The 90,479-nt window shown below is 38.1% G+C and carries 92 protein-coding genes; 67 read left to right on the top strand and 25 right to left on the bottom strand.

All coding sequences use genetic code 11. The annotated features are described in order from the left end of the window. Positions 1–297 precede the first annotated feature (297 nt). A complete protein-coding gene (locus UMU13_RS08190; protein WP_328218349.1) occupies positions 298–819 on the top strand; it encodes a hypothetical protein in 522 nt (173 codons plus the stop codon). Here UMU13_RS08190 and rsmI read toward each other — a convergent pair. From rsmI to UMU13_RS08105, 17 genes are all read right to left on the bottom strand, one after another. Next, the gene (gene rsmI / locus UMU13_RS08185; protein ID WP_328218348.1) at positions 808–1,608 is read right to left on the bottom strand and encodes a 16S rRNA (cytidine(1402)-2'-O)-methyltransferase; all 801 of its coding nucleotides are present in this window, start codon (positions 1,606–1,608) and stop codon (positions 808–810) included. The genes UMU13_RS08190 and rsmI overlap by 12 nt on opposite strands. A 2-nt stretch (positions 1,609–1,610) precedes the next feature. Next, a complete protein-coding gene (locus UMU13_RS08180) occupies positions 1,611–2,024 on the bottom strand; it encodes a DUF2914 domain-containing protein (protein ID WP_328218347.1) in 414 nt (137 codons plus the stop codon). Beyond that, complete coding sequence (gene trxB / locus UMU13_RS08175; RefSeq protein WP_328218346.1) at positions 2,021–2,995, bottom strand: thioredoxin-disulfide reductase; 975 nt, start codon at positions 2,993–2,995, stop codon at positions 2,021–2,023. Before trxB ends, UMU13_RS08180 begins: the two co-directional genes overlap by 4 nt. Positions 2,996–3,144: 149 nt before the next feature. Continuing rightward, positions 3,145–3,405 carry a hypothetical protein gene (locus UMU13_RS08170; RefSeq protein ID WP_328218345.1) on the bottom strand — a complete coding sequence of 87 codons (261 nt, stop codon included), beginning with the start codon at positions 3,403–3,405 and terminating at the stop codon, positions 3,145–3,147. Further along, the gene (nadC, locus tag UMU13_RS08165; RefSeq protein ID WP_328218344.1) at positions 3,398–4,243 is read right to left on the bottom strand and encodes a carboxylating nicotinate-nucleotide diphosphorylase; all 846 of its coding nucleotides are present in this window, start codon (positions 4,241–4,243) and stop codon (positions 3,398–3,400) included. Before nadC ends, UMU13_RS08170 begins: the two co-directional genes overlap by 8 nt. Then, positions 4,237–6,867: a valine--tRNA ligase gene (locus UMU13_RS08160; RefSeq protein ID WP_328218343.1), complete on the bottom strand. Its 2,631-nt coding sequence runs from the start codon at positions 6,865–6,867 to the stop codon at positions 4,237–4,239. The genes nadC and UMU13_RS08160 overlap by 7 nt, the downstream gene beginning before the upstream one ends. Before the next feature lie 9 nt (positions 6,868–6,876). Further along, positions 6,877–7,155, bottom strand: coding sequence for a hypothetical protein (locus UMU13_RS08155; RefSeq protein ID WP_328218342.1), 279 nt, complete (start codon positions 7,153–7,155; stop codon positions 6,877–6,879). Continuing rightward, on the bottom strand, positions 7,127–7,339 hold the full coding sequence (locus tag UMU13_RS08150) for a hypothetical protein (protein ID WP_328218340.1): 213 nt from the start codon (positions 7,337–7,339) through the stop codon (positions 7,127–7,129). The genes UMU13_RS08155 and UMU13_RS08150 overlap by 29 nt, the downstream gene beginning before the upstream one ends. Before the next feature lie 115 nt (positions 7,340–7,454). Beyond that, the gene (gene tsaE, locus UMU13_RS08145) at positions 7,455–7,877 is read right to left on the bottom strand and encodes a tRNA (adenosine(37)-N6)-threonylcarbamoyltransferase complex ATPase subunit type 1 TsaE (protein ID WP_328218339.1); all 423 of its coding nucleotides are present in this window, start codon (positions 7,875–7,877) and stop codon (positions 7,455–7,457) included. Then, positions 7,855–9,372 (bottom strand): NAD(P)H-hydrate dehydratase, encoded by a 1,518-nt coding sequence (locus UMU13_RS08140; RefSeq protein WP_328218338.1) that lies wholly within the window; start codon positions 9,370–9,372, stop codon positions 7,855–7,857. The genes tsaE and UMU13_RS08140 overlap by 23 nt, the downstream gene beginning before the upstream one ends. Continuing rightward, positions 9,369–10,358: a D-glycero-beta-D-manno-heptose-7-phosphate kinase gene (gene rfaE1, locus UMU13_RS08135; protein ID WP_328218337.1), complete on the bottom strand. Its 990-nt coding sequence runs from the start codon at positions 10,356–10,358 to the stop codon at positions 9,369–9,371. The genes UMU13_RS08140 and rfaE1 overlap by 4 nt, the downstream gene beginning before the upstream one ends. Positions 10,359–10,364: 6 nt before the next feature. Continuing rightward, positions 10,365–10,550, bottom strand: coding sequence for a Trm112 family protein (locus tag UMU13_RS08130; RefSeq protein WP_013886161.1), 186 nt, complete (start codon positions 10,548–10,550; stop codon positions 10,365–10,367). A gap of 170 nt (positions 10,551–10,720) precedes the next feature. After that, a complete protein-coding gene (locus UMU13_RS08125; RefSeq protein WP_328218335.1) occupies positions 10,721–12,736 on the bottom strand; it encodes a CocE/NonD family hydrolase in 2,016 nt (671 codons plus the stop codon). 14 nt (positions 12,737–12,750) lie between these two features. Then, positions 12,751–14,031 carry an ATP-grasp domain-containing protein gene (locus tag UMU13_RS08120; protein WP_328218333.1) on the bottom strand — a complete coding sequence of 427 codons (1,281 nt, stop codon included), beginning with the start codon at positions 14,029–14,031 and terminating at the stop codon, positions 12,751–12,753. A 170-nt stretch (positions 14,032–14,201) separates the two neighbouring features. After that, entirely contained in the window at positions 14,202–15,485 is a 1,284-nt protein-coding gene (locus UMU13_RS08115; protein ID WP_328218332.1) for a TRAP transporter large permease, read from the bottom strand. Positions 15,486–15,487: 2 nt separating this feature from the next. After that, a complete protein-coding gene (locus UMU13_RS08110) occupies positions 15,488–16,000 on the bottom strand; it encodes a TRAP transporter small permease (RefSeq protein ID WP_328218331.1) in 513 nt (170 codons plus the stop codon). A gap of 57 nt (positions 16,001–16,057) precedes the next feature. After that, positions 16,058–17,047 (bottom strand): TRAP transporter substrate-binding protein, encoded by a 990-nt coding sequence (locus tag UMU13_RS08105; RefSeq protein WP_328218329.1) that lies wholly within the window; start codon positions 17,045–17,047, stop codon positions 16,058–16,060. A gap of 482 nt (positions 17,048–17,529) precedes the next feature. On the opposite strand from UMU13_RS08105, the gene UMU13_RS08100 reads away from it, so the two are divergent. From UMU13_RS08100 to upp, 37 genes are all read left to right on the top strand, one after another. Then, positions 17,530–18,357, top strand: coding sequence for a metal ABC transporter solute-binding protein, Zn/Mn family (locus UMU13_RS08100; protein WP_328218328.1), 828 nt, complete (start codon positions 17,530–17,532; stop codon positions 18,355–18,357). A gap of 7 nt (positions 18,358–18,364) precedes the next feature. Then, positions 18,365–19,123 (top strand): metal ABC transporter ATP-binding protein, encoded by a 759-nt coding sequence (locus UMU13_RS08095; protein WP_328218326.1) that lies wholly within the window; start codon positions 18,365–18,367, stop codon positions 19,121–19,123. Between the two features lie 10 nt (positions 19,124–19,133). Then, positions 19,134–19,949 (top strand): metal ABC transporter permease, encoded by an 816-nt coding sequence (locus UMU13_RS08090; protein ID WP_328218325.1) that lies wholly within the window; start codon positions 19,134–19,136, stop codon positions 19,947–19,949. Positions 19,950–19,951: 2 nt separating this feature from the next. Continuing rightward, complete coding sequence (locus UMU13_RS08085; protein ID WP_328218323.1) at positions 19,952–20,419, top strand: tRNA (cytidine(34)-2'-O)-methyltransferase; 468 nt, start codon at positions 19,952–19,954, stop codon at positions 20,417–20,419. After that, positions 20,416–22,605 (top strand): PAS domain-containing sensor histidine kinase, encoded by a 2,190-nt coding sequence (locus UMU13_RS08080; RefSeq protein ID WP_328218322.1) that lies wholly within the window; start codon positions 20,416–20,418, stop codon positions 22,603–22,605. The genes UMU13_RS08085 and UMU13_RS08080 overlap by 4 nt, the downstream gene beginning before the upstream one ends. After that, on the top strand, positions 22,595–23,956 hold the full coding sequence (locus tag UMU13_RS08075) for a sigma-54-dependent transcriptional regulator (protein WP_328218321.1): 1,362 nt from the start codon (positions 22,595–22,597) through the stop codon (positions 23,954–23,956). Before UMU13_RS08080 ends, UMU13_RS08075 begins: the two co-directional genes overlap by 11 nt. A 2-nt stretch (positions 23,957–23,958) precedes the next feature. Beyond that, positions 23,959–24,951: a TRAP transporter substrate-binding protein gene (locus UMU13_RS08070; RefSeq protein WP_328218320.1), complete on the top strand. Its 993-nt coding sequence runs from the start codon at positions 23,959–23,961 to the stop codon at positions 24,949–24,951. Between the two features lie 23 nt (positions 24,952–24,974). Next, positions 24,975–25,283: a hypothetical protein gene (locus UMU13_RS08065; protein ID WP_328218319.1), complete on the top strand. Its 309-nt coding sequence runs from the start codon at positions 24,975–24,977 to the stop codon at positions 25,281–25,283. Next, positions 25,268–26,494 carry a hypothetical protein gene (locus tag UMU13_RS08060; RefSeq protein WP_328218318.1) on the top strand — a complete coding sequence of 409 codons (1,227 nt, stop codon included), beginning with the start codon at positions 25,268–25,270 and terminating at the stop codon, positions 26,492–26,494. The genes UMU13_RS08065 and UMU13_RS08060 overlap by 16 nt, the downstream gene beginning before the upstream one ends. Positions 26,495–26,503: 9 nt before the next feature. Then, a complete protein-coding gene (locus tag UMU13_RS08055; protein ID WP_328218317.1) occupies positions 26,504–27,283 on the top strand; it encodes a 50S ribosomal protein L11 methyltransferase in 780 nt (259 codons plus the stop codon). Then, positions 27,280–28,056, top strand: coding sequence for a metallophosphoesterase family protein (locus tag UMU13_RS08050; protein WP_328218316.1), 777 nt, complete (start codon positions 27,280–27,282; stop codon positions 28,054–28,056). The genes UMU13_RS08055 and UMU13_RS08050 overlap by 4 nt, the downstream gene beginning before the upstream one ends. Next, complete coding sequence (locus UMU13_RS08045) at positions 28,044–28,748, top strand: RsmE family RNA methyltransferase (RefSeq protein WP_328218315.1); 705 nt, start codon at positions 28,044–28,046, stop codon at positions 28,746–28,748. The genes UMU13_RS08050 and UMU13_RS08045 overlap by 13 nt, the downstream gene beginning before the upstream one ends. Next, the gene (locus UMU13_RS08040; protein WP_328218314.1) at positions 28,741–29,211 is read left to right on the top strand and encodes a nucleoside deaminase; all 471 of its coding nucleotides are present in this window, start codon (positions 28,741–28,743) and stop codon (positions 29,209–29,211) included. Before UMU13_RS08045 ends, UMU13_RS08040 begins: the two co-directional genes overlap by 8 nt. Positions 29,212–29,573: 362 nt before the next feature. Then, positions 29,574–30,515 (top strand): DsbA family protein, encoded by a 942-nt coding sequence (locus UMU13_RS08035; RefSeq protein ID WP_328218313.1) that lies wholly within the window; start codon positions 29,574–29,576, stop codon positions 30,513–30,515. Positions 30,516–30,552: 37 nt separating this feature from the next. Then, positions 30,553–31,512 (top strand): acetyl-CoA carboxylase carboxyltransferase subunit alpha, encoded by a 960-nt coding sequence (locus tag UMU13_RS08030; RefSeq protein ID WP_328218312.1) that lies wholly within the window; start codon positions 30,553–30,555, stop codon positions 31,510–31,512. Next, on the top strand, positions 31,499–33,223 hold the full coding sequence (gene mutL / locus UMU13_RS08025; RefSeq protein WP_328218311.1) for a DNA mismatch repair endonuclease MutL: 1,725 nt from the start codon (positions 31,499–31,501) through the stop codon (positions 33,221–33,223). The genes UMU13_RS08030 and mutL overlap by 14 nt, the downstream gene beginning before the upstream one ends. Beyond that, complete coding sequence (miaA, locus tag UMU13_RS08020) at positions 33,220–34,143, top strand: tRNA (adenosine(37)-N6)-dimethylallyltransferase MiaA (protein ID WP_328218310.1); 924 nt, start codon at positions 33,220–33,222, stop codon at positions 34,141–34,143. The genes mutL and miaA overlap by 4 nt, the downstream gene beginning before the upstream one ends. 206 nt (positions 34,144–34,349) lie before the next feature. Beyond that, complete coding sequence (gene hfq / locus UMU13_RS08015) at positions 34,350–34,574, top strand: RNA chaperone Hfq (RefSeq protein WP_328218308.1); 225 nt, start codon at positions 34,350–34,352, stop codon at positions 34,572–34,574. Positions 34,575–34,607: 33 nt separating this feature from the next. Continuing rightward, positions 34,608–35,105, top strand: coding sequence for a DUF4416 family protein (locus UMU13_RS08010; RefSeq protein ID WP_328218307.1), 498 nt, complete (start codon positions 34,608–34,610; stop codon positions 35,103–35,105). 200 nt (positions 35,106–35,305) lie between these two features. Then, positions 35,306–36,475: a hypothetical protein gene (locus UMU13_RS08005; RefSeq protein WP_328218306.1), complete on the top strand. Its 1,170-nt coding sequence runs from the start codon at positions 35,306–35,308 to the stop codon at positions 36,473–36,475. Beyond that, complete coding sequence (locus UMU13_RS08000; protein ID WP_013886188.1) at positions 36,472–36,780, top strand: FtsB family cell division protein; 309 nt, start codon at positions 36,472–36,474, stop codon at positions 36,778–36,780. Before UMU13_RS08005 ends, UMU13_RS08000 begins: the two co-directional genes overlap by 4 nt. Further along, positions 36,740–38,089 carry an exodeoxyribonuclease VII large subunit gene (gene xseA, locus UMU13_RS07995; RefSeq protein WP_328218305.1) on the top strand — a complete coding sequence of 450 codons (1,350 nt, stop codon included), beginning with the start codon at positions 36,740–36,742 and terminating at the stop codon, positions 38,087–38,089. The genes UMU13_RS08000 and xseA overlap by 41 nt, the downstream gene beginning before the upstream one ends. Continuing rightward, positions 38,082–38,555 carry a transcription elongation factor GreA gene (greA, locus tag UMU13_RS07990; protein ID WP_013886190.1) on the top strand — a complete coding sequence of 158 codons (474 nt, stop codon included), beginning with the start codon at positions 38,082–38,084 and terminating at the stop codon, positions 38,553–38,555. The genes xseA and greA overlap by 8 nt, the downstream gene beginning before the upstream one ends. Positions 38,556–38,560: 5 nt before the next feature. After that, a complete protein-coding gene (locus UMU13_RS07985; protein WP_328218304.1) occupies positions 38,561–39,913 on the top strand; it encodes a sigma-54-dependent transcriptional regulator in 1,353 nt (450 codons plus the stop codon). A gap of 4 nt (positions 39,914–39,917) precedes the next feature. Beyond that, the gene (pgsA, locus tag UMU13_RS07980; RefSeq protein ID WP_013886192.1) at positions 39,918–40,463 is read left to right on the top strand and encodes a CDP-diacylglycerol--glycerol-3-phosphate 3-phosphatidyltransferase; all 546 of its coding nucleotides are present in this window, start codon (positions 39,918–39,920) and stop codon (positions 40,461–40,463) included. Beyond that, on the top strand, positions 40,456–41,538 hold the full coding sequence (locus tag UMU13_RS07975) for a DUF362 domain-containing protein (RefSeq protein WP_328218303.1): 1,083 nt from the start codon (positions 40,456–40,458) through the stop codon (positions 41,536–41,538). Before pgsA ends, UMU13_RS07975 begins: the two co-directional genes overlap by 8 nt. Further along, positions 41,535–42,134: a glycerol-3-phosphate 1-O-acyltransferase PlsY gene (gene plsY, locus UMU13_RS07970; protein WP_328218302.1), complete on the top strand. Its 600-nt coding sequence runs from the start codon at positions 41,535–41,537 to the stop codon at positions 42,132–42,134. The genes UMU13_RS07975 and plsY overlap by 4 nt, the downstream gene beginning before the upstream one ends. Then, positions 42,127–43,284 carry a bifunctional diaminohydroxyphosphoribosylaminopyrimidine deaminase/5-amino-6-(5-phosphoribosylamino)uracil reductase RibD gene (gene ribD / locus UMU13_RS07965; RefSeq protein WP_328218301.1) on the top strand — a complete coding sequence of 386 codons (1,158 nt, stop codon included), beginning with the start codon at positions 42,127–42,129 and terminating at the stop codon, positions 43,282–43,284. Before plsY ends, ribD begins: the two co-directional genes overlap by 8 nt. Continuing rightward, positions 43,269–43,922, top strand: coding sequence for a riboflavin synthase (locus UMU13_RS07960; protein ID WP_328218300.1), 654 nt, complete (start codon positions 43,269–43,271; stop codon positions 43,920–43,922). Before ribD ends, UMU13_RS07960 begins: the two co-directional genes overlap by 16 nt. Continuing rightward, entirely contained in the window at positions 43,922–45,142 is a 1,221-nt protein-coding gene (locus tag UMU13_RS07955) for a bifunctional 3,4-dihydroxy-2-butanone-4-phosphate synthase/GTP cyclohydrolase II (protein ID WP_013886197.1), read from the top strand. The genes UMU13_RS07960 and UMU13_RS07955 overlap by 1 nt, the downstream gene beginning before the upstream one ends. Positions 45,143–45,163: 21 nt before the next feature. After that, positions 45,164–45,634 (top strand): 6,7-dimethyl-8-ribityllumazine synthase, encoded by a 471-nt coding sequence (gene ribH, locus UMU13_RS07950; RefSeq protein ID WP_328218299.1) that lies wholly within the window; start codon positions 45,164–45,166, stop codon positions 45,632–45,634. A gap of 3 nt (positions 45,635–45,637) precedes the next feature. Beyond that, positions 45,638–46,075, top strand: a complete 438-nt coding sequence (nusB, locus tag UMU13_RS07945; RefSeq protein WP_328218298.1) for a transcription antitermination factor NusB — start codon at positions 45,638–45,640, stop codon at positions 46,073–46,075. After that, the gene (locus tag UMU13_RS07940; protein ID WP_328218297.1) at positions 46,047–46,481 is read left to right on the top strand and encodes a hypothetical protein; all 435 of its coding nucleotides are present in this window, start codon (positions 46,047–46,049) and stop codon (positions 46,479–46,481) included. The genes nusB and UMU13_RS07940 overlap by 29 nt, the downstream gene beginning before the upstream one ends. A 4-nt stretch (positions 46,482–46,485) precedes the next feature. Beyond that, positions 46,486–46,746, top strand: a complete 261-nt coding sequence (locus UMU13_RS07935; RefSeq protein ID WP_328218350.1) for a DUF4911 domain-containing protein — start codon at positions 46,486–46,488, stop codon at positions 46,744–46,746. Between the two features lie 41 nt (positions 46,747–46,787). Then, on the top strand, positions 46,788–47,705 hold the full coding sequence (locus UMU13_RS07930) for a 3'-5' exoribonuclease YhaM family protein (protein ID WP_328218296.1): 918 nt from the start codon (positions 46,788–46,790) through the stop codon (positions 47,703–47,705). Positions 47,706–47,759: 54 nt separating this feature from the next. Further along, positions 47,760–48,992: a uracil-xanthine permease family protein gene (locus tag UMU13_RS07925; RefSeq protein ID WP_328218295.1), complete on the top strand. Its 1,233-nt coding sequence runs from the start codon at positions 47,760–47,762 to the stop codon at positions 48,990–48,992. Beyond that, on the top strand, positions 48,992–49,627 hold the full coding sequence (gene upp / locus UMU13_RS07920; protein ID WP_328218294.1) for a uracil phosphoribosyltransferase: 636 nt from the start codon (positions 48,992–48,994) through the stop codon (positions 49,625–49,627). Before UMU13_RS07925 ends, upp begins: the two co-directional genes overlap by 1 nt. A 28-nt stretch (positions 49,628–49,655) precedes the next feature. Here upp and UMU13_RS07915 read toward each other — a convergent pair whose 3' ends face one another. From UMU13_RS07915 to UMU13_RS07905, 3 genes are all read right to left on the bottom strand, one after another. Then, positions 49,656–50,798, bottom strand: a complete 1,143-nt coding sequence (locus UMU13_RS07915; RefSeq protein WP_328218293.1) for an MFS transporter — start codon at positions 50,796–50,798, stop codon at positions 49,656–49,658. Positions 50,799–50,872: 74 nt separating this feature from the next. Then, positions 50,873–50,974 (bottom strand): MetS family NSS transporter small subunit, encoded by a 102-nt coding sequence (locus UMU13_RS07910; protein ID WP_013886206.1) that lies wholly within the window; start codon positions 50,972–50,974, stop codon positions 50,873–50,875. Then, positions 50,975–52,486 (bottom strand): sodium-dependent transporter, encoded by a 1,512-nt coding sequence (locus UMU13_RS07905; protein WP_328218292.1) that lies wholly within the window; start codon positions 52,484–52,486, stop codon positions 50,975–50,977. A 274-nt stretch (positions 52,487–52,760) separates the two neighbouring features. On the opposite strand from UMU13_RS07905, the gene serA reads away from it, so the two are divergent. Both serA and UMU13_RS07895 read left to right on the top strand, forming a co-directional pair. Beyond that, positions 52,761–54,383, top strand: a complete 1,623-nt coding sequence (gene serA, locus UMU13_RS07900) for a phosphoglycerate dehydrogenase (RefSeq protein WP_328218290.1) — start codon at positions 52,761–52,763, stop codon at positions 54,381–54,383. Beyond that, positions 54,383–54,781, top strand: a complete 399-nt coding sequence (locus UMU13_RS07895; protein WP_328218289.1) for a secondary thiamine-phosphate synthase enzyme YjbQ — start codon at positions 54,383–54,385, stop codon at positions 54,779–54,781. Before serA ends, UMU13_RS07895 begins: the two co-directional genes overlap by 1 nt. A 107-nt stretch (positions 54,782–54,888) precedes the next feature. Here the strand turns inward: UMU13_RS07895 and UMU13_RS07890 are convergent, their stop codons facing one another. Then, complete coding sequence (locus tag UMU13_RS07890) at positions 54,889–55,788, bottom strand: ROK family protein (protein WP_328218288.1); 900 nt, start codon at positions 55,786–55,788, stop codon at positions 54,889–54,891. A gap of 145 nt (positions 55,789–55,933) precedes the next feature. Between UMU13_RS07890 and UMU13_RS07885 the strand changes: the two genes are divergently transcribed. From UMU13_RS07885 to UMU13_RS07835, 11 genes are all read left to right on the top strand, one after another. Next, on the top strand, positions 55,934–57,907 hold the full coding sequence (locus UMU13_RS07885; protein ID WP_328218287.1) for a cation:proton antiporter domain-containing protein: 1,974 nt from the start codon (positions 55,934–55,936) through the stop codon (positions 57,905–57,907). An 11-nt stretch (positions 57,908–57,918) separates the two neighbouring features. Beyond that, entirely contained in the window at positions 57,919–59,127 is a 1,209-nt protein-coding gene (gene ilvA, locus UMU13_RS07880) for a threonine ammonia-lyase (RefSeq protein ID WP_328218285.1), read from the top strand. Between the two features lie 679 nt (positions 59,128–59,806). Next, positions 59,807–60,394, top strand: coding sequence for a transcriptional repressor LexA (gene lexA / locus UMU13_RS07875; protein ID WP_328218283.1), 588 nt, complete (start codon positions 59,807–59,809; stop codon positions 60,392–60,394). Positions 60,395–60,584: 190 nt separating this feature from the next. Beyond that, positions 60,585–60,833: a hypothetical protein gene (locus UMU13_RS07870; protein WP_328218282.1), complete on the top strand. Its 249-nt coding sequence runs from the start codon at positions 60,585–60,587 to the stop codon at positions 60,831–60,833. Further along, a complete protein-coding gene (dinB, locus tag UMU13_RS07865) occupies positions 60,830–62,035 on the top strand; it encodes a DNA polymerase IV (RefSeq protein ID WP_328218281.1) in 1,206 nt (401 codons plus the stop codon). Before UMU13_RS07870 ends, dinB begins: the two co-directional genes overlap by 4 nt. A 235-nt stretch (positions 62,036–62,270) precedes the next feature. After that, the gene (locus tag UMU13_RS07860) at positions 62,271–63,959 is read left to right on the top strand and encodes a 4Fe-4S binding protein (RefSeq protein WP_328218280.1); all 1,689 of its coding nucleotides are present in this window, start codon (positions 62,271–62,273) and stop codon (positions 63,957–63,959) included. Further along, positions 63,959–64,561 (top strand): TorD/DmsD family molecular chaperone, encoded by a 603-nt coding sequence (locus UMU13_RS07855; protein WP_328218279.1) that lies wholly within the window; start codon positions 63,959–63,961, stop codon positions 64,559–64,561. The genes UMU13_RS07860 and UMU13_RS07855 overlap by 1 nt, the downstream gene beginning before the upstream one ends. A gap of 24 nt (positions 64,562–64,585) precedes the next feature. After that, positions 64,586–64,765: a twin-arginine translocation signal domain-containing protein gene (locus UMU13_RS07850; protein ID WP_273265069.1), complete on the top strand. Its 180-nt coding sequence runs from the start codon at positions 64,586–64,588 to the stop codon at positions 64,763–64,765. Positions 64,766–64,775: 10 nt separating this feature from the next. Beyond that, positions 64,776–67,616 (top strand): molybdopterin-dependent oxidoreductase, encoded by a 2,841-nt coding sequence (locus UMU13_RS07845; RefSeq protein WP_328218278.1) that lies wholly within the window; start codon positions 64,776–64,778, stop codon positions 67,614–67,616. Positions 67,617–67,631: 15 nt separating this feature from the next. Beyond that, complete coding sequence (fdh3B, locus tag UMU13_RS07840) at positions 67,632–68,219, top strand: formate dehydrogenase FDH3 subunit beta (protein WP_328218277.1); 588 nt, start codon at positions 67,632–67,634, stop codon at positions 68,217–68,219. A 71-nt stretch (positions 68,220–68,290) separates the two neighbouring features. Next, positions 68,291–69,193 carry a formate dehydrogenase subunit gamma gene (locus UMU13_RS07835; RefSeq protein ID WP_328218276.1) on the top strand — a complete coding sequence of 301 codons (903 nt, stop codon included), beginning with the start codon at positions 68,291–68,293 and terminating at the stop codon, positions 69,191–69,193. 186 nt (positions 69,194–69,379) lie between these two features. Here the strand turns inward: UMU13_RS07835 and UMU13_RS07830 are convergent, their stop codons facing one another. After that, positions 69,380–71,320, bottom strand: coding sequence for a M3 family metallopeptidase (locus UMU13_RS07830; RefSeq protein WP_328218274.1), 1,941 nt, complete (start codon positions 71,318–71,320; stop codon positions 69,380–69,382). A 440-nt stretch (positions 71,321–71,760) separates the two neighbouring features. On the opposite strand from UMU13_RS07830, the gene UMU13_RS07825 reads away from it, so the two are divergent. From UMU13_RS07825 to UMU13_RS07810, 4 genes are all read left to right on the top strand, one after another. After that, the gene (locus UMU13_RS07825) at positions 71,761–74,283 is read left to right on the top strand and encodes a HAMP domain-containing protein (RefSeq protein WP_328218273.1); all 2,523 of its coding nucleotides are present in this window, start codon (positions 71,761–71,763) and stop codon (positions 74,281–74,283) included. Between the two features lie 20 nt (positions 74,284–74,303). Continuing rightward, positions 74,304–74,810, top strand: a complete 507-nt coding sequence (locus UMU13_RS07820; RefSeq protein WP_328218271.1) for a chemotaxis protein CheX — start codon at positions 74,304–74,306, stop codon at positions 74,808–74,810. Then, positions 74,782–75,159 carry a response regulator gene (locus UMU13_RS07815; RefSeq protein ID WP_328218270.1) on the top strand — a complete coding sequence of 126 codons (378 nt, stop codon included), beginning with the start codon at positions 74,782–74,784 and terminating at the stop codon, positions 75,157–75,159. The genes UMU13_RS07820 and UMU13_RS07815 overlap by 29 nt, the downstream gene beginning before the upstream one ends. Positions 75,160–75,425: 266 nt before the next feature. Next, positions 75,426–76,391, top strand: a complete 966-nt coding sequence (locus UMU13_RS07810) for a GGDEF domain-containing protein (RefSeq protein WP_328218269.1) — start codon at positions 75,426–75,428, stop codon at positions 76,389–76,391. Positions 76,392–76,401: 10 nt separating this feature from the next. On the opposite strand, the gene UMU13_RS07805 is transcribed toward UMU13_RS07810, so the two are convergent. Next, positions 76,402–77,433, bottom strand: a complete 1,032-nt coding sequence (locus tag UMU13_RS07805) for a 4Fe-4S binding protein (protein ID WP_328218268.1) — start codon at positions 77,431–77,433, stop codon at positions 76,402–76,404. A 22-nt stretch (positions 77,434–77,455) separates the two neighbouring features. On the opposite strand from UMU13_RS07805, the gene queC reads away from it, so the two are divergent. The 12 genes from queC (at position 77,456) to UMU13_RS07745 (ending at position 88,290) form a co-directional block, all read left to right on the top strand. Further along, positions 77,456–78,142, top strand: a complete 687-nt coding sequence (queC, locus tag UMU13_RS07800; protein WP_328218267.1) for a 7-cyano-7-deazaguanine synthase QueC — start codon at positions 77,456–77,458, stop codon at positions 78,140–78,142. 1 nt (position 78,143) lies between these two features. Continuing rightward, a complete protein-coding gene (gene pfkA, locus UMU13_RS07795; RefSeq protein ID WP_328218266.1) occupies positions 78,144–79,106 on the top strand; it encodes a 6-phosphofructokinase in 963 nt (320 codons plus the stop codon). A gap of 234 nt (positions 79,107–79,340) precedes the next feature. After that, entirely contained in the window at positions 79,341–79,889 is a 549-nt protein-coding gene (locus tag UMU13_RS07790) for a cob(I)yrinic acid a,c-diamide adenosyltransferase (protein WP_328218265.1), read from the top strand. After that, complete coding sequence (locus tag UMU13_RS07785) at positions 79,864–80,316, top strand: GatB/YqeY domain-containing protein (RefSeq protein ID WP_328218263.1); 453 nt, start codon at positions 79,864–79,866, stop codon at positions 80,314–80,316. Before UMU13_RS07790 ends, UMU13_RS07785 begins: the two co-directional genes overlap by 26 nt. Then, positions 80,303–80,815 (top strand): CvpA family protein, encoded by a 513-nt coding sequence (locus tag UMU13_RS07780; protein ID WP_328218262.1) that lies wholly within the window; start codon positions 80,303–80,305, stop codon positions 80,813–80,815. Before UMU13_RS07785 ends, UMU13_RS07780 begins: the two co-directional genes overlap by 14 nt. 10 nt (positions 80,816–80,825) lie before the next feature. Beyond that, positions 80,826–83,123, top strand: a complete 2,298-nt coding sequence (locus UMU13_RS07775; RefSeq protein ID WP_328218260.1) for an endonuclease MutS2 — start codon at positions 80,826–80,828, stop codon at positions 83,121–83,123. Between the two features lie 248 nt (positions 83,124–83,371). Next, positions 83,372–83,809, top strand: a complete 438-nt coding sequence (locus UMU13_RS07770; RefSeq protein ID WP_013886235.1) for a metal-dependent transcriptional regulator — start codon at positions 83,372–83,374, stop codon at positions 83,807–83,809. Then, positions 83,806–84,759 (top strand): alpha/beta hydrolase, encoded by a 954-nt coding sequence (locus tag UMU13_RS07765; RefSeq protein ID WP_328218259.1) that lies wholly within the window; start codon positions 83,806–83,808, stop codon positions 84,757–84,759. Before UMU13_RS07770 ends, UMU13_RS07765 begins: the two co-directional genes overlap by 4 nt. Continuing rightward, positions 84,746–85,573: a pyrroline-5-carboxylate reductase gene (gene proC / locus UMU13_RS07760; RefSeq protein ID WP_013886237.1), complete on the top strand. Its 828-nt coding sequence runs from the start codon at positions 84,746–84,748 to the stop codon at positions 85,571–85,573. Before UMU13_RS07765 ends, proC begins: the two co-directional genes overlap by 14 nt. Beyond that, positions 85,563–86,141, top strand: a complete 579-nt coding sequence (locus UMU13_RS07755) for a TetR/AcrR family transcriptional regulator (RefSeq protein ID WP_328218256.1) — start codon at positions 85,563–85,565, stop codon at positions 86,139–86,141. Before proC ends, UMU13_RS07755 begins: the two co-directional genes overlap by 11 nt. Positions 86,142–86,149: 8 nt before the next feature. Then, the gene (locus UMU13_RS07750) at positions 86,150–87,724 is read left to right on the top strand and encodes an aspartate:alanine exchanger family transporter (RefSeq protein ID WP_328218254.1); all 1,575 of its coding nucleotides are present in this window, start codon (positions 86,150–86,152) and stop codon (positions 87,722–87,724) included. Then, on the top strand, positions 87,721–88,290 hold the full coding sequence (locus tag UMU13_RS07745; RefSeq protein ID WP_328218252.1) for a YqaA family protein: 570 nt from the start codon (positions 87,721–87,723) through the stop codon (positions 88,288–88,290). The genes UMU13_RS07750 and UMU13_RS07745 overlap by 4 nt, the downstream gene beginning before the upstream one ends. 117 nt (positions 88,291–88,407) lie before the next feature. Here the strand turns inward: UMU13_RS07745 and UMU13_RS07740 are convergent, their stop codons facing one another. Then, a complete protein-coding gene (locus UMU13_RS07740) occupies positions 88,408–88,629 on the bottom strand; it encodes a hypothetical protein (RefSeq protein ID WP_328218251.1) in 222 nt (73 codons plus the stop codon). A gap of 398 nt (positions 88,630–89,027) precedes the next feature. Beyond that, entirely contained in the window at positions 89,028–90,065 is a 1,038-nt protein-coding gene (locus UMU13_RS07735) for a cytochrome-c peroxidase (protein WP_328218250.1), read from the bottom strand. Positions 90,066–90,479: the final 414 nt, after the last annotated feature.

Genomic DNA, 90,479 nt, shown 5'->3' with positions numbered 1-90,479 from the left:
GTTTTATAACAGCAAAAGATTACATTCGTATTTAGGGTACGTTAGCCCAAGACAATTTGAGGAAAACAATAGAATGAAAAAAGTTGCTTAAAAAATTGTACATTTTTACTTGACCATGTCAAGGAAAAAATTATTAAATACCCATAATACCTGTAATACCCTTAAAACCCTTACTACCTTCCCTCCACGCATCACGGTTTTTAAATGTGTAAATTTCATGAGGCAATTGGAATATGTGTTGTTTACAAAAGTTATCTTTCAGGTTAAAAAAAATAAAATAATGTAATGAGGCGATCTTTGAAAATTTATAAATCAAAAAAAAATCTTATTTACATGCTGGGTTTTCTGTTTTTAAGCAGTATATTTTTCGGCGTTTCCGTCTATCTTGATTCAGGTGGAAAGTTAGGTGGAGGCAAGATATTTGTACTGGTTTTTTTATCTTTTTTTATTTTATTTAATCTCATTACCACTTTTTTAAGAAAAGTCACAATTGAATCCGGTAAATTAACAATCAAAACACTTTTTACCAATAAAACGGTTTTGCTGGAAGATATACAGGATATAGGAGTTATAAGATTGAAAGGCAGATACTCCGTACTTATTTATTTTGATGACGGGTTTGCTATGCTTCCTTCCACCATCAGCGGATTTAAAGAAATTGTGGATACTATAAAAAGTAGCTGCAAGAGTGAAGTGGCTGACAAACTGGATGAACTGAATGAAAAAACCTTAAGAAATCAGTCCGCTCTTGGAATCTCCTTCCTTCTGTTTGCGAACATTTTTTTGATATCTTTAGGTATTTATAATTTATTTGTTTAATAATTTGTATACTTTGTTGCGTTTAAAACCGAAAATCTGCATTATTTTAACAATATCCCTTTTACTGAACCCTTCTTTTTTTAGTTTTTCAATTTCAGAATAGTCCAGTTCCTCTTCAATTTCTCCTGAGCACACTCTGTTGTCCATTACTATTACAAACTCGCCTTTTAAAGTGAGATTTTCAATATCCTTTTCAGAGTTTATATAAATCATCTGCTCAAATTTTTTGGTAATTTCTCTGCATACTGCTATAGGAGGCTTAAAATACTGCAACAGAATTGATAAAGTACTTTTTAATCTGTGTGGTGATTCAAAAAGTATTATGGTTGTCTTCTCCCGTGTAAGTTCTGAAATCTCTTTTTTTCGTTTGCCGACATTGTGGTGCATAAAACCTGCGAAATAGAAAGAGGATGTATCAAAGCCGCTCATAACAAGGGCAGGGAGTATGGCATTGGCTCCGGGTAATACTTCAAAAGAAATATTATTTTCAATCAGTTTTTTTACAAGAAATTGCCCCGGATCGGAAATACAGGGAGTACCGGCATCACTTACAATTCCTATCTTATTGCCATCGTTTACATGTTCCAGGACTTGTTTAGTAAGCAGCTTCTCATTATCTTTATGATAAGATTTTAAGGTTTTTTTAATTTTTAGATGGTTGAGAAGTTTCAAAGTGTTTCTTGTATCCTCGGCATAAATAAAATCGACATTTTTAATTATTTCTATAGCACGAAGGGTAATATCGCCAAGATTGCCTATAGGTGTTGGAATGAAAAAAACGTTTTTCACGTTTACTTTATATTAAATTCCACAGAATCTATAAGCTCTCCGTCATTGGAGTAAACTTCCACCTTCCAGTTTCCCGCCCATTTGGGGAGTATCTTTTTAGAGCTGTAGGTTCTCCACGTAGTCGAGTTTACTTCCAGAGGAACTTCGGCAATAATATTTTCGTTGTACAGCCATACGTGAACAACTTTGGTGGGGTATTCATCCGTTTTTATTTCAGTGAAACAGTAAAGTTTGCCCACATTATTGTCAAAGGTTTTACCGGTATTTACCGGCTCAAGATTTTCTATATCCTTTGCTATGCTGATACGAAGTACTTCTGTTTTTGCAAATACAGTTGTGGAAAAAACCAACAGAATCAATGTTATCAAAGATACTGTTGATGCTAAACGGAAAAAAGGTGCTGATTTGTTTCTCATGGTTTCCCTCCAATTAAAAAATTAGCGGTTATAAATTTTTCTGCAGATTTTGCCGCAATGGCGCCGTCGGATACAGATGTGACGATCTGCCTCAATTCTTTTTGACGCACATCACCGGCGACATATACCCCGGGCACGTTTGTTTCCATTTTCTCGTTTGCTTTTATAAAACCTGCTTCATCCATTTCAATCATACCTTTGAAAATCTCTGTGTCAGCAGTCCAGCCTATAAAAACAAAAACCCCGTCTACCTTTAAATCCTTTTTTTCATTTTTAACTCTATCGTATAGAGTGAGTGATTCCAATTTATTTTCACCATTTACTTTGTCCACAACACAGTTATAGATAAATTCAACCTTATCATTTTGAAAAGCCCTCTCCTGAAGAATTTTAGCAGCTCTCAGCTTGTCTCTTCTGTGTACGATATATACCTTTTTGGCAAATTTGGTTAAATATACGCCTTCTTCCACAGCGGAGTCCCCTCCGCCTATTACAGCTACATCTTTATCTTTGAAAAAAGCACCGTCGCATGTGGCACAAAATGATATACCTCTGCCCAGAAATCTGTTTTCGCCTTCCACTTCAAGATGTTTCGGTTTTGCACCGGTGGCGATAATGATGGTTTTTGTTTTTATTGTGATATCTTCGTTTTCCAGATGAATATATTTATATTTACCATCGAAGTTGAATTCTTTGGGTATTGCATTTTTTACCTGGACATTGAAAGCTTTTGCGTGCTCATACATTTTCATTGACAAATCGCCGCCCATTATCCCTTCCGGGAAACCGGGGTAATTATCCACCTGCTCAGTTAAAGCGACCTGACCGCCCGGGAAGTTTTTCTCAAGGACGAGAGTTTTCATCATGTCTCTTGATGCGTAAATTGCTGCAGTCAGGCCGGCAGGCCCTCCGCCTAATATGACAGTATCATATTCATCGTAAAGATCGTCCATGCTGAAAAAATCTTCCATTTAGAACTCCTTAAGTAATTCAATCGAAATCTGATAATACTTATCGGGAAAATAGATTGTTCCCGAATATCGCATTCATTTTGATAACATCCTATATTAATAAATTTCTTATTATTTTCAACAATTTTTATATATTAATATATGCCTGTTTACCATATATCCGAATCGATTTTTCCGCCGTATTTGGCAATCAAAATATCGATAAGTGTCTTGTCAAATATTTTTTTATCGATAACGTCTGTATTGACCCTTTCTTCAAAAAGCTTTCTTCCCATTTGTATATCTTCATCCAATATTTCAAAAATATTATCGCTTTTTATCCCTTCTTCCACTTTCGATTTGTTGTATAAAACGATATCGGTTATTATCGTTCTGGCAAATCTTTTGGCTTTGGAAATATCTTCAATCATTGGTTTCTCCGATTTTAAGGCTTATATCGATATTGCCAGAGCTGTGTGTAAGTGCACCCACTGAAATATAATCAATATCATACTTTTTAAGACCGTCTATCTCCTCCAGGGTTATCCCGCCGGATATTTCTATTTTAGCTCTTTTATTAACTATTTTGCAAGCTTCAATAATATCTTCCCTTTTAAAATTATCCAGCATCACAATATCAGCACCTGCTTTGACAGCTTGCTGTAATTCAGTCAAATTTCTGATTTCCACCTCTATTTTAACAGTGGAAGGGATACTTTCTTTTGCTTTCTTTACCGCTTCAGAGATACTGCCGGCTGCATCAATATGATTATCCTTTATCAGTACTCCGTCAAACAGACCAAAACGGTGATTAGCTCCTCCGCCAATCTTTACCGCATATTTCTCTAATACTCTGTGCCCGGGGGTTGTTTTTCTTGTATCAAGTATCTTTATATCAGAATGTTTCAGACAGGCGGTATATCTGCGGGTATTAGTAGCTATTCCGGACAAACGCTGAAGGAAGTTGAGGGCTGTTCTTTCACCGGTGAGAATTGATGAAACAGTTCCTGTGACTTCACCAAAGTATGTATTTTGCTGAATTTTGTCTCCGTCTTTGAAGTGAAAAGTGGTTTCTATATTGCTGTTCATGTTTGAAAAAACCTTTTTTACAACTTCAGTGCCGCATAAAACCATCTCTTCTTTAGCGAGAAAATGGAATCTGCCTGTATTATTCTCCTTAAATATCGATTCTGTTGTAATGTCTCCGTGTCCAATATCTTCCAGGAGTGCAAGTTCAATAAGTTTATCAACAAGATAATTTTTCAGCATAGCTCTTCCAGCCTTTTGATGGATTCATCTATTTTTGACAATATTTCCCTGGATTTTTCAAATTTTTCTGTATCTTTTCTGATAACCTCACTGGGGGCTTTCTCCAGGTAATTTTCATTTTTTAATTTTTTGCCGTACAATTCATAATCTTTAAGGGCTGATTTTCTGTCTTTCTGCAACCTTGCAATTTCCTCGGCTATATCTACAATTCCTTCTATGGGTACATAAATAATAAACCCTGAGGATACATTTGTTGCTGATTTTTCTATCTCTTTATCAGTGAACTCTAACAGTTCAAGTCTGGAAAGTTTTTTAATGTTTTTTTCATTATTTTTTACTACATTTATTATTTTTTTATCATCGGTTTTTATATATGCCTTTATCATCGATTTTGGCGGTATGTTGTATTCACCCCTTATATTTCTGATGGAACTGATGATAGAGATAACGGTTTCTATTTCACTGTTTTCAGTATCGTATGAAAAATTCAGAGCCGGAAAATCCATGTTAAGGAGATTGGCATTATCATCAATCATTTTGTAGATATATTCTGTAACAAAAGGCATAAAGGGGTGGAGTATAATGAGTGAGTTTTTGAGTATAAAAAATGCTGCTTTCAGAGCGGATTCTTTTTGCTCTTCGTCGAATATTCTGTCTTTTATTAATTCGAGGTACCAGTCACAAAATGTGTGCCAGAAAAACTTATATATTTCACCGGCGGCTTCATTGAAATCATATGTTTTGATATTGGATGAGACGTTGTCTGCGGTTATTTTTAACTGATGGAGAATCCATTTGTCTTCTGCTTCGAGTTTTGAAAAATCAGGCTCTCCAATATTATAATCTGAAGGTATATTCATAAGAATAAATCTTGAGGCATTCCATATTTTGTTCACAAAATTTCTATAGCCTTCCACCCGCTCTTTTGATAATTTTATATCTCTGCCCTGGGCAGCAAGAGCTGCAAGTGTAAATCTGAATGCATCAGCCCCGTATTCGTCTATAACTGTGAGAGGGTCGATTACATTACCTTTTGATTTACTCATCTTTTGACCGTCTTCATCTCTTACCAGTGCATGAATGTATACTTCTCTGAAAGGCACATCATTCATAAATTTGGTTCCCATCATAATCATGCGAGCAACCCAGAAAAAAAGTATATCAAAGCCGGTTACAAGGCAGCTTGTGGGATAAAACTTTTCAAGTGTTTTTGTTTTTTCCGGCCAGCCCATTGTTGAAAACGGCCAGAGAGCAGAAGAAAACCATGTGTCAAGGACATCGGTCTCCTGAGAAAGCTCTCTCGAAGAACACTTTTCACATTGTGAAGGATCTTCCATAGCAACATTGATATGCCCGCAGTTCTCACAGTAAAATGCAGGAATCCTGTGCCCCCACCATATTTGTCTGGATATGCACCAATCTCTTATATTATACATCCACTCGTAGTAGGTTTTCTCCCAGTTTTCAGGGGTTATCTTTATTTCGTTATTTTTGACCACCTCTATTGCTTTTTCAGCCAGAGGATGTACTTTAACGAACCACTGCATTGAGATTCTCGGCTCAACGACGGTTTTACACCGGTAACAGTGACCTATACTGTGAATATGTTTTTCTTTTTTCACCAGACGGTTCTGCTTTTCCAGTTCTGACACAATCTCTTTCCTTGCTTCAAATCGCTCTTTTCCTTTATATAAAGAACCGTTTTCATTAATATATCCGGAGTCATCCATCATGTTTATTTCTTTTAAACCGTGTTTTCTTCCTATATCAAAATCGTTGGGATCATGGGCTGGCGTTATTTTTAAAGCTCCGGTTCCGAACTCCATGTCCACATATTCATCTCCCACAATGGGCATTTCCCTTCCTACAATAGGCAATATTGCTGTTTTACCGATAAGGTGGCTGTATCTTTCATCATTAGGATTTACTGCCACACCTGAATCACCGAGCATGGTTTCAGGTCTGGTGGTTGCTATAAGAAGTTTCTCCCCCGTTTCTTTAACATCATAATTGATGTAATAAAGAGCACCTTCTTTTTCTTCGTGTTCAACTTCTAAATCGCTTAGCGCAGTATGGCAGCGTGGACACCAGTTGATAATATAGTTGGATCTGTAGATAAGCCCTTCATTATAAAGGGTTACGAAAACCTTTCTCACTGCCCGGGAAAGACCTTTGTCCATTGTAAAACGTTCCCTTTCCCAGTCACAGGATGCACCCAGCCTCTTTAACTGATTTATTATCTGACCTCCGGATTCCTCTCTCCACTGCCAGACTTTTGCTATAAATTTTTCCCTGCCGATTTCGTGCCTTGATATATTTTTTTCGGCTAACTGTTTTTCAACAACATTTTGAGTTGCAATACCAGCATGATCTGTTCCCGGCATCCAAAGAGTTTCGTAGCCGTTAAGTTTGTAAAATCTGATCAGAATATCCTGCAGGGTATTGTTGAGAGCGTGCCCCATATGTAAAGAGCCTGTCACGTTTGGAGGGGGGATAACTATAGAGTAGGGTGGTTTTGAAGAATTTTCGTCAGCATGAAAAATATTTTTTTCAAGCCATTCATCATAAATCTTCTTCTCATATTCGTTTGGTTTTATTCTTGTGGGTAACTCATGATTACTCATTCCCTCTCCTTATGAAAGTTTACTTTTGTCTCTGATACAGTTGCTTATTCTCTCTGATAAAACAGTATTCAGCTTGGATAATTTGTTTTCTATGATACTGAGTTTATATGTGAGTATCAAATCATTTTTTTCAGCCTTATCTGAATTAAGCCTGTTGGATATTTTTTCTATTTCGGCCAGGTAAAGATTAAGATCTTCGAGACCTTCACGGATAATATTAAAAGTGCTCAGATCTTCATCCAGGAAATCCTCCAGCAAATCAACTCCAGAACCCGTCTTCGTTTTCATCCGAATCCTCCAGAATGTCACCCATCAAATCTTGATCCCTTAATAAAATTTTGTCAAAGACTTCAGCACAATCCTGACATTCATAGTGATAAATTATCCAAAGGTCGTCATCCACCATTATTTCAGTGGGATCCAGTTCTTCCAGATTTTTTTCCCCGCAATAAGGGCAAAAAAGAGGCTCCATAAATAACTCCTTGTTTTGGTTCAATGTTCAACGTTCAGCACTCGAGGTTCTTGCAACTATCTCTGCTAACAGTGCCCTCCTTAGTAGACGGACAGGTTAACTACCTCAACTACCTTTAAAAAATTTCTATAAAATACTCCCTTTTTCCATCTTCCAGCTGCTTTATGTTAATCGTGATAAAATTATCCAAAAAACTTCCGATGTCAAATTTTTCTGCCCATTCGATAAAAATGGTACCGGGATACTCTATATATTCGAAAAATCCGGTCATTTCAAGCTCATCGATAGACTCTATTCTGTATAAATCAAAATGATAGATTGGATTTGCTGTTGTTTGATATTTCTGCATGATTGTGAATGTAGGACTTGAGACAGTATAGTTTGAACAAACGGCTTCGGCAAATTTTTTGACAAATGTTGTTTTGCCTGCTCCTAATTCTCCGTTGAGTAAAATAATATTATCAAGGAGTTTATCTTTATATTTCTCTACAATTTCTGATAACTCGTTTATATCATTAGTTGTTTCTGTATAATTCATTTATTTCTATCCAGAGATTATCTATTAAGTCTGATACAAGTACTGTTCTTTCATTGTAAGTTTTTGTTAAATGCTCGGCAGTTTTGCCCAGAATCCATACACCGTAAACAGCTGAGTTTTTAAAAGTGCAGTTCTGGCTTACAAAAGAAGTTATCAATCCTGTCAGACAGTCTCCGCTTCCACCTTTTGCCAGAGCCGGAGTACCGGTGTTCAACACAAAAGTTGTTTCATCCGGCATACCGATAATTGTGTCAGCACTCTTTAGAACGGTAACGATGCCGTAATTAGTGGAAAATTCGCGTACCAACTCTAATTTGTTATTTATCACTTCTTCGTTGGTTTTGTTAACGATTCGTGCGAATTCACCGATATGTGGTGTGATTATGCTTCTGAACCTTAGTTTTTCAAAATCATCTTGGTCGAGTCCGTATAAGCCGTCTGCATCAATCACCAGCGGCAGGTTTGTAGCTGCGATTATCTGCTTTATAAATTCTATAGTTTTATCGTTTCTGCCCATCCCCGGACCTATTGCGGCAACAGTTTTGTCATTTATAAACTCTGTTACATCTTTTGCATCATTCTCCCTGAAATAATCTCCACTGCCGGCAGGAAAGCTCATGACTTCAGGATTCCCAAGTTCTGCTGCAAGATTCAGAGCAGAAGGAATAACGGTTGTTGTGAGCCCGGCACCGGCTTTTGCACATGATTTTGAGGCCATAAGAGCGGCTCCCGTTTTTCCTGCTGAGCCTCCTATTATAACTGCATGCCCGAATTTCCCTTTATGGCTGTCGGACTCTCTTTTGTTGAGTTTTTCAATATTATTTTTTGTAATTTCATATATATAAGGTTTTACACTTGCCACAGCAAAGTCCGGTATCGATATGTCCACAATTTCAACTTTACCGCAGAATTTTTTAGCCGGATAAATTTTGTGAGGGATTTTGGCTCTGCACATTGTAACAGTAACATCTGCGCGGAAACATTCACCGATGATTGCATTTGTATTACCCGCCAGGCCGGAAGGCATGTCAATGGCGATTTTAAATCCGGGAAGTTCGTTTAATTTTTTTATCAGCGACTTATATTTCCCCTCAACCGGTCTGGTCAAACCTGTGCCGAAGATGGAGTCCACAATAATATCATAATCTTCAAGCAGTTTGTCTTCAAAGGCATTAAAGATGCGAACTGGATAATATTGCAGTATATTGTAGTTTAAAAGGGGGTCTCCTTTAAGTTTTTCCGGGGGTGATGTTAAATATAAATCAATCTTGTAACCGGCGTCATAACACTTTCTGGTCAAAGTAATACCGTCTCCCCCGTTGTTGCCGGAGCCTGCGAAGACAGCTATTTTATCTTTTTTTACATCAAGGTTCTTAATGACTTCCGCAATTCCTGATGCAGCGTTTTCCATTAAAACTGTGGAGGGGATACCTATCTTTTCAATAGTATATTTGTCGGCGTTTGCCATTTGAACGGAATCTAAAATTTCCATCATACCACCCCCATCATTTTAACTGAGTAAGGAAGGTTGTTTTTTAGTTCGTCAGTAGTAACTGTGGCAGTACCGATTTTCGCCACAACCACACCAGCAGCCGTATTTGCCAGCACCGCAGCTATTCTGAGGTCGGTACCTATTGCCAGTGCAGCCGATAAGACAGATATGACTGTGTCTCCTGCACCTGTTACATCGAAAACCTCTTTGGCAACGGCCGGAATATTTTTTACGGTGTTATCTCTGAAAAACAAAGACATCCCTTCCTGCCCTCTGGTAATAATAACGTTTTCACAATTGAGCAGTTTTAAAATTTTTTGCCCGCAGTTTATAAGGGATTCTTCATCATTGATTTCCATACCCATTGCCTGTGAGGCTTCTCTGTTATTGGGTGTGATGCATGTAACATTCTTATAAAGTCTGAAATTTTCCAATTTAGGATCTACAGTAATTATTTTACCCTTCTTTTTGCATAACGCAGTGAGATTTTCTATGAGATATTTTGTTATGACACCTTTCCCGTAATCAGAAAGGACTATGCCGTCGTATTCGTCTATAATTTTTGCAACTTCGTCTATAATCAGCTGTGTAATACTTTTTTTGAGTTTGTCTTTATTTTCCCTGTCAAATCTGACAACCTGCTGATTACTGGCAATGATTCTTGTTTTAACTATTGTGTTTCTGCCGTCTTCAAAATATTTGCCGTTTATGTCGAGATCTTTTAGAATTTTTTTCAACTGCCTCCCGCTGTCATCATCTGAAGCAACGCCGAGAAGAGTTGGTTTTATTCCCAGAGAAGAAAGATTTGCTGCAACATTCGCCGCCCCGCCCGGCATTATCTGCTCCTTGTCCACTGTGACAACGGGGACAGGGGCTTCAGGCGAAATTCTCTCAACATTTCCATACATAAAAATGTCAAGCATAAGATCACCGATAACAATCAGCTTTGCATTCTTCAGCCTGTCTATCGTATCGATTAAATCGTTCATGAAATTTTAATATTCCTCTGTGCTGTCAACCTTTTTCGCTTCATCAATGAGCATTATAGGTATATCTTCACGAATTTCATAAAGCAGTTTACATTCGTCACAAACTATATAAGAAGAGTCTTTGGATAATCTGATATCGCCTTTGCACTTGGGGCAGGCTAAAACATCAAGAAGCTCTTGTTTGACAGACATTATAATGCCTCCTTAAAATTTAATTGAACAAACAATTTAAAACATATCACGTTCATTTACAAGTGATAATTTTTTGATATATTGTCGTTTTATGTCTATTCCAAAGATGGGTGAATTTATATACATTTTTTTAAAACACTAAATCCTTTAGCACCTCGAAGAATTAGCTCCTAAATGTAGTCGCGTTTTATTGAAGTGTCCCAGTTTTTGGAAAAGACCCTTTTATCCCCCTCATAAGCATCGAGCTGGGCATATATGCAAAATTTTTCCTCATCTGATGTAAGAACTGTTCTTGTAACTGTTTTTACATCCCATTTGCCCCGTTTAAACTTCCACTCCCAGACAGCCTCTCCGCGCGGGCTTGCAAAGTCGTCTCCTGTGTAGCTGTAATATTCTCTTCCGCATCTGCCGTACTCAAGATTAATTTCCGGGATAATCAGTATCCCATTGTCATTAATTACCTGGAGTATCGAATGGTCATCACCAAGGTTTCTTATAACTTTCCAGCTGTGTTCTCCGTATTTGGAAGGGATTATTTGAGGCGGTGCCGCAGCTTCCGGAGGCTTAAACGATATATTTTCTGTGCCCTTGCCATGTCTCACCGGCAAGAGGAGTGAACTGTTTCCGGTTTCTACCGTAAGTCTTGTGGAGGCGGGGGGCGGCCATGCCAGCGGCCAATAGGAAGAAGAAATGGACAGCCTTATCTTATTGCCTTTGACAAAGTTGTAACCCACATCATTTAAGCATACAGTCACTTTATAAGTTTTCCCGGCCTCTAATAGTTCGGGATTTTTTGAACTGTTTCTGTGACAGAGATTTAAAAGACCATAGGTTACTCTTGTGGCTTTACCGTCGGGAGATACATCGGAAATCCTGACAGCCACCATTGCAAGAGGGTTTGATGCGCTGACATTCAGCACAACCTCAGGTTTACCTAATATTTCCACAGATTCGTCTAAGGGAGGGGTATCAAATACAAGTGCGCCGCCGTCTTCTTCTCTCTGATCGTGAGGCAGGTCCGGAGCAGCTGCGTATGAGCACCATTTGCCGGCAAAAAAACCGACGCTTAAGGGTGATTGTACGGTCAATGTATGGGATTTTCCGTTGGAGTCTTTTTTTATCAGCTGTCCGGGTATCAGTGAAAATTTCTCCAAAGAAATATTATCAGAAGGCCAGCTTTTTTCACCAACCCATCTGCCTTTTCTTTCGTTCGGTGTTGCAATGGCAGGTACTTTTTCCATAATCCATGCCCGTAGTAAAGGTTCTTCCATAATTCCCGTTTCTTCATTTTTCAGCCATTTGTCCCACCAGCGCAGGGCTTCCTGTAAAAATCCTATTGCCGGGCCCGGGATACCCTGATGTGGATACTTATGACTCCAGGGACCCACCAATCCAAGCTTTGGTGTCTTCAGATTCTCAAGTATTCTGAAAACAGAGTCAGTATATCCGTCCGCCCAGCCGGATACAGCCATTACAGGTATTTTTATTGAATCCCAGTTTTCACAAACAGAACCGTGCTCCCAGTAATCATCCCTTTTCTGATGTCTTAGCCACTTTTCCAGCCAAAGTCCGCTGCCTCTGAGGCGTTCAAACCACATATCCCGCCAGGAATCCCCGACTAATTCAGGATCCGGCGGTAAAGAGTTTAGCCCAAACATGGTGCTGGCCCATGAGAGGTTATCTCCTAAAAGGCATCCTCCCATATGATGAACATCGTCTGAATATCTGTCATCGCTTGAACATACAGTTATGATGGCTTTAAGCGGCTGAGGTCTAAGCGCAGCAATCTGCAAGCCGTTGAAGCCTCCCCATGATATTCCTATCATTCCCACATTGCCGTCACACCATGGTTGTTTTGAAATCCAGTTTATAACCTCTATACCGTCTTCCAACTCACTTTGAAGATATTCATCCAGTAAAACACCTTCAGAATTACCGCTTCCTCTGATATCAACCCTTACTGAAGCGTAACCGTAACCGGCAAAGTATTTGTGCATCTGTGTGTCTCTGACACGTGTATTATCTCTGTGCCTGTAAGGAATATATTCAAGAATTGCCGGTACAGGTTTTTCACGGGCACTTTTTGGGAGAAAAATACGGGCCGAAAGCCTTACACTGTCCGGCATTGGTATCCAAGTGTGTTCAATAATTTCCACCTGTTCCGGAAATCTGCTTCTGTATTTCATTTTCCCTCCTTGTATTACTCAATACGAAATTTTAATTCTTTTTTCAACCGTTCGTAGTTGTTCAGTAATTCCTCGGTGTTGCTTCCTCCCATGAAAATTACTGCCAGCTCGTAGCTGTATGAATCCTGACCCAATAGTTCTGAAAGTACATCCCCTTCCTGAACTTCTATTAAGATTCTTGTCCCGGGAAATTTGTTTTCCAGCTCGCTTATCTCTTTATCAGTGGGAATCCGCTTCACAATACCGTCTTCGTATCGGCGGAGCATAAATTTTGCCGCTACATTATATTTACCGTTCCTGGTGGAAAATTCCGGCTCATAACCCAGCTCGATATCTATGGCGACTTTGTGCTGTGTCACACCGGCAACATCTTCAAATATCGGGGAATGGGATTTTGAAAGTCTACTGTTTATCTCAAGGAAACACAATTTATCCTTTTCTTCGTCCCAGAATATTTCAATATTAAAAGTTGTATTATTGAGTCCGATTTCGTTGATAATACTGATACATTTCGTTCTGATTCTTTTCTTAATTTCTTGGGGGAGATTTGAAGGCAATTGATACCGGGAGAAAGACGAATGAAATTTCCCTTCCCTGTATGAATCAACTATGGCGTAAACGTTGGGCTTGAAATCCTTTACGTAACCTTCTGCGGTACACTGTCTGCCCACAATGGGCTCCTCAGCTATACAATAATAGCCGTTAACCTCAACGGGTATATCTGCCGGCATATCCGCAAGTTCCAGAAACTTTTCAAACGGTTCCCCGAAACGTCCAATTCCCCGTTGTATTTGTGCGATTGCCTCTTCCAGCTGTTCATTATTTTTTATATAAAATGCCATCTGTGAAGAAAATGAAACAACCGGTTTAAGCCAAAAAGGGGATGGCAGGCTGATATTTTTTGTGCAGTTTGTATCAAAAGGATTTACTGCCTCAAAAACAGGTGTGCAGCCCGGAATACACTTCTTGGAGCGTATTCTTGTCCAGTATTTGTTTTCTGTGATCAGCACACTCTCAAGACTAGGTCCGTCAAGGCCGCAGTATTTCCTGAACACCGGAATAAGGGAGGTCGTGGGAAAATCCCAATGGCCTATTATTCCGTGTATATCTTCTTTGAAATCGTTCAGTTCTTTCTTCCCCATTGATATTATTTTATCCATATCGTACTTCGGAGGGTTTATTATCATATCATAGGGGAGCAAGTTATGAAATGCATAGCTCCTTCCGTCATTAATATTTTTTAATAAAGAATGATGAAAGTCATCCAGCCCTATGACAAAAATATTATAATTCATAATTACCTCCTATTTTAATTATAACAGAAATCAGAGGATTATTTAAAAGAGATTTTAGAAAAATGATTAAAAGAAGTATTGTAAATTGCTATAGAACTTATCCCAAAAGGACTGATTAATAATGTTTTACTTAAAAAGAAAAGGCCCGGTAAAAACCAGGCCTTATATTGTTAACCGCCGTAAAGGATATTGGGCAAAAAGAGTGAAATCTGAGGAATGTATGTTATTATCAGAAGTCCAATGATAAGGACAAAAAACCATGGCAATGAAGCTTTTATTACTTCCTGTATGTTCAGTCCCGAAATTCCGCTTGCCACAAACAGGTTCAGCCCCACCGGGGGTGTGAGCATCCCCACTTCCATATTTACAGTAATTATAACACCGAGGTGGATAGGATCGATTCCCAGCTGCATAGCTACCGGGAAAATCAGCGGTGCTATTATCATAATCAGACTGGAAGGCTCCATAAAGTTGCCTGCAATTAACAACATTATATTGACAAAAACAAGAAACATAACAGGTCCGAAATTCATATCAATAATCCACTGCGCCAAATCCTGGGGTATCTGCTGAATGGTGAGCAGATATGCAAATCCCATTGCATTTGCGATGATGAACATCACCATGGCTGCCGTGGATGCTGATGCTTTAATTACTTCAGGAATCTGCTTCCATTTTAAATCTCTGTATATGAATTTGACTACAAAAAAACCATAAACAGCTGATACGGCTGCTGCTTCAGTAGGTGTAAAAATACCACCGTAAATACCACCAATCACAATAACAATCACAAAAAGACCCCATGACGCTTCTTTAAAAGATTTCCATACTTCATTTAAAGGAGCCATCTTGGTGCGTTTGTGTCCGTTTTTAACGGCAGCGAAATAGGTGACAAGCATAAGCATAGTACCCAGAAATATACCGGGTACGAGTCCCGCCATAAAAAGTTTACCTATCGACTGATCAACCGTAACCCCGTAGACGATAAGTACGATGGAGGGTGGTATAATTATTCCCAGGGAACCGGAGCAAACAATAGAGCCCACAGAAAACCTTGTGCTGTAACCGTCTTCTTTTATAGCGCCCATCATGATGGATCCGATTGCAGCAACTGTTGCAGGTGAAGAACCGCTGACAGCTGCAAAAATAATACAGGCAAATATTGCCGACATCGGCAGACCGCCGGGCAGGTGTCCCACAATTGAACGCGCAAAATTTATAATTCGTTTGGCAGCGCCGCCCTGAGACAGAAAATTTCCGGCTAGTATAAAGAGAGGAATAGCCATCAATGCGAATTTATCTAATGATGTAAACATTTTTTGAGCAATTATAAGTGACGGCTGATTGGTGAATAACATCATAGTGATGGTGGTGGACAGACCAAGGGATACGGCTATCGGTATACCCATCAGCAGAAAGAGAACCAAAAGTCCGAATAAAGAGATAATATCCATAATTAATGCCCCTTCATAATCGTTTCATAATGAAAATCATCACCGGGAGTCCTTAAAATCTGAATAATTTTCACCAGAATTTCATATACTGCGATAGCCATGGCTATAGGGACGCATAAATATATGAGCCAGAAAGGAATCCCAAGATCTACAGAAACCTGACCGATCATTTTGTTAAACATAACAAGATCATAACCCCATTTAACCATCACAATCATAAATAAAAGCGTTATAATCAAACTCACCGTAAGGATGTATTTGGCAACTTTGGGTCTTATTGCTTGAATCAAAGCAGTTACACCAATATGCATTCCGATTTTAAAGCCGTAGGCAGCGCCGAAAAGTGCTGACCAGATGAAAAGATATGATGTGAGTTCACCGGCCCATACTAAAGACATGTTGAAAACGTAACGAAGTACAACATTTGTAAAAGCCACAAGTGTGGCTATTGACATAGTTATCATCATTACGGAAGTTACAAAAATATCCTTTGTTTTTTCAATTTTATCAAACATTTCACCAACCTCTCAGGTTTACAAAAAAAGAAGAGGCCTTGGCCTCTTCTTTAAAGTTTATTTGCCTGCATCCAGAGTTTTTTGAATAAGATCTTTTCCTATTACATCATAGAATTCAGGATAGATTTCCATCATCTTTTCTTTCCACACCTGACGCTGTTCCGGAGTTAACTTAATAATTTCAACCTTTCCTGATTCTCTGATTTTTTTCAGGTATTCCTGGTTAACTTCTTTGGCAATCTTTCTTGCATACTCTGTGGCATCCTTCACTGCACCGAGAAAGATTTTCTTCAGATCCTCGGGGAGCTGGTTCATAAATATTTTATTGGAAACAAGAAGGTATCCAAGATATCCATGATTACTGAGAGTCATATAATTCTGAACTTCGTGGAATTTCTTTGTGTAAATATTTGAGAGTGTATTTTCCTGTCCGTCGACCACACCCTGCTGCAACGCACTGTACACTTCAGAAAAAGGTAAAACCTGTGGATTGGCACCAATAACCTTGAACTGCTCTTCAAGAACTTTTGAAGACATAATTCTGAATTTCAGGCCTGCTGCGTCGCTTGGTTTTATTAACGGTCTTTGTTTAGCGGATATCTGTTTAAAACCGTTATCCCAATAAGCCAGTCCCACGAGACCTTTTTGACCTACAAGTTTTAAGATTTTCTGTCCCACCTCACCGTCAAGTACCTTATGAAGGTGGTCGTTGTCATTAAAAAGGAACGGGAGATCAAAGATCTGCAGTTCAGGAACGAAACCTGTGAATTTGGAAAAACTTGGAGCTGCAAGCTGAATGGCGTTCATCTGCAGTGCTTCAATAGCTTCCCTGTCTCCGTAAAGTGAAGCATTAGGATAAATTTCAACTTTCATCCTGCCGTCAGTTCTTTCTTCCACAATTTTTTTCAGATACTGAGCAGCTTTTCCTTTGGGTGTGTCATTTGCCACCACATGGCTGAACTTTACCACGATGGGCTCTGCAAATGCTGAAAAAGAAAACAGCAATGTTAATACAAAGGTTAATACTAAAAGTTTTGTGTGTTTCATCTAAACATCCTCCTTTTATAGTTTGTGCCTATGTACATGCAAAAGATGTGCCAAAAGCAGGCTTTGCTTATTATTCCTTTAAATATAACGCTTTATTAAAATTCCCCATAAAAATATGTATTGCAATATTGCAATTAAATGTGTTGCAAGTATTTACTTATCTGAAAATATATTATGCATATTGTTTGTATATAAGAAAAATCAAGTGTATGCGCAATAATGCAATTTAATATCGTGTTATTGCACAATTGCAACACTAAACATAGTGCTGTAAACTCAAGAGGCTTTTTGAAAATAATACAAAACAAGATTTTGTTTTATATTGTTATGCAAGTTTAAAAAATTACTATTTCCTTTCTTATAGTATTTTGATATAGCAGTATCTCTTAAAAAATGAAGGTTGCCAAATATGCTTTTACTTGACATTAATATAAGATATGCAATAGCTTAATACTCTCAGTTGGTTGCTTGGGAGATAGTTTATGAGAAACAAAAAAACTTTTTTGCTTATTGTTGTATTTTTATTTCAGTCAACATTAACTTTTGCTTCAAAATCCGACAATATAGCAGTAAGTATTTCTCCTGTAGCATTTATTGTTCAGGAGATAGGCGGTGATAAGATAGATGTGTTGGCCATGGTGCCTTCGGATTCAAATCCTCATCTTTACGAACCGTCTGTGCGGCGGATGATTTCTTTTTCCGAAAGCAGCCGTTTTTTTTCCATTGGCAGTGATTTTGAAGAAGTGTGGCTGGACAGGCTTTTATCTTTAAATAATAATATGAAAGTCCAAAGTATAACACAACATCTGCCTGTTACTTCCGGCATTAATGATCCGCATGTTTGGATGTCACCGTCCAATGTGAAAAAAATGGCGGAAGAGGTTTTGTCAGAGTTAATCAAAATGAAGCCCGCAGATAAAAATTTTTTTAAAAGCAATTATAACTCATTTGCCGCAAAACTCGATAATATTATAAATAAAATCGACAAAACCACGAAAAAATGTGAAACGGATAAATTTCTTACTGTACACCCGGTGCTGGGATATTTTGCTTCGGAATTCCACCTTAAACAGATTGCGGTGGAAAAGCATGGTCAGGAGCCTTCGGCACGTTATTTGAGCTCTTTAATGGAAACTATAAAAGAAGAAAATATAAAATTTATTTTTTCCCAGCCTCAGGTTTCCCAACAGTATGTAAAAGTTATTGTTGACGAGACAGGTATTGTGGCGGAGGTAATAGACCCTTTGTCAAATAATCTGTTTATTATGTTTGAGAATATATTGTCTGTTTTTAATAAATACTGCAGGTAAAATATTTATGGCTATAATTGAAATTAATGACGTGAGTTTTGCTTACGAAAAAGACCCTGTTTTGGAAAATGTCAGTTTGAAAGTTTCCAAAGGTGACTTTCTGGCTGTATTGGGACCCAACGGAGGCGGAAAGACAACCCTGTTAAAATTGATTCTCGGATTGATAAAACCTGATAAAGGCAGTATAAAAGTATTTGGAGAGAAGCCGGGTAGACATAGTAAAAATATAGGTTATGTTCCCCAATATTCATACATAAATAAAAACTTTCCTCTTTCTGTTATGGAAAGTGTTTTAATGGGGCTTACAAAGAAAAAACTGCTTAATTTTAAATATACTGAAACGGATAAGAGCCGGGCTTTGGAAACCCTTGATAAAGTTGATATGAGCGAATATTCTGACAAACAAATTCATGATCTTTCAGGTGGTCAGCGCCAACGGGTTCTGGTTGCCAGAGCACTTTTGTCTGACCCGGACTTGATTATACTGGACGAGCCGACCTCAAATATTGACCCTTACGGTAAATTTTGTTTTTTCACATTTCTTGAAGAGCTGAGCAGAGAAAAAACAATCATTCTGGTGAGCCATAATATCAATGTTATTGCAACAAAAATTAACAGAGTGGCCTGTGTAAACAGATTTTTATATTATAACTCTGAGCCGGTTCTTACTAAAGAAATGGTGGAAATTTTATACGGTACGCACGATGAACATGTATGTTCCTTCGGCAAGTATTTCAGCGATGATTTTACGCATATGGAAAAATAGGGGGCGGTGGTTGATTGATCTTATTCAGCTGGATTTTATAAGAAATGCTTTGTTTGCAGTTTTTCTTTGCGGGATAATGGGTGGTATTATCGGCAGTTATGTTGTAGTAAACCGTATTGTTTTTCTGGCCGGTGGAGTTGCCCACGCAAGTTTCGGCGGAATCGGTCTGGCATATCTTTTAGGAACTGCTGTTCTCCCCACCACATTTGTTTTTGCTGTTATGGTTTCTGTTCTGATAGGACTGATGACAATGAATGACAGCGAAAAAATGGATACGGTTATTGGCATCACATGGTCGGCAGGAATGGCTTTAGGGGTAGTTTTTCTCGAGTTAACACCCGGCTACAAAGGTAACCTTATGGGATATCTTTTCGGGAGTATTCTCAGCGTAAGCGAAAGTGATCTCCTTCTAATGCTTTCCTGCACTTTGGTTGTGATAATAATTGTAACAGTTTTTTACAGGAATCTTGCTATAATGTCTTTTGACAGAGAGTTTGCGGCTGCAAAGGGTATACCGGTGAAGTTTTTTCATGTTCTGATTTTGCTGCTTTTGGGTCTCGCACTTGTTGTTATGATAAGAGTATCAGGGCTTATACTGGTAATTGCATTGTTGAGCATCCCTCCGGCTATATCAGCTAAGTTTTCAAGATCATTTCTCTCCATGATCAGTTATTCCGTTATTATCAGTTTGGCTGCCGGTTACGCCGGTCTGTTTTTTTCCTATTGGTTCAGCATCTCATCGGGTGCTTCAATAATTTTATGTATGACCTTTTTTTATATTGTTGCTGATATTTTGGACAGAACTGTTTTAAAGGCGGGGATCTGAGGATGAAAATAGTATTGGTAAATCCGGAAATACCACAAAATACGGGAAATATCGCACGATTAAGCGCAGGGCTTGGAGTGGAGCTGATATTGGCAGGCAAAAGGGGGTTTTCTCTGGAAGACAGATATCTGAAGAGGGCAGGTCTTGACTATTGGGAGCATGTAAAGCTTAAATGTATCGATGATATCAATGAGCTGGAAACATTGATAAACAAAACGGAAAACACAGCTTTTATATCTAAATTCGGTCAGAAGCTTTACACTGATATTCCGATATCTGATTCCGGAGAAGCATTATTGATTTTTGGTAATGAAACAGGCGGACTTCCTTCCCGTTTTCACGAAAAGTATAACCATCTTATGTACCGAATACCCATGAGTGGTAAAATCAGAAGTCTTAATATTGCCAACAGCGTTGCTATAGTAACTTATGATTACTTCAGGAGAAACGGTTTTCATTCATTATCATGATGCATAATAATCTTTTTAAAAATATCAAACCTTTTGAAGCGATTCTTTTCCTTTTTATATTTGTCTCATTTCTTCTGACAGTGGGAATTTTTGTTGATAATAAAAGCAATGAAAAACTTTTGGATTTTATTCACAATCTTCAGAAAAAACAGCTGGAGCAAATCGCAGAAAATATAGACAGTTATACCAATAATATTTATGCATTTTTTGATAATCTGATTCTGACGAAGGCAGACAGTGATACAAAATACCCCCTCATCGTTTACAATGATGAAGGCGTGATTTACGACAATACCGGTAAACAAAATTATCCCAAACCGGAAATCGGTCTTTCGAATGAACTGGTGCTGAAATTCAGCAAAAACTTATCTTCCGGCAATATTTATTATTACCTTAGAAAAGATGGACGTATTTATTCATCATATGTTTCCATTCAATCGCTGATTTCAGATTCGAGTCCCGCTTATGCTGATGTGGTTATTTTCGATGGCGGAGAAACCCTTTATTCAGAAAATTACAAGGAATTTTTCGGAAAACTTTTCCGGCTGGATGAAGATAAATATCATTTTTTAGAGGAGGGCGGTCAGAAATTTCTTTTCAGTTCAACCGAGTTCAGGGGAGTAAATATCGGGATATACGGGGCAATGAAAAATTACTTCAGCGGCTTATCTTCCCAAAATAACGCCTTTTCCATGCCCGGAATGGTTTATGGGATAATACTCCTTCTTTTATTATTTCTGTTAAAGATTTTTATCAGCAGATTTGCTTTTGAAAAAGAAAAATTTGAGAAGCTCTTTCAACTGGAACATGAAAAATTTAAAAAGATTGTTGAAGCAATAGGTGAGGGTGTGGCTCTGATAGACAGTGATTATAATTTACTTTTTGTTAACGATTATGTGAAAAACAGGGTAGAGGGGGAGACGGAGGGGAAATGTTATTCGGTGCTGGCCGGAAGAAGCAGCCCGTGCGAGCAATGCGGGATGATGGATGTTGCTTTAAACGGAGAGTTAAAGAATGTCCGTTTTGAGAATTTCTTCAGTTGTTCAGAAGGCTATTTTGACATTATATGGACTCCTCTGTTTGATGAAAAGGGGGAAGCTGTTGCTGTTGTTGAGCTGATAAGAGACGTGACGGATGCTGTTAATATGCAGAATGCGCTGTTAAAAAGTGAGCATTATCTTAAAGAGATTATTGAGAATGCTCCTGAGCCCATTGTTTCTTTTGATGAGAACTTTAATATCAAAACATTCAGCAATGAATCATTAAAGGTTTTGAAAATAGAACCGGATAAAGTTATGAAGATTACCGATATTGTAAATGACAGTACTTTTTACGATAAGCTGGTTACTGATAAATTTGTTGATAACATGGATTTAACAATAGATTCTCATGGAAATAAAAGTCTGCAGGTGAAAACATCTGTTTCAAAAATAGAAAAAGAGTCCGGATATGAATACATAGCAATTTTTAAAGATGTTACGAAGATAAGACAGCTTGAGGTGAAACTTATTCAGTCTGAGAAACTTTCAGCACTGGGACTTTTGGCAGGAGGAGTGGCGCATGAAATCAACAATCCTCTTGTGGGTATACTCAACTTTGCCCAGCTTCTCTCCAAACGTTTCGAGTCCGGAACTTATGAAAAGAAACTTATAGATACAATAACAGAGGCCGGTGAACAGACGAAAGAGATTGTGCAGAATTTGCTTATTTTTGCCCGGCAGAAATCAGAGCAGAAAGATTACTTTGATATTAATGATTCGGCAGAGTTCGCATTGAAAATTCTGGGAAGCAGAATAAAATACAAAAATATAACTGCCGCTAACAAAATAACCAACTCTATGAGAGTTTACGGGAATAAGGGGAAAATTCATCAGGTTTTTCTAAATCTGCTTGTTAACAGTATTGATGCTGTTGACACAGGCGGCTATATAGAAATCAGCTCTGATGAAGACGAGAAGGGTAGTTTTATAAAAATTTATGACAACGGCAAAGGTATCAGCAGTAAAGTTATGGCAAAAATATTTGATCCTTTTTTTACCACAAAAAAGGTTGGACAGGGGACCGGCCTTGGATTGTTTCTGAGTCAGGCAATTCTTCATGAGCATGGCTGGGAATTTGAACTGGATTCGGTTGAAAATAAATATACATCTGTAAAAATATATCCGGGAATTGATTATGCAAACTAAGATATTTGTAGTGGATGATGAGCGTTATACACTTGATTTTTTTGAAGCTCTTTTAATTAACGAGAATGTGCAGGTGTTTAAGTTCCGCTCACCGATTGAGGCGTTTAAAGCAGTAGAGAAAAATGAGCCGGATTTGATTATCAGTGACATTGTGATGCCGGAAATGAGCGGTCTTGAGTTTCTGGAGGAACTGAACAAAAAATATCCATATATTACGGTAATTCTGGTAACCGCTTATGCCTCTATAGAAAAAGCTGTTCAGGCGATAAAAAAGGGTGCCTTTGATTTTCTTACCAAACCTTTCGATGATATTGAAGAAGTTACCATTAAAATCAAGAAAGGACTGGAAAACAGCCGACTTAAAAATCGTGTAAAGGTTTTGCAGGAAAATGTAAACGAACTGTACGGCATTGACAATATTGTTTCCAAAAGTAAAAAGATGAATGATATTCTTTCTATGGTAAAAAAGGTTTCAGGCATCAGCAGCAACATTCTTATAAGCGGTGAGTCCGGTACAGGTAAAGAGCTGATTGCAAGGTCAATTCATCAGCTGAGCAGCAGAAAAAATGAACGGTTTCTTCCAATAAACTGTGCGGCTATCCCGGAAAATCTACAGGAAAGCTTATTCTTTGGTTATGAAAAAGGCGCTTTTACCGGTGCCGATTCCCTGCACAGAGGCTATTTTGAAGAGGCTGACGGGGGAACACTTTTTTTAGATGAAATTGGTGAAACTGATCCCAATTTTCAGGTGAAGTTGTTAAGAGTGATACAAGAAAAGTCTGTTAAAAGACTGGGGGCAAACAAATCTTTGGATGTTGATGTGAGGTTGATTTGTGCCACAAACAAAAATCTGGAGAGTGAAGTAGAAAAGGGAAATTTCAGACAGGATTTGTATTACAGAATTAATGTGATTAAAATTGAGATTCCTCCATTAAGGGAGCGCGCAGAAGATGTGCCTTATCTTGTGGATTTTTTTATCAAAAGATATAACCGGGAGTTCAGCAAGAACTTGAAAGGTGCCGATTCGGGATTTATGAAGCACCTGTATGAATATGACTGGCCGGGAAATGTCCGCGAACTGGAAAATATAATCGAAAGATCCACCGCTTTGGCTGAAAAAGATTATCTCAGTGTGGATAATTTACCGGAAACTTTTTTCTCAAACAGCAATTCAGGGGGACGGTTTTCCGGGGACAGCCTGAAATATAAAGATGCAAGGGATGAGTTTGAAAAAAGTTATTTGAAAAGATTACTTGAATTGTCAGATAATAATATAACAAGGGCAAGTAAGCTTGCCGGTGTGGATCCAGCCACTATGCATCGCAAAGTTAACAAATATCTGAAGGAATAGAAGTGATAAAAAAAGGCGCATTGATATTTTTTGTTGTTTTTCTGCTTGTATTGCCTTTCACAGCACATACTGAAAATTTCACCATAAGGTTTTCCCATGTGGTAAGTGAAAACAGTCCAAAAGGAAGAGCTATAAATTATTTCAAAAATACATTGGAAAAACGCACAAAGGGTCGAATTAAAGTTAAGGTATATCCTGCAGGAATCCTTTTGGATGATATTGCTGCTGTTGGTGCCGTGAAAAACAACATAATCCAGATGGCATCACCGGCTTTTTCAAAACTCGGCTTGTATGTCAGAGATTTTCAGGTGTTTGATATCCCGTATCTTTTTGAAAATAAAGATGAAATACACAATGCTTATACCGGCGAAATCGGTGATATTTTGAAAAAAAAATCACTTTCGGCGGGTTTTCGTCTTTTATCTTTTTGGGATAACGGGTTTAAGGTGATTACTAATAACAGCCGTCCGATATCAGTACCTGAGGATATGAAAAATCTTATTTTCAGAACTATGGGAAGTGAAGTACTTGCGCTGCAGTTCCAACTTTGTGATGCTATAGCTTATTCTTATCCTTTCAGCAGCGTTTACGATCTGTTGAAGGAGGGCGTTGTGGACGGACAGGAAAACACTTTCAACAATATCTATTCCCAAAAAATTCATGAAGTACAGCGTTATATGACGATTTCCGATCACGGTTATCTGGGATACGGTGTGATAATATCGCCACAATTCTGGAAAAAGCTCCCCGTCAGTGATAGAAAACTCATAAAAGATGTTTTAAGAAAGACCACGTCTCTGGAACACAAACTTGCTGCAAAACAGAATTTTAATGATTTTTACCGGATAAAAAATGATACATCATCAAAAATTAAAATAAAGGCACTTAAAAAGAAAGAAAAAGAAAAATGGGAGAATTTTTTCAAAAAACATTACAATGAATTTTCTCAAATAGTTTCCGATGACATATTTAGTGAGGCTTTGAAATTAAACTGATAACTTATTGCATTTTTTTTGCCATGTGTGTGTATGCCGCTCTTGAAATTTTTCATGCCATACTGCCGGTGTTATCCTACGGTTTTTTCCGAATCTCCAATCTTTTGGGATCAGTACTGATTTTGCTGATTATGGCAATTCCAATAGTTTTACTAAGGTATTATGAACTGAAAATATCCCCGTTTAATTTTAAATACGTTTCTCACATTAATTTAGGAATTGTTGGGCTGTTTGTCCTGTTTATGTTTTACAGCTTCCCCATTTATATGGCTGCAGCTTTAATATGTTTTATAATTCTCGTTTTAAATGGTAAAAGATGGAATATTACTTAATTTTTATTATAAGTGTTATAATTTTTAGCTTTGTAGGATTGAACCTTTTCAGCGTACTTATACTTACCATTGGCGCTTATGCATTCATGGCTGGGTTTGATTTAAATCAGCTTTCTTTTTTATTGTTTAACAATGCAATGAATTTAAAAGACAAGTCGGAGATTGTAGCAATACCCTTTCTTCTTGCTGCATCAGAAATGCTGGTTAATTTCGGTTATTTTGGCAGATTGAAAAGGTTTCTTTTTTGTAAAAAAAACATGAAATTCTGGTCATTTTTCCTTTTTTTCATATTTTCATCTATTCCTGCAGGCTCCAGCCTTATTTACAACAGAATACTCAAAGAAAATTTTAGTCTTGCTGAATTCGGAGGAGACAGGGATGGACATCTAAAGGCAAATTTTTTTCTCTCTGCACTGAGTTTTATAATGCCTGTATCGATTCCAGTTATTATTATAGCGTCACTGCTTAATGTTTCTTTAAAAGCCGTAATATTTTTTACCCTTATTTTAACGATAGCGGTGTTTGTTCTGTATTATTTTATTTTTATACGCAGATATCTGACAGTTATGACATCTGATGAAAAGGAGACATTGACGGGAATATTGCCGGTGGTTATATTTGTAATACTCTTTTTTTACCTGATTTATGCTGTATCATTTCCTGTAAATGTAACTGCAGAGATACTTTTTTTTACAACCTTGATTTTTGTTTTTCTTCAAAACAAAAGAGATTTTCCGGGTAAACTTTTGGTTTCGATAAAGAATACCATTTTAAGGAGCGGAGTCCTTATCTCCTTGGTTTATTTGATTGGTATAATAAATTTTTTTCATATTTACACCGGTGCCTCAGGAGAGCTTTTTGACTATCTTCTTTTTTCTTTTGCTAACAGCTCATATCTTATCATTTCTGTTTTTATTATTGCATTTTTACTTCTTGAATTGATTGATCCCCTGGGAATACTTCTTATTTTATACCCGATCTATTATTCTTTGCTTGGCACATATGATATAAGTTATATTGTGTTTATTGTCTCTTTTACATTTTTTGTTTCACTGGGGCTTATGAGCAACATCTCAGGGCTGCCCGGGAATTTTTACAGAAATGCTTATAACTTAAATTCGGCTGATATTTATCAGATATTTTTGTTTGAATATTTTATTATTGTAGTAGTAAGTTTTTTTACTCTGAGCTTTTTCGGAAGCTTTCTATAGGAGCGGTGCGTGTACAAATATATTTTAAAGATTATAAGTGATGATTTGTATGAGGAGCTTGAAAATAAAAATTTAACAGTAGTTGAGGACAATTTCGACGGTGAACCTTCCTTTTATATTTATACTGATGAAAGAATAGACGATTTTTTAAAAGGGATGAATGTAGATTTTAATGTTGAAATATTAGAAGATGCTGACTGGCAGAATTACTGGAAAAAGTTTCTTAAACCGTCCCTGTTGACGGAAGGGGTCAGCTGTTATTATGATGAAAATGAAAAAATTCCGGCTTCTCAATCAATAAAGCTGGTACCGGCTATGGCTTTCGGAACCGGCACCCATCCTACTACAAGACTTTCAGCAGCCCTTATCAGAGATTTAGCTGATGGACGGAGCTTTCTGGATGTTGGCTGCGGAAGCGGTATACTTTCAATTCTTGCTTTCGTATCGGGAGCGAGAACAATATATTCTTTTGACAACGATCCTGCAGCTGTCTTAAATGTAAAAATTAATATGCAGCTGAATGGAATGTGTTGTGATAGTTTATGGTGCGGTGATTTTCGTTCTTTGCAAAAGAACGTATGTTTTGACGTTGTGTGTGCAAACATTATTTCCTCTGTACTTTATGAAATCAACCAAAGTCTGCTTGAACATGCAAAATCTGATATTATATTGTCAGGTATTATGAAAGATGAAATCGATGAATTTATTAATACTTTTAATTTCGGTGATTATAATGTGGAAAATATAATTTTTGAAGGCAACTGGGCGGCATTGAGGATTAAAAAATGATAGCTGTAATCGGGGATGTACACGGTTGTATAAAGACTCTCAGTGAACTGACTGAGAGGTTACTAAAAAAATATGATATAAATAAATTTATCTTTATAGGTGATCTGATCGACAGAGGGCCTGCTTCATCTGAAGTGTTGATGTTTGTGCAGAATTTAAAAAGAGAATATCCTCTTGAGCTGCTCAGAGGCAATCATGAGGATATGATGCTGGATTTTGCTGCCGGAGTTAAGCATTACGGAAACACAGACTGGTTAAATAACGGGGGGATTGAGGCAATCAAATCAATCTCCGGAGAAATTCTTTTTGAAAAATTTTCAAATGGTGAGTATATATTTGAGGAATTTTCCCTCCACTTGCAAAAATTCGAATACCTGCTGTCTTCAATAAAAAATTACTTGGTGGTAGAGCTGAAAGAAAATAAGCTTCTTCTCAGCCATGCCGGAGTGAGTGATTTTTCTCTGCCTCCTGAAAGGCAGATGGATTATCTCCCTGAAGATCTGCGGCTAGTAAAATATCCCTTTATATGGGACAGAAGTGTTGACTCCAAAAGGGAAAAATATTTTGATTATATAGTGGTTCACGGTCATACGCCCGTCCTTAAATTGACGGGATACGCAGAATCAGGTAAACCTTTTTTCAATAAAGACATGGATGATGAAATTGTGAGTATTAATATAGATACCGGGTGTGTATATGGAGGCAGTCTTTCGGCACTTGTGACAGATGATGGGAAAACTTTTGATTTTGAGGCTGTTGCATGCAGGGATTAAAAAGGTTTTATTATAATGTCCCTTTTTCTGATGAGCTTGCTCTCGAGGGTGAAATTTTCAATCATTTAAAAAATGTTTTAAGATGTTCTGCCGGTGAAGAGATTTTAGTGTATAATGATAAAAATATCGCAAGATACAGGGTAGATTCGCTTAATAAGAGAAGAATTAGTGCCCATCTTCTTGAAAAAAAAACGCAAATTAATCCTGATTTCATTCTGCATGTTTATCTGGCAGTCATGAAAAACAGGTATATGGACAACATAATCCAGAAGCTCGGTGAGATTGGCATTACAAAACTTATTCCGGTGTATACGGAGAACTCAACTGCCAGAGTTAATGATAAAACTTATTCAAGATATAAGGACCTTTTAATTAAAGGGGCTCTGCAGGCTGAATTAGATTTTCTTCCCGCTCTGGAAAATGCCGTTGAAATTCATCAGATAAATCCTGAGTGCGAGACGAATTTACTGTTTGCTGCCAGAAGAGCAGAAACGGAAATTCCCGTGATTACATCAAAAAGCGTATCTCTTTTTTTGGGACCCGAAGGCGGTTTTACTGAAAGGGAAATGAAGTTTTTGTCTGAGAAAGGTTTCTCAATAGTATCTCCTGCATCTTCTGTATTAAAAGCTGAAACGGCAGCTGTTGTCTTTACCGGTATGGTTAAGATTTTGATGGAGAATACATGTGTCTGAAAATTTCGATTTAAATGATAAAAAATTTATGGATGAAGCAGTGAAACTTGCCTTTAAAGCTTTTCGCTCAGGAGATGTACCTGTAGGTGCGGTTGTGGTAAAAGAGGGTGAAATTATCGGCAGAGGCTTTAATAAGAAAGAACTGACAAGTGATGCTTCGGCTCACGCTGAAATGCTTGCACTTCAGGAGTCTGCAAGATATCTCGGTGACTGGAGGTTGAATTCGTGTGTATTATACTCAACCACAGAGCCTTGTATCATGTGTGCCGGTGCTATTCTGCATTTCAGAATAAGTGAGGTTGTCTTCGGAATCAGTGAGCCTAAATTCGGGGGCGTGTTGAGTAATGTCAATTTGTTTGATCTGGATACACTGAATCATAGTGTAAAATACCGCTATGGTCTTGAATCGGAGACAATCACAAAGTTAATGAAGGATTTTTTCAGGAAAATACGAGACAGCTGAAATAGTTTTTGATTTTGAACATTGAAACCACTTCACACCCATCATTAATTACGCATTATTTGTTACTTACAAGCACGCAAATGAATTTCTTTGCAAATCCGGTAAGTTATGATAATATTAAAGATTCAAGCTTCGCACTTACACTGTTTTCACGTCTTTGCGAGGAGTGAAAACGACGAAGCAATCTCTCTACTTTTCTTGTTTTGAGATTGCCACAACCCTGTTTCCACAGGGTTTCGCAATGACAAAACGAAGTGCGAAACTTGAGTTAAAGGTTGTAATTTTTTTTAAATAATCATAAATAGTTGCTGAACTAATGATTATAATTGCTATCTTAATAAAAAACAAAAAGAGGAGTTTTTATGTCACAAAAAACTGTTAGGTCAAATAATAATGATTATGTCAAATCAGAGGGACGTTTTACCAAAATCTTTGGAATATTTAAAATAAGGAGACTGATTACCATTGTACTTGCTGCGGCATTCTTTGCCAGCATTGCCATTGCAAATGCCAATGCCTCTGAATTGGATAAGCTAAAAAACACTATTGAGAATAATTTCAGTGAAAATTTGCAGAAAAGAGGAATGAGTGGTATCAAACTGGATGTTGAAATACTGAAACAGCTGGAAATGCTGGATGGTTTTTATTTTGTAAAAGTAAACATTAACGACGAAGCGAGAGGCAAAAAAGCCACGGATTATATAATAACCAACGGCACATATCTTCTCCCTGATGTAATTAACATAAGTGAAGGAAAAAGTTTAAAATCCAATATGGCTTTTCTCTATGATACATATGATGTTCCGACGAAAGGCCTTTCCCTGATATACGGAAGCAGGGATGCCAAAAATGTCATTGTCGATATAAGCGATTTTCAGTGTCCCTATTGCAGAAAGGCACATGACTATATTAAGGAAAAGGTAAAGGGAATGGATGATGTGGCAATTTATGTAGCACATATGCCGCTTAAAATTCACGATAAGGCAGTAATTTATGCGAAAATATTTGAAGCCGGTAAAATAATGGGTAAAAATTTCTCCGATGAGCTTTACAGCGGGAAATATGATAGTATGACAAAGGATAAAATCATTGAAACTTTTGCCGAAAAAAGCGGCGACAAAAAGAGATTTAAGAAATTATTGGATTCTGAGCAGGTACAGCAAAAGCTTAACCGTGGTAAGGAGATTGCCCGTAAAATGGGGGTAAACTCAACGCCGGTACTGTTTTTTAACGGAAGAAAAGTTGAGGGTTATAACACTGACCTGATGGATAAAGGGCTTGAGCTTTTTAAAAACAACAATTAATCTCGTAACATTTATTTTGAACAAGTCGGGGTGATTTATGGCAGTACAACCGTTGGAATTTGAAACACCTATTTTTGAGCTTGAAAAGAAGATTGATGAACTGAAAAATATGTCATCGCTGTCAGATCAGGATATGAAGCATGAGCTTAACAGCCTGGAAAAGAAGCTGGAAAAGGTTAAAAGCAATATATATAAATCTCTGACGGCTCCGCAAAAGGTTTTGGTGGCAAGACACCCCCAAAGACCTTATCTGCTGGATTATATTAAAATGCTTTTTACAGATTTTGTAGAACTTCACGGAGACAGAAATTTTCGTGATGATCCTGCAATCATTAGCGGTATGGCTAAGTTTGAAGGAGAACCGGTTGTTGTTGTGGGGCATCAGAAAGGTAGAAACACCAAGGAAAATATACACAGAAATTTTGGGATGGCACATCCGGAAGGTTACCGCAAAGCATTGAGAATTTTTGAAATGGCTGAAAAATATAACCGGCCTATCATATCTTTTATCGATACACCCGGAGCTTTCCCCGGTATAGGTGCTGAAGAGAGAGGACAGGCAGAGGCAATCGCCAGGAACTTAAAAGAGATGGCCGGGCTAACTGTTCCTTTTATTTCTGTTATTTCCGGTGAAGGGGGCAGTGGAGGTGCTCTTGGTATAGCCATGGGAAATCGGGTGCTTATGTTTGAGCATTCAATTTACGCCGTGATAAGTCCTGAAGGGTGCGCATCTATACTTTGGAAGGACGCGAGTTATTCCGGAAAAGCAGCAGAGGCTTTGAAACTGACTGCTCAGGATTTAAAAAAACTAAATGTTATCGATGAAATTATACAGGAACCTCTTGGTGGTGCACACAGAGATTATATAACTACGGCAGAAAATGTGAGACAGGCTTTAATCAAACATTTGGGAGAACTCAAACAGCTTTCGCCTGAAAGACTGTTTGAATACCGATGTGAAAAATATATGGCAATGGGGGTATTTGCTGAACAATAGCAGCGAGATTTTTCAGCTCTCCGGGGATGTATCCAACAAAATAGCTGCCGGCGAGGTTGTAGAAAGACCGGTAAATGTTGTTAAAGAGCTTGTTGAGAATGCTGTTGATGCCTCAGCTGAAAAGATTACAGTTGAGATTGCTGAAGGCGGATTAAATCTAATAAAGGTTATGGACGACGGGAAAGGCATTTTCCCGGAAGATATCGAAAAAACTATAGACAGATTTGCCACCAGTAAAATAAGAGATATTAACGATGTCTATGAACTTTCTTCATTTGGTTTCAGAGGAGAGGCTCTTGCTGCAATAAGTTCCGTTTGCGATTTTTCCCTTATTTCTAAAAGAAAAGGACATGACTGTCTGGAGCTTAAAAGCAGCTTTGGAGGACAGCCGGTGGTGAAACCGGCAGCCGGAATTGAAGGAACTATTGTTACCGTCAAAAATCTTTTCGGTAATCTTCCCGCAAGACGTAAATTTCTTAAATCATCCAGTGCTGAACAAAGGGAAATTGTTAAGTTTATCCGCCATTTTATGCTTACCAATTATCATCTGTCTCTGCGTTTAATTGTGGATGAAAAGGAATTCTTTCTTTTCCCGAAGAATGAGTCAATGTTAGATAGAGCTAGAAAAATTTTCAAAGAAAAAAAAATCGTCCATTTGACAAACAAATATGAAAACTTAAAGATAGAGGCCGTAATATCTACACCGGAAGTGCAGAAGTTTCGCAGAGATAACATCGTATTAAGTGTGAACGGACGGGTTATTAAAGATAACATGCTGACTCAGGCTGTAATTCAGGCTTATAAAAGACTTATTCCGGAGGGTAAATTTCCTTTAGCTGCAATTCGGTTGGACATTTCTCCGAGTTACATGGATGTTAATGTCCATCCGGCGAAGCTGTTTGTAAAGTTTTTGAATTCCGGAGAGATTTTTTCATTCGTATATGACAGTATACTTGAGAAACTGGAATCTTTAACTCCGCATAGTTACGATTCTGATAATTACACAAATTTATCAGACACAGATGAGAACAGGATAAAATCTTTCCAATACAGCTATAACCCTGAGGAGCAGGTAAGTGTGTCAGATTTTCTTACTGCTGCGGATACTTCTGTCAGCTCAGATGAATCTGACAATATGGAAGAAGTTTACGGTTATGATTTCAGAATAATCGGACAGCTTTTTAATACTGTGATAATATGTGAATTTGACGATTTCTTTTATATGATAGACCAGCATATTGCCCATGAGCGGATATTATATGAGAAATATAAATCGGAGTCTTCCGTTGACACAGCATCCGTAGTTTTGTCAGAACCACTGGTTATGAATCTGGGTGAAGAGGAGTTGGAAATACTGAATAATAATAAGCACGTATTGTGTGATTTTGGTTTTGATTTTGAGAGCTTTGGCGGAGAAACAGTAAAATTCAACAAACTTCCGTCGGAAATTTTAAACAAAGATGTGGTTTCAGAAATAAAGACTATACTGGAAGAAACAAGCCGGTTGAGCAGAAAGGGGCTTAAAGATTCCAGTCTTGTGGTAATGTCTTGTAAATCCGCAATAAAGGCCGGGGAGAAATTGAGCAGGTATGAAATGAGTCATCTTGTTAATGAGCTGCTAAAGACAAAAAATCCATTCACATGTCCTCATGGCAGGCCCATTATCGTAAAACAGAATAAAGAGGAATTGTTCAAAAACTTTCACCGATGAAAAGAATCCCTATAATCACAGGTGTAACAGCCACCGGAAAAACAGCCTTTGTAAGCAAGCTGGGAGAGAGGATTCCTGTTGAGGTAATTAATGCGGATGCCTTCCAGGTGTATAAATATATGGATATAGGTACGGCAAAACCTGCCAAAAAAGAGCTGTCCGAAGTGAAGCACCATCTCATTGACATTTTGTATCCCGATGAGCATTATTCCGCCGGAATTTTCTTTCAGAAAGCCCAACAGCTTATTGCTGAGATTATTAACAGAGGGAAGATCCCTGTTATAATCGGAGGAACCGGTTTGTATGTGGAAACGCTGATTAACGGTATTTTTAACGGTCCCGGAAAAAATACCAAGCTTAGAGAAGATTATCAAACAGAGATTAAAAAAAGCGGAATAAGTAGTTTGTACAAAAGACTTGAAATGATTGATCCGGATTATGCAGCCAGAATTTCCGCCAATGATAAGAACAAAATTATCCGGGCTCTGGAAGTTTACGATCTCAGCGGTTTGAATTTTACACGCTCCCACGAACTTTTTCATCAGCCGCCGAAGTTCGAATACGACGTTTTAGTTTTTACAACTGAAAGAAGCGTACTTTATGAGCGTATTAATAACCGCGTTGATAAAATGTTTGAAAGAGGCTGGGTTGAAGAGGTGCAAAAACTGCTTGACTTGGGCTATTCGACCGATATGCAGTCGTTCTGTGCAATAGGATACAGAGAAACAGTCAGATATCTCGATGGAGAAATATCTTTTGATGAGTTGTTAAAAACAATAAAGAAACGGACGAGAAATTTTGCGAAAAGACAGCTGACATGGTTCAGGCATATGAGGGATCTGAAATATATCGACGTATTGGACAGATTGGCGATGAAAGAGCTGGAAGATTATATTGCGGAAAATTATCAACAGTTTTAAACAGTTATAAAATTTTTATAAATGTGAAAATTTTACAGGGTTGTGAAGAAAAAAGTATTGAAGGTTATTTATTAATAGTTTATGATTATTAATAGCCAGGCGATGTTTTTTTATTGAAAAAATATCCGGAAATGTTTAAATATTAAAGCAATGAGAGATAAACAATCCTTTATTTTTAAGGATATAAAATGTTGTGAGGGGATCTGATGGGTAAAAAAGTGAATATTCAGGACGTATTTCTTAATTATGTTAGGAAAAAAAGAATTACCGTGACCGTTTATTTGATTAATGGTGTTAAGCTTGAGGGCGTGGTAAAAGGCTTTGATAATTTTGTGATAATAATAAAAGATGATTCACAAAAGATGATTTATAAGCACGCAATATCAACGATAACCCCTTCAGTTGAGATTGAAGATATTGAAATTGAGTAACTTTGCAGGCGGATAATGGTATATGGAGGGGGGGTGCGCAAACCTCTGAAAGTTGTCGTTTTTAATGCAGTACTTTATAATGAAGATTATATCAAAGAGCCTGATAAACACTTAGATACCCTTTTTGGAAATCCGGTTTGTAAAAGTGATACATTTTCCTTTGACCACACATCCTATTACACCCCTGAAATGGGTGAAAATCTTAAAAAATATTTTGCAGGATATGATTTCTTTATTTATCCCGATGAAATAAAGAATCTGAAAATTTCATCAGTGGATTTGGAAAGATCTTTTATGGTTGACGGCAAAAGGTTACTGAATGTAGATCCCGGTTATGTTGCCCTGGAAAAAATTGTGGCTGCCAGCACAAAAAATTTTTCACACCGTATATACATAGGCTCTAATATTTATGCTGACTTGCAGCTTTTCAGAAAAAAAGGGAAATACCGAAGTTTACCGTGGACTTTTTTTGACTATAAACTTGATTTTGTGTTAAAATTTTTTGATAATATGCGTCTTAATCTGTTATAATCTCTTTCATTGATATTGCTTATCAAAAGGAATAAATTATTCATAATCTAACCTAATGAAAGATAAGTGTGTTTTACGTTGAGCGGAAAAGATAAGAATATGAATCAGGTTTTGATGCGTGTTAAAATCAGTTATGAGATCTTTGAGTCATGGAATTATTCAAAGGTGTGAGTTTATGAATATATCAGGTGGTATGATTTGTGGCTGTTGAATATACGGAGCTGTTAAATCAGCTGAAAAACAAGAAAAATCTGAATGACGATGAAATGCATCTTTTAAAAAGTATGCTCACCCTTAAAACTGACCTTTCCGCCCATATTCATATTTTTAAGAAGTTTCATATTTTGGATAATATTACCGCAGAAATGTACTCAGGCAAGTCCACTGAAAATCAGGTGAGATCAATTTTGACCGGCGATATTCCCATTCACTATGATTATTATCCTGTTGTGGTTTTCCTTGTTTTAAGGAATTACCGAAACCAGCTGAAAGAGCTTTACGATTTTTTAAACAGGCTTAAGGGTGATATTTTAAAAGATATTATAACGAGCCCTTATTTTGAAGGTAAATATATACAATATTTAACCAGATTGATGAAAAATAATGATGCATTTGTTTCCGTGCTGATTTCCCAGGGTAAAATTAATGAAGTTCTTGTGAAACAACTGGCTAAATCCACAAATTCAGATGTGCTTTTTCGTATTGCCAATCTGAAAATTATACTTGAAAATAACCGGGATATTATTAATGAACTTTTGATGAATCCTTATACACCGGATGATTCACTTGTTTATCTTAAGCAGATTAAATATGAGTTGAGCCTCAATGAAGCTTTGAAAAGTGCTGTTGAAACAGAGGAAATGGATGAGACGGAAGAGGAAAAGAAGAAAGTTCCTGAAACACTGAAAAAAGAAGTGGAAAAAAGAGTTGAAGGTGAAAATAAAGAAATAGAAGAAAATCTATATCAGAAAATATTAAATATGAAGCCTGTTGAAAAAATAAAGCTTGCACTAAAAGGTAATAAATCAGCACGGGGACTATTGCTTAAGGATTCCAATAAGCAAATTTCTTTAACTGTGCTAAAAAACCCAAGAATTACTGAAGATGAAATTGAATCACTTGTAAAGAGTAAGTCTACGCCGGAGCATCTGATTAGGGAAATTTCAAGAAATAGAAATTTTATGCAGGAATATGATATAAAAAAGGGGATGGTAATGCATCCCAAAACGCCCCTTGAGATTAGTATGAGACTGATAAATCATCTTTATGTAAAAGACATTGAGCAAATATCCAAATCGCGCGAAGTTCCTTCTGCACTTAAAAATCAGGCTCTCAGGCTGTTCATGACAAAATCCGGAGCTAAAAAATGAAACATAATATATTATATTTCGGCCTTGTGGCTGCCCTGCTGTTATATCTTTTCTTTGGTAACAGAGGGATAATCGAATATCACAATTTGCTCGAAATTAGAAACAGGTACCAGCAGAAGGTTGATAATCTGACTGAAAGTATAAAGTCACTGGAACGTGAGCTTATGCTTATCAGGCAGGACGAAGAGTATTTGGAAGCATTGATCAGACGGGAACTTAATATGAAAAAACCCGGAGAAGATTTGTATATTCTGAAGGATAAGAATGAAGACTTACACAGTAACAGAGATAACAAAAGCAATTAAAAATCTCATCCAACAGACATTTAGCTCCCCTGTAATCGTTACAGGTGAAGTATCCAATTTCAGCATTTCACCTGCAGGGCATCAGTATTTTATTCTTAAGGACGAAAGCTCACAGATCAAATGTGTATTCTTCAAACGTTACAATTTGCTGAACAGGGATTATTCGATAAAAAACGGCGATAAGGTTTCTGTTTATGGTGATTTAAGTGTTTTTGAAGCAGGCGGGAATTATCAGATTGTTGCCAAAAAGATTGAATACAGCTCCGAAGGGGAGTTTTATAAAAAATTTGAGGAAACCAAGAAAAAACTTGAGCAGGAAGGTCTTTTCCATGAAGATTTGAAAAAACCTGTTCCTACTTTTGTAAAGAAAATAGCTGTTGTTACATCTCCCTCCGGAGCAGCTATCAGAGATTTCATCATAACGACAAAACGTAATAACGCTGCTTTTGAAATAGATGTTTGGCCGACTACTGTGCAGGGCGCTTCAGCTGCAGGTGAGATTGAAAAAAATATCCTCAAAGCCGGCAGCCGGGGCGATGAGTATGATGCTCTGGTTTTGATGAGAGGAGGCGGGTCATTGGAAGATTTGGCTGTTTTTAATGAAGAGAATGTCGCCAGAGCGTTGAGAAAAATTGAGGTTCCAACGATCTCAGCTATAGGTCATCAACGTGATTTTACCATTTGTGATTTTACCGCTGATTTAAGGGTTGCAACACCGACTGCAGCAGCTTCCTATTTATCCGAGGGGTATATCTATTATAATAAGAATTTAACGGAATTTTATAAACGTCTTTCAAGATATATGGAGCAGGTCATTATCTCCCGCAGTCAGAAATTAGACAACTATATGGCTGTTTTGAATAAAAACTCTCCGTATAACAGGATTAGTCTATATCGAAGTGAACTGGAAAGAAGCAGACAATTAATGATAAACAATCTCAGAAATAAGGTGCAGGATGGATACAGCCGTTTAAAACTCTGCGATGTTTTTCTTGCATCAAAAAAACCTGCAAATGTTGTGAGGGAAAAGAGAAGTGAAGTTGAAAGATTTAAAAATTATCTGTTGAGAAGTGTAACAAATAGGTTAAACTATGATAATGAACGCTTAAAAGGTGTTTTCGGAAGACTGAAAACAATGAATCCGGAAAACGTTATTTCCAGGGGTTATGCTCTGGTGTATAAAGAGGGATTTGTTGTTGAGTCTTTAAACTCGATAAAACTTGATGATGAGGTTGAAATTCGCATGAAAGGTGGATATATTAACGCCTTTGTCACAGGTAAAAAACATTTGGAGGATACCAATGGATAGAATTCCTATTACAAAAGAAGGTTTTCAAAAAATAAAGGAAGAACTTGAAAGACTTAAGACGAAAGAGCGTAAAGATGTTGTTGAGGCTATAAAAGAAGCGAGAGCCCACGGCGATCTTAGTGAAAATGCGGAATATGATGCGGCAAAAGACCGCCAGGGTATGCTGGAAGCTAAAATTGCTGAACTTGAATCGAAAATGTCTAAGTTTGAGGTCATTGATACGAAAAACCTTAAAGGTGATAAGGTAGTATTCGGTGCAACGGTTAAAATTGAAAATGTCGAAACCGATGAAATAAAAGAATACCGGATTGTCGGCCCTGATGAATCCGATATTTCCAAGGGTGATATTTCAGTCCTTTCCCCCCTTGCAAGGGCGTTGGTAGGGAAAAAAGTCGGTGATGAGACAGTAGTAAACGCCCCCGGCGGGGAAATTGAATATGAAATAGTAGAAATAAATTTTGAATAATTTCTATGGGTAACCAATACAATGTGCTGATAATTGATGACGAAAGATCTTTCAGGGAGCTTCTGGAAATTCTTTTTTCCAATGAAGGCTACAATGTTTTTATGGCTGCTGATATTGCCGGATCACAGCGTATCATTTCAGAAAAAAAGATCGACATTATTATCTGCGATTTAGTCCTGGGTAAAGAGGATGGGTTGGATGTCGTAAAATGGTGCCGTGAAAATTCATATAATATCCCTTTTATTCTTATGACAGCCTATGCCAGCAGTGCAACAGCTTTGGAGTCTGTGAAGCTGGGAGTTGTGGATTATATAACCAAGCCTTTTGACATGGATCATCTTGCCACCATGGTCAGGGAGGTTATAACCTCCAGGAAAAATGAAGATTCTGAGTTTTACACTGAGCTTGATGAAATTAAGGGTAAAAGCAATGCCATTAAAAATGTTAAAAAATATATTATGGATATTGCAAAAACGGATTCAACCATTTTAATTACCGGTGAATCCGGTACAGGTAAAGAACTCGTCGCAAGGGCTGTACACAGGTTGAGCCACAGGGCCTTGAAACCCTTTAAGACGATAAATTGCAGCGCCATACCCTATGATTTGCTAGAATCGGAACTTTTCGGATACAAAAGAGGTGCTTTTACCGGTGCATCATATGATAAGAAAGGGATATTTGAACTGGCGAACGGCGGCTCCATATTTCTTGATGAAATAGGTGAAATGCCGCTTTTTCTGCAGTCCAAACTTCTCAGGGTAATACAGGATAAAATGGTTCAGCCTCTGGGTGCAGGCACTGAAATTAAAACGGATTTCAGGATAATTGCCGCTACAAATAAAAACCTGGAAGAGGAAACGAAAAAAGGCAATTTCAGGAGTGATCTCTACTACAGGTTAAACGTTGTTAATATTAATATCCCTCCATTAAGGGAAAGAAAAGAGGATGTGGAAGAGCTGGCGAAACATTTCCTGAAAAAATATGCAGTTTTGATGGATAAAAATATTTCTCAGATATCCTTTGCTGTAATGGAGGCTTTTAAAACCTATCCGTTTAAAGGTAATGTAAGAGAACTGGAAAACCTGATAGAAAGGGCTGTGGCTATGGAAAAGACCAACAGGCTTCTTCCTTCCAGTTTTCCAGCCCATTTCTTTGGTAATTATGAAAATTTTTGGGATAATCAAACACCGGATCTGGAAAAACCTGTGGATTTGGAAAAAATTGTGGAAAATATTGAGAAAAAATATATAATGACAGCACTGGAAAAGACAGGCGGCAACCAGAGTAAATCTGCTAAACTACTCGGGCTTTCGGGCAGAGTATTCAGGTATAAAATGGAAAAATATAATATTCGGTGAAAATATGGAAAAACTTCCCAATCAACTGACAATTCTGCGAGTGATTCTGGTGCCGGTATTCCTCATTCTTATCTTCTTCGATAAGAACATTACAAATATATTGGCTGCAGTTATTTTTATTTTCGCGTCAGTAACGGATTTTGTTGACGGGTTTATCGCCCGGAAATATTCGGTTGTTTCTGATTTCGGGAAAATTCTTGACCCTATAGCCGATAAAATTTTGGTGGCATCTGCTATGATTTCTCTTGTTCAACTGGACAGGCTCAGTTCAATTGTTGTTATTATTCTGCTTAGCAGGGAGTTTGCTGTAGGCGCTCTGCGGGATTTCGCATCCAGCAGAAGAATAATTATTCCTGCAGGGTTTTTCGGTAAAATAAAGACAGCTTTTCAGATGACTGCCCTTGCTCTGCTTATATACAAAAATGAACTTTATGGCATAAATGTCTTTGTTATAGGGAAAGTTCTGATTTATCTTTCGGTTATCATTTCGGTCTATTCAGGCTTTGTATATTACAGAAATTTTTTCAGACTAAAAGAGAGCAATGGCTGAAGTTTTTTTAGAGAAAATTTATAAATATTCTTCAGATATAGAGTTTTTTGTCGATAATTTTTTCAGCCGTAATTCAGAAAAATTCAACGATTGCGAAAAAATACTTCTTAAACCCAATCTGCTGCAGTCAGCTCCTCCTGAAAAAGGTGTGACCACACATCCGGAATTTCTGAGGTTTGTAGTCAAGTCGTTAAAAAAACATACAGATGCAAAACTGCTGCTGGCAGACAGTCCCGGTGCAAATTTTGAAAACTTTGGAAAAATCCTTGAAATAAGCGGTATCGGACAGGTTTGCGATGAGGAAAATATCGGCATTTACAGAGTGGAATCTTTTCCTCCGGTGGAAAAAAATGGTTTTGTTTACTCCGGAATAGCTGATGAGGTGGATCTGATTATCAACCTTGCCAAGTTAAAAACCCATTCTCTTACAGGCCTGACTATGTGTGTAAAAAACTTTTTCGGCCTCATTCCAGGAACATCCAAAGTGGGCTATCACAGGCGATACCCGGACGGGTCCGATTTGGGATCTGCAGTTTACGGGCTTTATAAACAGTTTGCGGGAAAATCGCTGAATTTGCTTGACGGCATAATTGCACATGAAGGAGAAGGCCCTTCCAGAGGAAAACCCGTTATGGCAGGAATTTTAGCAGCAGGTGCCGATGCAGGTGCAGTGGATATTGCAGTTGCAAAGATTCTGGGATTTGAGCCTGAGTTTTGTACCACAAATATAGAGGCTTTAAAGGATTTATCCGAGAGTAAGATAAAACTTATCCCGGAATTAAAATTTAATATAACCCTGAAAAAACCTGTTGCTGCAAGGCGTGTGCATCTTCCGGATTTTATTAAAAAATATGCTGCTGAGAAGATTTATGTGAAGCCGGAGATTATACAGGAGAAATGCATAAAATGTCTATTATGCTTGAAGAGTTGCTATGCAGATGCTATAACTTTTGACAGCGGTGTTGTTGAAATTAACAAAGATGCCTGCAAAGAATGTTTTTGCTGTCATGAAGTTTGTGAATCGGATGCGATTAAATTGAAACGGTCAATTATGCACAGGATTTTTGTTCGATGATTTATTATATTCTTATACCTGTTATTTCTTATTTCTGCGGAGCTGTTCCTTTTTCTTATCTGCTTGTGAAATGGATAAAGGATGTTGACATCAGAGATGTTGGAAGTGGTAATGTAGGAGCCACAAATGCCGGACGTGTTCTGGGGAAATGGGGTTTCATTGCAGCATTCCTCCTGGATATGTCAAAAGCTTTTATCCCGCTTTTTATCTTTCTTAATTATTTGCCGATTAACAATACACTCACACTTGTTTCAGCGGTCTGTATAATTATAGGGCATACATATACTGTTTTTCTGCGTTTTAAAGGAGGCAAAGGCGTTGCCACCGGAGTGGGCATCTTTCTTGCATTGAGTCCGCTCAACCTTTTTATTGCTCTGATTGTTTTTCTTGTTGTAATAGGAGCATTCAGGATGGTTTCTCTGGGCTCTGTAACTGCAGCGATAAGTCTTGCCGTCCTGGTGTGGCTGAGGACTGATTGGCTGGGTTTGCAGGTTTTTACCACACTTGTGGTTCTGTTTGTTATCTTTAAGCACAGGTCGAATATCAAAAGAATAATAGAAGGTAAAGAAAGCAAAATAGGAGAAAAAGTTGGCTGATCCGCATAAAGTAATGCTTGAATGTGTAAATTTGGCACTCGCCGGTAAAGGACACACGAAAACGAATCCCGTGGTGGGTGCTATGATATTGCGAAACGGCAGGGTTATCGGAAAAGGATTTCATAAAAGTTTCGGTGGTGACCATGCGGAGATTGAAGCGATAAATGACTGCGAGGAGGAGATCAGCGGCTCAGATTTATATGTTACCCTGGAACCATGTTCTCATTTTGGCAAGACCCCTCCTTGTGTTGATACAATAGTTAAAAAGGGCATTAAAAGAGTATTCGTGGGCGTTGTTGACCCTAATCCGGTGAATGCCGGCAACGGGATAGAATATCTTTTGAAAAACGGAGTGGAGGTATATGTCGGCTTTGCTGAAAAAGCCTGTGCCGAAATTATTGAGGAATTTGCCAAATATATTTATAAAAAACAACCCTTTTACAGCCTGAAAATAGCCCAGACGCTCGACGGAAAGATTGCTGCAAAAGACGGCTCCTCCAAATGGATTACCGACGAAACCTCGAGACAGCATGCTCATTATATAAGAAGTGTATCAGATGGTATTTTAACCGGTATAGGAACTGTCCAGGCGGATGATCCTGCGCTCAGCGCCAGATTTCTGGGGTTAAAAAAATACCCTTATAAGATTATTCTGGATTCATCATTAAAAATATCTGCCGAACGGGAAGTTTTTGCCGAAAAACCTGAAAAATGTATTATTTTTACATCAAGTTCTAATTTTGATGAGAAGACGGCTAAAATTGATAATATTCGCAAGACAGGGGCTGAGGTTGTACCCTGCAATCAATTGAATGACGGCCTGGATTTACAGAATGTTTCTGATGAGCTTGTTAAAAGAGGTGTTTTAAATGTTCTTGTTGAGGGCGGCGGCAAAATCCACGCTTCTTTCATAAAGAAAAATTTGGCTGATAAAGCGTATATTTTTATGGCGGGTAAAATTTTGGGTGCTGAAGGGATTGATTCATTGGCCTCTCTTAATATTAATAATATTGAAGGGTGCAAGACACTCAGTGATTTGAATGTAACAAGGCTGAAAAATGATTTCCTTTTTACCGGTAAATTTTATGATTACGCAAAAGACATAATAAATCTTACGGAAAGAGTGAGGAACAGATGTTCACCGGAATAATTGAGGAAGTGGGAAAGGTATCCGCCTTTAAAAAAACGGGGAATTTTGCAGTGCTGCAAATAGAGTGCTGTAAAATTCTGGATGATATAGCCACAGGGGATTCAGTTTCGGTAAACGGAGTTTGTCTTACAGTAACAAAGTGTGGTGAAAAATCTTTTAATGTTGACATTTCATATGAAACGCTTGAGAAATCTTCTCTCGCTTATACTTCCTACGGAGACCCCTTAAATCTTGAAAGGGCACTGACACTCTCCACAAGATTAGGCGGACACCTTATTTCAGGTCATGTGGACTGCCTGGCAAAGATTCTGGAGATAAAAAAAGAATCCGGAGCCTATCGACTGCGAATTCAGTATTCCAGTGACATTGACCGGTATGTTACCGTGAAAGGCTCTATCTCTTTAGATGGAATAAGCCTTACTGTTTCCGATATTCCGGCTGAGAGAGTTTGCGAAGTTGCTGTTATTCCGCATACTTTTGAGAATACAGTTTTAAAATACAAAAAGGCCGGGGATTATCTTAATGTTGAAGTGGACATGATTGCCAGATATATCGAGAAGTTGTTGAAAAAAGAAACAAAAGCAGATAAATTGAAAGAAAGTATATTAAAAATGCAGCAACTGGAGGATTTTTTATAATGAAAAAAGAAGTAAGAGCAACGGTTGAAGAAGCCATTGAGGATATAAAAAACGGAAAAATGATCATTCTCGTTGATGATGAAGACAGGGAAAACGAGGGTGACCTTATGATAGCAGCTGATCATGTTACTCCTGAAGCTATTAATTTCATGGCGAAACACGGAAGGGGACTTATCTGTCTAAGCTTAACCAATAAGAGATGTGACGAACTTAATCTACCTCTGATGGTGGATGAAAAAGGTAATTCGGCAAAATTCGGAACCGCCTTCACAGTTTCCATTGAAGCAAAAGAAGGTGTGACCACAGGGATATCAGCTTTTGACAGAGCACATACGATAAAGGTGGCTTCTGATCCTGAAAAATCTGCTGATGATATTGCAAGACCGGGGCATGTTTTTCCCCTGAGAGCCAAAGACGGCGGAGTTCTTGTGAGAGCAGGTCAAACCGAAGGTTCCATGGATCTGACGAAGCTTGCCGGACTTACGCCGGCTGCAGTGATTTGCGAAGTGATGAATGACGACGGCAGTATGGCCAGGATGCCTCAGCTGGAAGAATTTGCCCAAGAGCACGGACTTAAGATTCTTACCATAGCTGATTTGATTTCCTACAGAGTGGAGAAAGAAAATATTATAGAAAAGATTGCCGATGCAAGTTTGCCAACAGTTTTCGGAGATTTTAAAATAGAGGGTTTTGAAAATAAAATTGATAACCAGGAAGCTATTGCTTTAGTGAAGGGCGATATTTCCGGTGAGGAGCCGGTTCTTGTCAGGGTACACTCTCAATGTTTGACCGGGGATGTTTTCGGTTCTTTGAGGTGTGACTGCAGGGATCAGCTGCACTGTTCTATGGATATGATTGAAAAAGAGGGCAAAGGTGTTCTTTTGTACATGTTCCAGGAGGGCAGAGGTATAGGACTTCTTAACAAGATAAAAGCCTATAAACTTCAGGAAGAGGGAATGGATACCGTTGATGCAAACCTTCATCTTGGATTTAAAGACGATCTGAGGGATTACGGTTTCGGCGCCCAGATTCTAAGAAATCTCGGTTTAAAAAAACTGAGATTGATAACCAATAATCCTAAAAAAATAAGGTGTCTCTCAGGCTACGGGCTTGAAGTTGTGGAAAGGGTACCTACTGTGTGTCATATCAGACCTGAGAATGAAAAGTATCTCAAAGCCAAAAAAGAAAAAATGGGACATGTTTTTCAGATAAAAGATTAATAAAATATTGCGGAGATTATAATGGGTGTTAAATTTTTTGAAGGAAAGTATGACGGATCAGGCTTAAAATTTGCAATTGTTGCCACAAGATTTAATGATTTTATAGTTAAGAGCCTGACTTCAGGTGCAACAGATGCATTGGTAAGGCACAATGTACAGGAAAGTGATATTGAAGTGTACAAAGTACCCGGTGCGTTTGAAATGCCTTTGTTCTGCAGAAAACTTGCCCAAAGCGGCAGATATGATGCCGTAATTGCAGTGGGTGCGGTGATTAGGGGCTCCACACCTCATTTTGACTATGTTTCAGCAGAAGTTGCCAAAGGTGTTGCAAAGTCCACATATGACACGGGCGTTCCGGTTATTTTCGGTGTTTTGACTACGGATACAATTGAACAGGCTATCGAAAGAGCCGGAACTAAGGGCGGTAATAAAGGGGCCGAAGCTGCAATGGTGGCAATTGAGTCCGTAAATCTGCTAAAACAGACTGATTGATTTATGAAAACAAAAAGGCTGCTTTCAAGAGAGTATGCTGTGCAGATGATGTACCACGTTTCAGTGGGTGATGCTTCATCGGATGAAGTTTTGCACTTTTTTTGGTTAAGTCACGGGGAAGATGAAAAGTTTGTTAAAGATTTTGCAGAGGATCTTTTTCACAAAGCTTACAGGAATATGAATTATAACGATGAGCTTGTGAGAAAGTATTTAAAAAAAGGCTGGTCGTATGACCGGTTGGGCGAAGTTGAGAAAGCTGTATTCAGAGTTGCACTGGCAGAGCTTTTTGAAGGAGATGCGCCTGTTTACGCTATCCTGGATGATTATGTCAGCATAGCAAGCAGTTATATGGATGAAAAATCGGCATCACTTGTCAACGGAATTTTGGACAAAATAAAAAGTGAGTTTGATATTGACAGAGACAGAGTACAAAGAGATTAAAATACCTTTCCCGCCTCTTTTAAGTAACCCGAAGACGGGTGTTTCCGATAACAAAAATAACCTTAATATTTTTCCCCTTTTTGTTGACTATGATTTTGAACTTCTCCGTCCCCGCGGGCTTAGTACGCGCATAGATTTTTTTTCACTGGGTAAGCTTACGGAATTTCTTGAGAACACTGATAAAATAAATTCTATAGTTTATATTAAGAAATCTGATTTTTATTTTGTTAACGGTTTTTTTTTGATGGATTTCAAGCACCTGAATGCCAATTATGATTTATTTACGGAAAATATTCATAATCTTAGATTTGATAAAATTTATCTGGAAAAATCAGAATTTTTAGAACCGCAGCTTTTTGAGAACAAACTGGATGAAGTGGGTGTGTTTTTTGTTGAGTTTATATGATAGGGTGAGTTCTTTGAACAGTAAGTGCGTTAAAATAAAGTTTATAACAGATATTAATGATGTGCTGTATATTAACAGCATAATTGACTCGTACGAAGGTGTGGGAATAGTTAGAACAATCGACAGCGCAAAGGGTAAAGTTGTTATATTTACATCTTCAGGTATGTGCAGATATGCGAGGAATGTCCTGGAGAGCTTAAAGGACGAAGGTCTTAATATAAAAAGTATAATTGTGGAAGAGAGTGAAGAAGTGGATTCTTACTGAGACCTGTTTGTTAGTCTCTGAATATTGAAAAAGGGTGTTTTATGAATTTAAACGTAAGCGGTGAAAAATATATGATTTTTGAAATAAATCATAATGTTACTAAAGACAGCAGACCTTACATAAGGGTTATTTTAACAGATAAAGACGGAAAACGTCATAATGGGATAATGTTTGACAGCAATAAACTTGATTTTACTCCTGAAAAGGGGGATATAGTTTCCGTTGAAGCAGTGGTGCAGAATTATAACGGTCAGATTCAGCTGAAAATATCCAATATGGAAAAACTTGGAGAAGAGAGCAGACTTGATTTTCTTCCCAAAACCCAATTTAACATACAGGATATGTTTGATGAGCTAAAAGAGATTATGGATAAAAATGTAAAAGAACAGCCGCTTAAAAAACTTTTAAATCTGTTTTTCGGAGACAGCAAAACTGTAAAATTGTTTAAATACATGCCTGCAGCTAAAAATGTGCATCATGCTTATGTGGGCGGACTTCTGGAGCATACGCTCTCTGTTGCAAAGTTGGCTGAAAAAATGTGCGGGTATTACAAAGAATATGTTAACCCGGATTTGCTGATGGTTGGTGCTCTTTTTCACGATATCGGAAAAATTTTTGAACTTAATGCTGAAAAGGGCTTTGATTATACAGATTCGGGCAAACTTGTGGGGCACCTGCTGCTGGGAATCGAGCTTATCAACAATTACATAGCACAAGTGGAAGATTTCCCTGAAAATTATAAATATATTATTGATCATATGATAGCCAGCCACCATGGGCTGCTTGAGTTCGGTTCCCCCAAAAAACCCAAAACTACGGAAGCTATAATCCTTCATCATATAGATGATATGGATGCCAAGGTTAACACATTTAATTCTATTTTTGAGAAAGAGGAAGTGCAGGAAGGATGGAGTTCATACGACAGGCTCCTTGAGAGACAGCTTTACCGCCACAGCTAAGTTTATCGGCGACTGGAAATTTGTTTTTTAATTTATCAAACAACGGAGGGAGAAATGGATGAAACTTTGAACGCAAAAAAGCTTCTCACAGGTGTGCAAATGCTTTTCGTGGCATTTGGTGCACTTGTTCTGGTTCCTTTACTTACCGGTTTTGATCCGTCTATAGCACTATTTACCGCAGGGTTGGGCACATTAATTTTTCAGTTTATTACCAAATCGAAAGTTCCTGTTTTTTTAGCAAGCTCATTCGCTTTTATAGCCCCGATTCAGTATGGAGTTAAAAATTTTGGGCTTGGTGAAACACTTGGCGGGTTGGTTTTCGCCGGACTTACATATCTGATTTTCAGTCTGTTAGTAAAAAAAGGCGGAGTAGAGGCAATCGACAGATATCTGCCCTCAGTGGTTACCGGGCCGGTGATTATGACAATAGGGCTGACACTTGCTCCCACGGCTGTTAAAATGGCTAAAAGTTTTGACGGCTCCGGTAATTACGACCCGAAAGCTGTTATTATTTCAGTTTTTACACTTGTAGTGTCAATTATAGTTGTTATGTACGGAAAAAGAATTTTCAGTCTCATACCGATTTTATCCGGAATTGTATTAGGTTATGTTTTTGCAATGCTTCTCGGTGTTGTGGATTTTGCTCCGATAGCCAATGCGGAGTGGTTCAGCATTCCATGGATTGTTGCAATGCAGGAAGGCAGTTTTGAAATACCTGTGTTTGATTTGGCGGCAATTTTGTATATTGTTCCGGTTGCAATAGCGCCTGCCATTGAGCATGTGGGTGACGTTTTAGCTATCTCCTCTGTTACAGGTAAAAATTACTTAAAGGATCCGGGACTTCACAGAACACTTTTAGGCGACGGCGTTGCAACCGCTTGTGCAGGATTGATAGGTGGTCCTCCCAATACAACTTATTCCGAAGTGACAGGTGCTGTGGCATTGACCAAAGCCACCGATATAGTTTACATGCGTATTGCCGCAATTACAGCTATAATTCTTGCTTTCGCGGGAAAACTTGGCGCTATTCTCAAAACCATTCCCGTACCGGTTATGGGGGGTATAATGATTTTGCTTTTTGGAATGATAGCGGCTATCGGTATAGGTTCTCTTGTTAGAAATAAAGTAGACATGTCTAAATCAAGAAATCTTGTAATTGTGTCTGTAATTCTGGTTATGGGGATTGGAAATATGGTTATAGGTGTAGGCAACATAAGTTTGGGCGGTATAGGACTTGCCGGTGTTGTCGGTGTGATTTTGAATCTTGTTTTGCCGGAGGGTAAATAATGAATTTTGAAAATTTTCACATTATCAAACATCCTTTGATTGAACATAAGCTTACTTATATCCGAGAAAAACACACCTCAAAAAAGGAATTTAAAGAGCTGGTTGATGAAGTGGCCCTCCTGATGGCTTATGAGATAACAAAAGACTTTTCTCTGCAGGAGATAGAAATCTCAACACCAATATGTAAAACCAGGTCAAAAGTTGTTTCGGGAAAGAAGGTTGTCCTTGTCCCGATTCTTAGGGCAGGCCTTGGGATGGTGGATGGTATATTAAAACTTATCCCATCAGCCAGAGTGGGACATATCGGTTTATATAGGGATGAAAAAACACTGAAGCCCGTTTCCTATTATTTTAAAATACCTTCAAACTGTGAAGACAGAGAATTTATTCTGGTGGATCCGATGCTTGCCACCGGTGGATCTGCCGTTGCTGCCGCCAATATGCTTAAAAAAGCCGGAGCAAAGAACATAAAGTTTATGTGTCTGATTGCCGCTCCTGAAGGGGTGGAAAAGTTCTGCAAAGCCCATCCTGATGTTAAGGTTTATGCAGCCGGTCTTGATGAAAAACTAAATGAGCATGGTTATATTGTTCCCGGTTTAGGTGATGCCGGAGACAGGCTTTTTGGAACCAAATAAAGTTAATACCGCCTTTAAATATCGAAAACTAAAGGCTGCTTGAATTTATTAGTAAAATGGAGAGAATTCCGGAGATTATAACAAAAGATAAAGCCGCCAGGAAAAAATTCCATCCGAAAGCTTTGTAAATAAACCCGGGGAAATAAGTTCCGAGTACTCCTCCGGTGTAGTATGCTGAGACGTAGACACCGTTTACCACTCCCTTATTGTTGCGGGCAATTTTGTTCAAATAGCCTGATTCGACAGAATGCACAGTGAACATCCCGGCACAGAATATAAACATGGAGAAAAAAAGCAGTTTTATTGAATACAGGGAAAAAAGCGGAATCGAAAAGAGGAAGACTGCCAAACCTGTAAGTATGGCTCTCTTTTCCGAGCCCAGAAGTTTTATTATTTTTGGGGAAGTTAATGAAACGAGTATTCCCATAATATATCCTGAGTAAATCATACCTATCTGAAACTCATCTATTGCTGAAGAAATTTCTGTAAGTCTGAACGGTAGAAAATTGAGCATAGATGCAAAAGTGAAAAAAGTGCAGAATATTGTAATATACATGTTAACATAGGGAGGCGTTTTTATAAGCTTAAGTGCATCTGAAAATATAAACTTTGACTTTTTCAGTTTAGAGTCGGATTCTAAAAAGAATGTCAAAACAAGACTTATTACAAGACTTATAAAAAGAACGAGAAAGCTGTATCTCCATCCAAAATAGTGGGAAATTCCACCGGAAACAAATCTGCCCAAAAATCCGCCCAGAATGGTTGATGCTATATAAATTGACATGATTTTTTGGATAAGTCCTTTTTCAGAACCCACTGAGATATAAGTCATTATTGAAGTGAGAATGGCAGGAAGCATGAACCCCTGAAGAAACCTGAGGAGAAGAAAAATTTTAAAACTTGACACCATATAAATTCCGAGTTCCGTGACTGTCAGGCCTAAAAGGGCGAGTCTAAGTAGTTTTTTGGCTGTAAAGGATTCCAGTATGAATCCGAAAAAAATCGGTGAGAAGCTTAGCGGAATCATTGTAACAGATGTTAACAGTGCTGCTTGTGAAGAAGTTATGTGAAATTCTCTTATCAGTGTAGGAAGTATGGGCTGAGGTGAATAAAGAACGGAAAAAGCCAAAACCGTAACATAAATTATTATGCCAATCTGTTTTATGTTCATCAGTTTTATTAATATATAACAGCTGAATAGTAAACAAAAAACAGCGGAGGCAGACTATACCCCCGCTGAAAAAATCATAGACCTCTTTTTTTAAGAGCTATAAAAATGCAGACAGCTGCACCGCCCCATGTCAGCAGTAATCCAAATATCATCATCAATACGGCACCTGTTGTCATTTAGACCTCCTCACCGTTATCATCGTTGTCATAATAGTCAAAAATATGAACATTTTTCCATTTTCTTGTTGAAATATATATGCCGAGAAAAATGATTCCAACAACTATACTCCAGCCGAATAAAATCAGAGCTGTTTTATCGTATCCGCCATAAGGCTTGCTGAATTCATTTGCAAAATTCATAATTGCCGTGATTCCCAGAGCAGCCGGTGTTATTACTTTAATGGCTATATCCCACCATATTCCAACTTTGAAATCTGAAATGGGCTGAAAATGGTCTTTTAAAATTTTTGTTTTAAAAAACCATCCGATCAGAATTACTTCAACAAGCCCCGACATTGCAACCCCGAAGCTGTTAATAAAATGATCCACAATGTCCAGGATGTAGAGCCCTGAACCCGTTGTAAAGATAAGGCTGATAATCATGGCAATCAGTGTATACCATGCAGCCACTTTTTTTCTCGGTTTGTAAAGTTTTTCCGTTATACCGGCTATTGCCGCTTCGTTTATTGAAATAAAAGAAGAGAGTCCTGCAAAAGTAAGTGATATAAAGAACAGCACCCCTATAGTTTTCTGGAAAGCGGGCAGTTCGTTTATTGCCTCGGGAATTGTGGCAAATGCAAGAAACACTCCACTCAGTTTGGCAGGTAATTCTCCGCCGGACTGATGCATTATGAAACCCAAAATACTGAATATTGCTATTCCAGCCAGAACACTGAAACCGCAATTGATAAAACCGGTAATAAAAGCATTGTTTACAATATCTGATTTTTTGGGCAGATAACTGGAATAAGTAATCATTATTGCAAAAGCAATGCTCAGGCTGAAAAATATCTGTCCGTATGCTGCTACCCAAACCTTACCATCAGCAATTTTGCTGAAATCAGGCTGGAAAAGCATGTTTAAACCCTCTGCTGCGCCCGGTAATGTTATACCTCTTAAAAGGATTATCAAAAGTATAACAATTAAGACAGGTATAAAAATTTTATTTGCCCTTTCTATGCCGGATCTAACACCTGAATAAATAACGATAAAATTAATGATCCAGGCTGAAATTGTAGTGATCAGAATTGTAAGCTGAAAACCGCCAAACTCAAAAGGCCCGCCTGTAAGCCCGAGATAATCGCCGGTGAAGAAACTTATGGTTTCATTACCCCATGCCAGCGTCATTGAGAAGCCAACATAATTAATGGCCCAGGATATAACAACAACATAGTATACTGTTATTATAAAACTGATAAGTATTTGCCACCAACCCAGCCATTCCCATTTCCTGTTTAATTTTGCCATTGTTAACGGTGCTCCGCCTTTCATCTTGTGACCCATGGAAAATTCCATTATCAGTATTGGAATACCTGCGGTTACAAGTGCAAAAAAATAAGGGATTAAGAAAGCACCGCCGCCGTTATCATACGCCATATAGGGAAATCTCCAGATATTTCCCAGCCCTATTGCGGAGCCGACAGCAGCCAGTATGAATCCAACTCTGCTGCCCCAGTTTTCTCTTTGCATGGATACCTCCTTTGTTTAATAAATAAAAGCGCTAACTTCTTTTGATATTTACCGAATTAAGAAAACGGCAGTTTTTGATTATAGTATCTTTGATTTTTCGTCAACCTTTAATTGGGAATTTTGACTGGTCTGTTCTATTCTATTCTATTCTATTCTGAATTTAATATTAAATCGGTCTTTTAATTGATTATTTGTAAATATTTTGTTATTGTTACTACTGTTTTTTCAGATTTTGTGATAAACAGCAAATTTAAATTTTTACCAAGGAGTTGCTATGCCTAAATATAAAATTCTTATTACGGATCATATAGCCGAAGAAGGGATGAATATTCTTGGAGATGACCCTGATGTTGAATATGAACTGAAAGCAGGCATTTCCAACAAAGAGCTAAAACCCATCATAGGTAACTATGATGCTATAATTACCAGAAGCGGAACCACAGTAACCGAAGATTTGATTGAGAACCCCGGTAAACTGAAAGTTATAGGGCGCGCTGGTGTAGGGCTGGATAATGTTGATATAGAAGCAGCGAGCAAAAAAGGAATCATCGTTATGAACGCTCCCACCGGCAATACACTTGCTGCGACAGAGCTTACAATGGGTATGATGTTGGCTGCAGCGAGGAGAATACCGGCTGCAAACTTTTCACTGAAAAACGGAGAGTGGAACCGTAAAAAATTCATGGGGATACAGTTGTATAACAAAACCCTTGGAATTGTCGGTCTGGGAAGAATAGGAAGCAATGTTGCGGTAAGGGCAAAGAGCTTCGGTATGAAAGTAATAGCTTACGATCCCTATATAAAAAAGGAAAAAGCCGATTCTTTGAACGTTAAATTATATGATGATATGGAAAAGTTGCTGGCTGATTCGGATGTACTTACCTTTCATACCCCTCTCACGAAAGAAACGCATGATATGATCAGAGCAGAACATTTTTCCTTAATGAAGGATAATGTTATAATAATAAATTGCGCCAGAGGTGGAATTGTAAATGAAAGTGCACTTTATGAAAACGCTAAAAACGGCAAAATATTCAGTGTGGGAATAGATGTTTTTGAAAAAGAACCGGCAACTGAAAACAAACTTCTTGAGCTGGATAATGTGTTTGTGACACCCCATATAGGTGCAAACACCTCGGAAGGGCAAAAGGGTGTGGCAGTAATCATTGCTGAGCAGGTTATCAACGCATTGAAGGGCAAGTCGTATATTAATGCAGTCAACATTCCTTTTATGAAATCCCAGCTGCCTGAAGAACTTCAGTTATATTTCAACACCATGGAAAAAATGGGCAGACTTGCAGCCCAGATTACCAAAGGACGGGCAGAGGCTATCAATGTCAAACTTGTGGGCAAAAATTTTGAAGAGGATGTTTGTGAAAAAACTTTTGATACCCCTTTTAGTTATCAGCCGTATACGGTTGCAGCATTGAAAGGGTTTTTGCAGGTAAGTCTCATGGAAAGCATTTCCTATATTAATGCCCCCTATTTTGCCAAAGACAGAGATATACACGTTTCTGAATCCAAATATGAGTATTATGAGCATTACAGCGATCTGATAGTACTTGAGGTTAAGACGGATAAAGAAACTAAAGTACTGGGGGGAACGGTATTTACTAATAATGAAGGGCGTGTTGTATTTATCGACGATTTTCATATCGATATGGAGCCGTTCGGCATCTATCTTTATTTCAGAAATTATGACAAACCCGGTGTAATCGGCAAGGTGGGTACTATCCTCGGGAATCACGGGATTAACATTGGCGGCTTTGATCTGTCCCGGCAGAATGAAGGTCAGGCTATGGCTTTTGTTTCTGTTGATAATAAAATAAACAAAAAAATTCTTGAAGAGATAAAGCAGATAGAAGGTATGATTGAGGCCAAGATTGTGGAGATATAATGGAAATATTTAAAATAAACTCTACTGAAAACAAGCAGCTGATCGATATAACTTCCAAAGTTACGTCGATTGTTGATAAAGCTGGGTTTCTTGAAGGTGCTGTTTTTGTATATACACCTCATACAACAGCCGGAATAACAATTAATGAAAATGCCGATCCGGATGTCAGCAGGGATATTGTGGGTTTTTTAACTAAACTTATTCCCAAAAGTTATCCGTTTGCTCATATGGAAGGCAATTCGGATGCACACCTTATGTCATCTCTAATAGGGTGCAGCGAATTAATTCCGGTGCAAAACGGTAAACTGATGACAGGCACCTGGCAGGGAATTTATTTTTGTGAATTTGACGGTCCCAGAACGAGAAAAGTATACCTCAATTTTCTCCAGCCGCTGTAATCAGCCCGGATTTATTTTTGGTATATTTATTAATTTGTCTATTGGTAAATTGATTATTCAACATTGAGCGCTGAACCTCGAACCTATAACCCATCACCCATAACCCATCACGGCTTTTGCCCATCACGGTATCTTTGTCTACACAAAGCAGCTGCTCCATATACACCGGCTTTGTTGTCCAGCTCAGCCGGGAGCAGCTTGAACTTATTTCTGTATGCCGGATAAACAAGCTCTTTCAGATTCTGTTCTGTAATATCAAGAAAAAATCTATGCAGATGTGACAGGCCTCCGCCTATTTTTACCTTTTCCGGTGCCAGGAGATTTATACAATCGGCTATACCGGCAGCCAAGTGCTTTGAAAACAAATCAAACGTTTTTACGGCAGACATATCTCCACATTCAGCCAATTGAGTCAATTTACTTATATCGGATTTTCGGTTTTGGGATATCTCTTCAAAAGTTGTTAGAATTCCGTTTTCGCAGCAGTAAGTTTCAAGGCAGCCCAATCTGCCGCAGTTGCATTGCCTTCCGCTGTAATCAATTGTTGTATGACCGGCCTCAAAAGCTGTAATGCTGCCAGTAAAAAGCTGTCTGTTAACTATAGCACCGCCGCCCACTCCTGTTCCAAGTGTTATAAACAGCATATTGTCAACGGCTCCTTGTTCAATGATGGTGTATTCTCCTAAGGCGGCAAGGTTTGCATCATTTTCTATAAAAACGGGGTTATCAATAAATTTGGCAATTTCTGCATGGAGCTTTCTGCCATTTAAAAAATCAAGATTCGGTGCATAAAGCATTAAATCATTCATAAAATCGTAAGCTCCGGGATACCCCACTCCAACGGCTTTTGTGTAAGAAAAGCCGCTTGAGATGTTTTTGATTTCCTCAAGAAAGTCTTTATAGTTTTTAGGGGTCCGAACGGTGTAAAGTTCCTTCAGTAACATATCTTTGGAGATTACTCCGTATTTTATTGTGGTTCCTCCGATGTCAATACACAGAAAATCCATTTTTCATCCTTTTTGCCAGTTATGGGTTGCATTTGTTAATATTAAAGTATTTATTAAGTTTGCACAAAAATAAGCATAATGCAAAAATATTTTTTTATGTTATACTAATTTTTCAAACAAAAATATCAGGAGAGTTTTTGACCCAATGGAGCATTTTTCCTTTTTGCAGGAAATAACGATTGTTTTTATACTTTCATCATTTGTTATATTTCTTTTTAACAAGATGAAACTGCCTTCCATTCTTGGATTTATAATCACTGGTTTGCTGGCCGGCCCTTACGGATTCAAACTTGTCAGTGAAGTTGAACAGGTTAATCTGATTTCCGAAATTGGTATTATTCTTCTTCTCTTTACCATAGGGTTGGAATTTTCCCTCAAAAGACTGAATAAAATAAAAGATATATTCTTTTATGGAGGTTCGCTCCAGGTTTTCGGGACGATTATACTTACTTTTGCAGCCGCTCATTTTATTTTGGATTTTCCTGCAAAACTCTCTCTTGTTATAAGCTTTATCATTTCGCTTAGCAGTACTGCCATTGTCTTGAAAATTTTTCAGGAGCAGGGGGAAACACAGACTCCCCACGGAAATATAAGTGTCGGGATATTGATATTTCAGGATATTACAGTGGTAATAATGCTGCTGCTTATCCCGTATCTTAGTGCCGGAGCACAGGCTGATTTTGCAGGTATTACATATGCTCTTTTAAAAAGTGCTTTGATAATTTTGGGCTTTTTTCTTGTTGCCCGGAAGATTGTTCCTAAACTTATATATGAAGTTCTGAAATTGCAGAATAACGAGCTTTTTTTGATATTCAGTCTTTCCATATGCTTTATCATTGCATTCATTGCCAATAAAGCGGGTCTTTCACTTGCGTTTGGAGCTTTTTTGGCTGGAATTATAATTTCAGAATCCGAGTATTCGCATCATGTTTTTGAAAATATCATGCCTTTTAAAGAGGTTTTTGTCAGTTTTTTCTTTATTTCAATCGGAATGCTGCTTAACATTAATTTCTTTTTACAAAGACCGTTTGTTATTATTTTATTAGCCCTTCTGATAATGTTTTTTAAATGTATAATTGTGATTTTAGGAATGCGTATTATCAAGATTCCTCTTAAGGCTGCATTTCTTGCCGGTATTTCATTGTCACAGATCGGTGAATTTTCCTTTCTGCTTACCAGATTTGCTTATGAAAACGGAATTCTGAGTGATGCCATATTCCAGTATCTGATTTCAAGCACAATAATTACAATGATGCTGAGTATTCTTTTGATAAAGGAGATGCATGCTGTTGTCGGCTGGCTGGACAGGTTTATCTCATTTGATGCACTTGAGAAGGGTGAGAGAAAACCTGCCAGCAATCTGAAAAATCATGTCATAATAATAGGGTATGGCATAAGTGGTAAAAATTTGGTCAAAAGCTGCAAAACGTTCAACATTCCTTATGTAATAATTGAGTTTAACCCTAAAACTGTAAGATACTATTCCATAAAGGAGGAAAATATATTTTTTGGTGATGCTTCCCAGGAACACGTTTTAAAAGAGGCGAATATAGAGGAAGCTAAACTTGTTTCCCTTGCAATTTCCGACCCGGTTGCCACAAGACGAACTGTCTATAAAATCAGGGAGATTGCTCCTTCCATTGATATCATTGCCAGAACCAGATTTTATCAGGAAGTTAACGGGCTGCGCAGCTTAGGTGCAGACTATGTTGTAGCTGAAGAGTATGAGGCATCGATAAGGATTTTCAATATTGTATTGAACAAGTATCTTATTTCCGGTGATGATATTGACAAATTTGAGAAACTTCTGCGGAAAAATTCTTATCAGGCTTTTGGGGATTACTCAGAAACGGATACATTTCACGATCTTTTAAACAACATTCCTGAATATGAGATTCAGACACTGTCACTGAAAAATCTGCCCTCTTTTGTGGGTAAAACATTTGAGGATTTACAGCTTATCAGAAAATTTGATATATTGGTGCTGGCAGTTAAGAAAGGCGATGAGCTTATCGCTAATCCTTTGGCGGACAGGGTTTTGGAAAGCGGTGATCAGCTTGTTGTTTTCGGCCGGAGCGACGGAATTAAAAAACTTTTCGGCGAGCAGAAGAAAAAATAAAGGTGGGTGTCATGTTTGAAGAGATAAAAAATGCGAGCACAAGAATAGGTAAATATATAAAACATATACCGCTGTATTACTCCAACAGAATTTCAGAGCTGTACGAAGGAGATATTTTTTTAAAACTTGAAAATCTTCAAAAAACGGGATCGTTCAAAATCAGAGGAGCTTTAAATTCCCTTTTAAAGAATAAGGATAAATGTTCTTCCGGTGTTATTGCAGCTTCTGCCGGCAACCATGCTCAGGGGGTGGCTTACGGTGCACAACTATTGGATATTTCTGCAAAAATCGTTATGCCTGTGGATACCCCGCTTGTTAAGATAAAAAGTACAGAATTTTACGGAGCCGAAGTTATTTTATACGGGGAAAACTATGATGAAGCATATAAAAAGGCTTCTGAAATTGCGGAAGATGAGAAACTTTTTTTTATACATCCATTTGACAACAATGATGTTATTTGCGGTCAGGGGACCATAGGAGAAGAGATTTTCAGTGAAAACAAAAAGATAGATCAGATTATTGTTCCTGTGGGAGGCGGAGGTTTGATTGCCGGTATAGGTTCATTTGTAAAGGAAATCAGCCCTTCCGCAAAGATTATCGGTGTACAGGCCGAGAATGTCTGCGGTATGACCAGGTTCTTGCAGGGCCGCAGTTTTTCAGACAATATGGCAGCTCCTACTCTGGCTGAAGGGATTGCTGTTAAAAAACCGGGAAAACGGACATCTGAAATATGTAAAAATGTTGTGGATGAAATGGTGACTGTTTCGGAAAATGATATTGCCAGAGCTGTTCTTGATTTTATAGAACTATCCAAACTCGTTGTGGAGGGAGCCGGTGCTGTTCCTCTGGCGGCAGTTTATGCTTCGCTGGTTGATGTGAAAGATTTGCGGACTGTGCTTGTAATTTCTGGAGGAAATATTGATGTTAATCTCATAACGAGGATTATCAATAAGGGGCTCATAAGTACAGGCCGTTTTGTTGAGCTTACGATCAGTTTAAGGGACAGACCCGGTGCCCTGGCCGGCATAACCGGGGTTATCGCCGAAACAGGGGCTAATATTCTGAATATTGAACATTTCCGTTTTGACAACACTCTGCCTGTGGGATTTACCAGGGTTACATTCAGCTTGGAAACCAAAGGGCTGGAGCATATAAGAAATGTCGTGGAAACCTTGCGGCAACACGGCTACGATGTCAACGTAAACAGTCAGATATTTTAAAAGATAGTTTTATATGTATTTTGATAAAGTTGTGTGCGCGGTTGGTGCCTCAACTGCCCATAATACCCATAATACCCATAATACCCATAATACCCATAATACCCATAATACCCATAATACCTCTAACAACCTCTAAACTTCTTTTTCTGAAGTCACCCCATTTTTTATTGTGTACACAAATTTATCGGTCTTCGACCGATGCTAGCAGTGCAAATATTTTTCAATGTAATTTGCACGCATTTCGCAGCCGAAACTCGAAACTACTGCCGCTAACCGTCTACTAGCACCAGCCGTAAGGCTGGTAAATATGTGGAACACATCCCCCTCCTCTCATAATTGTTTTTATTTGCAAATATTTATCCATTTTACATTCCAACACAGGGTGTGACCGCTAATCGGCAGTACGTTTCTCTATCACCAGCCGAAAGACTGGTAAATATGTTGTATACACAAATTTATCGGTCTTTGATCGATGCTAGAGGAACACATTCGACATCGGCTGCTTCATTTGTGCAAATTACATTGAAATCAGTGTCATGTTAGCTAAGTATATGTAAAACAATACTTTTATATGATTTTTGGGGTGATGCCAGTAAACTTCTTTTTTTGTTGACAAAGGCATGGGTTGATATCTATACTCAGGAGAACAAATGTTACCATTTAAAATACGAGGCAGCTTATGGGATTAACCGGCAGGCAAAAGGAATTTTTTCTGTTTATAAAAAATTTTCTGGACGAATACGGATATCCTCCGTCGGTGAGAGATATTGCAAAAGGTATGGGAATTGCTTCCATATCAAGTGTGAAGAAGATGCTGGACAGACTGGTCGAAGCCGGTGTTATAAAAAAAGATTCATCCAAAGCCAGAGGGATTGAGCTTATATATCATAAGGGAGTTCCTTTGCTGGGAAGAATTAAGGCCGGTACTCCCGTTTTTTCTGAAGAAAATATCGAAGGTTATGTTGACCTTGCTGAGAAATTTAAAAATACGGAAAACCTGTTCTGTCTCAAAGTTGAGGGCGACAGTATGATAGATAAAGGGATATTTGAAGGTGATACAGCTGTAATAAAAAAACAGCCGGATATAAATGAAGGAGAAACAGGGGCTTTTCGTATAAATGATGAGGTTACTTTGAAAACATTTGCCAGGAAAGAAGGATACATTCTCCTTATCCCGGCTAATAAAAGATATAAAATTATCAGGGTTACTTCCGTAGATTCTTTTGAAGTTATAGGGAAACTTAAATTTGTTATAAAAGATTTTTAATAGAATTACGAGTATTATTCGCAATGTTAGGCACTGTTGAATACTGCTTTACAGCCCGACGTAGCCGGATTTAACAGGGTGCTAAGTGTTAAGGTAGAGTTTGGAAGAGTGGAGGAGTCAGTGCGTCTCACGTTTTACGTCTTACGTTTTGAACCTTGAACGTTGAACTTTACAGAGGAGTTTTTTTATTATGATTTTTACATCGGATGTGGAAATCAGCAGGGCAGGAGTGGTTTTCAAATATGGAAATCCACTGCCCGTATGGATTGAGAGCAATGGAGAGAAGGTCTCTGTAAAAGAGATTTTTTACAGCTGGACTGAAAGAAAAGGGCATTACCTTGTTTATAAATACACATTTACAGATGGTTTTGATGCTTATGAGATAGCCTTAAATTCTCTTTCCATGAAATGGTTTTTGATAGCCAGGGAGGAGTTATGATTCTTTGTGTGGATATGGATGCTTTCTTTGCTTCGGTGGAGAAAGCGAGTAAACCCCATTTGAAAGACAAGCCTGTGGCGGTAATAGGGGCAAAGGAGCGAACAGTTGTAACAACGGCCTGCTATATTGCAAGAAAATATGGTGTAAAAACGGGGATGAGTAAATATGAAGCAAAACGAATGTGCCCTTTTATCACAATTGTGGAGGGCAATAACAGAAAATACACATATATTTCCTCCCAAATCATGGATTTTCTCAAAACACTCTCCGATAAAGTGGAAGTATATTCTGTAGATGAAGCTTTTTTGCAGATTCCGGGTGAAAAAGCAGCAGATGTTATTTCGGATATTAAAAATTATGTGAAAAAGCGTTTCGGTATCACCTGTTCCGTCGGTGCAGGTAAAAGTAAGCTTGTGGCGAAAATGGCAAGCGGGATAAATAAGCCTGACGGATTCCTTGTGATAAGTGATGGTGAGACTATTGATTTTCTGGATTCATTTAAGCTTGAAGATATCTGGGGAATCGGCAAGAAACTTTCGGAGCGTTTTTACAATATGGGTGTTTTCAATACTGCCGATATGAGGAAGCTCGGCAGAGATAAGCTTTGTAACATATTCGGCAAAAACGGCTATTATTACCATATGATGGCACGTGGCGATGATAGGGAGGGCATCCGCGTTGAAGATGAGGCTGTGAAATCGATTGGTCACAGTATGACTTTTCCCGAAGATGTAAGGGATGCCAGGATGTTTAATGCGTATCTCCTTCAGCTTTGTGAAATGGTTTCCGGAAGAGCCAGAAGTCATAATGTTTCGGGAAAGACGGTTACCCTCAGTATAAGGTTTCCCGATATGAGTACCCTCAGTAAAAGACATACCGTTAATTATTTCACCTGTGCCACTCATCATATTTATGATGTAAGCAGATATATAACAACAATGTTTCCTGAAAATTTTCTCGAAAATGGAATCAGGCTTATAGGCGTCACTCTGTCAAATTTGATACATGATACCCAGGAGCTGTGTTCTGTTTTCGATGGAAGGGATATGGAAAATGTATATAAAGCAATGGATGCTATAAATGAAAAATACGGCGGTTTTACCGTTTCTTTTGCTTCCATCCTGAATTGCAGGCGAAAAGGAGCGCGGACGATATCCCCAGCATGGAAACCAAAAGGTTTGAGAAAAGTCGATGTTTTATGAAACATCGTTTTGCTTTGGCCGCAGTATGCGTTGTTATTATAGGTTATTATTAGTAACTATTTTTTTAAGTATCTGATAAAATATTGTTTTTATATTTCGAATATATCTAAAAAACTTTATATTCCGTTTGACAAAATAAAAAAAGGTCTTATAATTAAAATATAAGGAAGTTTTTTGGATTATCATGATCACACTTACTGGTAAGTCAGCTAATAACAGATAATACGAAAAATAAATGTGGTATAATCTGCAATTTTTCAGGGATGTGGGGATGTTTCCGAAAACGCTGTTTAAAAATTTTAATTACATTCATTTTCCGGCTGAAAGAAAAGCGACAACGCTGGAGATTCCACCTAAAGTTGCCGTTATGGCTGAAAATGAGGAAATGCTGGAAAAGTTTACGACTGTTTACAGCGGTGTCCTTGATATTATCCCCATTGTAACCGGAAAAACCAAAAGCGGCGGTGAATTTTATTCGGCAGTAAATCATGAACTTTCAGGCTCATTCCCCGAAATTCAGGTGAAATGCGAATGCAGATATCCTCTGAACGAAGATTTATGTACACTGTGCGGCGAATGTGTTATTGCCTGTCCGCTTGATGCAATAGATGAGGAAATCAGTATTGATTTTACCAAATGCGATTACTGCGGCAAATGTGTTGATGCTTGTCCGGAAAATGCCATTGATCTTTACCGGTACGAAAATCACATTTTTGACGCTCCGCAGGTACTTTTTCTGGATGATAATAAAAAAATAAACGAATATTCTGAAATTAACGGTATTTATCATATAGATGAAAAAGAAGAATTGTTTGCCAACATAGGTACATTTCAAATAGAGCAATCTGTGAGTCATAACAGAGAGATTTGCCAGTATAACGGCAGGCTTGATTTGGGCTGCCAGCGCTGTATAGAATCCTGTGAATATAAAGCAGTGCGTAAAAGTTCAAACGGAATAGAAGTGGATCATTTTGCATGTGAAGACTGCGGTCAATGTATCTCCGTCTGTCCCACAGGAGCCATGCAGTCGGAGGATGTCAGTGATGAAAGTTTTGCGGATTTAATTTACGAAAAGCTGCAAAGTCAAGAAATAAATTATACCCACGTTGTTTTTGTGCAGGAAAGCGATACAGTTAACTTTTACAAAAATTATAACAATAAGATTGATGATAATGTTTTGGTGATAATAATCCCGAATGTTTATATTCTGAACAGTTTTCATTTTCTTTTGCTGTTAAGACTGGGCATTACAAACGTTCACGTTTTTCAGGATGTTTTCAAAGAGTCAAATTTGTATAAACATATACAGTTTACCAATGCATTAACAGCGTATGCTTTCTCCGGCAGAAAGCTTGTATCAGAAGGGCATAATCCGGAATTCAGTGATGAGATGGATAAACTTTTTACTTCTGACTTTACATTTCCGGAATATAAAAACAAGCGCAAATTTCTTACACCCATATTCAGGGATATTTATAAAAAATCTGAAAACAAGAGAGTACTTCTGCAGGAAAGTATACTGAATACATTTGGCAGTGTGGTCTGTGACGAGAAGAAGTGCAGTCTTTGTTTGGCCTGCCTTAACCATTGCAAGATAGGCTCCCTTATGGCCGATTCCTCTAACTATACACTTTCCCATATTGCTGCAAACTGTATCCAGTGCGGGATATGTCTGAACGTCTGTCCCGAAAATGCATTGGAGCTGGTAGCCGGGCTGCTTCTTGATGAAGAATTCTTTCAACCGAGGATACTTGCCAAAGATGAGCCTGTTGCCTGTGCTGAGTGCGGCAAAGTTTTCGGTAACAGAAAAAGCCTTGAGCAGGTTAGAAATAAATTAAAATCTGCCGGCAGGTTTGAGGATGAACTGGAGCTGTTGGATTATTGCGACAAATGCCGGGTTAAAAAACAGTTAGAGGTGGGTTGATGGATATAGAGTCTTTGAACAGTATGAGAAACGGGGTTTATAATCTGATAAAGAGTTTTTTCTGGGAACCCCCAAAGGAAGAAGATATCAAAGCCTGGCGGGCTTTTGTTGCAAATCTTAATGAGGACAGCATTAACAGAGAATTTGATAAAACCGTTTCGTTTATGAAAGAAGCTTTGGATAATTCTGATTTAGAAAGCATAAAAAATGAGTATTATGAGCTTTTCGAAAATCCCTTCGGTGAAGGTCTGTCCAACCTTAATGCGTCTTTTCTCCTCGAGGGTAAAAACTTTGGGGAGCCTTTGGTGGAAATAAGGGATTTCCTTGAAGATTTGAAAGTAGTTAAGGATACGGATTATAAGGATACAGAGGATTCGGTACTCTTTATGATCGATCTTATGTTATACTTAATAGACAGCGGTGATTGTGCCGATGTGCAGCAAAATTTTTTGAAGAAGTTTTTATACCCGTCTTTTGAAAGGCTTGCTGAAATATTGAAAACAAACGAAAAGGCTTACTTTTATGCAACAGCCGGTTTGTTTTCCAGGGATTACCTGGAAATGGATATGAAATTTTTGGAAGGTATTAAGTCTTTAACTTAAGATTATATCAGCAGGAGGTCTGTTATGAAAAATGAGTTTTTTGACAGAAGAAAATTTTTGAAAGGGATGGCTGTAACCGGGGCTACTCTGGGGGTGGCTGCCATTGTGAAGCCGGCTATGGCAAAAGACGGTGAAATTGTAAATGAAAATCTCTACAGAGAGACGGAACATTTTAAGAAGTATTATAAATCTCTAAGGGATTAAGGAGGTCTCTATGCCAAGCAAAAAATTACTTAAAAAAGGGGATTTCAGCGGAAGTTCCACCAAAACGATAAATTATAATTTTGACAGGAGAACATTCCTGAAGTTTTCAACGGCAACGGCAGCTTTAGCCGGTTTATCCACTATGCCGAGTGTTGTAAAAAAATCCAGCGCTGCAAACGCAAAATCACCTTATCCGAAATCTGAAATTATCAGGACAGTATGCACTCACTGTGCTGTGGCATGCGGCGTGTATGCCGAAGTACAGAACGGTGTATGGCTAAGGCAGGAGATAGCGCAGGATCACCCCATATCAAGAGGCGGACACTGTTGCAAAGGAGCAAGCGCCATCGATATGGTGAAAAGTGAAAAACGACTTAAGCGCCCTCTGAAAAAAGTTAACGGAAAATGGCAGAAAATATCCTGGAAACAGGTTCTCGATGAAGTTTCTGAAAAACTGATGAAACTCAGAAAAGAAAACGGTCCGGATTCCGTTATGTGGATCGGAAGTGCCAAGGTCTCAAATGAAATGGCCTATCTCCAGAGAAAACTGGCTGCGTTCTGGGGAACAAACAATATTGACCATCAGGCCAGAATCTGCCACTCCACAACTGTTGCCGGTGTTGCAAATACCTGGGGTTACGGAGCTATGACAAACAGTATGAATGATATACGCAATTCCAAATGCATCTTCATGATAGGCTCCAATGCAGCTGAAGCCCACCCCATATCGATGCAGCATATCTTATATGCAAAAGAGGTAAACAATGCCCCGGTAATTGTTGTCGATCCAAGATTTACAAAAACTGCTGCCAAAGCCACTGATTTTGTTCAAATAAGATCGGGAACAGACACAGCTTACGTAATGGGGCTGATAAATGTTATACTTGAAAACGGATGGGAAGATAAAGATTTTATCAGAAGAAGAGTTTCCGGATTTGAGCAGCTCAAGAAGGAGGCAAAAAACTATCCACCTGAAGTTGTATCAGAAGTTACAGGGGTGCCGGCAGAAGATATAAAAAGGGTCGCCAAAATCCTGGCACAAAACAGACCCGGTACTATCATATGGTGCATGGGTGGTACCCAGCATTCAATAGGAAGCAGCAATACAAGAGCGTATTGTATACTGCAGCTTGTTCTTGGAAACATGGGAGTTGCAGGCGGCGGTGCCAATATCTTCCGCGGTCATGACAATGTTCAGGGTGCCACGGATATGTGTGTGCTCTCCCATTCACTTCCTGCTTATTACGGTCTTTCGGACGGTGCATGGAAGCACTGGAGCAGAGTGTGGGATGTGGATTATGAATGGATAAAATCCCGTTTTCACAATGATGAATATATGGGTAAACCGGGATTTACTCTATCCAGGTGGTACGAAGGAGCAATTCAGGATGATGAAATTACCCAGTATACGCCGTTGAAGGCGGTTGTTTTCTGGGGATGCTCGTCAAACTCTCAGTCACAGTATCATAAACTTAAGAAAGCTCTGGATAAACTTGATATGGTAGTTATTATTGACCCTTTCCCCACAATGACAGCCGTGGCATCGGACAAAGATAACGTTTATCTGCTTCCGACAACCAGTCAGTTTGAAACCAGTGGAAGTGTTACCAGCAGCCAGAGAGGCATCCAATGGCGCTATAAAGTTGTAGATCCGGTATACGACTCAAAGGATGACTATACAATTTTGGCTGAACTGGTGGACAGATTCGGTTTTGCAGATAAGTTTTACAAAAACATTAAAACGGTACCTGAAGATGCCACAAGGGAGCTCAATAAAGGCTCATTGACAATAGGTTACAACGGTCAGACGCCTGAAAGGATTAAGAAACATACGGATAACTGGCATACCTTTGACGTAGTAACACTTGAAGCAAGAGGCGGCCCGTGCGACGGTGAGTACTATGGACTTCCCTGGCCGTGCTGGACGGAGGAGCACCCCGGAACTCCTATACTGTACGATATGTCAAAGCCGGTTAAAAAAGGCGGTCTTCCTTTTAGAGCAAGGTTTGGAACAGAATACACCTATCCTGACGGCAAAAAAGAGAATCAGCTTGCTGCTCCTGGTACAACTATGCCGGGAAGTGAAGCTGACGGAGGATATGCCGAGTTTAAGTTAGAAGGTGAAGTTTCACCTGAAGAGCCGGATTTTAGTGGTGATTATTATTTCGAATATGTTGTTGCTGGTACTAACTGGAAAACAGACTTAAGCCAAAAAACAATAAAAGATGCTCTTGATAAAGGTATGGCACCTTTTGGTAATGCAAGAGCGCGGTGCTATGTATGGAATTTCCCCGATGCGGTGCCGATTCACAGAGAGCCGCTGCACTCACCGAGTCCTGAAATGATTAAAAAATATCCCACATACGATGACAAACCGGATCACTACCGTGTATTTACGAAGTATAAGAGTGAGCAAAAACTCGACTGGCACAAAGAGTTCCCTCTCATTCTTACCACAGGCCGTATGGTTGAATATATGGGCGGCGGTGCTGAAACCCGGAGCAATAAATATCTGGCTGAACTTCAGCCGACAATGTATGCTGAAGTAAATGTAGAGACCGCTAATAATTACGGCCTCAGGGATGGAGATATGATCTGGATTGAATCACCCAATGGCGGAAGAGTTAAAGTTCAAACCAAAATTTCATCCAGAGTGGATAAGTACACTATATTTCTGCCTTTTCATTTTGGAGGCTTTTTCATGGGTGATTCATGGGCAGGTAAATATCCCGAGGGAACCAAACCGTATGCTCTCGGTGAGGCTGCTAATGTGGTGACTAATTACGGTTATGACATTGTGACTCAGATGCAGGAGACCAAAACCGGTCTTTGCAAAATGAGTAAAGCGTAGGATTAGGAGGGTATTATGGCACGTATGAGATTTTTATGTGATGTGGAAAGATGTATAGATTGCGCCGGTTGCTCGATAGCATGTAAAGAAGGTCATAACGTACCTGTTGGTATCAACAGAAGGCGCGTTATACCCATTAATGAAGGCGAGCCCGGGGAAAAGAGTATTTCCGTTGCCTGCATGCACTGCTCTGATGCACCTTGCATAGCTGTTTGTCCGGTGGACGCACTTTATCAGAGGGACGACGGCATAGTTAATTTGAGTAAAGATACTTGTATCGGTTGTGGTTACTGCTTTTTTGCCTGCCCCTTTGGTGCTCCTCAATTCCCTGAGGGGAACAGTTTTGGAGCAAGAGGTGTTATGGATAAATGCACATTCTGCGCCGGAGGACCTGTGGAAAACTTCAGTGACAAAGAAATGCAATTATACGGTCAGAACAGGATAGCCGAAGGTAAAGTCCCCCTTTGTGCCGGAATGTGCGCAACCAAGGCCCTTTTGGCTGGTGACGGTGACAAAGTGGCAAATATTTTCAGAGAAAGGGTGTTTAAGCGAGGTTCAGGAGCGAATGCCTGGGGTTGGTCCAGAGCTTATGACAGGAAATAGTAAGGAAGGCGGCGGCTTAAGCCGTCTTCCTTTTTTATGCTGCTCTGTAATACCAATTAAGGGGCGTTAAAATGAAAAAAATATTTACAGCTTTATTCATTGTGCTTTTTCTTGCCGGAGCAATGGTTATATTTGCTGAGACTCAGCAGCCGGCTATTACTAAATCATACGGTGCTGTATCCAGTACAGCTTATTTTAAAGAATTCAATAAAGTTTTTACAGGGGACTGGCAGAAATACGGGCAGACCTTTACTGTTTTACAGGAAAAATATTTCAAGAATATTTATACTGTGCTTATCATAGCCATCCCTCTGATTTTTCTGCTTCATTTTTTGGTAATAGGTGCGTTCAAATTTGCACATAGTGGAGAGAAAATCCCATGGTACAGCCTTTTGGGAAGGGTAATCCACTGGATAGCTGCTGTAACTTTTGTGATTATGCTTTTATCGGGGCTGGCCATGATTTACGGAAATCTCTTCGGAGGCGGGGCTTTCATACGATTCTTAAGATATACTCATGGTCTTGTAGCCATTATATTTGCCGTGGATGCCCTGATTCTTTTTGTATTATGGGTAAAAGATGCTATACCTAAAATTTACGACATAAAATGGTTTTTGGTGATGGGCGGATATTTGAGCAAATCCAAAAAAATTATCAAGGCTGATAAATTTAATGCCGGTCAGAAGGTATGGTTCTGGCTTGCCACTATAGGTGGAATTGTTATGGCTGTAACCGGCTATATTATGTACTTTTTTGCCGGCACAACAGATACACTGCGCATTTCAGCAATGATACATACTTTTCTTGGGATGGCGCTGCTTGCTATGTTTTTTGTGCATATTTACATGGGCGCCTTTGCAATTAAGGGATCCCTTAAAAGTATGATCTACGGTTATAAAGATGCCGAAGAGGCAAAGGTACTTCACAATGCGCACTATGAAAAACTTAAAAATGAAGGATATATTTCTGAGTAAATCAGTGCTGAGAACCAAGGTTTAGGTTAAGGTAGAGGTAGAGAGGGCTGATAAACTTGAATTAATCTTTAATCGAACTTGAAATTTTGTAAAAGAAAAGCACAGCACAAATAACCTACAAAATTTATATAACCTCTACTACCTCTACCTGCCTCAAATACCTTAACTACCTCAATTACCTTTCTTTCATATAATTCCATGCAGTTTGAGAAGTGATTCATTATCTATTTCTTTGCCTGAGAATTTCTCATAAACATTTTCAAAATTAGCTGAGCCGCCCAGAGATAAAACTTCGTCTAAGAATTTTTGAGCAAAACCATTGTCAAATATATTGTTATTTACAAAATCATAAAATGCGTTTGCACTCAGTCTTTCCGCCCATTTGTAGCTGTAGTATCCTGCGGCGTATCCGCCTGCAAAAATGTGGGCAAACTGATTCTGAAATTTTGTATATTCAGGCGGCTTTATTACGGCAACTCTGTCTCTGACTTCATCCAGAGTTTTTTCCACTTCTTCCGCTGACATTTTACGCATGTGAATGTACATATCAAAAAGGCCAAATTCCAAATGTCTGACAAAACCCATGCCGGAGTGAAAGTTTTTATTATCTACAATTTTTTCAATAAGCTTTTCAGGAATAATTTCACCTGTTTTGTAATGTCTGGCAAACATTTTTAATATTTCGGGTTCAAAAGCAAAATTTTCCAACAGTTGGGAAGGAAATTCCACCAGATCCCACTCGATGCCGTTTACTCCGCTTACGAAAAATTCTTTTACGTTACTCAAAAGGTGGTGTAAAGCGTGCCCTGTTTCATGAAACAGGGTTTCCACATCTCTGTGCCTCAGCAGAGAGGGACTGTTTTCGGAAGAAGGGGGGAAGTTGGCAACAACAAAAGCCTTCGGCAAAACAACATCACCGCTGTTTGTTATATATTTTGTCATCCAGTCATTCATCCACGCTCCGTCTTTTTTCCCTTTTCTTGCTTCAATATCCATGAAAAGAGTGCCCTGCTCAACACCGTCAATATATAACTTGTAGCAGCGGGCTTTTTCATGCCAAAGAACAGCTTTTTCCGGTTTAAATTCAATGTTGAAAAGTTTTTGCAAAAAAGTGAAAAGTCCTTCAATTACAGCATTCTTTTCAAAATACGGTCTTAATTCTTCCTCGCTGAAGTTCAGTTTCTCCTTTTTCAGTTTTTCTGAAAAATACATTAAATCGTATGACTGGAGGTTTTTTACATTATATTTCTGTGCAAACGACTGTAATTCTGTAAAATCATTTTCTGCTTTTTGCCTGCATTTTGCTACTAAGTCCTCCTGAAACCCGATAACTTCTTCGGCAGTGTCTGCAGCTTTGTCATAAATGGATAATTCTGCATAATTATTAAATCCGAGAATTTGCGATAATTCATATCTGAGAGTTAAAATGTCCTCTATGATTTCCTCATTTTTAGGAGCCCTTGTCATAAATGCTCTGTACATCTTTTCTCTTAATTTACGGTCTGAGCAGTATGTCATAAATGCTATGAAACTTGGCATCTGAAGAGTAAATATGTATTTATCGCCTTTCTTTGCAGCCTGCTTTTCTGATTCCGGCATTTCAGAGAGTACCGATTCTTCAGCTTCTAAACTGAATTTGTCTGTATCATCAAGTATGTTTTGAAAGAAACTGTTGCCCAGTTCACTCAGACGAAGGTTTATCTGCCTGACACGCTTTTTTTCTTTTTCCGGTAGATGAACACCTGCGAGCCTGAAATCTTTAATCCCCTTTTCAAGAACGACTTTCTGAACTTTGCTAAGATTATTTTCTGAATTTATTTTTTCATATATTTGATAAATTTTGCTATCGAGGGAGACGTCGGTAAAAAACTCAGTCACCATCGGCAATGTCTTTTTATAAGCTTCCTGAGTCTTATTTGTATTGTTGACTGAATTCAGGTGGGATAACTTTGTAAATTCTTTATGCAAATCATGGACTATATCTGCAAATGGTCTTATGAAATTTTTGTATGATAAATCATCAGTATTTTTAAGATTTTCTAGAGCATTTTTTGCATTCTGCAGTTTTTTGTTAAAATTTACCGGAAAACTTTCAATTTCGTTTTCGTTTAACAATGTGTAATCCATCGATACCTCCTTAAAAGGTGCAAAATAATCTAATAAATATAATAATTCAACTATTCTTTCATTAGCAACCTCCCAAAATTTTTGTACTTGTGCTATTTGACAATACTTTATCTAAATATCGGGATTTTCACGCATGAAGATATCCCAATATTAAGCACAGTTGTATATTTATTCGTTATGTCGTTTCATATGGCAGAGATTTCTCACTTTGTTCGAAAGGATGCCTGCGGCTAGCGCCAGTCTTTTAGACTGGTAAATATGTGTAACACCCTATTTAGCTATCGCTGATAGACAGTATGCATGTAATTGTCACCTCGAGCGAAGCCGAGGGATCTCTATCTATGTACTAACAATATCTGCGTATTGTCATAGCTCTAAAAAATGGGAGGGTGCCAATTCTTTCAATTTGACCAATTTAACTTTTGCTGGTATTCTGAAACATGTTGAAGGGTATAAGAAAAAGATTTCTCATTTTTTTTATTCTGGCTATTTCTCTTTTGTGTCTCCTGGGATATTTTCTGTTGAAAGAAACCCGGGGTACAATTGCTAATAAATTCAGCTCAGATTATATCAAACAACATATTTCTCTGCAAAAAGAAAAAATCAGTAAATTTATCGGCAGTGAATTGATTCTGGTAAAATCACTTGCATCTTCTGAAAATATAATTGACTGGCTTAAATACGAATATAATGCATCTCTTAAAATTTCTGCAGTAAAGGAGCTGAAAAGATACAGAGGATTTTTCAAATCCGGCAGTGTTTATATAATATCCCGTGACTCGGGGCACTATTATTTAATTAATAAGCAGACAACCGGCACTTCTGTTGGCTATACAAAGTCCATTAGTCCGGGAAGCCGGGAATATGAAAAATACTTTGATTTGTTTAAGGGTAATAAAAGTTACGACATTAGAGTTAATAATGAATCTGGTGATGAAAAAGCTGATCTGTGGATAAGTGCAGCTGTTTTATATAATGGAAAACCTGAAGGGGTGGTGGGCACAAAAATACAGGCCGCTGATTATCTGACAGAGATTATTGATACATCGAAAAAAGGGGTTTCTACTTTTATATTAAATAGAGAAGGGAGCATTTTTGCAGGAGCAGTCGATAATAAAACAAATATTCCGATGAATAAGAATATTTTTTCATCCCTTTCCTCAAATGCCCAGCTTGCATTAAAAAATATTATGGCCGAAACTTCATCAAATCCGGATAGTAGTCTTACCAAATCTGTAAGAATCGGTGCCGAATCCAAAACCATTGCACTGTCTTTTATGCCTGATACCGGCTGGTTTCTCTTATCCATAATAGATTTAAACGGAATATTTGCTTTAAATGATTTAATAATTCCCATTAGCTTTATTGTCATAGGAACAATTTTAATTTTTTCGTTCTTTGCTCTGTATATAGACAGAAGTATTATAAAACCGGTCAGGGATCTGACGAAAGGAGCTCTCAGGATAGGAGAGGGAAACTACGATACAAAATTTGTGATTGATGAAAATGATGAAATAGGAACTCTCAAGAGAATATTTAACAGGATGTCAACGGAGATAAAGTTAAAATCATATATCAAGGATTTGGAAGACCGAATGCGGCAAAAATCCCGGGATCTTATAATAAGTAAAGAGAAAATTTCCTTTTTATTAAACAGTGCCGGCGAAGGTTTTCTCAGGTTCAACCCTGACATGAGGATTGACAGTGAATTTTCTAAAGAATGTTTTGATATATTTGGTGAGGATATAAGTGATAAAGACATTCATAAGCTGTTATTTCCTGAGGACAGGGAAAAGAGACAATTCTTCCAAAGGGTTGTCAATAGTATTTTTAATCAGGAAAAGAAATTCTTGAAGGAGATTATGATAGATCTGCTTCCGGCAGAAACTGAGATTAACGGCAAACACTATGCATTGAGATTCAGATTGGGTAAAAACAATACTATAGTGTTAATAATGAGAGATATTACTGAGCAGAAAAATCTAAGCCGTGAAGTGGAAGATGAAAGAAGGAAACTTAATCTCGTTGTTGAATATGTAAAGGATGAGTATGGAGTCAGGGAGCTTATTCATGATTTCCTAAATTTTTGCAAAAATATTGACTCATACAGTGTTGAAGTTGTCTACAGAAAGCTTCATACGTTTAAAGGAAATTTTTTGCAGAAAGGTTTTATTAACATTCCTGATTTTATTCATGATGAAGAAACATATGTACAGAATTTCTTTCGCAAACAGCAGAATAAACTCAATATCAACACCTCGAGATTGTGCAACGCACTGAAAAAAGACACGGATATTCTCAGGGAAAATCTCGGGGAAAACGTGCTTGATAATGCAATGATTAAAGTTGATATGGAAAAACTTAAATTAATTCAACAGAAAGCAAAGCGGGTGGACACTGATTTATACAGAGAACTTTCCGAGCTTTTAAAAGTATCTTTATCCGGGTATCTTGAAGGATTCAGAAAAGTTGTGGATATGGTGGCTAAAAAGGAAGAAAAAATGGTAGACTATAATATTGCCTGTGATCCTGATTTGAAAATTTATCCCGAAGATTTCAGGGATTTTTTTAATGTTTTTTATCATATTATTGTAAATGCAGTAGTCCACGGTATAGAAAAACCAGAAATACGTGTTTCGAAAGGTAAAAGTGAGACTGGTAAGATTCACTGCAAGGCAGCAAAGATAGAAAGCTTTCTTGTGATAGAAGTGGCGGACGATGGTAAAGGTGTGGATTTGAATTATCTGGGCAGAAAAATCGGCAGAAGATTACGTGCCAATGAATATGATATACTATTTGAGAACGGTATAACCTCAAGTGAAATGGTTGACAGCTATACCGGAAGAGGAGCCGGACTTGGTGCGGTGAAAACGGAAGTGGTGAAACTGAAAGGCTCTGTTGCCATTGACAGTAAAAAGGATGTGGGCACAAAAGTTTTTATAAAAGTACCCATGAAGGAGTAAACATGGTTAATGTGGGGTTTATGAAAATTATTGATCTGGTTACAGAAAATTGTGTTAGGCTGCTGGAAGGGGAATTCGGTTTGGAGGTTTTCAAAACCACAACTTATATGAAAGATGTAGTGAAAATAAATCCGGATTACCTTAATTCCTTTATCGTATTAAGGGGATATGTTCCGTCCGTATTTGCGTTCAGCTATGAAAAAACACTTATCGAGTTTATCTTTAAAAAATTTGTTAACGGAATTGATGTTGATGCCACCGAGCTTGAATTGTATAAAGAGGAAAGTGCAGGGGAGATAATGAATATGACTATAGGTAATTCTCTGAGAGATTTTAAAAGTGTAAAATCTCCTATTAAACTTTCACCTCCTGTTGTCCACAGAGGCAGCAGAAATTTAATAAATAAAGAGGATACTGAATTTTACAGCTCAAAAATCGTAACATCCCGAGGCAAACTTCACATTTATTTGTTAATCAGACCGATGACAGGAGTTAGTTATGAAGAAATTAAAAATTCTGGTCGTTGATGATTCTTCGATTATTAATAAAAAGCTGATACAAATTTACGAATCACTGGGGCATAAAGTGGTTGACACTGCAAAAACAGGTGAAGAGTCAATCGAAAAATATGATTCGAACAAAATTGATTTGGTCAGTATGGATATTACAATGCCGGATATGGACGGTATTGAAGCCACAAAGAAAATTTTGGATAAAAACCCGAAGGCACTTGTGATGGTTGTTACTTCACACGGTCAGGAGCAGATGATTGTTAGTGCTATCGAGGCGGGGGCTGTCGGCTATATTTTAAAGCCCTTTAATAAAGAACGTATAAATGCCATGATTGAAAAAATTTTGGGCAACATTGGAGATTAGCTGAATTATTAATGCGAAAATATTAAATACTATATTTAAGTTTTGCACTTGGCTTTGTAATTGAGGCCGCCCACTTAACACCTTAAGTGGGCGGGTGGCAATCTCTAAAAAGAAAAGTGAGATTGCTTCGTCGTTTTCACTCCCTGCCCTGTTAAATGCCACTGGCAATCAGCAAAGCTGATATTTAACAGGGTGAACAAAGACGTGCTGAAAGGGTAAGTGTGAAACTTGAATACTATATTTATTAAAAAAGTTCGGAGATGTCTATGAGTTCTGTGGAAAACGGTGTTTTTAAGAAACTTTTTGATCTGATTCCGTTTTACGCTTATGTGGTGGATATGGAATCATATGAAATTTTGTATATGAATACGAAATTGAAAGAAAAAATCGGGACTAATGTTAACGGTAAATGTTATGAGGTTCTGTATGGGTATGATAAGCCATGTATTTTTTGCAAAATTGGTGAACTGTATAGTAAAGAAGCAGCAGAAAGCGGGAAAACTGTTGTTCATGAAGAGTTCAATGATGTTGACGAAAGGTGGTACAGACTTGAAGAGCGTGCTATATACTGGCCCGGGGATAAAATTGCTAAATATTCTTTTGCCATAGACATAAGTAATGAGAAAGAATCACAGAACAAACTGGCTGAAGCCCATGCAAATCTTATGCTTCAATCCAGGGAACTGGAATCAAAAAATGCCCTTTTACATGAAATGTATGAAAAGGCAAAAGATATGTCTGAGAAAGATTATCTTACAGGTCTTTATAACAGAAGATATTTCCAGGAAATTGGAAGTAAACTCATTTCAAACATTATAAGGCAGAGGGATATACCGGCTTACTTTGCAATGCTGGATATAGACCACTTTAAAATTATAAATGATGAATACGGGCATGGTATTGGTGATGAAGTACTAAAACATTTTGCCCGTATGCTTGAAGCCAGTTTCAGGTCGAGTGACCTTGTTGGCCGTTTGGGAGGAGAAGAATTTGGGATTATATTAATCAATGTTGACTATAAAGATGCTGTGAGGCTTTTGGAAGGGCTAAGACAGAAAATTGAAAATCAAAAGCTGAACTTAAACGGGGCTAAAAACATTAATTATACAATATCCATCGGTGCAGTTAAAATCAGAAATGACGAAATGAATACGCTGCTGGCAAATGCAGATTCATTAATGTATCAGGCGAAAAGGGAAGGCAGGAACAAATTGGTTATTGAGAAAGAATAAACTGCTGTAATCAAGGGTGTGAGAGGCTTCTGATTGAATCCAGAAAGCGAGCATATTCTTCATTAGAAACAGGAGAATTCCAGTGCCCTGTAAAGTATGCAGCAATAAATATAAGCAAGAATATCAAGGTCGCTGCTATTGATAATAAGTTTTCATATTTTCCAAAATACCTGTCTTTGTTAATCATTCTGAGACAATGCTGCTTTACAGCCGTTTCATTCTGTGCGCATTCTCTGCAGCCTATACAGTTTACGGCAAAGATACTTTCTTTGTTGTATACCTTTATATCAGAAGGGCAGGATTCCCGGCATTTTTTGCAATCGATACAGTTGGCTTTTTCCCTTTTTATTTTAAAAGGTGACAGCCAGGATAAAATACCCAGCAGAGCACCGTAAGGGCAGAGAAACCTGCACCAAAAATTTTTAAAAAGATAAGTCAGTAAAATCAAACTTATAATAACTATAAATCCCGTTGTTGAGATGTCCAGGAAAAAATAAAGCATTTTTGCATCTGCTATTTTATTGTAAGAGCTGTTTTGAAAAAAGATTATCTGCTGCAGGCTCATCTGATAAAAAATGACATACAGAAAAAACAGGAGCAGTATATATTTCACGCTTCCAAGAAAACCTGATATCCATCTGTTAATTGTGAATCTGAAACCGGCATTTGAAATAAGTTCCGAAAGAAAACCCACAGGACATATATGACTGCAGAAACTTTTTTTAACAAATATGCTCATTACAACTGCAGCAATCAGGATGGTTAGGCCTGCCGGATGAACAGGGTCGTATGTACCGGTAAGAAGGAACCTTTTTAAACCCAAAAGGGCGCTGATTGGCAGAAAACCTTCAACTGAGGAGGGTTTTAAAATACTATAATTTTCGTTTTTAAGCTCATTGATATAGACATAGAACCATATGCCTGCAAAGATGGTGTAGATAAAAAATATTGTCTGAATAATTTTTCTTATGCTCACCATTAACTCCTTGTTGAATAAATCCAAAGTGGTTATAATGATAAGAGAATCAAAAAAAATTGACATTTATCAATTTTACGGAGTTTTTATGAAAAAAGCTGTGGTTTTAATGAGCGGAGGGTTGGACAGCTGTGTGACAGCAGGAATAGCTTCCCTGGATTATGAATTATATTTCCTGCATGTTAATTATGGCCAAAAAACGGAAAAGAGAGAGCTTAAGTCTTTCAATGACCTTTACAAACACTTCAACGGCAGGGATAAACTTACCGTGGATATAGGTTATTTAAAAAAGATCGGAGGCTCTTCTCTTGTGGATGATAAAGAAAATATAGAAGCAGGTAATGTCGAAAGGAAAGACATCCCGCGAACATATGTGCCTTTCAGAAACGGGAACATATTATCCATTGGTGTCAGCTGGGCTGAAGTTATCGGCGCACAAAAAATATTTATCGGGGCAGTTGCTGAGGACAGCAGCGGCTATCCGGACTGCAGGAAAGAGTTTTATGATGCTTTTAATGAAGTGCTAAAAGTGGGGTTGAAGCCTGAGACTGAACTCTCCATAGAGACACCTATAATTGATATGACTAAAAGTGAGATAGTTAAATTCGGCAGCGAGCTGAATGTCCCTTTTCACCTTACCTGGTCGTGTTATAAAAACGAAATCAAAGCATGTGGAGTATGTGACAGCTGCCTTTTGCGCCTAAGAGGTTTTGAGAAAGCCGGAATAAAAGATCCAATTCCTTACTATAAAGCTAATTCTTCAGTGGAGGATTAAAGTGAAAAGAATTGCAGTAATGACAAGCGGTGGTGATTGCCCGGGAATGAATGCCGCTATTAGAAGTGTCGTAAGAACTGCTTTGAACTATGAGATGGAAGTATACGGTATAGAGCAGGGTTACAGTGGATTGATGGAGAATCAGTTTATTAAACTCGAAAGCAAAAGTGTAGCCAATATGATACAGAGAGGGGGGACTTTTCTGAGAAGTGCCCGGGCTCCTGAATTCAAAGAAGAAGAAGGACAGCTGAAAGCAATGGAGAATCTTAAAAATCAGGGTATAGAAGGACTTATTGTTATAGGGGGAGATGGTTCTCTGGCTGGTGCCAAGGTCATACATGATAAATATCATTTTCCGGTGATAGGTATTCCCGGTTCAATAGATAACGACATATACGGAACAGATATGTCTATCGGAGTGGATACTGCTTTAAACACCATTTTGTGGTGCATAGATACTATTAACGATACGGCAAGTTCACATGACAGAACATTTATAATAGAAGTTATGGGCCGAAACTGCGGCTATCTCGCCCTTATGTCTGCAATAAGCGGAGGTGCGGAAGCAGCTCTTATCCCGGAAGTACCTTTTAAAATTGAAAATATAATCAAGAAAATAAAAGAGAGATACGAAGAGGGAAAAACCCGAAGTGTTATAATTTTGGCAGAAGGAGTGGGTTCTGCCGGCGATTTCGGAAAAACATTCGATATGATAGGCGGTTTTGAAACGAGAATTACCGTATTGGGTCATATCCAGAGGGGTGGCAGCCCCACACATTTTGACAGGATTCTTGCAACCAGAATGGGTGCTTCTGCAGTGGATTCGCTGCTTAAGGGCGAAAGTGGGGTGATGACCGCTTTGCAGGAGAGAAAAATAGAACTTGTTCTTCTGGGAGAGGTTCTTAACAACAAACGTAAAATGGATAAAAAACTTTTGGAAATTGCAGAGGTGTTAAGTAAATGAATCAAGTTTCGCACTTGCACTTTTTACACGTCTTTGCTCGCCCAATGACGGACAAACGACGTCATTACGAGGGACGGAGTCCCGAAGTAATCTCAAATGCCGTAAAGGAGATTGCTTCGTCGTTAGCACTCCTCGCAATGACGGGCAAAGGGCATATATATTCGCCCCAGGCAAATATTATACGGAACTAAGTGCGAAACTTGAATTATATTATGTTGTAAATAAGGAGTGAAAATGAGCATAGCTACAGGAAAAGGTGATTACGGGAGCACAAATCTGTTCACTGGGGAAAAAATTTCCAAAGCTGATCTCAAGGTTGAAACATACGGCACAGGTGATGAGTTGATATCATTTTTGGGATGGCTGAAACATGATGCAAAATATTTTGCTGATTTTATAGAGTGGGTTCAGATTAAGTTATACAAATTGAATGCAGTTTTGGCTTCTTCTGCTGAAACAAAAAAGAATGAATGTGTTGATAATTTCGAAGAGGACAAACAGTATTCACTTGATTTTTTTCTATCAGAGCTGGAAAAGGAATACGGCAGATTGGATGGTTTTATTATACCGTCGGAAACACCTCCATCATCAAAGGCGGATATTTGCAGAAGTATCTGCAGGAGATTTGAAAGAAGGGTGATATCACTATCAGCCCATGAAAAGATTGACAAAGAGATATTAATTTTTATAAATAGATTGTCCGATGTGCTGTTCATGATGGCACGTGTGATGGCAAAAAGAGAAGGAGGAACAACCTATGGCTTTAAAAGAACAGATACTTGAAGATATGAAACAGTTTATGAAGGATAAAAATCAAATTGCTCTCGGGGCTGTGAGAATGCTTAGATCAGAAATCAGAAATGCTGAAATAGAGAAATCCGGCGATCTTAACGATGATGAAATTGTTAAATTGGTCTCAACCGCCGTTAAGAAAAGAAAGGATTCCGCAAGTCAGTACAAAGAGGCGGGCAGGGAAGATTTGGCTTCCAAAGAGCTGGAGGAGATCAAAGTACTTGAAAAATATATGCCGGAGCAGCTTTCAGAAGATGAAATCCGCAGCATTGTTAAAAATGAAATTTCAAAGCTTGACTCCCCGGATAAAAAATATTTCGGTCAGGTAATGAAAGCGGTTATGGCAGAAGTAGGAAACAAGGCGGATGGAAAGGTGGTTAACAGAATAGTGAAAGAGGCTTTTGATGCCAATAACTGATATTGTAATTCTCATTGTCATAGGATTTTTTGCAGTGAAAGGATTGTTTAAAGGCTTGATTAATGAAGTTTTTGGACTGCTTGGACTTATTCTCGGTTATATACTCTCTTTCCAGTTTTATATCCCGTTATCCAAAATTTATATCTATCTGGGGATATCGGAAGAAGTATCAATGGGATTGGGTTTTGTAACGGCTTTCCTATTAATCTATATTGTCATTTTTCTTTCAGGTAAACTGCTTGCACGATTTTTTAAAGCCATACAGCTAGGATGGGCTGACAAAAGCGGTGGATTTGCGTTTGGGGCTTTTAAATCAGCTGTTATTACGGGACTCGCTCTTTCTTTTTTACTGACATTAACTCCGGATAATTCGGCATTCAGCAAGAATGTCAGAAATTCAGCAATATCAAAAAGACTTATAAAAATTACACCCTATGTCTTTGATATGCTTAATAAATTACCTGAAGTCCGTAAAGAAAACCCTTTCAATAGAGAATAGCTAAAGATTTATGAAATATTCCGATAGCCTTGAGTTTGAAAAGTTTAAAGAGATAGCGGATAGCGAATTCACCTCTTTATTTGCCAAAGAGAAACTTTCATCTTTACATCCTGAAAATAATCTAAGAAAGATCGAAGAAAAGCAAAAACTGCTTGGAGAAACATTAACCATTCGTGAGATTTTAAAAATAACCCTCCCGGATGATTCCGGATATCATGAATTTTACTACAGGCTGAAAGACCCTTATGCATCGTTTATGGTGGAGGATATAGGAAAATTCCGGGATTTTCATAAGGACGTTTCCGAGCTTAAAAAAACTCTTATTGAAAGTGATAATGTTGTTAGTCTGAGAGATATCTTAAAAAACATGTTTTCTCTCTCCGATCTGATTGAAACAATCGATAAAAAAGTAACGCATGACTGCAAGGTCAAAGACAGTGCCACTCCAGAGCTCAAGAAGATAAGGTCATCCTTGAAAACTACAAGACAGCGTCTGATAGACAGCCTGAATAAATTAATGTTTGGCAGAAATTCCGATAAATTTGTACAGGAACAAGTGATAAAGGAAATAAAAGGTAGATTTGTTATCCCTGTCAAATCAAATTTCAGGCAGTATTTTTCCGGGGTGGTTTATTCATCCTCCAATACCGGTCAAACCCTTTATGTTGAGCCAACTGCTGTTATTGATCTTAATAACGATTTCGAGAATCTTAAAAGCAGGGAAAGTGATGAGGTTTATAAAATACTCAGGATGCTGCTTGATGCCATTAAGTCTCACATATATGAAGTCACGACGACTGTAAATGCCTACACCGATTTTGCATATTATTTTGAAATAGCAAAATTTTACAAAAACAAAATGTATACATTCCCTGAATTTGGTGAGGATGTTATTTTTGATAGTGTGCATCACCCCCTTATTTATCTGTTAAAAGGAGCTGAGTCTGTACCAATAGACTTTGTGTTGAGAAGGGATAATGATCTGGCCGTTATAACCGGACCTAACACAGGCGGTAAAACCGCTGCACTGAAATCAGCCGGTTTAAACTGTATTATAGCTAAATGCGGACTACCAGTGTTTGGTAAGGCTCTTAAAATGACCGATTTTTACTCTGTGTTTGCAGATATAGGTGACAAACAGTCACTTATTCTGGACTTGAGCACGTTTTCTTCTCATATGTTGAATATAAAGAATATTCTGGATGAAGCAGATAAAAACAGCCTGGTTCTTTTGGATGAACTGGGTACAGGTACCGAACCCAAAGAAGGTGCTGCTCTTGCGGTATCGATAATAGAATACCTGCTTGAAAAAGATGCAAAAGTTGTGGTTACAACCCATTTTTCAGAAGTTAAAAAATATGCATTGAAACATAAAGAAGCAATTATCTATTCGGTGGATTTCGATTATGAAAATTTTCTGCCAAAGTACCGGCTGCTTTCAGGGGTGGTAGGAAAATCAAATCCTCTTGTTATAGCCGGAAAGCTTGGTTTTAATGAAACTGTTATAAAAAATGCTGAAAATATTATTGCCAGAAATTCCAGTCAGGCTGAATTTAAACTGGATGAACTGAATGAACAAAAAGCTGCACTTGAGCGCCGGATTTTTGAGCTGAGACAACATGAACAAAATGTTCTTGAACAAAAAGAAGACGTTGAAAGAAGGGAGAAAGAGATAAACAGAAAACTTAGAATGAAAGAATCAGAAATTCTCGAAGAATCCTATTCGCTGCTTCAAAAATTAAAAAGAAAAGTGAGAAGCAAAAAGCCGGTTTACCCGGAAAAGCAGCTGGATGAAGATATAAAAGCTACAGAGGAAAAGTTAAATAATGTAAAAAAACACGATAAGCCTGTTGAAAATATCAGTAAGGGCGATACTGTCTTCTTGGAAAAGTATAATAAAGAAGCGGAAATACTCGATGTTGACAAGGACAGAGTGTATGTTGATATGGGCGGGATTAAAGTGAAAATGAATAAAAATGACATTATTGGCAGGAAAATAAATAAAAACGCTAAAGAAAGCGTAAAAAGTTCAGAAAAGGTGAAGGTAAGTACTCCGCCAAATACAGCGGTTAAAAGGGAAATAGTAGTGGTGGGAAAAACGGTTGATGAAGCATGGGACAGGGTTGATAAATTCATAGATGAAGCTATTCTGGCGAATATTTCAGAGATTTTTATAATACATGGCAGGGGTTCGGGAGCCCTTAAAAGGGGACTTCGTGACTATTTGAAAGATGATGTTCGTATTAACTCTTATAAGGAAGCCTCCCCTAAAGAAGGTGGGTCAGCGGTTACAGTTGTGAACTTATAAGAGGGGTTTTGGCACCTTCACTTTTTTAAAGAGCTATCTCAACTTATTGGTGAAATAAGGGGATAGTGACATGGAGAGGTAGTGAAGTAGAGAGATAGTGAGGCAGGGAGGGAATTCAACATTGAATGTTGAACATTGAACTTTGAACTTGTCTCACACACATCCCGCATTACGGTTTTTAAGTGAAATTTCATTGTTTTTGAAATTAAAATGAGTTAGAGTATGCTAACAATATTTCAGGAGATATTATGCAAAACAGAAAACTCTCAACAAGCATGGAAGATTATCTGGAGACTATTTTCATTTTACAAAATGAAGGAAAATCCGCCAGATCTAAAGATATTTCCGAAAAACTTAGTGTGAAAAAATCATCTGTCACCAATGCATTGCAGCTGCTTTCCGAAGGGGGATATATAAATTATAACAAATACAGTGAGGTAACGCTGACGGATAAAGGGATGAAATATGCCCGTGAAGTATACAAAAGGCATGAAACCATAAAAGAATTTTTTGAGCATGTACTGCAGGTGGATTCAGAGCTGGCCGAAGAAAATGCCTGTAAAATTGAGCATGTTATAGACAAAAAAGTTTTTGATAAACTATCCTGTTTCCTTGAGTTTATAATGCAAAGTGATATTACTTGTGTGAATATTGAAAAATTCAGGCAGGTATGTGAAGAAAATTGAATATTTATACGAACAAAAAAAAGACGATTTTCAGGTGGTTTATACTCCCCTGGATTATCGGTTTACTTTTAATATTTCTGGCTGTTGGTTTGGTTACTGATATGGATAAAAAACTAAAACCTTTTGTTGCTTTGGATAACGTGAGTTCCGAGGAATTGTACCAGCTTGATCTTAAAAGAAGTTATGCCGAAGGTGTGAGGTTGGATGAGAATCTTCCTCTTTATACTGAAGGAACCGATAATTCTGTCGGAATCCTTTTGATACACGGTTTTACAGGCTCCCCTTATGAAATGCACGAACTTTCAGCATATCTGAACAGTTTAGGATACACTACTTATTCTGTTCGGCTGCCCGGAAGCGGTACCACTCCTGAAAATCTTAACGAATTCAGTTATGCAGACTGGTATGAATCTCTGAAATTCGGTTATTTCGCATTGAAAAACAGTTGCAATCAGGTTTATGTGGCGGGGCAGTCCCTAGGTGGTCTTCTGGCTTCTGCTGTGGGTTACTATAACGAAGTTTCAGGGATAATAATGTTGAATCCTGCTTTTAAAATCAAGGACTGGAGGTTTCAGTTTATCCCTTTAATGCAATTATTTAATAGTATTTCCAAAAAATCAGATTTTGATGCAAATTATGCAGGTTACTTTTACGATGTCTGGCCTTTAAAAGGCATGTATCAGCTTTATTTGACACAGAAATATGTGAAAAAGAAATTACACGACTATGACTCGCCCGTTCTCCTGGTGCAGGCTATAGAAGATGAAGTTGTTGACTACAAAGGCGTTTTAAGATATTTTGAAAAAATCAAGGCAAAAGATAAGAAAAAAATTCTGGTTGAGGGCAAAGAAGATATGCATGTACTTACCCTCAATAAAAACTCAAAGCAGCAATTTGTCTTTGAAGCTATCAGTAATTGGATAAAGGAGAAGTCAAATGTTCAGCGGTAAAAAAATAGGTTTCATAGGTTCCGGGAATATGGCTTCGGTTTTAATCAAAGGTATATTAAAAGCCGGCCTTGTGGAGGAAAAGTCCGTTTTTGCAAGTGATATCGATCCAGAGAAGCTTGAAAGTTTAAAATCTGAATACGGTATTAATACGGTATTTAAAGATAACAAAAAAGTTGTAGAAGATAGCGATATAATTGTACTGGCTGTAAAGCCGCAGATAATGAGCAGAATATTATCCGAAATTGATGAGAAACTTGACTCAAGTAAGCTGGTAATCTCAATAGCTGCCGGTATTTCAACAGAGTACATTGACAGCCTTACCAGCAATGATCTGAAAATAATCAGAGCAATGCCGAACACCCCGGCTTTAATTATGGAAGGTGCCACTGCAATATGCCCCGGTGAGAATGTTTCAGAAGATGATTTGAAGCTTGCACGGGAAATATTCAGCGCAGTTGGCGTAGTGGTGGTTGTTGATGAAACTCAGATGGATGCTGTTACAGGTTTGTCCGGAAGCGGCCCTGCTTATATTTTTATGATGATAGAGGCTCTCAGTGATGCCGGTGTTAAAATGGGGCTTTCAAGAAATGTTTCAATGAAGCTGGCAGCCCAGACTGTAATGGGTGCCGCAAAACTTCAGATAGAGACGGGAATGCATCCCGGAAGACTAAAGGATATGGTTACATCTCCAGGCGGAACTGCAATAGCGGGCATACATACCCTTGAGCAGGGTGCATTAAGAACTACTCTGATCAATGCTGTGGAAAATGCCACCCTTAGGTCAAAAGAACTGGGAAAGAAAAATGGAAGATAAAACACCTAAGTTTGATGTTATTTTAAAGGCCGCCGTAAAAGTCATAGGGCAGAAGGGATATCACAACGCCAAAATCAAGGATATTTCAAATGAAGCTGATGTTGCAGATGGGACTATTTATAACTATTTCAGTAACAAGGAAGACATTTTAGTTACAATTTTCAGGATAAAATTGGAAGATTATGTCAATAAAGCCCAACAGGAAATTGAGGGCATTGACGATACCGTTGAAAAACTCCGTATACTTATCAGATATCATCTTAAAGTAATGAGTGAAAACCCTGATCTTGCCAACGTTTTACAGATCGAACTGAGGCAGCCCAGCAAAGATATGCGCATGAAGGTCAGAAAACATCTTAAAAATTATTTTAATGTAATTGAAAATGTGATTAACGACGGAATAGAAAAGGGTGTGTTCAAAAAAGATTTACATATATATCTTGCCCGGGAGATGTATTTCGGAACATTGGATGAGGTAGTTTCCACATGGGTGTTTTCAGGACAGCACTGGGAGTTAATGGGCCATGTTGATGAGCTGACCGGAATGTTTTTTAAAGCTTTTAATTAAACATTTTTATGCATTTAGAGATAATATTTCAACTGTTTTTGATTATTACACTGGGCTACATTGTTGGCAGCATAAAAATCAAAGGTTTTTCTCTTGATATTTCAGCAATACTTATTGTGGCGCTTGTTGCAGGCCATTTCGGAGTTCGCCTTCCGGAAGAATTTAAATATTTTGGCCTTGCTATTTTTATTTATTCCATCGGTTTGCAGTCCGGCCCCGGCTTTTTCGAAACTATTAGAAACAAGGGATTAAAACTTAACATTATAGCTGCATGTCTTGTCGGAACAATTTTCCTGGAAATTATGATTGTTTCTAAAATGCTGGGGTTTACAAAGGATGTTCAGGCCGGCCTTTTTACCGGGGTTATGACAAATGCTCCGGCACTTGCTGCCAGTCTGGAGGCAAGCAGTTCTCCTTCAATATCCGTTGTTTTCGGTCTTGTATATCCTTTTTGTATTGTCCTGACAATACTTTATCCTAAGATTATTCCCGGCCTTCTGAAGGTGGACATGAGCGAGGAGAGAAGGAGATATGAAGAAAGTGTCAGACAGCGTTATCCGTCTATTGCGACAAAAAACTTCAGAATAACCAATGAGAATTTCAAAAACCAGCATATAACCAAATCCGAAGTTCAGGAGATGACCAACACAATTATCGAAAGAATCGAATCAGAATATCCGATTGAAGATACGGAAATGGATCACACAATGCATTTCGGAGATATTGTGAGGGTTACCGGTACAAAAGACCAAATGGACAAGGTTAAAGTAATTCTCGGAGAAGAAGTGAGTGACAGCGTCACGTTTCATGACAACCTTAAGGTTCTTAGACTGCTTGTTACAACAAAAAAAGTTGTCGGCAAAAAAATATCCGAACTTAAAGAGCTCACTGCTGTAGGAGCAAGCATCTCAAAGGTAAGGAGAGCCGGTATTGACATTAACCCGACACCTAATCTCACGCTTATGTTGGGAGATAAGTTGTACATTACTGTTCCTGAAAAGTTTGAGAAAAGGGTAACAAATTTTATCGGCAATAACCTTCTTAATTTTCCGGCAGGTGATTTTCTGCCTATTTCCATGGGGATTTTAATTGGTATGAGTATCGGTTTTATTCCGTTGAATATTCCGGGATTCGGATATTTTAAGTTAAGTTTTGTCGGAGGTATTTTGCTTACGGCTTTGGTTCTGGGCAGAATAGGGCGTACAGGAAAACTTGTCTGGCAGCTTTCACCTCATTCTACAAGTCTGATGAAAACATTGGGACAGCTGATTTTTATGGCTACTATAGGTACAAATGCCGGTGCTTATCTTCTGCAATCGATTAATACGCTGGGCTTTACATCAATTTATATTGCATTGGGAATATTATTGATTACGTATAGTGCTTTTACTTTTGTCATGTTTAAAATGTTAAAATACAATGTACTGGATATCCTTGGCGTCTTTTCCGGCAGTATGACTTCAACGCCAGCACTTTCCATGGCCACCGAAGTATGTGATTCGGGCAGACCTTCCGTTGCTTATGCTGCGGTTTATCCCTTTGCTCTCATAATTACAATTTTTCTTGCACAGGCGATACTGTGAGAAAACCTGTATTAAAACCCTTCAGTAAAGTTTTTCTTGCTCTTATAATTTCGTTTATGCTTCTTTTAACAGTTTTAGTATTTCTTAATTACTACAAAATTGAGCACGAGCTCCTTGATTTTGTAAAAGATTACGGGTTGTTTGCCATATTTCTGATAAGTTTTTTTACTGATGTTCTTTTTCAGCCTATAGGGCCTGATGTGGCAGTAATCGGCGGTGTCCTGATTTATAAGGAATTTCTTTATTCCGTATTCTTTGCCTCATTGGGGAGTGTTTTAGCAAGTTTCTTAAGTTATTTTTTTGGGCGAATGTTCAGATCATACGGAATGCATAAACTGAATTCTTCTGCAAAATATCATAAATGGAGAAGGATTTATGCCAGATACGGGCTTATAAGTCTGAGTATAGGAGCGCTTACTCCGGTACCATATGTGCCCATGTGTTGGATTGCCGGTTTGTTTAATGTGAAAATATATAAATTTATCCTGTTTGGTCTTGTTCCAAGAGTAATAAGGTTTACAACATTGGGAATGATAGCCCACTATGTTAATATGTCGATTTCATAAAATCGTGAAGGGTTAGTTTAACGTTCATGGTTCAAGGTTCAACGTTTATCTTTTAACAGCGGAAGGGTTTGCCAGATGTGTTTTGAAATCATTGTCCATCAAGAGATCTATAAGCCATTACCAATTGAAAGTAGATTCAACAACGACACCTTTAAGCTCATTTTGGTACGGCTTTAATGTTGAAATAATTAAATCAGGATCGTTGTCCAGCTTCTTTTTGAGAATACGTTTGTCATTTTCATCTAGCACCAGCCGGAGGCTGGTAAATATGTGGAACACATCAATAATTGCTAAATAATTATTGCTTGAATGCAAGTCAAAACCTCCGTATAGTGCCATAGGGTACCTCCTTTAACTTTTATGTTTGGTTCCTTACCAGTAGCATAGCACTTTATGTGCATAAGTGAAGGAGGTGCCTACTTAATCTCAACTTGTTAATGATTATCAGGTAAATAATACTTTTTTTGCTGAGGCTTTGAAATATGTTCATTGAGATCGTGCACAATTTTTCTAATTTTTCCCTTCACATTTTCCACGGTTTCACTTATCATAAAATTCCTCCAGGTCGTTGTATTTGTTGCTTTTTTCTCGAAAATAACTATACACGATCCTGGAGGACTTCTCAACTCTAAATGCATGTCATACAATATCTTTTGCAATAAAATGGGGGTGACGCCAGTTTGTGGAGATAAAGTTATATTTGATATAAAAAAGCCCCCGTGATAAGGGGGCTTTTTTTAATCCAAGGCAGGCTTTGGGGTATCTTCGGTTGAAGGTGGCATAATAGGATATTCAATCTTAGGTTGCACACCCGTTGTTGTTTTTAAAAAGGCTAAAATAGCTTCCACGTCATTTTCGGAAAGCTCTATACCTAACTGGGCTGAACCCATTATTTTTACAGCTTCTTTTAAACTCCATACCTTGCCTGAGTGGAAATAAGGCTCAGTAATTGCAATATTTCTGAGTGAAGGAGATTTGAATACATACTTATCTTCGGAGGTGTCTGTGACCGCAAACCTGCCCACATCATTCTGTATAATTTCCTCATCAGGCATCTCAACCACGCCAAAAGGATAGTAATCATGTCCTCCCATATTGACACCTTTATGGCATTCTGCGCAGCCATTATTCATAAAGGCCTGTAAGCCTTCTTTTTCTTTCTTATTTAATGCGTTTTCCTGACCTTTGAGATATTTATCAAAACGTGAACCAGGTGTTAAGAGTGTTGCTTCAAATGCTTCAATGGCATCAGCCATATTATCAAATGTTACAGGATCAGAATCCTCCGGGAACGCTTTTTTGAAATATTCAACGTATTCAGGAATGCTTTTTAGTGTTTTAACAACTCTTTCTGGAGTATTGTTCATTTCAACACTTGCCTGTACAGGGCCTTTGGCTTGCTCGGCTAGATCCTCAGCTCTTCCGTCCCAGAACTGCGCTACATTAAAAACAGAGTTAAAGACCGTTGGTGCATTTCTCGGACCTTTTTGCCATCCGTGTCCCGTTGAAACTTCCTGATCATCATCGCCACCAAGACCAATATTGTGGCAGGTATTGCAGCTTATCAATCCACTTTTGGAGAGCCTTGGGTCAAAATATAATAATTTCCCAAGCTCAATCTTTTCATAAGTTAGAGGGTTATCTTTTAATTCTGGTGCACCCATTGGAACCGGCTCAAAATATTCTCTTGCCTGCTCCATAAGAGAACTTTGAGCAAACCCTATGCTTGCAGTAAGGACACAAGCAAGCATAATAAAAATACTGTGTTTCTTCATCTTGACCTCCTTAAAATTTTTGAGGTTACCTAAAAAAATCGGTAACCTAAATTATTATAATTTTAATTTAGTGTTTATCGCTTGTCAAGTTTTTTACATCAAAAATATTTCGAATGGTAAAATATTTGTGATGTAAAAAAAATGGTGATACCAGTCTATTTCAGCATCTTGTATTATTAATGGGGTATAATGCCCTGTAGCACCAACCTAACAGGTTGGTGAAAAATAGGGACAGATAAATAATACTTCCCGGACAGTTGGCGGAGAGTTTTTATTGCGTGATGTTGAAAAAAAAAAGCTTCTTTCTGTTATAAAGCAGTTCAACTCATTGTATTTTGTAAACATTATCGGTTATTGTATAATGGACAACCATTTTCACCTTCTCGTAAAAACTTCATCCGTGGAAGATATTGA

Source organism: Flexistipes sp. (assembly GCF_036172515.1).
Classification (GTDB): domain Bacteria; phylum Chrysiogenota; class Deferribacteres; order Deferribacterales; family Flexistipitaceae; genus Flexistipes.
The sequence above is the reverse complement of the archived record's forward strand: the minus strand, read 5'-3'. Positions and strand labels throughout refer to the sequence as shown.

Bases quoted from the DNA above. Each gene is read 5' to 3' on its own strand.
- UMU13_RS07825 (WP_328218273.1), top strand. From the start codon at position 71,761: ATGTTGAAGGGTATAAGAAAAAGATTTCTCATTTTTTTTATTCTGGCT.
- UMU13_RS08080 (WP_328218322.1), top strand. From the start codon at position 20,416: ATGATGCATAATAATCTTTTTAAAAATATCAAACCTTTTGAAGCGATT.
- UMU13_RS07890 (WP_328218288.1), bottom strand. From the start codon at position 55,788: ATGGATTTTCTGTGTATTGACATCGGAGGAACCACAATAAAATACGGA.
- UMU13_RS07790 (WP_328218265.1), top strand. From the start codon at position 79,341: ATGAGCATAGCTACAGGAAAAGGTGATTACGGGAGCACAAATCTGTTC.
- fdh3B (WP_328218277.1), top strand. From the start codon at position 67,632: ATGGCACGTATGAGATTTTTATGTGATGTGGAAAGATGTATAGATTGC.
- UMU13_RS08155 (WP_328218342.1), bottom strand. From the start codon at position 7,155: ATGAAAACGAAGACGGGTTCTGGAGTTGATTTGCTGGAGGATTTCCTG.
- ribH (WP_328218299.1), top strand. From the start codon at position 45,164: ATGGGTGTTAAATTTTTTGAAGGAAAGTATGACGGATCAGGCTTAAAA.
- UMU13_RS07925 (WP_328218295.1), top strand. From the start codon at position 47,760: ATGGATGAAACTTTGAACGCAAAAAAGCTTCTCACAGGTGTGCAAATG.
- UMU13_RS08160 (WP_328218343.1), bottom strand. From the start codon at position 6,867: ATGAGTAATCATGAGTTACCCACAAGAATAAAACCAAACGAATATGAG.
- UMU13_RS07985 (WP_328218304.1), top strand. From the start codon at position 38,561: ATGGGTAACCAATACAATGTGCTGATAATTGATGACGAAAGATCTTTC.
- UMU13_RS08095 (WP_328218326.1), top strand. From the start codon at position 18,365: ATGGCTATAATTGAAATTAATGACGTGAGTTTTGCTTACGAAAAAGAC.
- UMU13_RS08060 (WP_328218318.1), top strand. From the start codon at position 25,268: ATGGAATATTACTTAATTTTTATTATAAGTGTTATAATTTTTAGCTTT.
- queC (WP_328218267.1), top strand. From the start codon at position 77,456: ATGAAAAAAGCTGTGGTTTTAATGAGCGGAGGGTTGGACAGCTGTGTG.
- nadC (WP_328218344.1), bottom strand. From the start codon at position 4,243: ATGCTGAAAAATTATCTTGTTGATAAACTTATTGAACTTGCACTCCTG.
- UMU13_RS08045 (WP_328218315.1), top strand. From the start codon at position 28,044: ATGCAGGGATTAAAAAGGTTTTATTATAATGTCCCTTTTTCTGATGAG.
- UMU13_RS07755 (WP_328218256.1), top strand. From the start codon at position 85,563: ATGGAAGATAAAACACCTAAGTTTGATGTTATTTTAAAGGCCGCCGTA.
- UMU13_RS08050 (WP_328218316.1), top strand. From the start codon at position 27,280: ATGATAGCTGTAATCGGGGATGTACACGGTTGTATAAAGACTCTCAGT.
- UMU13_RS07975 (WP_328218303.1), top strand. From the start codon at position 40,456: ATGGCTGAAGTTTTTTTAGAGAAAATTTATAAATATTCTTCAGATATA.
- UMU13_RS08120 (WP_328218333.1), bottom strand. From the start codon at position 14,031: ATGAATTATAATATTTTTGTCATAGGGCTGGATGACTTTCATCATTCT.
- tsaE (WP_328218339.1), bottom strand. From the start codon at position 7,877: ATGAATTATACAGAAACAACTAATGATATAAACGAGTTATCAGAAATT.
- plsY (WP_328218302.1), top strand. From the start codon at position 41,535: ATGATTTATTATATTCTTATACCTGTTATTTCTTATTTCTGCGGAGCT.
- miaA (WP_328218310.1), top strand. From the start codon at position 33,220: ATGAAAAGAATCCCTATAATCACAGGTGTAACAGCCACCGGAAAAACA.
- UMU13_RS07845 (WP_328218278.1), top strand. From the start codon at position 64,776: ATGCCAAGCAAAAAATTACTTAAAAAAGGGGATTTCAGCGGAAGTTCC.
- UMU13_RS07850 (WP_273265069.1), top strand. From the start codon at position 64,586: ATGAAAAATGAGTTTTTTGACAGAAGAAAATTTTTGAAAGGGATGGCT.
- UMU13_RS07895 (WP_328218289.1), top strand. From the start codon at position 54,383: ATGGAAATATTTAAAATAAACTCTACTGAAAACAAGCAGCTGATCGAT.
- pgsA (WP_013886192.1), top strand. From the start codon at position 39,918: ATGGAAAAACTTCCCAATCAACTGACAATTCTGCGAGTGATTCTGGTG.
- upp (WP_328218294.1), top strand. From the start codon at position 48,992: ATGAATTTTGAAAATTTTCACATTATCAAACATCCTTTGATTGAACAT.
- UMU13_RS08035 (WP_328218313.1), top strand. From the start codon at position 29,574: ATGTCACAAAAAACTGTTAGGTCAAATAATAATGATTATGTCAAATCA.
- UMU13_RS08100 (WP_328218328.1), top strand. From the start codon at position 17,530: ATGAGAAACAAAAAAACTTTTTTGCTTATTGTTGTATTTTTATTTCAG.
- UMU13_RS07785 (WP_328218263.1), top strand. From the start codon at position 79,864: ATGGCTTTAAAAGAACAGATACTTGAAGATATGAAACAGTTTATGAAG.
- UMU13_RS07775 (WP_328218260.1), top strand. From the start codon at position 80,826: ATGAAATATTCCGATAGCCTTGAGTTTGAAAAGTTTAAAGAGATAGCG.
- UMU13_RS07740 (WP_328218251.1), bottom strand. From the start codon at position 88,629: ATGGCACTATACGGAGGTTTTGACTTGCATTCAAGCAATAATTATTTA.
- UMU13_RS07750 (WP_328218254.1), top strand. From the start codon at position 86,150: ATGCATTTAGAGATAATATTTCAACTGTTTTTGATTATTACACTGGGC.
- xseA (WP_328218305.1), top strand. From the start codon at position 36,740: ATGAAGACTTACACAGTAACAGAGATAACAAAAGCAATTAAAAATCTC.
- UMU13_RS07735 (WP_328218250.1), bottom strand. From the start codon at position 90,065: ATGAAGAAACACAGTATTTTTATTATGCTTGCTTGTGTCCTTACTGCA.
- nusB (WP_328218298.1), top strand. From the start codon at position 45,638: ATGAAAACAAAAAGGCTGCTTTCAAGAGAGTATGCTGTGCAGATGATG.
- rfaE1 (WP_328218337.1), bottom strand. From the start codon at position 10,358: ATGAACGATTTAATCGATACGATAGACAGGCTGAAGAATGCAAAGCTG.
- UMU13_RS08140 (WP_328218338.1), bottom strand. From the start codon at position 9,372: ATGATGGAAATTTTAGATTCCGTTCAAATGGCAAACGCCGACAAATAT.
- UMU13_RS07955 (WP_013886197.1), top strand. From the start codon at position 43,922: ATGAAAAAAGAAGTAAGAGCAACGGTTGAAGAAGCCATTGAGGATATA.
- UMU13_RS08000 (WP_013886188.1), top strand. From the start codon at position 36,472: ATGAAACATAATATATTATATTTCGGCCTTGTGGCTGCCCTGCTGTTA.
- UMU13_RS08150 (WP_328218340.1), bottom strand. From the start codon at position 7,339: ATGGAGCCTCTTTTTTGCCCTTATTGCGGGGAAAAAAATCTGGAAGAA.
- lexA (WP_328218283.1), top strand. From the start codon at position 59,807: ATGGGATTAACCGGCAGGCAAAAGGAATTTTTTCTGTTTATAAAAAAT.
- UMU13_RS08170 (WP_328218345.1), bottom strand. From the start codon at position 3,405: ATGATTGAAGATATTTCCAAAGCCAAAAGATTTGCCAGAACGATAATA.
- UMU13_RS07930 (WP_328218296.1), top strand. From the start codon at position 46,788: ATGAATTTAAACGTAAGCGGTGAAAAATATATGATTTTTGAAATAAAT.
- UMU13_RS08065 (WP_328218319.1), top strand. From the start codon at position 24,975: ATGTGTGTGTATGCCGCTCTTGAAATTTTTCATGCCATACTGCCGGTG.
- UMU13_RS07915 (WP_328218293.1), bottom strand. From the start codon at position 50,798: ATGAACATAAAACAGATTGGCATAATAATTTATGTTACGGTTTTGGCT.
- UMU13_RS08180 (WP_328218347.1), bottom strand. From the start codon at position 2,024: ATGAGAAACAAATCAGCACCTTTTTTCCGTTTAGCATCAACAGTATCT.
- UMU13_RS07855 (WP_328218279.1), top strand. From the start codon at position 63,959: ATGGATATAGAGTCTTTGAACAGTATGAGAAACGGGGTTTATAATCTG.
- greA (WP_013886190.1), top strand. From the start codon at position 38,082: ATGGATAGAATTCCTATTACAAAAGAAGGTTTTCAAAAAATAAAGGAA.
- UMU13_RS08125 (WP_328218335.1), bottom strand. From the start codon at position 12,736: ATGAAATACAGAAGCAGATTTCCGGAACAGGTGGAAATTATTGAACAC.
- hfq (WP_328218308.1), top strand. From the start codon at position 34,350: ATGGGTAAAAAAGTGAATATTCAGGACGTATTTCTTAATTATGTTAGG.
- UMU13_RS08110 (WP_328218331.1), bottom strand. From the start codon at position 16,000: ATGTTTGATAAAATTGAAAAAACAAAGGATATTTTTGTAACTTCCGTA.
- UMU13_RS07905 (WP_328218292.1), bottom strand. From the start codon at position 52,486: ATGCAAAGAGAAAACTGGGGCAGCAGAGTTGGATTCATACTGGCTGCT.
- UMU13_RS07830 (WP_328218274.1), bottom strand. From the start codon at position 71,320: ATGGATTACACATTGTTAAACGAAAACGAAATTGAAAGTTTTCCGGTA.
- serA (WP_328218290.1), top strand. From the start codon at position 52,761: ATGCCTAAATATAAAATTCTTATTACGGATCATATAGCCGAAGAAGGG.
- UMU13_RS07835 (WP_328218276.1), top strand. From the start codon at position 68,291: ATGAAAAAAATATTTACAGCTTTATTCATTGTGCTTTTTCTTGCCGGA.
- UMU13_RS07770 (WP_013886235.1), top strand. From the start codon at position 83,372: ATGCAAAACAGAAAACTCTCAACAAGCATGGAAGATTATCTGGAGACT.
- proC (WP_013886237.1), top strand. From the start codon at position 84,746: ATGTTCAGCGGTAAAAAAATAGGTTTCATAGGTTCCGGGAATATGGCT.
- dinB (WP_328218281.1), top strand. From the start codon at position 60,830: ATGATTCTTTGTGTGGATATGGATGCTTTCTTTGCTTCGGTGGAGAAA.
- UMU13_RS08085 (WP_328218323.1), top strand. From the start codon at position 19,952: ATGAAAATAGTATTGGTAAATCCGGAAATACCACAAAATACGGGAAAT.
- UMU13_RS07820 (WP_328218271.1), top strand. From the start codon at position 74,304: ATGAAAATTATTGATCTGGTTACAGAAAATTGTGTTAGGCTGCTGGAA.
- UMU13_RS08075 (WP_328218321.1), top strand. From the start codon at position 22,595: ATGCAAACTAAGATATTTGTAGTGGATGATGAGCGTTATACACTTGAT.
- ilvA (WP_328218285.1), top strand. From the start codon at position 57,919: ATGTTTGAAGAGATAAAAAATGCGAGCACAAGAATAGGTAAATATATA.
- UMU13_RS07860 (WP_328218280.1), top strand. From the start codon at position 62,271: ATGTGGTATAATCTGCAATTTTTCAGGGATGTGGGGATGTTTCCGAAA.
- UMU13_RS07810 (WP_328218269.1), top strand. From the start codon at position 75,426: ATGAGTTCTGTGGAAAACGGTGTTTTTAAGAAACTTTTTGATCTGATT.
- UMU13_RS07910 (WP_013886206.1), bottom strand. From the start codon at position 50,974: ATGACAACAGGTGCCGTATTGATGATGATATTTGGATTACTGCTGACA.
- UMU13_RS07870 (WP_328218282.1), top strand. From the start codon at position 60,585: ATGATTTTTACATCGGATGTGGAAATCAGCAGGGCAGGAGTGGTTTTC.
- UMU13_RS07885 (WP_328218287.1), top strand. From the start codon at position 55,934: ATGGAGCATTTTTCCTTTTTGCAGGAAATAACGATTGTTTTTATACTT.
- UMU13_RS07815 (WP_328218270.1), top strand. From the start codon at position 74,782: ATGAAGAAATTAAAAATTCTGGTCGTTGATGATTCTTCGATTATTAAT.
- UMU13_RS08115 (WP_328218332.1), bottom strand. From the start codon at position 15,485: ATGGATATTATCTCTTTATTCGGACTTTTGGTTCTCTTTCTGCTGATG.
- UMU13_RS08105 (WP_328218329.1), bottom strand. From the start codon at position 17,047: ATGAAACACACAAAACTTTTAGTATTAACCTTTGTATTAACATTGCTG.
- UMU13_RS08130 (WP_013886161.1), bottom strand. From the start codon at position 10,550: ATGTCTGTCAAACAAGAGCTTCTTGATGTTTTAGCCTGCCCCAAGTGC.
- UMU13_RS07805 (WP_328218268.1), bottom strand. From the start codon at position 77,433: ATGTCAATTTTTTTTGATTCTCTTATCATTATAACCACTTTGGATTTA.
- trxB (WP_328218346.1), bottom strand. From the start codon at position 2,995: ATGGAAGATTTTTTCAGCATGGACGATCTTTACGATGAATATGATACT.
- UMU13_RS07960 (WP_328218300.1), top strand. From the start codon at position 43,269: ATGTTCACCGGAATAATTGAGGAAGTGGGAAAGGTATCCGCCTTTAAA.
- UMU13_RS08030 (WP_328218312.1), top strand. From the start codon at position 30,553: ATGGCAGTACAACCGTTGGAATTTGAAACACCTATTTTTGAGCTTGAA.
- UMU13_RS07780 (WP_328218262.1), top strand. From the start codon at position 80,303: ATGCCAATAACTGATATTGTAATTCTCATTGTCATAGGATTTTTTGCA.